This is a genomic window from Billgrantia pellis (assembly GCF_008297955.1).
In the GTDB taxonomy this organism is placed as follows: Bacteria; Pseudomonadota; Gammaproteobacteria; order Pseudomonadales; family Halomonadaceae; genus Halomonas; species Halomonas pellis.
Map to the genome: position 1 here is coordinate 339,208 of NZ_VTPY01000001.1, position 108,364 is coordinate 447,571.

The window sequence follows — 108,364 nt, forward strand, 5'->3', positions numbered from 1 at the left end:
GCGTATCGATGAAAGCGAGCGCGACGAGGGCACGCGCTGATGCAACACGGGTTTCTTCTGCCGGTCGCGGCCGGCAACAGCATGCGAGGTAAGGTGGAATGTGCGGTATCGTAGGCCTTCTGGCCAAGCAGACCGTGAATCAGGCGATCTACGACGCTCTGACGGTGCTACAGCACCGCGGGCAGGATGCCGCCGGCATGATGACGTGGAACGACGGGCGCTTCCTGCTACGCAAGAGCAATGGCCTGGTACGCGACGTGTTCCACACCCGCCACATGGCGCGTCTCAAGGGCAACTTGGGCATCGGTCACGTGCGCTATCCCACCGCCGGTTCGGCGAGCGAGGCGGAGTCCCAGCCGTTCTACGTCAATTCGCCCTATGGCATCGCGCTTGCCCACAACGGCAACCTGACCAATTCGGATCAGCTCAAGCAGGAGCTCTTCTCTTCCGATCTGCGCCATATCAATACCAGTTCCGATTCCGAGGTGCTGCTCAACGTCTTCGCTCATGAACTGGGCAAGCAGGGGTTGCATCTGGCACCTGGCGACATCTTCGACGCGGTGCGTCGTGTGCACCGCCGTTGCCGCGGTGGCTATGCCGCGGTAGCCATCATCAACGGTGTCGGCCTGGTGGCGTTCCGCGACCCCAACGGCATCCGTCCGGTCGTGTTCGGTACCCGCGACGAGGGCGCCGGACAGGAGGTCATGATCGCCTCCGAGTCAGTGGCGCTCGACGTGGGAGGCTTCGAGCTGCACCGCGACCTGGCTCCGGGCGAGGCGATCTTTGTCGATATGGACGGCAAGTTCCATACCCAACAGTGTGCCGATGCACCTTCGCTGGCGCCATGCATCTTCGAGCATGTCTACCTGGCACGCCCCGACTCCATCCTCGACGGTGCCTATGTCTACGGGACGCGCATGCAGATGGGGCGCAAGCTCGGCGATCGCATCCGCAACGAATGGCCCGATCACGACATCGACGTGGTGATTCCGATTCCCGATACCTCGCGGACCTCGGCGCTGGAGTTGGCCCAGCACCTGGGTGTCACCTACCGCGAAGGCTTCATGAAGAATCGCTATATCGGACGAACCTTCATCATGCCGGGACAGACCCAGCGCAAGAAGTCGGTGAGACAGAAGCTCAACGCCATCGGCATCGAATTCAAGGGCAAGAACGTGCTGCTGATGGATGACTCCATCGTGCGCGGCACGACGTGCAAGCAAATCATCCAGATGGCCCGCGATGCCGGTGCCAACAAGGTCTATTTTGCCTCCGCGGCGCCGCCGGTACGCTACCCTAACGTCTATGGCATCGACATGCCGGCGGCTTCGGAGCTGATCGCTCATGGGCGAAGCGAAGCGGAGGTGGGCGAGCTGATAGGCGCCGACCGCATCTTCTACCAAGACCTGGAAGATCTCAAGGCGGCCTGCCGCGAGGTCAACCCCAGCCTCGAGCAGTTCGACTGCTCGGTATTCGATGGCCGCTACGTCACTGGCGACATCGATGAAGGCTACCTGTCGGCGCTCGAGGCGTCGCGCAACGATGCGGCCAAGGAGCAGCAGAGCCTCGGTGCGCATGCGCTGGTGGGCATGCACAACCAGGAAGATGACATCGACGATTGAGGGCCACCATGCACGACGATACGAACCTGGATGCGGACTGGGCGCTGGAAACCCTGGCAATCCGCGCGGGTCATCATCGCACCCACGAGCAGGAGCACGGCGAGCCGATCTTTCCCACCTCGAGCTTCGTCTATGGCAGCGCAGCCGAGGCGGCGCGCAAATTCGGCGGCGAGGAGCCGGGTAACATCTATTCGCGCTTTACCAACCCGACGGTGCGCACCTTCGAGCAGCGCCTGGCGTCGCTGGAGGGTGGGGAGCGCTGTGTCGCGACGAGCTCCGGCATGGCCGCGATCCTGTCCACCGTGATCGCGCTGCTCTCGGCGGGTGACGAGATCGTTGCGTCGCGCTCCTTGTTCGGCTCTACCGTCAGTCTGTTCGACAAGTATTTCGGCAAGCTGGGCATCGTCACGCACTACGTCGAGCTATCGGACCTGACGGCCTGGGAGGCGGCGATCACGCCACGAACGCGCCTGCTGTTCGCGGAAACGCCGTCCAACCCGCTTGCCGAAGTGGTCGACATCGCCGCATTGGCCGAGATCGCCCATCGCCGCGGCGCATTGCTGGCCATCGACAATTGCTTCCTGACACCGGCGCTGCAGCGACCGCTGTCGCTGGGCGCCGACCTGGTGATTCACTCTGCCACCAAGTATCTCGATGGCCAGGGCCGTACGGTGGGCGGAGCCGTGGTGGGACGTCACCAGGAGTTGGAGGAGGTGTTCGGTGTCGTGCGCACCTGCGGCCCTTGCCTGAGCCCGTTCAATGCCTGGGTCTTCACCAAGGGGCTCGAAACCTTGAGCCTGCGCATGCGTGCCCATTGCGATAACGCTCAAATGTTGGCCGAATGGCTTCAGGAGCATCCGGCCGTGACGCAGGTGCACTATAGCGGACTGCCGGGCCATCCACAGCATGCCTTGGCCGGTCGGCAGCAGCTAGGGTTCGGTGCGGTGCTGGGCTTCGAGGTTAGCGGTGGGCGGGAAGCCGCCTGGTCGGTCATCGATGCGACCCGGATGCTTTCCATTACCGGCAACCTGGGCGACGTCAAGAGCACGATCACGCATCCGGCCACGACGACGCACGGCCGTCTTTCCGATGCACAGAAGGAGGCCGCCGGTATCGGGGAGGGACTGATTCGCGTATCGGTAGGGCTCGAGGCGTTCGGGGACATTCGCGCCGATCTGGCACGAGGTCTCGATGCGTTGACGTGAAACGCAGGCGCCGCTTCAGCGGCGCCTGTAGGGAATTTTTACGAACGTAGCGTTCGGCTTTTTTCAGCCCATGTACCGAAGTGCTGCGTTATGCTCCCCACCAACATTAGCGAAGCTCAATGGGGACAGCGATGTGGTCCAACACTCGTTCAGGCTGGGGCCTGATCAGCATAGCCCTGCATTGGCTCAGCGCCCTGGTCGTGGTCGGCCTGTTCGCCCTGGGCTGGTGGATGACGGACCTGAGCTATTTCGATGCCTGGTACAATCGCGCCCCCTGGTGGCACCGCTCCATCGGCATGTTGCTGCTGTTCGCCACGCTGCTGCGCATCGTCTGGCGCCTGTTTCAGCCGGTGCCGCAGGCGCACGGTAACCGCCTCGAACGGCTCGCGGCGCATCTCGGGCACATTGCCTTATACGTTCTGATGCTCGCCGTTCTATTCAGCGGCTACCTCATCTCGACGGCGAAGGGGCGGGGCATTAGCGTCTTCGACTGGTTCGAGGTGCCGGCGCTGATCAGCGGGCTGCCCGAACAGGCTAGCGTCGCCGGAGCGATCCATTGGTACAGTGCCCTGGCCCTGATAGTGCTGGCGGTCGGTCATACCCTGGCGGCCCTCAAGCACCATTTTCTCGATCGTCACGATACCCTCGCGCGCATGCTGAATCCGGCGCGCACGCGCCGTCGCTGAACATCCGCGTCTGAGGACGCTCAACCAAGGAGAAACCCATGTTCAAGAAAGCCGCAATCGCCACAGCCCTGAGCGCCGCTTCCCTGGTCGTGGCCGGCCAAGCACTGGCCGATGACTACGTGATCGACACCGAAGGTCAGCACGCTTTCGTTCAATTCAAGATCAACCATCTCGGTTTCTCCTATATTCTCGGTCAGTTCGAGGAATTCGAAGGCAGCTTCCACTACGATCCGGAAGATCTCGAGGCCTCTAGCGTCGAGATGGAAGTTCAGGTGGGCAGCCTGCATACCAACCACGCCGAACGCGATCGCCACTTTCTGAGCGACGATTTCCTCAGTGCCGACGAGTATCCGACGGCGACATTCGTCTCCACCGGCTTCGAATCGCAGGGAGAGAACGAGGGCGTGCTGACTGGCGAGCTGACGTTGAAGGGCGAGACCCGCGAGATCGAAATGCCCGTCACCCTGCTGGGCGAGGGCGAGGATCCATGGGGCAATTATCGCGCCGGGTTCGAGGGCTCGACTACCCTGACACTGGCCGATTACGGCATCGATATGAGCGACTTTCCCGAAGCCATGCAGGAGCTCGAACTCTACGTGACCTTCGAGGGCGTCCGTCAGTAATCTGACTCAACGTCGTGGCTCCGACACCCCCGGCCTGAACCGGGGGTGTCGCATTTTGTAGAGGAGAATGCGTGACACAGCGAGACGATGCTGCGCCCTCGATGGGGGTGTCCCTATGGCGCCAGACTTGGCCGATGGCGATCGGCGTCATGGCGCTGCTTGGCTTTCAACTGGTCGATAGCGTCTTCATCGCACATTTGGGCACGGCGCCGCTGGCAGCCCAATCCTTCACTTTCCCGCTGTCCTTTCTCATCATCGGTATCCAGGTAGGGCTCGGCATCGCCATCGCCGCGCTGATATCGCGCTCGTTGGGAGCAGGGGAAGAGGAACGGGCTCGACGGCTCGGCACCTTGGTGCTGCTGGCAGGCAGCGCCATTATCGGGTTGCTGGCGCTGCTGCTCTGGTGGATTCAGGATCCGATATTCACCCGCCTGGGCGCTGATGCCGCAACGCGAGCTTTGATTCGCGATTATTGGGCGCCGCAGTTGTTCGCCGCCTGGCTGGGAGCGGTGCTCTATTTCGCCTACAGCCTGTTTCGCGCCCATGGCGATACGCGTCTGCCGGGAAAGGTGATGGTAATCACGAGCCTGCTCAATCTGGTGCTCGATCCTTTGCTGATCTTCGGCCTCGGTAACTGGCCGGGATGGGGACTGCCCGGAGCGGCCTGGGCCACAGCCATTGCCTTTGGTGGAGGATTGCTGGTGGTGGGCGTCAGGCTGAAACGCACCGATTGGCTGGCGCGCCAGGGACTCGGCCATGAACTGTCGCACTCGGCGCGACCGTTCGTCGCCATTGCGGCACCCGCCATGGTTGGCCAACTGATGCCGCCGCTGGCGGCCATGCTGGCGGTATCGGTGGCCGCTGGCCTGGGGGAGTCGACCGTGGCGGCCTGGGGCTTGGCGAGCCGGCTCGAGACGCTCGCCTTGGTCGTGGTGCTGGCGATGACCATGTCATTGCCGCCCTGGTTGGGGCGTTGTTATGGTGCAGGGGACTGGGAACAGGTGAGGCGGCTGTTGCGGCTGGCACTCAAGGTCGTGGTCGTCTGGCAGCTCATCCTGGGCCTGACGCTGGCAATGGCATCGCCCTGGGTAGCCCAGATGCTATCCGGCAGTTCCGAGGTACGCGATGACCTGGCCATACTGATCCGCTTCCTGCTGCCGAGCTATGCCGCGCTGGGAACCTGCATGCTGGTGGTCTCGGCCGGCAATGCGCTGGGTTGGCCGCTGCGATCCATGTTGCTTTCTGCGGCTCGCCTGTTCCTCTTCTATCTGCCGTGCCTGTGGCTGGGAGCCCGTGTGGCCGGCCTCCCCGGACTGGCCACGGGAGCGGCCATGGGAAACCTACTGGCTGGCTTGGCGGCCTGGAAATTGCTGCGTCGGCGGCTCAACGACGCGGCGAGCGGGCCTGCTTGTGTCTTGCATCGTGGAGAGAAGGCATCTTTTACCCAGCGCAGACGAACCTGACGCAGATTTCGCTGTCAGGGTTAGGACGTGGTGGCCGACGCCATCGTGCCATAAATGCACTTGAAGGCAATGGAGTAAGCAATGAAGCTAGTCAACATCCTGGTGACGATCGCGCTGAGTCTGGGCATGGCCTCGGCAGCAACCGCACAGCAGCAGATGCAGGCCCCGCCACAGGGAGACCAGGTGGATCAGCTCGACCAGCTTCTCGACCTGGACGAGAATCAGCAGCAGGAGATTCGTCGCTTGCTGGACGAGGCTCAGAGCCAGATGGCGCCCAAGGAGCAGGAAGTGCAGGCGCTTCAGGCACGCCTTGGCGAGCATGTTGGCCCCGACTTCGACGAGGCGGCAATCCGCCAGGATGCTTCTCGTCTCGGCGAGCTGACCGGCGAGCTCACCGCCGAGAGCGTCCTGTTGCAATCCCGCGTGGAAGCCGTGTTCACCGAGGAACAGCGTGAACGGCTGGAGCAAGAGATTGCGCAGCAGCAGCAGCAGATGCGCGACCTGCAGGACCAGATGCAGCAGCAGGGCGGCCAGCCGCCCGCCCAGTAACCTGCTTCGCCAACCGGTGGTCGCCCCATGGCGGCCACCGGTACCTCCCTCTCCCTTCTGGTTCTCTCACCCCTGACTGGCCATGTGCTGCAGTAACGGACCGCTATTGGCAGTCGTAATGGACGGCCATGACCCAGCGACCGATCCGAACGGCCTGGCTGTCTCGCGCTACGCCGAATGGCCGCGCGGCGTGATCGAGGGAAGCCTGAACGCTGAAAAGGCCCTGCCGATTCGATCCGGCAGGGCCTTTTGCTGCGAGCGATGAGGGTCAGTCGGCCGAGGGTGGCTGCGTGGCCGGTGTCGGTCGCGAGGTCACGCGATGGGGCGCGGCCAGCCTTTCCTGCTGCCAGGCGAAATAGAGGAATAGCGCTCCCATCACCAAGTAGCCGAGCGTGAAGTCCCAGGAAGCATTGAAGGCCAGCTTGGGAGCGTGCATCAGGCCAACGAAGGAAAAGCCGGCGGCAGTGGCAGCGAATACCGCCGCGCGACGGAACTGATGATCGATGACCGATACCGTCATGGCGCCGATGAAGATGGCCATGAACATCGCCCCCTGGCCCATGGCGACGATGCCACCCGAGATGTCTGCCACCACCTCGCCGGCGCCGCGGTTGAATCGCGTCATCACGTAGTTGGCGAAGTAGGGCAGCATGGCCAACGCCACGGCCGGATAGTAACGGGTGTCGTTGCTCTGAAAGGCGGTCGCGATCATCGACATGCCGACGAATACCAGGATCGGAGCCACCACCGAGACCGGGATGATGGCCGCCAGCGCAGCGATCAGGCCGAACATGGTAGCCAGCGCATAGACCGCACCGTTGAGGATGCTGTAACCACGTCCCGCACCCATCCACTTGGCGCCTACGGTGGCGATATAAACGGTCGTGGGAAAGACACCGCCGAACAGGGCGCCGATCATGGTCCCCGCCCCATCCACGGCCTGACATTCACGCACGTCGTACTTGTCGCCTGCCGCTTCCATGGCCTCGACGTTGTTCATCGTCTCGATGGCGTTGTACAGCGTGATCGGCAGCACTACGGTCAACACGGCGAGCATGCCGGTGAACAACAGCCCCAGCCCTTCGAACCAAGCCATGTTGGGCAGCAGCGGATAGAAACCGAGGTGAGTGAAGGCGTCGCTGAATCGCTCACCGCCCGCGTCGCCGATCAGGTAGGCCATGGCGGTGCCGATGACGATGGCGAACAGGGAAGTGGGCAGGCGGAAGGGCATGCTCACCCTTGCCACCAGACCGACGATGATGATGGCCAGTACCAGCAGGCCGATGACCGGCATCTCCAGGGTCTTGAACAACATTTCACCTGCGATGAAGGTCAGAGCGACACCCGCCACTGCACCTAGCATGGCGGCGCGCGGCAGGTGATACTGAACCCAGCGACCCACCAAACTGACGAGCGCCTCGATGGCGCCGCTGATGAAGCAGGCGGCAACGGCGACCTTCCAAGCCAAAGTGGCATCGCCGGTGAGCTGCTTGGCCGGCAGCAGTACGCCGAACAGAAAAACGAACATCACCGGAGTGGAAATCCCGTAGGAGAGAGCCGTGACGTCGGCACGGTTCTCCTTGCGGGCCAGGCGGGAAGCCGACCAAGCGTAGTAAAAATTGCCTATCATCACCGCCACAGCGGCACCGGGCAGCACTTGGCCAAACACGATGGAAGCGGGGAAATCCATGCCCAGCATGGTGATGGCGATGATGACGAAGTTGGCGATATTGTTTTGGAACAGGGCGAAGAAGGCATCGGTATCCTCCTTCTTGTACCAAGGGTAGTGCACAGGGGAAGCCGCCATGGTGAGCCTCTTGTGGTTGGGGTTGTATACAAGGCAGTGGTCAGTTTGGCCACAACCTGACTGAGTGGTCAAGCCTGCCTTCGTCGTAGCCGGTAACTCGGATCCCTCTGTCCCCGACAGGCATTGCTCGACGCGTGACGCGTCATCTGTTTGGCTGGGTGTGCGGGGCCAGATGAACGAAGCATATTCTACCGAAAAGGGGGAGAGGTCCGATGGAGGGATATGAGAGCTGTATCGTTCGACATTTCAGCTATTACTACGAGCTGTCGGAAGACGACAAGGCGCTGCTTTGCACATTGGAACAAAGCCCGATGACCGTCGAGGCGGGCTCGACCCTGTGGAAAGAGGGGGATGATGCCAAGGAATTCTGCACGTTGAAGAAGGGATGGGCCTATTCTTATCGTTTCCTCGAGAACGGTTCGAGGCAACTGGTCGAACTGTATTTGCCAGGCGATATCATCGGTCTACGGGAGTTCGCGTTCACGCAGCGCCTGGCTGGGGTGGAAATGGTCGAGGATGGTGAGGTGTGCTTCTTTCCTCATCAACACTTGTTGGACTTGTTTCGGCGCTCCTTCGTCCTGACCTCGATCCTTTTCGCCATAGCGAGTCGTCAACAGGTCTTGATTACCGAGCGTCTGGTCAACCTGGCGAGGCGAAACGCTCGACAAAAACTGGCCCATTTTCTATTGGAGGTTTCGCAGCGTCTTCTCCAGACCCAGCGTGGCTCCCTGAGCGGCAGTTTCCATATGCCGCTTTCCCAGGAACTCTTCGCCGATCTGCTGGGGCTCAGTCCGGTGCACGTCAGTCGTACCTTCAGCGCACTGCACGAAGCTGGGCTGGTCCACCGCGAACGGCATCACGTGACGCTTCTCGACTTGCCGGCACTGAAGCGTGAAGCGGATTTCGACGAGCGCTACCTGATCGACAATATGCGACCGTTGTTCACGGCCTACCCCGTATCAGCGACAAGGCCAGCTGACTCGGCTGTCGAAACGCCCCCCACCCCGTTCTGGCCCGGGGGGAGGGGGTTAATAGCAAAGCGATAGGCTCAGTTGACGGCGGCGATCGCCTTGGCCAGATAAGGCAGGTTGTCGTGGGAGAAGCCGGCCACATTGGCACGACCCGAGCGCACCATGTAGATGCCGAATTCGTCACGCAGGCGATCGACCTGTTCCGGCTTGAGGCCGGTATAGGAGAACATGCCGCGCTGCTCGGCCACACACGCGTACTTCCGGTCGAGTCCGTACGGCTTCAGCGCTTCGACGAAATCGCGACGCAGCGTATTGATACGATCGCGCATCTCGGTAAGTTCTTCGCGCCAGACAGCGGCCAGTTCGGCGGAATGAAGAATTTCGCTGACGATGGCGCCGCCGTGAGCTGGCGGGTTCGAGTAGTTCTCTCGGGCTACGATGGCCACCTGGGAGCGAACGTTCTCCATCTGCTCGCTGTCGCCGGCGATCATGATCAGACAGCCGGTCCGCTCGCAATAGATACCGAAATTCTTGGAGCAGGAACTGGTGACGATCACCTCATCGAGGTTCTCCGCCAGCAGGCGAACGCCATAAGCGTCTTCGTCCAATCCTTCGCCGAAGCCCTGGTAAGCGAAGTCCACCAACGGTAGCAGATTGCGCTCCCGAATCACCTCGAGGACCGTTTGCCATTGTTCGCGGGAGAGATCGAAGCCGGTGGGGTTGTGGCAGCAGGCGTGCAGCACGACCACGTCCCCGTTGGGGATTTGCTTGAGCGCCGCCAGCATGCCGTCGAAGTCGAGGCGATTCTCGGCATCGACATAGGGGTACTTGTGCAGTTCGATGCCGGCGGCGGTGAAGATGCCGAGATGGTTCGGCCAGGTGGGGTCGCTGACCCAGATGCCCTTGCCGGGAAGCTGGTGAGCGATGAAATCCGCCGCCAGGCGCAGAGCGCCGGTGCCGCCGGGCGATTGGGTGGCACTGGCGCGTCGGGCCTCGAGTACCGATGATTCCTCGCCCAGCACCATGGGGAGAATCACTTCGCCGTAACGCGGGTCGCCATGGGAACCGATGTAGGTCTTGGTGGCTTCGTTCTTGAGCAGCAGGGCCTCGGCTTCCTTGACGGCGCGCATCACGGGAGTGTTGCCTTGGGCATCCTTGTAGACGCCGACGCCGAGATCGACCTTCTGCGGATTGGTATCCTTCTTGAAGGCCTCGATCAGACCGAGGATGGCGTCCCCGGGTACCCGCTCAATATGTTCGAACATGTAACTCGCTACCTCGATTCTAGCGGCTAGGAATGGAACGACTACCATGATGCCATCGCATTCGTCGATCCGCCACTCAGGCCCGGAACGAGCGTATATTGGCGACGATTCCGCTGCGGGCTCAGCTGACGACGCGATTGCGTCCCTGATGCTTGGCGGCGTAAAGGCTGCGGTCGGCGCGAGCGATCAGGGCGTCGCGCGGCTCTCCTAGGCGATACTCGGCCAGGCCGATGCTGACGGTGATCTGGCCGGTTGCGATGCCAAAATCATGCTCGGCGATGGCTTGGCGAAGCCGATCGGCAAGGGGGTGGCTGGCCACCAGCGGCGTCAGTGGCATGACGACGGCGAACTCCTCGCCACCGAGACGGCCGATGATATCCTCCTGGCGCATCCGCTCGCGGCAGAGTCGGGCTAGCTCGCTCAATACCTGGTCGCCTTGCAGATGCCCCCAGGTGTCGTTGATTCGCTTGAAATAGTCCAGATCGAGCAGCAAGAGCGACAATGGGGTGCCGTGGCGATGGCTCTTGGCGATCTCTTCGTTCAGCCGGATCAACAGTTTGCGCCGGTTCGCCAGTCCTGTCAGGTCATCGGTATCAGAGAGCCGGCGCAGACGCGCTTCCTCGATCATTTGCTCGGTGATATCGATCATCAGGCCATGCCACAACACACCGGTGGGGGCGTTCTCCGGTTGGGCACGCAGGGCCACCCAACAATGGCGGCGGCTCGACAGGCGCAGGCGAAATTTTGTGGCGATGGGAATGCCCCAGCGCGCCGAACGCTCGATGGCGGCCATCAAGCGTGGATAATCCTCCTCATCGAGCCGGTCGAGCATATGCCGGGCGTCCCGGCCCAAGGCCTCTCGATCGATTCCAGGCAAACCGGTACCGCTACCGGCCAGGTAGGGGAAGTGCATGTGGCCTTGACGGTCACGATGGAACTGAAAGATGACACCGGGCAGGCGCTGTGTGAAGTCGCGCACGTCAACCGGCTCATTCAGACCCCTACCCGTCATGGCGTTTTCATCAGACATGCGGGCGTCCTTTGTTCCCTGCTGCGTGCAGGCGCAATCCGCTTTTTTTGTCGGCTCAGTACGGTGTCGCAACGTGCCATGGCTTTCGCTGGGAGCGGCCAGAGGTGAGTGCCGAGCCGTTGGGTAGCGCTAATATACGATGTTACAGGACGTAAATCACCTAGCTGTCGATGTAGGAAATCAGCGACAACTCATGTAAGCGTCCATCATGTGAGCTATGGCTCAGCGGGGTGCGTCGTAGCGCGTCGGGCGTTTGCGCGAGAAAACCACTTGCCACAGCTGGATGTCCCGCGCGCGGAACGCGCCCGCACACACCGAGAGATAATAGCGGAACATGCGCCTGGTTCGCTCGCTGTAGCGATCGGCGATCTCCGGCCAGTGGACATCGAAATTGTCGCGCCAAGCCATCAGGGTCCGGTCGTAATCCGGGCCGAAGTTCTGCCAATCCTCCATCAGCAGCAAGCCCTCGCTGGCTTCGGCGATATGCCGGGCGGAGGGCAGCACTCCATTGGGGAAGATGTAGCGATCGATCCAGGGGTCGACGCTGATTTCCGAGTTGTTCGAGCCTATCGTGTGCAGAAGAAACAAGCCGTTCTCGGCAAGCACGTGCTCGATGGTTTCGAAGTAGGCGGAATAGTTGCGATGGCCGACGTGTTCGAACATGCCAATGGAAACGATGCGGTCAAAGCAGCCCTCCAGATCGCGGTAGTCCTTGAGCTCTATCTCGACCGGCAGGCCGGCGCAGCGCTGTCGGGCGAGTTCCGCTTGCTCGCGAGAGATCGTGATGCCGGTGACGGCGACGCCATGACGCCGCGCTGCGTACTCGGCGAAACTGCCCCAACCGCAGCCGATATCCAACACGCGCATGCCGGGGTGCAAATCCAGCTTGCGGCAGGCCAGCTCCAGCTTGGCCAGTTGGGCGTCGTGCAGGTTATCGGCCTGCTTCCAGTAGCCACACGAGTAACACATGGTGGGGTCCAGCATACGCTCGAAAAGGTCGTTGCCGAGGTCGTAGTGGGCCTCGCCGACAATGTAGGCGCGCGCCTTGCTCTGCAGGTTGATCAATCCGGCCTGAAGGCGATACATCAGGCGGTCGGATGCAGGACGGGCTCGTTCGCCCAGGCCATGCGCCAGGAGACGGCAAGCCAGTTCGTCGATGTGCTCGCACTCCCACCAGCCATCCATGTAGGACTCGCCGAGTCCCAGAGAACCCTGTCGAAGGATGCGCGAACAGAAGTCGGGGTGGAAAATCTGCGGGTCCCAGGGGGCGTCGCCGTTGAGTGTCACGCCCGAGCCGGCCAGCAACGATTCGAGAACGCGTCGTGCGCGGCTGTCGGGCAGGGCAATGGGGCCAATGCGTTGTTCGCTGGTCATGGAGTCCTCCCGGTCCATCGATTCAAGCCGTGGCAGTGCCATTGTGAGGTTGTGCTTGTGTCTTTCGCCTGAAGGTCGTGTGACGTGTTGCGCACGATGCGATGCGCAATGTAAGGAAGTACTGGGTAGAGGATAGACCAGGCTCGCGGGAACGGTTAGGCGCGAGGGGCTGGTATACTAACGGCCATCCCTTCACTGTCACGACGGAGCCCTGCAAACGTGTCCATCGACTCGCCGTTGATCATCGCCCTGGACTATCCCTCACTTGATGCTGCGCTGTGCCTGGCCGACCGGCTCGACCCGGCCCGCTGCCGGGTCAAGGTGGGCAAGGAACTCTTCACCCGCAGCGGTCCCGAGGTGATCGAGGCGCTCCATGGCCGGGGGTTCGAGGTGTTCCTGGATCTCAAGTTTCACGACATACCCAACACCGTGGCCGGTGCCGTCCAGGCGGCCGCCGAGCAGGGGGTGTGGATGGTCAATGTGCACGCCGGGGGCGGTCGGCGCATGATGGAGGCGGCGCGTGAGCGGCTGGAGCATCACGGCCTCAAGACTCACTTGATCGCCGTGACCGTACTGACCAGCATGGAGGCGGGAGACCTGGCCGAGGTCGGTATTGCCGAACCGCCCGCTTCTCAGGTAGAGCGACTGGCTCGGCTGGCGCAGGAAAGCGGCATGCATGGTGTGGTCTGCTCGGCCCAGGAGTCGTCGCGCCTGAGGGAGCTTTGCGGAGAGGCCTTTCTCAAGGTCACGCCGGGCATACGCCCGAGAAGCGCCGAACAGGGCGATCAGCGGCGTGTGATGAGCCCGGCTGATGCCATGGCTGCCGGCAGCACGCATCTGGTGATCGGACGCCCCGTGACACGGGCTGAAGACCCCATGGCCGCGCTGGAGACCCTCCAGCGGGAGCTGACCCTGGCCTGATCGTTCATTCGCCTTCGATGCCGGTGATGGGACGGGTGGTGCCCCAGCTACGGCAGCGGGGGCACTGCCAATGCAGCGGTTGGCCGGCAAAGCCGCAGCGATGACAGCGGTGCCGCGGACGAGCTGCAAGCAGGGTGTGGGTGTGCTGCTTGAGCAGCAGTATCCGGCTGTCGGGCTCGCCGCGCTCGAGCTGTTGATGGCGATAGAGGTCCAGGAGGTAGTCGAGCGCGCCCAGGCTCGGCGCCCGGTTGAGCTGCTCGCTGACCAGTTCGATGGCGGCCCTGAGCCCTTGGCGCTTGCGCTGGGTTTCGGCCAACATGATGATCAGGCTGGTCACGTGAGCGCGCGCCAGCAGGTCTTCCAGACAGGTCACCAGGCCACTTTCGTCGTCCAGCATGCGAAAGGCGTGTTGAAGCGGTTCCAGCACGATCGGCATGAAGTCCAGATCCTGCTCGGGGATACGCATCAGGGTGCGAATGGCGTCGCGGTAATGCCCGGTATCCTGAGCCAGCGCTGCCAGCAGCAGGTTGGCCCGGACGCAGCGTGGATCGATGGAGAGGGCGCGTCGGAGGTGCTTGCGTGCCAGGCCGGGGCTGGCCGAGTGGCGCTCTTGGTCGGCCAGTTCGCAAAGCCAATGGGCGGCTGCCCGGCGGATGTCTTCGTGCTCGCGAATCAGGCTGGGGTAGGCCACGTCGAAGGCGGCTTGCCATTCTTTCTCCCGATCGAGCAGGTCGGCCAACAGCCGCTTCGCGGCGTGGCGGATATCGTCGTGGGCGGAGTCGCGAATCAGCTGTTGCAGCAGCCGCTCAGCGCGATCGAACAGGCCAAGGTGCAGGAAGTCGCGGGAGAGCTCGAGCTGAACCCGATCGCTCTGTAGCGCCGTCAGGGTTGGCCGGGCCAGCAGGTTCTGGTGGATCTTGACGGCCCGATCGGCTTCGCCGCGGGTACGGAACAGGTTGCCCAGCGTGATATGGGTATCGATGGTTTCGCTGTTGACTTCCAGCGCGCCGACGAACGTCTCGATGGCGCGGTCGGGCTGCTCGTTGAGCAGATAGTTCAGGCCGACGAAATAATCCCGCGACAGCGTATTGGGTGGCGCGGGGCTTCTGTCACCCTGACGCTCGCGGCGGCCTAGCCACCAGCCGATGGCGATGGCCGCCACCAGCAGGATTAGCAGCAGGGCATCGGGCATCTAGGGCAATTCCTTGAGCTCCTGAACGCGCAGACGGTCGAGTTCCTTGCGCTGTTGCCGATTGAGGCGCTGCGCGCGCGCGAGTGCGGTGCGTAGCCGAAGCCAAACCCCGGTCATCGCCAGCATGCCGAGCAGGACGCCGCAGACCAGCGCTGCCAGGAGCCAGACGGAAAGCGATACTGCCGGCAGTTCCCACCAGATCAGGTTGAGCGGCACCGTCTGCTGGTTGTTGACTGCGAACAGGATACCGACCAGCAGCACTGCCAGCAGTATGATGGCCAGGATCAGGCCTTTGAGCCAACGCATGTGTTTCTATCCCTTGTGAATGAAATGACATTAATAGCCGAGGGCGCGGCTGGCATTGACCTGCTCGCGTAGCTCCTTGCCGGGCTTGAAGTGTGGCACGAACTTGCCATCGAGCGCGACCGGTTCGCCGGTCTTCGGGTTGCGGCCGACCCTAGGCTCCCGGTAGTGCAGGGAGAAGCTGCCGAACCCACGGATTTCGACCCTGCCCCCGTCGGCCAGGGTATCCGTGATGTCATCGAGGATCAGGCGAACCGCAGATTCGACTTCCTTGATCGATAGTTCCGGCTGTCGCATGGCGATCTGTTCGATCAGTTCGGATTTGGTCATCAGTCATCTCCAGGCGGTACCCGGTCCGGTGGGACCTGGGTGGGCAGCGTTCTTCTTGTCTCGTCAGCATACTGCTCAAACCGAGATAAAACAACGCACTACGACCATGGTCAAGAAAATCGGACAAAGCGCCCTCAGGCGCTGCTCGCCGTTGACGGCTCCGGTATACTGGGCACACATTCATTCGCACCATCGAGGCCGACGTTGAGCGAAGCGACCATCACCGACGCAGCAGCCCTGCGCAAGCGGCTTTATTGGCATTCCCGCCGGGGGATGTGGGAACTCGACCTGCTGCTGATCCCCTTTCTCGAACATTGTTATGATGGGCTTGGCGCCGAGGACCAGGCGGCCTACCGCGCCCTGATCGAGGGCGAGGATCAGGATCTGTTCGCCTGGCTGATGCAGCGCGAGCCCGCCGCACCCCCATTTCGTCGTATCGTGGCGCTGATTCAGGCACATGCAGAGAACGCCGACAACGATCCGCGTCGTCCCATCTAGACTATCGGCCTGGTGCCAATCGCTATTGGCCCTGGTCATCGTGGGCACGCTGGCGGGTTACGCGTCGACCTGGTTGCTGGGTTTGGGGGTGGTCTGGCTAGTGACGCTGAACGTTTGGCTGCGGCGCAGGCAGCTTTCCGGCGAGTTGCGCCTAGTGCCGCAGCCCGACACTGGCTGGCGCTGGCTCTGGCGGCCGGATGGAGAGAGCGAGCTGCAGCCAGTCACGCTGCGCTGCATCTATCTGGGGCCGTGGCTGATGGGGTTGGTGGTGGATGGGCGTTCGCTGTGGCTATGGCCCGATAGCGCGCCGAGCGAAGCGCTGCGACAGCTGCGCCGCGCGCTGATTCGGGTCTCCTGAGCCGTGGGGTGGCGTGAGCGCCTCCGACTATCCGGCGGCAGGCCCCAGATCGGCGAGATGCCATCGTGAAGGGTGGGGCGGCTGTCCGCTCTCGCGGTGGTGCGGGCACTCGGGGTTGTAATGCAGCCCCCGCGACTCGCGTCGTGTGCGAGCGGCCCTGACCGTCAGTCGGGCGAGTCTCAGTGCGTGCCACAGGCTGGCCAGTATCGCGCTGGGTGCTGCCTCCGGCATGATGGCCGCCACTTCACGGCTCAGTGCTTCCAGCTCGCGAGCCGCGGCGTCGAGCCCGGCATCGCGGCGCACGATCGCCACATGGCGGCTCATCGTATCCCGCAGGCACAAGCGCCACTCGCGGAGGCGCTGGGCGTCGACGTGGCGCTCACCGGTCCAAGGCGATGCCAGGGGGGGGGAATCCAAGGGCTCCGCTTGGGCCAGGCGCGCCGCACAGCTGCGGGCAAACACCAGGCACTCCAGCAACGAATTGCTGGCCATGCGGTTGGCGCCGTGCAGCCCCGTGCAGGCGACCTCGCCGATGGCGTAGAGGCGCGGGACGCTTGAGCTGCCGTCGAGATTCGTTGCCACGCCGCCGCAGCTATAGTGCGCGGCGGGTACAACCGGAATGGGCTGGCGCGTGATGTCGAGGCCACGTGTCAGGCAGTGGGCATGAATGGTGGGGAAGTGATGACGGATGGCCGCTTCCCCCAGATGCTGGATATCCAGCCACACGTGGGGGGAACCGGTGCGCTGCATTTCGGCGTCGATGGCGCGTGCCACGATATCGCGCGGAGCGAGTTCGGCGCGTTCGTCCCGCTCGAGCATGAAGCGATGGCCATCGGTGCTCAGCAACCTGCCGCCTTCGCCGCGTACCGCCTCGCTGATCAGAAAGGGCGGTCCCTCCGGATCGTAGAGGCACGTGGGGTGAAACTGCTGGAACTCCAGATTCATCAGTTCGGCGCCCAGCTCGGCGGCCATTGTCATGCCTTCGCCACTGGCAGGGTGCGGGCTGGTGGTATGACGATACAGCCCACTGGCACCACCGGTGGCCAGAACGGTATCGTGGGCCACGAGTTCCTGGGGACGTTCCTGTTCGTCCAGGCAGCGGACGCCCCGACAGTTTCCCTCGGCATCGCCCAACAGACCGATGACGGTGAGATCGTCGCGGATGGCAATGGACGGGTGCGCCATGGCATGGCGCTTCAGCGTGTCGAGCACGGCGCGCCCGGTGGCGTCTTCGGCATGAATGATGCGGCGCGCCCCGTGTCCCCCTTCACGTGTCAGATGATAGGGGTAGCTGGCGGTGGGGCTGGGGTCGCGTGTGAACGGCACCCCCAGGGACAATAGCCATTCGATGGCCGAGGGGCCCTGCTCGACGGTGAAGCGGACTGCACGCTCATCGCATAGCCCATCACCGGCCACCAGTGTGTCCGCTACATGAGCCTCGACGTCGTCTTGGGGAGAGAGTACCGCAGCGATGCCGCCCTGTGCCCAACGGCTGGCGCCCTGATCGTCGCTGGCGGGACGTACCAATGTCACATGCCGGCTGGCGGCCACGTGAAGCGCCAGGGTCAGGCCGGCTACGCCACCGCCGACAACCAGTACGTCATGTTCGCTACGGGGCATGGTGGACCTTCTCGCTGAAGCGGGTGGCATCGGCTGGCTTGGCTCGAAAGTTCCGCGGAGAAAAGGTCAGGCTGGCAAGGCGCCTGGTGCCCGGAGCCGGGCTCGAACCGGCACGGTGTTACCACCGAGAGATTTTAAGTCTCTTGCGTCTACCAATTTCGCCATCCGGGCGGCACGGTTTCGAGCAGGCAGCTGAAGGGACATGAAATGGAGGCTGGAGTCGGAATCGAACCGGCGTACACGGAGTTGCAGTCCGCTGCATAACCACTCTGCCATCCAGCCTCAGGGAGTCGTTCTGGCGAGCACCAGATTCGATCGGCATACCGACCGTTATCCTGGTCTCTCGCATCGCGACTCGAGTCTGGAGCGGGAAACGAGATTCGAACTCGCGACCCTCGCCTTGGCAAGGCGATGCTCTACCACTGAGCTATTCCCGCTCGACTCGAGTGCGAATTATACGGATAAGCTGGTGTGTGTCAATCACTTGTTGGCGTTCGAGACTACATGGAACGGCTCAGATGGGGCCAGGCGGCCCGCAGGTAGAGTGCCATGGACCACAGCGTGAGGAGCGCGGCGACATGCAGGGTCGCGACGCCGACCAGGGCCAGCGGCGTGCCGGGGGCGAAGGCCAGCAACAGCAGCAGCGCGACCATCTGCAGGGTAGTCTTCACCTTGCCCAGCCACGAGACGGCAACGTTGCCTCGCTTGCCCATTTCGGCCATCCATTCGCGCAGTGCCGAGATCACGATCTCGCGCCCGATGATCACCAGTGCCGGTAGCGTCAACCATATGCTATCGAAGCGCTCGATCAGCAGGGCCAGGGCGACGGCAACCATGACCTTGTCCGCCACCGGGTCGAGAAAGGCACCGAAGGGGGTGGACTGGTTCCACAGCCGCGCCAGGTAACCGTCGAGCCAGTCGGTCACTGCGGCCAGGGCGAAAAGCCCTGCCGCCACGGGTAGGCTCCAGGCATAGGGAAGATAGAAGAACACCACCAGCAGCGGGATGAAGGCGATTCTTGCCAGCGTCAGGAGGTTGGGGATGTTCATTGAGGGGAGATCCTTGCCTGGGGGGTCTGGTTGCCGAAGGGCTTCCATTCTATCGAGAGCTGTCGCCTTCATCCATGCAAGGAACGATGAATCGTCTCGGCCAATGTGGCGCTGATGCCAGGGACCCGAGCCAGCTCTTCGCGGCTCGCCTGCCTGACGCCCTGCAGGCCACCGAAGAAGCGCAGCAACTCACGGCGCCGCTTGGGCCCGATGCCCTCGATGTCCTCCAGCGCCGAACTGCGCCGGGCCTTGTCGCGCCGGCTGCGATGGCCGGTGATGGCGAAGCGGTGGGCTTCGTCGCGTACGTGCTGGATGAGATGCAGGGCCGGCGATGCGGGCTCCAGGTCAAGCGTGCGGTCCACGGTCTCGACGAACAAGGTCTCCAGTCCTGCCTTGCGGGTGGTGCCCTTGGCGACGCCGAGCAGGCGAATGTCATTCAGCCCCAGCTCGGCGAGAATCTCGCGCGCCAGGTTGAGCTGCCCTTTGCCACCGTCAATCAGCAAAATGTCCGGCGCCACTCCCTCACCCTCCGTCAGGCGTCGGAAGCGGCGGCCCAGCGCCTGGCGCATGGCCGCGTAATCGTCGCCGGCGGCCACGCCTTCGATATTGAAACGTCGATAATCGGACTTGCGCGGACCGTTGCGATCGAAGACCACGCAGGAAGCCACGGTCGCCTCGCCATGGCTATGGCTGATGTCGAAGCATTCCAGGCGCTCGGGGGCGGTTTCCAGACGGAGAGCATCGCGAAGCGCATCGAAACGTCGATCGAGTTCGGTCTGGCTGGCCAAGCGGCTGGCGAGTTGCTGCTCGGCGTTGGTGCGGGCGAGCTCCAGCCACTGGCTGCGGTGGCCGCGGACCCGGTTCGTGAGGCGAACGCGACGCTCGGCGCGGGTGGTCAGGGCGCTTTCGAGCACGTCGGCATCGGGAAGCGGCAGGCTGGCGATCACTTCTCTGGGGATGTCTCGCCCATGGCCGAGGTAGTACTGGCTGACGAACTCGCCGAGTAGCTCGGCGGGTTTCAGGCCCAGGTCATTGCCGGGAGTGTGGTGGCGAGCGCCCAGCAGACGCCCCTGGCGCACCGTCAATACCGAGATGCACAAGGCGCCTTGCCCCTCGGCCAGGGCGAAGACATCGGCATCGCCCCCTTCGGTGTCGACGAACTGGCGCTGCTGCAACTGGCGGAGATGCTGGATCTGGTCGCGCAGCCGGGCGGCTTCCTCAAAAGCGAGATTGCGGCTGGCAGCCTCCATGGCCTCGGTGAGTTCTTGCGTGACTTGCTCGCTGCGTCCCTCCAGGCACATCACGGCATGCTCCAAATCGCGACGATAGCCGGCTTCGTCGATGTAGCCCACGCAGGGGGCGCTGCAACGGTGGATCTGGTACTGCAGACAGGGGCGGGTGCGATGAGCGAAGACGCTATCCTCGCAGTTGCGGATGCGAAAGATCTTCTGCATCAGCGAGAGGCTTTCGCGTACCGCGCCGCTGCTGGGATAAGGCCCCAGATAGCGACCGTCGTCGTGGCGCCTTCGGGCCCGCTTGTACTCGAGGGCGGGGTAGGGGTGACGATCGCTGACGAAGACGAAGGGGTACGACTTGTCGTCACGCAGCAGAATGTTATAGGGCGGGCGCAGCTCCTTGATCAGCGTCTGTTCGAGCAGCAGCGCCTCGATTTCGCTGCGGGTAACGGTGACCTGAACATCGGCGATGCGCGACACCATGGCCTGGGTCTTGGTATTGAGTGCGCCTCGGAAATAACTCGCCAGGCGGGCCTTCAGTCGCTTGGCCTTACCGACGTACAAGGTGTCACCCCTTTCGTCGAGCATGCGATAGATGCCCGGCGACTGGGTCAGGTTGGAGAGGAACTGCCGTGAATCGAAGATCATCGTGGTGCGGCGGTGAAGCATGAACGTTCAGCTTATCAGATCGCCGTCCTCATTGGGTGGTGTCGAAGCCTTCAACCAAGCCATGCTTCAGCCCCAGGTGCGTCAATTCAACGTCGGTCTGTACGCCGAGTTTTTCGAAAATCCGATAACGGTAGGTATTGACGGTCTTTGGGCTGAGAAACAGACGATCGGAAATTTCCGAGACCCGCTGGCAGTTGACGATCATCATGGCGACCTGCAGCTCGCGTTGCGAGAGCTGGTCGAAGGGGTTCTCTTCCGAATCGAAGCGAGACAGCACCAGGCGTTGGGCGATATCGGGGCTGATATAGCGATGTCCGGCGAAAACGCTGCGGATGGCATCGACCATATCGGATACCTGAGTGTCCTTGCTGATGAAGCCGCCGGCCCCGGCCTCGAGCAGCCGCTGGGCAAAATTGTCCTCCATGAAGCCGGTCAGGGCCAGTACACGGACATCGGTATTGTTGCGCATGATCTTGCGGGTCGCTTCCAAACCGCCGATACCGGGCATGCGCAGATCCATGAGCACGACGTCGGGGTCGAGCTTGCGACTCAGTGTGATGGCTTCCTCGCCGCTGGCAGCCTCGCCAACCACCTCGATGTCCTCTTCGTTTTCCAGCAAGCGAGCAAGGCTGGTGCGAACCAAGTGGTGATCATCGACTATGAGAACCTTGATCAAGGCTGACATCCTCGTCATAACGAAAAGCGCCCGCGGGCTGAGCGCCTGCGGAGCCGAATACGGCTTCCGCTGATGTCGAAAGCCGGTTGCGTCTAGAGCAGAGCTTGCCACACTCGCGAGGCGAGGGAAATTGAACCAACTGCCGTTTTCGCGCAGGGTTGACGCCCTGCCGGGTCCCGGATAAGATACGCCTCGTTCTCGCAAGGCGAGACCTGTGGGGCCTTAGCTCAGCTGGGAGAGCGCAACACTGGCAGTGTTGAGGTCAGCGGTTCGATCCCGCTAGGCTCCACCAACTTATTCCAAAGATTCAGCCGCTTAGCGCACCACGCTAGGCGGCTTTTTCTTGTGCCCGTAAAACTCCCGTAAAATTCCCGAAAAACTCTCACCCTAAAACAGCCGCTTACGGCGCGCCCAACAGCGCTTTCATTCCTTTCCCCGGGCCTTTGGCTTCCTGCCAGCGAATGCCGTGACCGTCGAGGTAGTGCTGGGTCATTGCCTCATCTGCGTGCCCCATCAGCACCTGGATGTCGCCGAGGTCGGCGCCGCTGTCTTCGAGCAGCTTGGAACCGAGCGATCGGATCTCATGAAAGGTAGGGCGCTGGCGCGATTCCAGCTTGGCGATCTCGGGCACCTTGTCGCGCAGTCTGGCGAATTCCTTGCTGATCATGTCGTCGGTTACCCGGCTCCAGTGGTCGCGCGCCTTGGTCTCGGCGGTGATGCGCTTGTGTACCCGATGGACGATGTAGGGCGAAACCGGTGGCAGCAGGCGTGACCGCTGTACCAGGTCTTCGATAGCCGGCGTTACCTCGATGGCAACATAAGCGGTATGGCTGCGTGTACGTGTCTTCTTTCTTATATAGCGCAGGCGTCCATCGACGATATGGTCGTAGCGCGCCGCGGCGACCTCGGCCCGGCCGAACAGGCAGACCAAAGAGAGCTCCATCGCGATCTGAAACCAGGGCTCGGCCTTGTCGTAGATGGCCTTGAACTGCCCGGGCGTCAGCCGGCGGCGCTGCTTGCTGTATCCGGCATCGCTCTTGGCCGTAGGCTCGATGGGGTTCTCGTCCATCCAGCCTTTGGTCCTGGCGTAGTTGAAAACCTGGGAGAGCAGGGCGCGGTGGTAGCGGTAGGGCTCGCCCTTATAGTGCTCGTCCAGGTACTGAGCGCACCAGCGGGTGGTGATCTGTTCGAGGGGCATGTCGCCGCGGTCTTTGGCTATGCGTTGCAGGGCATAGCGCTTGTTCGCTCGGGTGCCAGCGGCGAGCTTGCTGCCGCTGTCGACGCGCTCACGCTGAAATTGCTCGATGGCGTGGCCCAGGGTGATGCCGTCGGTTCCTTCGACCCGCGCCACCAAGTCGGCGCCTTTCACCAAGCGGGCGTTGAGGATCCGCGCGGCTGCTTGAGCCTTGGCCTTATCACTGCCCATGCCGTGGCGCTTGCCGGTGATCGGGTTACGGTAGACGTAGGAGCCACCTGATTCGTACAGGTTGGGCTCCAAGCCCTTGTGCTTCCGCTTCCGTGGCCTGGGCGCCATCAGTGTTCTCCCATCCCCTGGAGCACCTCGTCAGCGAGCTCATTGCCGGTCATATTGCGCTCAGCATCCAGATCGATGAACCAGGCGCCGCCAATCTTCTTGGCCGGAAGTACGCCTTCACGACACCACTTTCGGATAGTCGACATTGCCGGTGGCGTGCCTGCGAAACGCGCCTTGCGCCACTGGTCCGGATCCATGAGTTTGCCTGTCGCCATCGATCAGTCTCCCGTATACCGGCGTCCGCCCGGCCCATGGCCGCGGCCGTCTCGCCATTTCTGCTCTTGCTCGCCGATCGCTTGCTGCAGGTGGGCCTCCAGAGCCTCATTCACGCCAGGCACTGCGTGGACCGCCTTGAGCTGGCGCGTCGCCTGGCTCAGCTCTGACCTGAGGCCAGTGATGATCCCCAGCGCGACGTCTGCCAGCTCCCAGAGATCTACCGGCGTTTCGCCATCGCCGCGCACCTTGCCCATTCCGTAGCAACCACCACACGGATTCTCGGCATTGCCTTTGAACTGGTCGGTGCCAGCGCCCAGGCAGATCGGGCAATCATCTGTGGCGATCGGGCGCCAGTTGGTTTCCCAGTCCTTCGCCGTGGTAGCCGTGTCGACCTTTCGATCCAGGTCGCGATAGACGACGATCATCTGTGCTTCGAGCGAGACATCGCCGTTGTAGTGGGCGAGCATAGCGAAGCGCCCCCCGTGGGTGGCGTGGGTGTGGGTGGGCTTGGTCATGCCGCGGCTCTCTCCGCTGTCGCCATGAACCGGCGTTCGTGGGTGAAGTTGGCCTCGACGATGGCGCGGGCCAGCGGCGGGCAGACGCTGTTGCCGATCAGGCGCACCTGGTGGCGCTTGGCCAGCGGCTTGCCGTCGATCTCGGCAAACTGGTAGCGATCAGGGAAGCCCTGGGCCTTGGCCAGTTCGTGCGGCTGAAACATACGAGTACCGATGTCGGTGATGGCGTAGCTCTCGCCGTCGATCGTGACGGTGACCAGCTGGAAGCGATCGGTGGTGGTAACCGTGGGCAGTGGCTTGTGTAGGTCTCGCCCTGTCTCGCCCGAACCGGTGCTGTAGTAGGGCGCGAGGAAAGCGGCGACCAGGGCCGGCTTTTTGCCGCTGACTTGGGCAGCCGGCGTCAGCGATACGGTGACGAGACCGTTGTGATCCGTGGCGGTGATGGTGGGCAGCGGTTTGCGCAGATCATCCCCGATCACGCCGGTGTAGTGCTTGGCCACGAACGCGGCTACTTTGCTCGACTGGTCTTGGGTGCTCGGTTGTACCGGCGCAATGAAGGGATCGTCTGCCTGGACCACGAAGCGCATCACGCCGCTGGCGATCCGGTCCAGGGTGGCAGCGGCAAGCGGCTTCTTGCGATCGAAGATCGAGGGACAAGGGACGCTCCAGTCAATGCACTCGGCGGCCTGACGCCAGGGCTTGAGCAGACCGCGCTTGACTGCCAGCGATTCCGGGTCGCCGTGGGTAGGCTTGGGCCAGACGATCGGCAGACCATCGCGGCGAGCGATCAGGAAGAGGCGCTTGCGGATGGTCGGGGCGCCGTAATCGCAGGCGCGCAGGATTCGCCAGTCTACCTGGTAGCCGTGCCGGTTGAGCGCTCGGACGAAGCCCCGGAAGGTCTGGCCCTTGCGCGCCGGGTCCGGCCGGCATTTGCCGTCGGCGCCCTTGACCAGCGGCCCCCAATCCAGAAACTCTTCAACGTTTTCCAGTACCCCGGCGCGGAACTTTGCTTTTGCGGCCCAGCGGGACATTACCCAAGCCAGCACGCGCACACTCTTGCTAACTGGCCGCCCGCCCTTGGCCTTGCTGTGATGGCGACAATCAGGCGAGAACCACGCCAGCCCGACCGGCATGCCGTGTACAGCCTGCTCGGGATCGATGTCCCACACGTCAGCCACGGCGTGCTCGCTGCCCGGATGGTTTGCGGTGTGGACGGCTATGGCAGTCACATCGTGGTTGATGGCGAGATCTACCGGGCGGCCCAGGGCCTGCTCGATGCCCTCGCTGGCGCCGCCGCCGCCGGCGAAGTTATCGACCACCATCTCGTGGCCAAAGAGGTTGAGGCTGCTCACGCCGCTGCCTCCATGCCAACCTTGCCCAGATCCGCCAGGCGCGCCGCAGTGAGGTGCCGCATGCCCGGGCGGCCCAGCGCTTCGGCAATGATGTCGCTGCGGCTGTACGTCGGTGCAGACCTGCCTTCGCGCAGGTGTTCGGGCTGGCGCCGTTCGTCGACCGGCTTGATCAGATCCAGGCCACGCTTGCCGGCGCGGTACCGGCAAGTCACGGTGTTGGATCTCAGGTCGTAGCGGTCTGCCAGGACGGCCAGCGGGACTTCGTCGCCGCGGTGCGGGTCTTTGACTATCCGTACATTCTTGGTGCGTGCCATTTTTCTTCTCGCCTTCAGTTGCCGTTGACACCTAACGCTGCCTCGCCACCCATCCAGACGATCAGCTGGTCGATGCTGGCGCCCAGGGCACGGGTCATGAGCAGGAAGTCGGCCTCGAAGCGCACGATGGCGTCGCCGTCGTCTTCGGTTTCGCTGGCCTCGTCGAGTAGGGCGTCATCGAATCGGATGCCCTTGATGGCTAGATCGTCGTGGAGCACAAAACCCATCTGACCTTCGATCTGCAGGGCGAGCTGGCTGGCCTGGCGACCGGTGGCGAGCAGCTGCTGCATGTCGTCGCTGTCGAGGTCGACCTGGCGGCCACGCACCACGCCGTCGTCGCCCTTGGCCTTGAGCTCCACCTTGTCGCCCAACAGCAGCGAGGCGGGGCGGCTGGCCTCGTCGACTAGCCACTGTGTCATGGCGCGCATGGGCAGGGTCTGGGTGGCCAGCGGCGTGACCTTGAGGCTGCCTAGGGTTTCGCGCAGCAGGTCGAGGGCCTCCTCGGCACGCTTGCGGCTGGACGTATTCACGGCGATCAGGCTTCGGGTGGTGTCCCACCACAGGTCGATGCGCTGGCGCTTGATGTGCGACTTGGGCAGCAGCTCCTCGTAGGCCTGTTCCTTGAGCTCCTGCTTGACGCGCCGATGCACCGGTAAGCCTGTCTGGCGTTCAATCTCGGCGGCGCGCTCGGCGACTTCTTCACGCACCACCGCGGCGGGCAGGATGCGTTCCTGGCGCTCAGCGGCGATGAGGCGTTGCCCCTGCAGCTCATGCAGGAGCGCGGTACCGGCACGGCCGGCAGGCTGGGTCCAGCCGATGCGCCGCGCTTCCTGCCTGCCGATCAGGCAGGCGGCTTGCCCAGCCAAGGACTCTTCCAGGGTGCCGGCGTCGAGCTGGGGTTGGTCATGCAAGCGATACAGGTGAAGGTTCTTGAACCACATGGTGTTGTCCTCAGATGATTCGGCCCAGGGCCGCGTAGATGAGCCGATCGATCAGTTCGAGCGCTCTGTCGTCGTCACCGCGGCGCCTGGCTTCGAAGCAGGCTTCAGCTAGCTCGACGGTGCCTTTGCCCTCTATGGGGTCAAAGCCCTCGGGCAGGGTGTCTGCGCTAGCGCCTCGCCGTCTGAGCTCTTCCCGCAAATCATCCGTATCGAATTCGTCAAGTTCGACGTCGACATCAACGGTGATGTAAGGCATGGCTATCTCCTACTGCTGCGCCAGCTGCCGCTGGGCTTGGGTGGCAGGGAAGGCGCTCGGGCTAGCGATACGGAACTCTGCGCCCGCAGGCCGCATGCCGGGGCACTGCTCGGCGGCGATGCCGCGGTAGTCGGGCTGGCCGGTGCGTTGGCTAGCCGGTACGCCACGGGCTTCTTCCGCCGCCCAAATAGCAGCGTCTTGGCAGTACTGTTCCAGGCTGGCGCTGGCGACCTTGGTGTCGTGGCGTGTAACCCAGCTCAGGGCGGCGATAAGGGCGGCCACGGCGAGGATGGCCAGGGCGCGATTGATGGCGGTGCGTGGTGTCATGCGACCTCCAGTCCGATGGTGGTTGTGGTAGTGCTTAGGCAGATAGCGCCACTCAGGTGGGCTTGCCACAGCAGGTCGCGCAGGCGATTACGCGCGCCCTGGGCGCTTGGGGCAGGCGCTGACATGGTGATCACCACCTGAACTCCTTCTGCCGTGACGAAAGCGGGCCACCAGCCGGGCTGCGTTTCCGCCGGCACGGCATCGATCTGAGTGTCGGGGTGAGTGATTCCCTGATGCTGGGCGTAGTAGCGCCAGCAGCTGATCAGGGCGCCCACCGGGTAACGGCGTGGGGCGAAGTAGGCGCTCATGACTGGCCACCGTTGTTCTGCTGGCCTTCGATCTCGCGCGCCAGGGCCTCGGCGCTACTGCCCATGCGGTCGAGTACATCAGCGGTATCGGCTTGGTTGCGGAGCCTGGCGAGCTCGCGCTCTAGGTTCTGGCACCTCGCTTCCAGCTCCCGGCACTTCACCTGGGCGAGGCGGCGCTCTTCACCCGCCTTCACAAGGCGAGCTTCGAGATACCTGGTTCTTGCCTGCAACTGTTCAATATCGGTTGTCATGCTGGCGCCTCACTTCAGCCGGATGTAGGTCGGGAACTTGGTGATGACGCAATCGCGGGCTTCCTGTGAAACCACCGCACCCTGTTTAGCGGGGCGAATCACCGTGATGATTTCGAGAGAGGCGCCCTTGGCCAGAGTGGCGCGCGCCAACTGAGAGGTTTGGGCATCGGAAAGCTGCTTTCCGGCGCTTTCCAGCGCTTCCTCGATGGTTGTGATGGTGTTAGCCACGGCTCAAACCTCCCTGCGGAGTTGTTGGGTGTTGCGCTGAATGCGGATGCGTGCGGTATTGCGGAGCTGTTCGTCACCGCCGCCGGCAGCCAGCGCCAGCACGAGACCGGCGACCAGCACGGGCAGCGGGGGGATCCAGCCATTGGAGAGCGACTTGGCAACCAAGTGAGCGACGTTACGGGCGTCGACTCGCTCGCAGGCCAGGGCGACGTGGCGCTTTACCGTTCCCACGGAGCGATGCATTGCGTTGGCGCATTGCTCGGCGGTGTTTCCCTGGGCGAGCAAGGCGACTACTTGTTGTTGGCGTTTTGTCAGGCTCATGGCTCGGGCTCCGTTACGTGTCCTGTATGAAATTACGTATATTCACGTATATTGTCAAGGGCTGAACGTAAAAGGCGCGCATAAAAAAACCGGCACGAGGCCGGTTTTTTGAATTTGTTCGTTTAGCGGGAGGAGAGGGCGCCTAAGTAGGATGCGGCGTCTGCGCAGCTGGCTAAGGCTCTCCGTACCGACTCTGAGGCATGTGAAGCTGGGCGAGTTTGATGCGGTGGATAGCCTGCCTTCTTAAGGTCGCGTGAGGATGCTTTGCCTTTAACCAGGCGCTGTTGGTTGACTGACATTTTTCTTTGCCCCATGGCCGTTCCCTGTATATTAATACAGTACGATGAAGGAATAGGTTTGGCCACCCCTCAGGGGCAGGAATATAGTACCAGCCTGCTTGTGTTTGCTTTTGGTCAAATAAACGTCAACCGTTCGTGTTTTTCGTTTCATGGTGTATCTCCGCGTTGGTGTCGTGTCGCTACCCATTCTCCACGGATCGCAAAAGATGCAAGGGGCGCTCGGTGCCCTTTAAGGGCGTTTTGCAAAAAAAGCCGCAGCGGCACTGGCGCTTGCATGATTGGCAACCTGTGGTAGGGCGCATAAGGAGATAGGGGAGCGAGTGACGTTAAGTTGGCAGGCAAGAAAAACCCGCCTCGATGGGCGGGTTTATAAGGGGTGCCAGGCAGGTTAAGCGATTGCGGGGTCGTTTTCGCCCTGCTCACGGATGTGGCTGGTATCAAGATTGATGAACTGGCCTAGTATGCGCTGGTGCCAGGGAATGACGAGGAGTTGATCACGCCCCTCGTTTCCTAGCATGGCCAGTGTGGCATCATTGCGTGCTTGCATTTCGACAATAGAGAGTTCGGCGGGCTCGTCCAGCTCGATGGTGCGGCGCTCCAGATACACCTCTGGGCTCAGACCTTCGGACTCCAGGCGCCGCTGCAAAGCCACCCAGCGTCGACGTAGCTCCATATGCTGTGCTTCCTTAGCGGCTGTGCCCACCACTAGATCAACAGCGGAGAAGAAGGCTACGACGGCAGCCATGCCGCTCGCCAAGGTGGAGCTATCGGCTAACAGAAACGAAAGCGCCGCTGACGACCCAAGGAACACACCGACAAACGCGGTGGCTTTATGCCACTGAGAGAACAGCGATGCGCGCCGAGTGTGGTAGCGAACATTGCGCAGAAGGTAGTGCCGAAAGGCGAAGACCTCATCGGCAAGTGCCTCGGCCTCAGCGTTTTCCAGGTCGGGGCCTTGTGGGAGCGGGCCGGCTTTCAGCGATTTCGGGGCTGCGCTGCCCGTTTCGGTAGTCGAGCCTGTCATTATTACTTTTCCTCACGTTATCGCGAGTATCCGTGGGCTTGCCTGAGCCCGGCTTCTTCCTGTCTGTCATGAGTATAACTCACCTTGAGGGTTGTTGATTTAGCGCGTTTCGTTCTTGCCGCTACGGTATGACGCTGGCGCGCATGCTTTGCTAGGTGGTTAGAGATAGCAGGCCAGCGCCTGCTGTGTTGCAGTATTGCAATAATGCAGCTCAGCCCTCGTGCGAATCCGCGCTGGCGCTCGGCTCGCGGGGCTCTTCCTGGCCGCTGCGGCCTTCGGCCTACTCGTGCTCGCGCTGCTTCATGCGCTTGTACAGCGCACCGATCACCATTTCATCTGGCTGCTTGTCTTGCAGCATGCTCAGGGCGAGGTCGCATAGCTCTACGACTAGGGAGGGAGGGGCGTTGGGGTTGAGATCGGTGACAACGCTCTCCACAAGCTCGACCATCTTGGCCCTCAGCGTCGCTTCGTCGGCGGGCGTTCGCGGCGTGGGGTCGTCAGTGTAGCCAGCCAAATACCCTGCGCTTACGCCGTATAAGCTTGCCAGCTTGGCCAAGGTGGCCATAGGGATTGGAGAGCGGCCTGCCTTCCAGTCGGAGACATACTGGGGGGACTGATCGGCGTCAATTCCGATCAGCTTGGAAGTGCCTCGCTCCTTGTGATGGTTGTGGTGGTCCTGAGCTGCTTTTTTCACCCTATCCCAGACCAGCTCCCTGCTTGGTTCTGCTGGCTGCTGACTGCTCATTGATCCTGCGCTCCTAACAAGACGAGCTAATAATATGCCTCTTGCAGAAGTTTAACGGCAATTGCCGTAATTGTAATTGCTCCTATCTATGCAATTCCTTGCGCTAGTTAATAGATCTACGTACTATTGTTGCGTATGACTGAACCACTAGCGTGAGGTACCAGATGCCTAATACCAAGCAGGCTCAAGCTTCCTTGGGGCACGATGAAATCCCCCTACGACCCGTCACGCTGCGCGATGTGCTGATTGATTGCGGCGGGCCAGCAGCTGTAGCCGAAAAGCTCTCTTTGGCGCTCACCACTGTATACGACTGGTCACGCAAAGGCAGAGTGCCTGATTCCGATCTTCGTGAAGCAGGCGGGACCGACTACAGCGAAACGATCGCCAGCATGCAGAAAACCATGCAGCTGACGCCCAGCGCTATCAGAAGGCTAGGGCGCCGTATCTGAGTGCCTGTCGCCCAAGGGGGTTGCATGAACACCATGCCCACAACATCGACGCCATCGGAAAGAAAGGAGAGGGCAGTGACCGAACTTAGCTACGAGAACCAGCAGCGGGCCGGCGAAGTGCTGGCGTATTACCTGAAGGAGCTCGGCGCCCTAGGCAGCGAGGGAGTCCGAGAGGAGGGAGAAAAGGCCGCCCGCAACATTCGGGCAGCCTTTGAGGCGCTGGAGAAGGTTACTTCACTTCCAGCGAGCGGTAGTACGCCGCTAGCTCCTTGTGAAGCTCGATGAGGTTGGAGGCAATTTTGCTGCCCATTCCAGCATTTTGCAGGGTCGTTGAGTGGTATGGGTTCGCCTTGATGAGCTCCAAGACGGCCTCGTGTGCCGCTTCGTTGGCACGATGGTTCAGTGGGATTACTGACATTGCTTTACCTCTAGCTACGTGTGGAAACGAAAGCCTAGCGGAAAGCCCGACGCAAGCGAAGCGGCACACGAGGCTGTTTTGGCGGTCCCGTATTGAGGAAGGTGGGGTATGAGCGAACAACGCGCATTCCGCGGCGTATGGATTCCGGCTGACATTTGGTTAAGCCAGGAGCTGACGCTGCAGGAAAAGGTCATGCTGGTGGAGATCGACAGCCTGCAGCACCCGGAGCGGGGCTGCTACAAGTCGAACGCGAAGCTTGCCGAGTTCTTCCAGCTCTCCCGCAATCGCGTATCTGAAGTGATCAGTTCTCTGGCCAAGAAGGGCTGGGTACGTGTCGAGCAGATCCGTGAAGGCAAGCAGATTGTCGAGCGTCGGATCTTCATGGCGCGGCCGCTTTCTCAGCCTGGCGCTGCTACCGAACAGGGTGTTCGGAAAACCGAACAGGGGTATTCGGGAAATCGTGAGAACCCTGTTCGAGATTCCGAAGAGGGGTGTTCGGAAAACCGTGAGAACCCTGTTCGAAATCCCGAAGAGGGGTGTTCGGAATCCTGGGAAGAGAGGGGTTCAGGTTTAGGGGTTCATAGGAGTAATACAGGTGAGGGTAACCCCTCTTCGCCGGGGGCAAGCCCCACGGCGGCCGAGGGCGACTACCTGGCTGCCGAACAATCCGGTCCCGATGACCAGCCCCAGCCTGAGCAACCTGCTGGCGAGTCTGCCGAGGATCTGCTGGCGCGAGTGCCTGCCGACATGCCCGGCACCCGCGACCCGAACGCAAAGACCTTCAAGGCGTGGGCGAACTACGCCTGTGCCTACCGTGCCCGCTACGGCACCTGGCCGATCTGGAACCAGAAGACTGCCGCCCAGCTGAGCCAACTTGTCGACCGCGTGGGCCAGGAGCTGGCGCCCAAGGTGGCGGCGTTCTACCTGCACATCAATCAGTCGTTCTACGTGGCCAAGTGTCACCCGGTTTCGATTCTGCTGGCCGACTGCGAATCCATCGCTACGCAGTGCGCTACCGGGCGCCAGGTAACCAGCGCCCAGGCGCGCCAGCTCGATAGCACCCAATCCAACCTGAGCAACCTGGAGCAGGCCAAGGCCATGCTGCGGGAGCGCCGCGCCCAACAGGAGGGTTCGTCATGCCACTGACCGCCGAACAGCACGAGCAGGTGCTCGAGCTGGTATACGCCACTGCCGAGGTGCTGGGCCACGAGATGCGCCCTTCCGCCGGGATGCTGATTGCCGAGGATCTGGCCGTTTACCCGTTCGCCGAGATTCGTCAGGCACTGGCCCGCTGTCGTGCTGAGCTGCATGGCCGCCTGACGCTGGCTGCCATCCTGGAGCGCGTGCCGAGCGCGAATGCTCACCTGCTGCCCAACGAGGCCTGGGCGCTGGCGCTGACCAGTACCGACGAGCAGGAAACCGTGGTGTGGACACCGGAGATTGCCAAGGCCTTCGGTACCGCCCGCCCGGTGCTGGAGGGTGGCGACAAGGTAGGGGCCCGCATGGCATTCCTCGCTGCCTACGAGCGTGAGCTGGCGCAGGCCAAGGCAGAGGGCCGCCGCCCGGAGTGGCAGGTATCCCTGGGCCATGACCCGCAGCGCCGCCAGATGGTGCTCGAGGAGGCAGTGACTGCAGGCCGTCTGCCTGCGCCGAAAGTGCAGCACCTGTTGCCGCCTCCGGATGAGCCGCCGACCAAGCAGGCACAGGCGCAGCGCAAGCACGTGGTTGCCCAGCTGCGCGACTTGATCAACCGCCCTGGGCAAGAGGCCGCCCGCAAGCGCGTCGAGGCCAGGGAGCAGGAAGAGCGCCGCCGTGAAGAGCTGCTAGCTCAGGCAGAGGCGCCGATCGCAGTGGCGGGGAGGGCATGAGCATGCAAGTAATCGGAATACCCAGCGGTTCGGAAGTGAAGCATTCCGCCTATATCGATCACATCCGCAGTGGCGCTTGTCGACGCCAGCAAGAAGCCGCCCTGGCGGTGCTGGCGCTGTCCGCCCAGCCGCTGACTCGCCATGAGATTGCCGAGCTTGCCGGTATGGCCCTTTCCGGCGCCTGTGGCCGCGTGGCCGAGCTGCTCGACCTCGATTATGTCGAGGTGGCCGGTACCGTGAAGCCCGCCGGCGTGCGCTCGCCGCGCTCGACCCTGCAACTGACTGACAAGGGCCGCACTGAGGCCGCTAGGATCCTGGAGGAGCTCGCCGCATGAGCAATAAGCCCATCGACATCGAGAATGCCACTCTGATGGCGCTGGCCAAGGAGCATGCCGAAGCCCGCCGCCCCGTAACCACGCTGATCGTGATGGCAGCCTGCAACGCCAAGACCTCTGCCCAGCAGGACAAGACGCTGGTTGCGCTTGCTTCGCTGAAGCGCCAAGGCCTGGTGGTGCAGCACTGCGACCGCTGGGAGGTTACAGCAGATGGCCATATTGCGGCCCGCCAGCTGATGGCGCAGGAAACATTGCCGCAGCCTGGCGCCGAGCCGATCCCGATGGAGCGCGGGTTCAAGTCTCGCAAAGTGCGCGACACCATCCGGCCCATGATCGGCGGTGCGCCCAAGCCGGTGACGCGCTCTGTGCCGGCGCCAACTATCAAGGAATCCTTGTCAGTTGCCCCGGGCCCAGGCCCTAGTTCGACGGCCTGTGATGATCAATGGCAGGAAGAGCGCATCGATGTCATCGGCCAGAACGGGCCCACCGGTGAGCACTATCCAGCCAACGATCTAAACGAATACCCGAGCGATGCTGAGGTGGAGCAGTTTTTTGGCTGGCTGGAAAGCTGCCCTCTCGGAGGCGGCAAGAGTCAGCCCTCTGATCCTTTTGCAGAGTTCACGCGCCCCTTTGATGAGGCGGATAGCCTTTTCAAGGCCGCCCAGCGCGATGCGGTTATTCATGCGCTCGGCGAGGCTGGTCTTGCGGTACTGCAGCGAGACTTGCTCGACCGCTGTGCCGCTATGCACCTGACCCTGCTGGCGCAGGCGAAGGCGGCCCGCGATGCGGGTGACCCAGGCGCTGGCCGTGAGCTGGCTTGGCTGCTGGAAACCGGAGAGCAGCTGGTGGCAGCAGGAAGGCTGGCATGACAGAGGCGAGATCTCCGCGAGAGCGGCAAGCATTGGCACTGCTCGACAATACCCGCTTTGCCGAGTGGCTGGATGCGACGGCGGCTCATGGCTCGGGCTGGCCACACAACGCCACGACGGGCCGCGCTTGGCTGTGCGAGCAGTGCGGTATCGAGAGCCTTGGTCGGCTGGCTGTGTGCCCGGCTGGCGCCAAGGCCTTTGACGAGATCGAGAGGCGCTTCGCGCTGTGGGCAAGCAATCAGGAGCTGGGGCTGTGACTGGCCTTATTAAGCCCGGCTACCAGCCCAAAGAGTCGGCACAGCGGCTGCGAAACCCTCCTAAGCGCCGCGCGGTGGCGCATGACTATGAGGGTAGCGAGCAGAAAGCGCTGATCAGCTGGCTCCATGGTGAGTGGCGCCGCGGTACCGAGGTGGGGCAGGCCTACCCGGTGACCTACCACGTGCCCAACGGTGGGCAGCGAAGCAAGAAGACTGGCGCCGACCTCAAGGCCCAGGGGGTCAAGGCTGGCGTCTCTGACCTGGTGGTCATGGAGGCGCGCGGCGGCTTGCACGGCTTGTATCTCGAATTCAAGGCGACCCCGCCTCGGCATGCAGCAACGGCGCGCAGCCAGCGTGACTGGCTGGCGCTTGCCGATGAGCGGGGTTATGGCGCAGTGCTGGCGCGTGGGCTGGAGGAGGCCCGGCAGGTGCTGCGTGAGTATATGGGGCTGCCGCCGACCGAGGTGGCTGGCGACCGGCATCGCCTGGAGGCGGGCACTGACTGGAAGGGGTGAGTGATGCGTTTGCCAAAGAGCGTTCAGCAAATAGCCGACGTGGTGGGCCGAGACAAGGCCCTGCACCTGGTGCGCCAGCTGCGTCAACAGCAGGCGGGAAAAACGCTCTCGATCTACGTGCCTCAGCCAGAGCGCCTGCATATCAATCATGCCCTGGTCGAGATGCTGGGCTATCCGGAGGCGCTGGCGCTCTGCGAGGAATTCGGCGGTACCCATCTATTTCCCTCGGCCTGCCGCTACCTGCAGCGGGCCATCAAGAATCGGCAGATCCTTGCCCTGCGAGATACCGGGCTGAGCATCGAAGAGGTGGCCGAGCAGCTCGGCATGTCGCGCAAGTGGGTGGCCAACGTGGTGGATGCCCGCGACATGGTGCGGCGTGGCGACAGCATCGAGGTGGTGGCGCGCTCGGTGAAGATCTCGCCGCTTACGCTGGGCTACATCCTCGACATCGATGTCGATGACGTGGGGCCGGTGACTAGCCGCGGTGAGCGTCGCGCCGCCAGCCCTCAAATGCCGCTGCTCTGAACTACCGCCAGCGGAGGCTCTTTCCGCGCGTGCGCACACTGTGAGGCATATGACTAGCGCCGCGCCAAGGCGCGGATCGAGATAAGCATGCACTCCAGCTACGCAGGGCCGGTGATCATGGCAGAAGTGAACGAGCGATTGGCCCGGGTGGAAACGAAGGTCGACACCCAGGCCGATGTTATGGCCCGACTCGAGCGCCATCTGGAGACGATGAGCGCCTCCCATGCCGAGATGGCAAAGACCGTTTCGCAGATCCCCGGCCTCTTCAACCAGATGTTGGATATTCAGCGCACCACCGCTGATCAGGGCGACCGCCTAACAGCCCTGGAGCGAGAAATGGAGCACTCCCGCCAGGCGCGCGACCATCTCCGCACCGTGGTCGAGCCCAAGGTCAACCGTTCCCACTTGATTTCCGGTGCCACGGCATGGCTGGCGGCGCTGGTGCTGACTGCTGTCATCACGGCCAGCACCAAGGGTTGGCTGGAATAAGGAGGCCGTATGTCTGACCAGATTTCCCCCCACTTCCGTCGCCGTGAGTTCGCTTGCAAGTGCGGCTGCGGCTTCGACACCGTCGATCTCGACACGCTGCAGGTGCTTGAGGCAGTGCGTGCCCATTACGGCCGGCCTGTGACGATTACCAGCGGCTGCCGCTGTGCGAACCATAATCGCCGCGTGGGCGGAGCGGCTGGCAGCCAGCATGTGCTGGGCCGTGCGGCCGACTTTCGTGTGCAGGGTGTTCACCCGCACGAAGTGCACGCCTGGCTGGCCGAGAACTTCCCCGGGGCGAGCCTTGGGCGCTACGCCACGTTTACGCATGTGGACACCCGTTCGGGCGGCCCGGCACGGTGGGGTGGCTGATGGCCCACCTGATACCGCTTGCGATGCTGCTGTTGGGGCATGGCGCTCACCTGCTCAAGAAGCTGATCGAGGTGCGCCAGCAGGGAAATGAGATCTCGCTGGCTCAGTTCCTGCGGCTGCGGCCGTACAAGTCGGCACTGGCCCTGCTGGGCAGTGTGGCCGGGTATCTACTGCTTGCCGAGCATGGCGCGCCCAGCCTGGTGGCTGCGTTCGGCGTGGGCTATGCCGCTGATTCCATGCTGGAGGTCGTTGGCGCCAGAGCGAGGGCCGAGGCATGAAGCTGCTCTCATGGCGCATATGGGCGGCTCTTGCGGCAGCCGGGCTATTGGCGCTTGGGCTGTATCAGTTGCGTGCACAGGCCGAGGAGATCGGTGCGCTGCAGGCCGAGAACGCCACCCAGCGTCAGGCCATTGATCAGCTGGGCCATGCCCTGACAGCCCAGCATGAACACCATGCCCGCCAACTGGCCGCACGTGATGCCGCCTTGGACGCCGAGCGTGCCCACGCTGCTGAGGCGCGCCAGCGTGCCGACAGCCTTTCCCACGAGATACGCCATGCGAGGGCGACCGATGCCGACATTGATGCGTGCATGGGCTTGCAGCTGCCTGCCGGCATTGCTGACAGCCTGCGCCAGTGAGCCGGTAGTGATCACCGAGCGTGAGGCTGTGCTGCCCCCTGCCGCCTACCTGGAGCCCTGCGCTATCAGCCTGGGCGATGGCTCTGTGCAGGGCGCCCTGCAGGGCCTGCGCTCTACCATCGAGTGCGACCGCGCCGACAAGGCAGCGCTGCGTGCGTGGGCGGCTGAGGCGCAGCAGGAAGGCGGCGAGCCGCGCACAGAAAAAAAGGTACTCCCGTAGGGGGTGGGGCCTGCGGGTGACAGGAGTCGCGGAAATTCATGTGAGCGAGCCGCTCAGTATCCGGTTGATTGTTGTTGTTTGAGGTAGCCGATGGCGTTCAAGGGGAAAGGCAGGGCGGTCAACCGCGAAGAGCTCGCCGAGGTGTTCGGCGTTTCCCTCAACACCGTGTCCACCTGGGTGCGTAATGGATGCCCGTTCGATCAGCGCGGCCGGCAGGGCAAGCCGTGGCAATTCAACACCCGGGACGTTTCCGAATGGCTGCGTGATCAGGCGCGCATCGAAGCGGAGAGCGATGCGCCGCTAGACGAGTTCGCGCTCAAGTTGCGCAAGCTGGCAGCCGAGACGGCGCAGGCCGAGCTGGACCTGGCCGTGGCTCGCAAGCAGGTAGCGCCCATCGATGAGTTCGAGCGAGCTCGCGCTCTAGAAAACGCCACCGTCAGGGCGAACGTCATGAACGTCCCGAGCCGGGTGGTATCGCAGCTGATCGGCGAAACCGACGAGGGCCGCTTCAAGGAGGTCCTGTCCGCCGAGCTGGTGCAGGCGCTTGAGTCGGCGGCAGATGCCGAGATCGAGCTTGAGGAAGAGGACGAGGATGACGCCGACGGCAACTGAAGGGCTTGAGCAGTTCAGCAACACTGCCGGCGTCGCCCGGGCTCTCAAGCGAGCCGCACGCCACCTGGTGCCGCCCGCGCCTCTCAAGCCCAGCGTCTGGGCAGAGGCCAACGTGCGCATCCCCGCTGGGAATGCCATCCCCGGTCCGATCCGCTTCGACAATGCCCCGTACCAGCGCGAACCCATGGACATGGCCACCCATCCCGGTTGCTATCGCATATCGCTGATGTGGGGCGCCCAGGTGGGCAAGACGCAGCTAGCGCTGTGCCTGCAGGGCTACGGCATTGCCCATGAGCCGCGCAGCCAGATGATGATGCAACCCAGCCAGGGCGACCTGACCACCTGGCTGGAAACCAAATTCAACCCCATGGTCTCGGCCAACCCGGTGCTGGAGAACCTGCTGGCCAAGCCGCGCAGCCATGAGGGTGTGAACAATCAGCGCATGAAGAGTTACCCGGGCGGCTTCCTGATGTTCGCCTGGGCTGGCTCCACCAAGACCATGCGCGGCCGCTCGGCGCCGTGGATCGTTGCCGATGAGGTGGACGGCTACAGCGGTACCGACGAAGGCGACGAAGTCGAGCTGCTCTGGCAGCGTGCCGCGACCTTCGGCGACCAGCGGCTGCTGGTGGAGATCTCTACGCCAACTATCAAGGGAGAGAGCCGCATAGAGGCGGCCTACGAGATGGGCGACCAGCGCCGCTTCTATGTGGCCTGCCCGCACTGCGACCATCATCAGGCGCTCGATTGGCACCAGGTCACCTGGGACAAGGACGAAGACGGCAACCACTACCCCGACACCGCCGCCTATGTCTGCAAGCACTGCGGTGCCATGTGGAACGACGGCGAGCGTATTGCCGCGATCCGCACTGCCGAGCAGGTCGGGGCCGGCTGGAAATCCGCCAAGCCCTTCCGTGGCCATGCCAGCTACCACCTCAACGAGCTGTACAGCTGCTTCCGCCGGCTGCGCGACATCGTGCAGAGCTTCCTGGACAAAAAGGCGAAGGGCGACCTGCAGAGCTTCATCAACGTCAGCCTGGCCGAGACCTGGGAGGAGCAGGGCGAGCAGGCCGAGGCTCATGTGCTGATGGAGCGCGCCGAGACTTTTAGGGCGCCGGTACCGGCCGGTGGCGTGGTACTGACGGCCGGCATCGACATGCAGCAGGACCGCCTCGAGGTGGAGACCGTGGCCTGGGGCTACGGCAACGAGTCGTGGTCGGTGGATTACACAGTGCTGTGGGGCGATACGCTGCAGGACGAGGTGTGGCGAGATCTCGACGACTATCTGGCCACCACCTGGACCCACGAGACCGGCGCCCAGCTCGGCATTGTGGCTGCCTGCCTGGATACCGGCGGCAATGCTGGCTACACCCAGCGAGCCTACGAATACGCACGCGGCAAGACCGGGCGCCGCCTGTTCGCTATCAAGGGTGTGCCCGGTTGGGATAGGCCAGTGGTAACGGCACCCTCGCGCAAGAAAACCGGGCGCGGCCAGCGAAAGGTAGATCTGTTCAGCGTAGGTGTTGACGAAGCCAAGCTCACCATCATGCGCCGCCTCGCCGTGGCAGAGCCGGGCCCCGGCTACTGCCATATCCCCGCCGATCGCGAAGCCGAGTGGTTCCACCAGCTCACCGCCGAGAAGCTGGTGACCAAGTACCTCAAAGGCGTGCCCAAGCGCGAATGGCACCAGACCCGCCCGCGTAACGAGGCGCTCGACTGCCGCGTCTACGCCTATGCCGCGCTCAAGATCGCCAGCCCCAACCTGAAACGCCATGCCGCCCGCCTGGCCGAGTACGAGAAACCCGACGATGTGGAGGAGCGTGACGCGCACGAGCCCGTTATAGATGCCTTGCGGGAACCACCGCCAGCGGAGCCGGAACCACGCAAACGCAAGACTAGGCGCAAAGCAACACGCCCACGAAAGAACTTCGTCAACCATTGGTGACGCATGCCCTACATCCCGGACAGCTTCACGGCAGGCACCACGCTGGCGCTCACGGTCGCGCTGACCGCCTACCCGCCGCCCGAGTGGTCGCTGACGCTGCTGCTGCGCGGCCCGGAACAGCGTGACCTGACCTCAACGCCTGACGGCACGGTTCACGCCTTTGCTGTCACGGCGGCCGACAGCGCCTCCTGGAAGGCCGGCGCCTACTGGTACAGCCTTCGCGCCACTGACGGTACCGAAGTGCACGAGCTGGAAGACGGCACTCTTACCGTTGAGCTCGATCTGGCCAGCGTTACCGCCGAGCATGATGGGCGCACCCATGCAGAGCGCACTCTGGCAGCAGTCGAAGAAGAGATCGAGTTTCGGGCGAGGAAGGATCAAGACAGCTATCGCATCAACAACCGCGAGTGGCGTCGCACCCCGCTTGAGCAGCTGCTTAAGCTAAGAGATCGGTATCGGGAGGAAGTGCGCCGGCAGCGAGCTGCGCAGCGTGGCCGCAACACCCTGGGCCGGCAAGTGCTAGCGAGGTTCGGCCGTGCTTAAACTCTTCCAGCGCCGGCAGGCGGACCCCATCGCCGAGAAGCCGCGTATGTCCCGTATGCGCCAGATTCCCCGCGCCATTGCCCGCTCGCTGCTGGGACAGGCGCGTGCCGATCGTCTGTCTGGTGATATGCCCACCGTGCCGGTACCGGCCGACGATTTCATCGATAAGAACCAGCGCGCACTGGTGGCACGCTCACGCCACCTGGTGTTGACCAACGACTACGCTCGCGGCTTCGTGCGCCAGGTGCGCCAGAACCTGGTGGGCCGCAAGGGTATCCAGCTACAGGCGCAGGCGCGTGATGCAGACGGCACGCTCGACGAGCGAGCCAACGACGCCATCGAGGCAGACTTCGAGAAGTGGTGCGACAGGAGAATCTGCGATGTGAGCGGCCGGCGTTCGTTCCGCCAGCTGCTGGCGCGTGCCGCCGAGGATGCCGCGACCAATGGCGAGTTCATGTTTCGACTGGTCTACGGGCGCGATCTCAACCCCTGGGGCGTGGCCCTGCAGGTGCTCGATCCCCAGCGCTGCCCCGTCGAGGTCAACGAAGATCGCCTGCCTGACGGCCAGTTTATCCGCCAAGGCATCAAGTACAACCGCTGGGGCCGGCCCGTGGCCTATCTGTTCGGCACCGTCGACCCGGCCGAGAGCGATTACCGCTTCGGTGGCCGCAACTACGTCGAGATCCCGGCTGACGAGCTGATCCACGGCTTCCTGGAGGACCTCGTTGGCCAGCGCCGCGGCCTGCCGTGGATGGTGACCGCCGTGATGCGCCTACATCACTTGGATGGTTTCGAGAAGGCGGCCCTGGTCAATGCCCGCGTCTCCGCTTCCAAGGGGGGCTTCTTCGAGTGGGACGAGGGCATGGGGCCCAGCGACGAGGAAGACACCGACGAGCCGCTCTATATGGACGCCGAGCCCGGGAGCTACCAAGAGCTGCCCGCCGGCCTGCGCTTCAAGGGTTGGGATCCACAGTTCCCCAGCGGGGAGCTGGCGCCGTTCTCCAAGCAGAGCCTGCGCGGCATCGCTACCGGCCTGGGTGTCTCCTACAACTCGTTCGCCAACGACCTCGAAGGCGTGAACTTCTCCAGCATTCGCCAGGGCGTGCTGACCGAGCGCGACCAGTGGATGGATCTGCAGGAGTGGCTCATCGAGCAGCTGCTCGAGCCTGTCTTTCAGGCCTGGCTGCCCCGCGCCCTGCTCAAGGGTATTTCGGTGCCGGGCACCAACGGCGCCACCCTGCGCCCCGAGCGTATCGAGAAGTACCGCGAACACGATTGGCAGGCGCGGCGCTGGGATTGGGTCGACCCCGACAAGGACAGCAAGACCGCCGCCCGCGACATCGCCAACAAGATCAAGAGCCCCTCGCAAGTGATCCGTGAGCGAGGCGGCGACCCTCGCACCGTATGGCGCCAGTGGGCGACCGATCGACAGGCCATGATCGACGCCGGCATCCCGGAGGCCTTGGTCGACGCCACCCTGGGCGACCCCACCATGAACAGCGGCAGCAGCACGCCTCAGGGCGAAACCGCAGGAGAGACGAGCAATGAAGGATAAGCGCGAGACCCGCGACCGGCTGCACCGGCCCGCAACGCCTCAGCCGTCAGACAAGGCCCGCCAGCTGGAAGGGAGCTTTCAGCGCCGTGGTGTCACCGATGAGCAGCTGCGCAAGCTGAAGGCCGAAGGCCTGCGCCGCGACCTTCAGGTCGCCGAGGTTCGCGCGCTGGACGAAGAAAAACGCACGGTCGAGCTGGCATTCTCCAGCGAGGCCGAGGTGGAGCGGTGGTTCGGCATCGAGGTGCTGGATCACAGCGAAGGCGCCATGCGCACCGAACGCCTCGAGGGAGGCGCGGCCGTTCTGGTCAATCACGACTGGGACGACCAGGTGGGCGTGGTGGAGTCTGTCACCGTGGGAGCCGACCGGCGGGGCCGGGCGGTGGTGCGCTTCGGGCGAGGCGCACGAGCTTCCGAGGTGTGGCAGGACGTGGTCGACGGCATCCGTCGGCTTGTCTCGGTGGGCTACTCGATCCACAAGGTGGAGGTCGAGGAGCGCGCGGGGCAGGCCGACATGGTGCGCGTCACCGATTGGGAGCCGCACGAGATCAGCATCGTCTCCGTGCCGGCGGATGTTTCGGTGGGCGTGGGGCGCTCAGCGGAACCACCGCCAGCGGAGGCGGGTAAAGGTGGCCCCGATACTGCCAGCAATGACCCTAGCGGCGCTGCTGGCGCATCCCGAACACACCGGAAGGAAAGCGACATGAACGAGAAGATCCTGCGCGACAAGAAGGGCAACCTGGTTCGCGCCAAGGTCGACGCCGACGGCAACATCGTCGAAGTGCTCGAAATGATCGAGCGCGCAGGCGACGCCCAGGCTCAGGCCCGTGACGCCGGCAAGCAGGCAGAGCAAGCCCGCGTGAAGGGCATCATGGACATGGGCCGCCAGTACGAGAACATCGAGCTGGCTACCCGCTTCGTCAGTGAGGGCAAGACGCCCGAGGACTTCCAGCGCGCCCTGCTCGAGGAGATGCACGGCCAGCGCTCCAAGCCGGTCACCGATAACGGTGGCGGTGAGACCCGCTCATCCAGCATCGGCATGACCGACAAGGACCTGAAGCGCTACTCCATGATGAATGTGGTGCGCGCGCTGGCCAATCCGAATGACAAGCGCGCCCAGGAAGCCGCGGCGTTCGAGCTGGAGCTTTCCCAGGAGGCCGAGCGGCAATACGGCAAGCAGGCGCGCGGTATTCTGATTCCCGATGACGTGCTCTCCCGTGCGTTCAACGCCGGTGGCGCTGCTGACACGCCCACTGGCGCCCAGACCGGCCAGAACCTGGTCGATACCCAGTACATGGCCGGCAGCTTCATCGAGATGCTGCGCAACCGCACCGCGCTGATGCGCCTGGCCACCACCATGAGTGGCCTGGTCGGCAACGTGGAGATCCCGAAGCAGACCGGCGGCGCCACTGCCTACTGGGTCGGCGAGGGCGTCGACGCCACCGAGGGCACACCGACCATTGGGCAGCTGACCATGTCACCGAAGACCGTCGCGGCCTTCACCGACATCACTCGCCGCCTGATGCTCCAGTCCACGCCGGACGCCGAGCGCATCGTGCGAAACGACTTGGCGGCGGCAGTTGCCCTGGCCATCGACCTGGCGGGCTTCTACGGCTCAGGCGGCGACGAGCCTACCGGCATCGCCAACGTCTCCGGCATCAATGCGGTGAACTTTGCCACCACGGGCAAGCCCACCTACGCCGAAACGGTGCAGATGGAGAGCGAGATCGCTGCCGATAACGCTGACGTGAACTCGATGGGCTATGTCATGGCCAGCGGCATGCGTGGCCACTACAAGACCACCGAGAAGTTCGACGGCACCAACGGCAGCCCGATCTGGGAACCGGGCAACACGGTCAACGGTTACCGCACAGAGGTGACCAACCAGATCCAGAGCGGGGACGTTTTCTTCGGGAACTTCGCCGACCTGATCATCGGCATGTGGGGCGGCCTCGACTTGACCGTCGATCCCTACAGCCTGTCGAAGTCCGGCGGCACTCGTCTGGTGGTGTTCCAGGACGTCGACATGGTGACTCGCCGGGTCGAATCGTTCTGCCTGGGCCGCTACGTCGCGCCCTGATCGGTAGCCACTGGCTGACGGCCCCGCACACCGCGGAGCCGTCAATGCATGAGGATAGCCCCATGAGCAAGAAGACCAAGACGCTTGATCTTGAGTGCACCAGCGCCTTCATGGTGAAGGGCAAAATGATCACGCCAAAGAAGACTGTACGTGGCGTGCCTGAGGCTGACGCTCTGAGCCTGGTGCGTCGTGGCAAGGCCAAGATCGTGGCCGCTGGCCCTGACGCGGCTGGCGCATCAGCTGAAGAGGCCGAAGCGCCCGCCCTCGAGGAGCTGACTGTTGAGGAACTCAAGGCCACCGCCAAGGAGTACGAGATCGAAGGCGCGGACAAGATGAAGAAGGCCGAGCTGATTGCCGCCATCGAAGCCGCCGAGGCTGAGGGCGACGAGTAATGCCGGCGCCGGACTGGGAGAACCTCGACTATTTCCTCGATGAAGAGGAGTTCGCGACAGCCGTGACCGTGACCCGGGCGGACGGCACGGTGCTTTCCCTGTCCGGCATCTACGAAGACCAATATCTCGACGCCCAGCTTGGCGAGTACCGCATGGACACCGAGAGTCCCCGGCTGTGGTGCAAGCAGTCCGACGTGCCTGGCGTGAATCGCGGCGACACCTGCGCTGTCGATGGCATCACCTATGACGTGATGACTGCCCCCCAAGGCGACGGTACCGGCATGGCCATGCTCGACCTGGCACCGAGGCCCCATGCTTGATTTCGAGATCGAGGCGGGCGACCTGCAGCGCATCGCCGACGAACTGGGCGCCATGCCCAAAGAAGTGCGTGCCGCCTACAATCGCGCCCTGACCCGAACCGCCGCCACGCTGCGTAAGCTCTCCAGCAAAGGCCTGCAGTCGCATCTCGGACTGGCGCGTGTAGCCGCCGTGAGGCGTCGCCTCAAGAGCCTGCGCATTCGCGGCCAGGGCGGTATGGGAAGCGTTCGGCTGTGGTACGGCCTCAACGACTTGCCGGTCAGTGAGTTCCGGGGGCGCGCCACGCCACGCAGCGGTGGCGCCGCCTATTCCGGCCCGGCTGGGAGCCATAGCTTTGACCGCGCCTGGATCGGTGCCAGCCGGTACGCCCGCAAGCGCACCATCCTGCAGCGGGTACGGGGGTCGCGCTACCCGATTCGCGAGGCGCAGCTACCCATCAAAGACAAGGCGGATGTCTTCGTCGAGGACGAGGTGTTTGTGAAGCTCAACGACATCTTTTGGCAGCACTTCAGCCGCGACCTGGAGCGCCGAGTCGACTACATGAGGTCGCGATGAACGCAGACACCCAGATTAGCCTTGACGAGCTTCACCAGGCCATCCTCGATCAGATAGCGGCCGCGTTTCCCGAACTGGCCACCGTGGCTGACTATCCCGATGACCGGCAGCGGATCCTGGCCCCGGCGGCGCTTATCGAGCTCACCTCGATGCCAGCCGCGCCCGATGATGACCCCGGTACCGGCCAGCTGGCGCTCGAGCTGCAGTTCGAGCTGCGCTACGTGGTCGGCTTTCGCGGTGACAATCAAGGGCGGGTCATTCGTCGCAACACCGCCGCGCTGGCGCATTTTATTCAGCACAACCAGTGGGAGCTGCCGGTCGAGCCTGCCCGCGTGCTGGTGTGCGAGCCCGACGTTTTCTCGCCGGAACTGGACCAGTACCACGTGTGGCGCATCGAATGGGCCCAGATCGTGCACATTGGCGCCAATGAGTGGATCGACGATGGCGAGACGCCCACCGAGGTATGGGTCGGTGTGTCACCGTTGATCGGCCCCGAGAATGAGGAGTTCTACACCCGCCAGGATGGCAGCCAGTATGAGGAGGGTAGCGCGTGAACCAGGCCTATCGGCTGGGCGAGCTGGAGCGGCGCCTCAACGGCATGGTCATGGTCGGCACCATCCTCGCCGTCGATCACACCTCCCGCAAGCTCCGTGTTCAGGTGGGGGAGATCCGCACCGCCTGGCTGGCGTGGCCGGTCGAGATGGGTCGCAACTTCCGGCGCTGGCGCCCGCTGCGCGAAGGTCAGCAGGTAGTGCTTGTCAGCCCCTCCGGCGACCCTGCCCAGGCTGTGATTGCCGGCATGCTCTACAGCTCGGCGCTGTCGGCACCTTCGGACAATCCCGACCTCGACCTGGTCGAGTTCGAAGACGGCGCCCGCTTCCAGTACGACAGCGCCGCGCACGAGTACCTCAGCGAGACCGGCGGCAGCCGCATCACCATGGACCGCGACCGAATCCTGCTCTCCAGCAACGGCAGCACCCTCGAGCTGGATGCGAGCGGAGTCAAGATCAACGGCTCCAGCCTGACCCACAACGGCACCGACGTAGGCGATAGCCATCGCCACGGCGGGGTAGCTTCCGGCTCCTCCAATACCGACACGCCAGTCTAGCCGCAATAGAACTACCGCCAGCGGAGGGGCTGACCCTGCTGGCGCATCCTCACAGCCATGAACGGCATGAATGCGCAGACCGGGCGCCCCCTCTCCGGCATCGACCACCTGCGGCAGTCGCTGCACGACATCCTGACCACGCCGATCGGCACCAGGGTGATGCGTCGCGACTATGGCTCGCGATTGTATGAGCTGGTAGATGCGCCGGTGAACAACGCCACCATGGTCGAGCTCTACGCCGCCACTGCCGAGGCGGTCGCGCGCTGGGAGCCGCGCTTCAAGCTGACCCGGGTTCGTGTCGCCAGTGCCGCTCCTGGCTCGGTCACCCTGAATCTCGAAGGGGAATACGTGCCCACCGGACAGACCATCAATCTTGACGGCATTGAGGTGAACGGATGACAGGTACCATCAACCTGGCACAACTCCCCGCTCCTAATGTCGTCGAGTCCCTGGACTACGAAACCATCCTCGCCGAGCGAAAGACCAAGCTACTCGACCTGGTGCCGGCCAGCCGCCGCGATGAGGTCGAGGCGACCCTACAGCTGGAGAGCGAGCCGCTGACCAAGCTGCTCGAGGAGTCGGCCTATCGTGAGCTCGTCTGGCGGCAGCGTGTCAACGAAGCCGCCAAGGCCGTCATGCTCGCCTACAGCCGCGATGAGGATCTCGACAACCTGGTGGCCAACTTCGAAGTTGAGCGTCTCATGATCGACCCGGGCGATCCCGACGCAACGCCTCCGGTACCGCCCACCTACGAGAGCAACGACGACTTGCGCCTACGTGCGCAGCAAGCCTGGGAAGGCCTCAGCGTCGCCGGCCCGCGCGGTGCCTATGTGTTTCATGCCCGCAGCGCTGACGGCCGTGTGGCCGATGCCACTGCCATCAGCCCCGCGCCCACCGAAGCGCTGGTGACGCTGCTCAGCACCGAAGGCGACGGCACGGCCAGCCAGGAGCTGATCGACATCGTCGACGCCGCGCTCAGCGCCGAGGACATCCGCCCGCTCGGCGACCGGCTCACCGTGCAGTCGGCCACCATTTCCAACTACAGCGTCGACGCCACGCTCTACGTCTACCCCGGCCCCGAGCAGGAGCCCATTCTCGAAGCCGCCGAGGCCTCGCTACAGCGCTACATCAGCGCCCAACGCCGCATCGGGCGAGACATTCGCCGTTCGGCGCTGTTCGCCGCCCTGCATGTCGAAGGCGTCCAGCGCGTCGAGCTCACCGCCCCCGCCGCCGACGTCGTACTCGACGAGACCCAGGCCGCCCATTGCACCGGTACCGCGGTCTTGATCGGGGGCAGCGATGAGTAGCCACAGCCTGCTGCCGCCTAATGCCACACCGCTCGAGCGAGCCGCCGCCGAGGCCCTCGCCGAGATCCAGCGTGTGCCGGTCATGCTGCGTCAGCTATGGAACCCATACACCTGCCCCTCGAAGTTGCTGCCCTATCTCGCCTGGGCGTTTAGCGTCGACCGCTGGGACCCGGCATGGAGCACCGCCGCCAAGCGCGACGTGATCGCCACCAGCTTCTACGTGCATAGGAAGAAAGGCACGATCAGCGCGCTGCGCCGCGTCGTCGAGCCCCTCGGCTATCTGCTCGAAGTAACCGAATGGTGGGAAACCAACCCGATGGGCACACCCGGCACCTTCGCGCTCAAGATCGGCGTCCTCGACACCGGTATCACCGACGAGATGTACACCGAGCTCGAGCGTCTCATCGACGACGCCAAGCCCCTCACGCGCCACATCACCGGGCTGGATCTCGCCGGCGAGAGCAAGGGCATCGTTTACCTGGCCGCCACCGTCTACGACGGCGACGTCACCGCCGTGCTGCCCTTCGTCGCTGCCGAGACAGAAGTGACTGGCCTGTTCTACCTGGGCGCTGGGACTGACAGCACAGACACCACCACTGTCTACCCGCAGCCCTGAAGCTGAACCGATAGGAGCACCAGATGGCCACGTTCTACACCCTGCTCACCGACATCGGCCAGAACAAGCTGGCCAATGCCGTCGCCCTGGGGCAGACCATCCAGATAACCGAGCTGGCCGTCGGCGACGGCGGCGGCAGCTTGCCCACGCCCGACAGCAGCGCCACGGCGTTGGTCAACGAAGTGCGCCGTGCTGCGATCAATACCAGCCACACCGACCCCGACAACCCCTCCTGGATCGTGGTCGAGCAGGTGCTCCCGCCCGACGTCGGCGGCTGGACCATCCGAGAGATCGGGATCTATGACGTCGACGGCGATCTGATCGGCATCGGCAATTACCCCGAGACCTACAAGCCTGTGCTCAGCGAGGGCAGCTCTCGCACTCAGACCGTGCGCTTCGTACTCGAGGTCAGCGACACCGCTGCAGTGACGCTCAAAGTCGACCCCAGCGTCGTGCTCGCGACGCGGGATTATGCTGACTCGGCAGCCAAGCAAGCTGTCATTGAGCATGAGCAATCCGAAACTGCCCACACTGATGACCAGATAGCGTTAAGTACAGAGCTATCTCATGCGCCTTCAGCGGTTACCGTAGCCCAAGCGCTGCAGAGGATGGGAAGAAACTCGTCATATTCTCTCCCGCAACGTGCAATTGACGAGAGCAGCGGGACAGGGCTCGATTATAAGTCCGAGCCACAGCTAGTCTATTGTGACAACGGTGATATTCTTTGCCTCTACCGTCGAGGCGCAGGGCATGTCGAAAACCAGGGGCGCATTGTTGGGAAACGCTCCAGCGATCTGGGGCGCACCTGGAGTGCTGAGTTCACCGTACATGATCATGTGAACGGATTCGATACCCGTAACCCCGCCGTTGGCAAAGACCCCAGCAGCGGTCGGCTTATCGCATTCTCTCGTACACTCGATAACAATACGACCCATGATGATGTGTTTTTCCAGACAAGTGATGATCATGGCATTACCTGGAACGCTGCTCAATCTCTTCAGGGCTTATTTCAGTCCGGCGAGACTCCAGTCCCTTGGGGAAAAGTGCTGGATACCAAGAATGGCTTGGGGATGGTGTTTTACCAAGAAAACAAGGCTTGGATGCTGTTCAGCACCGATGGGGGAATAACTTGGGGGAATCGGAAAACGATTTATGACCTGACCCAAACAGCGAAATATAACGAGCCCTATCTAGTCACCCTAGATGATAGCCGTTTGATCGCATGGGGGCGTATTGACAACCCAGGTGGAACAGCCAACGGTCATCACTTTATTTATAGGAGCAGTGACGGTGGACTGACATGGCAGGTCGTTGAAGCCAACTATGAGCTATCTGCGGGTATTACCGAGCCATCACCTGTGGCCATGTGCATGGGCACCGACAACGAGATTCAATGGGCATTTTTCGGCAGAGCTGGTGATCATGTGCTCTACGCAAATCGGATGAACGCAGAAGCCTTTTGGTTGCGCCCTAGGTGGGTATTTCAGGATGAGCCGCGCCGTCGACTATCACGAGGAAAGATAAATAGTTCGGAAGCAACTACGGTAAGCGCATCTGACTATGGATACCCCTGTTTGCTGAAGCTACCTGGTATAGATCACACGACGCTTTGTGCTTGGTATGACTCTCAAGATGGAACGAACCAGCATATTGGCATCTACATCGCTAGCACGCCGAGGTATTAGAAATGAGCATTCCTGCTTTATTCCATGACCCTGATAAAAGTTTGGCTAAAATTATGGTTGATCGAGCTAGGCGCAATGCGTACAGCGAGAGGGTAGACCCATTACTTGCAGAGGCGACTATTAAGCAGAACTTGGGGGAAATAGAAGAATCTGATAGGTTGATGAGCCTCGCACTCACCGAGCGCGAAGAAATTCAAACAGAACATCCCTGGCCAGATTAAGCAGTCTCTCCAATTGCGTTTCCAGCTTTTCGATACGATGTAATCTTCTTGCCCGCTCTGATTGCGGGCTTTTCAATGTATCGATAGAGCAAGTAAGATATACAAATAGACATCGGCGATACAAAAATAAAAAGTACAGCCGCTTTCTCAAATGGGCTAAATTCACCCATAATAGGCAATAAAAGCTGTAGCACATATGTGGCAGCGACGCTATGCAGCAGGTACAGAGAATATGAAATATCACCAAAAAACTTCAGCACTGGTGAAAAGAAAGTGTTATTTAAATTCAAGTGCAACACGGAAAAGCACAGAGCGCCACAAAAAAAGGTAAACAAAATGCGCTTATCGCTTGTCACGATGCCGATCTGGTTGCCTTCGGCTGGATAAAAACAAAAAAGCAATGTTGACAATATAAGACAGGAGAACGCAGTAACCTTTGATGGACTGCCCATCGTGTCACGCAGCCACCCCAAAGCCACACCCAGAGCGAATAGAAAAGCCTGGTTCATTGGGTTTATATACAGGCTCCATTGCTCAGCTAATGTTTCGCGAGGCGACAACATAAAGAAGGCGAACCAAATATAAATCAGGAAAGTGAGTGCCAATGCAGTTAGAAACAACCAAGCATTTCTTGTCGCAACAATAAGCAGAGGAAAAAATGCATAGAACACCATTTCATTCCCAATTGACCACCCTCCGCCTGGAATGTAGTCCCTTGGGTTATAAAAGCCAAAGGTAAGAGAAAAGTTTGATGCGTACTTAGGCCAGTCAGGAACAAAACTTGAGTTCTTAAACACGTAAAACGTTATCATCAGCAGCGTGGCAACCCAGAAAGCCGGTGCGATTCTAAAGTATCGCTTTAATACATAGGAGCCAATCTCCCTAAAACTCCATCTTGTATTCTGATAAACGAGATAAAGCGAGATGCCACTAATGATATAAAAAGTTGATACGGCATAAACACCCAAGCGACCTACAAGAGTACCGCTATCAGGCACCCCTAGACTCCAGCTTAAGAAATGGTAAACCATCACGGCCAAGGCCATGATTCCTCGCAGGTAGTCAATAGAGCAGATACGCGGCATCACTTGCTTTCCGGGTCGGTTGGTAGGAGACGTGCGGATCATAACAGAGGTTTGTGTTTGTAGCTGTCAAGTGATCAAAATTGCGCATGTTTCATAAGAACCACCGCCAGCGGAGCCCCTCCCGCGCGAGCGCCATGCTGTGCCTACCGTCCGGAACACTACCTGATCAGGCGAGAGGCAAACCGCAATGGCGAAATTCCTGCACGGGGTCGAGGTTCTCGAAATCGATACCGGCCCCCGGCCCATCCAGACCGTGCGCTCGGGCGTGATCGGCATCGTCGGCACCGCCCCCGATGCCGAAGGCGCCACGGCGGCCACGCTCACGCTGGGCAATGCCCCGGCGAATACCGGCATCCTCTACACCGCCATCGAAGCTGGCACGGCCGGCAACAACGTGCGGGTGCGCTACGTCGACCCGGGCTCGGCATCCGCCACCTTGGCTGTCACCGTCGAAGGCAACGACATCTCCGTCGCGCTGGCCACTGATGTCGAAGGAGCGGTTTCCAGCACGGCCGCCGACATCGTAACTGCGGTCAATGCCTCCGCCGAGGCTGGCGCGCTGGTCACCGCTGCAGCGGTGGAGGGCAGCGACGGTACAGGGCTCGCGCGAGCGCGAGGTTTCCAGTCGCTCAGTGGTGGTGCAGCCGAGCCGTTCCCCCTCAATCGTCCGATCCTGGTGGCTGGCTCCCGTACCGAGGCGGCCCGCCTGGGCACCTCAGGCACTCTGCCTACAGCGATTGATGGCATCTTCGACCAGGTCGGGGCGGTGATCATTGTCGTGCGAGTCGAGGAGGGCAGCGACGATGCCAGCACTATGGCTAACGTTATCGGCGGCGTGAACAGCACTACCGGCGACCTCGAGGGTGTGCATGCCCTGGCTGGCGCCGAGAGTGTGGTCGGCTTCTCGCCGCGTATCCTCTGCGCCCCTGGCTTCACGCATCATCGAGACAGCGGCCTGCGCAATGCCGTGGTGGCCGAGCTGCTCGGCATCGCCGAGCGCCTGCGCGCGGTGATCGTCGCTGACGGCCCGAACACCACTGATGACGAAGCCCAGCAGTACGCCAACGACTGGGGCAGCGCCCGCGTCTACCTGGTGGATCCCTGGGTGCAAGTGATGCAGAGCGACGGCAGCTATGCCAGCGAGCCGCCCAGCGCCCGCGTGGCCGGCATCATCGCCAAGATCGATAACGACCTCGGCTTCTGGTGGTCGCCCTCCAACAAGCCGGTCAACGGCATCGTTGGCACCTCACGGCCGGTGGACTTCAAGCTGGGCGACGCGAACAGTCGCGCCAATCTGCTCAACGAGGGCGGCATCGCCACCATCATCCGACAGGACGGCTACCGCCTGTGGGGCAACCGCTCGCTGACCGACGACAGCAAGTGGCACTTCCTCTCGGTGCGCCGCACGGCCGACATGATCAACGACAGCATCCAGCGCGCGCACCTGTGGGCGGTGGATCGCAACATCACCAAGACCTACGTCGAGGACGTGACCGAGGGCGTCAACGCCTACATCGCCGGCTTGGTGGCCGAGGGCGCCTTGCTGGGCGGGCGCTGCTGGCCAGATCCCGATCTGAACACGCCCGCCAACATCCAGCTGGGCAAGGTGTACTTCAACTTCGAGTTCACCCCGCCCTATCCGGCTGAACACATCACCTTCCGGAGCATGCTGGTCAATGACTACATCGAGGAGGTGTTCGCGTAATGGCCGCTCGCAACATCATCAAGAACATGACCGTCTCGGTCGATGGCCGCGGCTATGCCGGGCAGGTCATGGAGTACACGCCCCCGGTGCTGACGCTGCTCACCGAGGAACACCGCGCCGGCGGTATGGATGCCCCGATCACCCTGGACATGGGCATGGAAGCGCTGGAGACCAGCTTCGTGCTGCGCTCCTACGACCGGGAAGTGCTGCGCCAGTTCGGGGTTTCCGAAGGTAATAGCGTGCCGTTCGTCGGCCGGGGTGCGATGCAGTCATACGACGGTACCGTTCGACCCACCACCCACACCATGCGCGGCAAGATCACCAGCATCGACCGCGGCACCTGGCAGCCCGGCACGCCGGCGACCATGACCGTGACCATGCGTCTCGATTACTACCGCGAAGATCATGACGGGGCGCGGGTGCACGAGATCGACGTCGAGAAGATGGTGCGCGTGGTGGATGGCATCGACCTGATGGCCGACATTCGCCAAGCGCTGGGTATCTGATCACAGCGGCAGTCCTTGGCCGGCACCGTGCCGGCCCTTTTTCCATCTGACCGGAATTCCCCATGAGCAACAAGACTCCCGATTACCTCCGCCACGACGACCAGGGCTATTGCGACATCACGCTGGCGCGCCCCATCACGCTCGAGAACGGCGTTGAGCAGGGCACGCTGCGCATGCGCGAGCCCACTGTCGAGGACCAGATCGTTCACGACGAGATGAAAGGCTCGGATGCGGTGCGCGAAGTCACCATGTTCGCCAACCTCTGCGAAGTGGCGCCGTCCGACATCCGCAAGCTGAACCTCAAGAGCTACAAGCGCCTCCAGGAGGCCTACGCCGGTTTTTTGGACTGACCGGCACTGACGCGCGCCGGCTGGTGCTGGCGCTGTCATCCCATACCGGCTGGTCGCTGGCTGAGATCAGCACCATGCGGGTAAGCCGGTTCCTATGGTGGGTCGAGGGCCTGCCCAAGCGAGAAGGGTAGAGAGGGCGCATGTCGAACCGTAGGCTCAATGCCCAGATCACCATCGGCGGCACAGTCGCCCGCTCGCTCACCAAGGGTCTCACCGACACCAAAGGGCAGCTGGCTGAGGTCGGCGGCGCCATCCGCAACGCCGAGAGCCAGCAGCGCCGGCTGTCGCGCGAGATGGAGAGCATGGGCCGCGCGGGCATGAACATCGACCCGCTGCGCCGTCGCTATGCCCAGCTATCCGACGAGATCGACCGCTTACGTCGCCGCCAGGAAGCGCTGAATCGTCTGGCGGCTGCCGACGTTGGCGGCAAGTTCCGCACCATGACCACCGAGGTGGGGCGCCTGGCGCGTCGCACCGCCATGCTCGGCACCGCCGCGGCAGGCAGCATCTTCGCGGTAGCCAACAGCACCTCTCAGCTCGGCGACAACGTCGCCAAGCAGGCAGACAAGATCGGCATCGGCGTGCGTGAGCTCCAGGAGCTGCGCTACGCCGGTGAGCGGGGCGGCATGGCGGTAGGTTCCCTCGACAGTGCCGTGAACCGCTTCACCCGTCGCTTGGGGCGTGCTGCCCAAGGTACCGGTGCCGCGAAGAGGGCCTATGACGAGCTGGGGCTGTCAGCGGAACAGCTCGCCTCAATGAGCCCCGACGAGGCCCTGGCCTTGGTGGCGGATCGCTTGGAGGACGTGGAGAACCACACCGACAAGCTGGCCTATGCCTCCGCCCTGTTCGGCAACGAGGGAGAGGGCATGCTCAATGTGCTGCGCGGTGGCTCTGCAGCCCTGCGGCAGTACGCGGACGACGCTGCCCGCACCGGCTACATCCTCAGCGAGAAGGCAGCCCGCGACGCCGAAGTTTTTCAGGACACCTTGCTGGATACACGCCTGAGCCTGGCGGGACTCAAGAATATCGTCGGCTCCGAGCTGATGCCGGTAGTCGCCGACATGATGGGCCAGTTCACCGGCTGGCTTGCGGAAAACCGGGACCAGGTGCGCCAGTGGTCTACGTTGTTTGCCGATCGGCTGCGTCAGGCGGTGCCCATTATCGGCGAGCTGGCCAGTGGCATCGGCACGGTCGTTTCCACCGTCGGCACTGCAGTCAACCGCACCGCCCAGCTGGTCGGCGGCTTCGACAACCTGGCGATGATCGTCGGCGGGATCTTCGCCAGCAAGGCCATCGTCTCGGTCGTGTCCTTCGGCCTCGCCATCGGAAAGGCGGGCATGGCGCTCTGGTCCCTCGCCGGCACCTTCCCGGTAGTGGTCGGTGGCATCAAGGCCATCGGCGCGGCGCTCATGGCCAACCCGATCGGAATTGCCGTCGGCGTCATCGCTGGCGCTGCGTACGTGATCTATCGCAACTGGGACTGGATCGGCCCATGGTTCGGAAAGCTGTGGGATGGCATCAAGTGGGTCGCCAGTGTTGCATGGGAAGGGCTTAAGACCATCGTGAGTTGGTCGCCGCTGGGCTTGATCGTTCGCGCCTGGGCGCCGATGGCGACCAAGGTCGGCGAGATCGTCGGCTTGGCCAGGGACATGGCGGGCGCCGCGTGGGATTGGATGGCGGCGAAGCTCTCCTGGTCGCCGCTCGAAACCATCTCCAACGCCTGGGGCGGTCTGGCCGAGTGGTTTGGCGGCCTCTGGGATGGCATCACCGAGCGCGCCGCGCGCGCCATCGACTGGATGGTCGGCAAGCTGGAATGGGTGGGCGATGCCTTCAACAAGGTCAAGGGCTGGATCACCTGGGGCGAGGATGACGATGCCGACGAGATCCGCGCCCAGCTTGGCGGGGGGAATGCCGGCGCCCTGGGGCTCACTACGAACCGTGAACGCAGGGAAGCAGAAAGCGAAGCCACCGTCGAGCGTACGGCGCCCAACCTTGGCCCAGAACGCCCTCGCCTGGCCGAGCAGCGCACAGCCACCGAGCGAGCACGCGAGGTGGTTAACAACATCACCAACAACCTGACGCTCCACGTGACCCGGCGCGAGGGCGAGGCCGATGCCTCCTATGCCCGACGCATCACCGACATGGTCATAGAGGAGCTGAACGCCCGCCAGCAGGGAGCCCTTTACGATGGCTGAGGTCATGATGCGGCTGGGCGAATTCTCGTTCAGCATCGATACCGCTGCCTATCAGCAGCTCATGCGGGTCACGCGCTACCGCTGGAGCCGGCAGTCTCGCGTCGGCACGCATGACGCTCTGCAGTTTACCGGCTACGGCGGGGACCAGATCACCCTGACCGGGAAGATCTATCCGGGCTGGCGCGGTGGTGCGGGACAAATCCGTGAAATGCGGGCCCAGGCCGCCCAGGGAAAGCCGATGATGCTGGTCGATGGCAACGGCTACATACATGGCCGGTGGGCCGTTGAAAGCGTCGAGGAGCAGGCCGACATCTTCGCCCCAGCGGGCGTACCTCGCCGTCAGCAATTCACCCTGCAGATGGAGTTCTTCGACGATGGCCCGCAAGTATCGGACACGTGACGGCGATACCGTCGACTGGATTTGCTGGCGCGCCTATGGACGGATCTCGCCCGGGCTAGTCGAGCGGGTGCTCGATGCCAATTGCGGCCTAGCGGACGAAGGCCTCATGCTGCCGGCGGGCCTCCTGATCTCCCTGCCAGATGATCCGCAACCGGCCATTAGCAGGAGGGTTCGGCTGTGGGGATAACCATTGCGCCGACCTTCCGGCTTACGGCTAACCAGGACGACATCACGGCCGCGATCCGCGAGCGGTTCGTCTCCTTGCGTATCGTCGACCGGGCCGGGCAGGATAGCGACGAACTTTCTTTGGTGCTGGCCGACCATGACCCCACAGCGCCGATCGCGTTGCCGGCGGCTGGCGCCGAGCTGGAATGCTGGCTGGGGTATGACGATGCCGCCGAGAGCCTCGGAACCTATGTCGTCGATAGCGTCGAGCTCACTTGGCCGCCCAACCAGGTGCGCATCGTGGCCAAGGCCGCGCCACTGGCCAAGAGCGAATCAGGACAAGGCAGCAACCGCCTGATGCTCCAGACCAAGAAGACCCGCAGCTGGAATGCCGGCACGCTGCTCGGCGACATGACGCGCACCATCGCCCAGGAACATAGCCTCGAGGCTGTGGTTCAGCAGGCCATGGCCAGCATCGCACTGCCGCATGTCGACCAGATCAACGAATCAGACATGAACCTGCTGACGCGCCTGGCGCAGCAGTATGACGGGATCGCCAAGCCGGCCGCCGGACGTCTTGTGCTTGCGCGCCGCGGCGCGTCGAGGGCGGCATCGCCTGACGAGCCCCAACTACCTACCGTCCCGATCACCCCAGACATGGTTTCGACCGGCCGCATGCAACTCGCGAAGCGCCGCGCCGCCGGCAGCGTCACCGCGCAGTGGCGGGACACGGAAGAGGGCGAAACGGTGGACGTGACGGTGGGGCAGGACGAACCGATCAACCGGCTGGGCACGGTATTCCCTGACGCCGAGAGCGCCATGGCGGCCGCTCAGGCCGAATGGCGCCGCAGCCAGCGTGGAGAGCAGCGCCTCGACATCTCACTCCCCGGCGACCCGCGCTTGATGGCAGAGGGCCGCCTCAAGCTCCAGGGCTTCCGGGAAGGGGCCGACGGTGAATGGCTGATCACCCAGGTGGAGCACCGCCTCGACGCCGACGGTTACTCCTGCCGGGTGCAGGCGGAGCTGCCCGGCTCCTGACGTTGTAGGAAATTCGCCATCCATCTGTGAGACTTTGTCGTAATACGTTGCGCTCAGTAGCGATCACGTTACCGAGTGAATATGCTTAGGTTGCAACCTAAGAAAACGCAGGCAAGGAGCAGGGATTATGGCGCTAGTAGCATGCCCCGAGTGCAACCATCAGGTAAGTGACTCGGCTTTCAAATGCAGTCAGTGCGGTCATCGGCTGCGCAAAGCGAAACGTGGCCTGTTCGGCACGCTTTTCAAGTGGAGCTTCATTTTATTCAACGTGCTTATGGCCGTCTGGCTGTTCTCCTCGTTCGGCATAATGGGCGAGGCAATGCAGTCCTCACAGAACGAGTATGAGCAAGCGGGCGCAGCGATTGGTAGTGCCCTGGGTATGGGCATGATCGTGACAACTTGGGCGCTCGGCGACATCATCCTCGGCCTGCTGGTGCTGTTCACGCGGCCGAAGGAGGCCTGACCATGTTTCGAGCTCTGATGGTCTTGGCATTGCTGGCGCTGCCGTTCGCTGCCAGTGCCCAGGAGATGCCCCGATACGATGTCGAGGCACACTGCGAAGAGATCGCCAGCTTCGGGGGCGAATTCAGCAACATGACCTACAACGGCTGCATTCAGATGGAGCAGTCAGCCTACGACGGGCTGAAAGGTCAATGGGCAAGTCTGCCTGGCAACATCCAGCGGCACTGCGATGAAATCGCGTCGTTTGCCAGCCCAGGCAGCTACAGCACCCTGCAGGGCTGCGTGCAGATGGAAGTATCGGCGGGGCAGAACCGAGGGCAATTCAGCTTCGATTGAAGTCTGCCGGCAGGTCTCGATCGGGCGCCTCGGTGGCGCCCTTTTCATTGGCGAGCAGCTCTTCAAGGCGGCGGGCGGCCTCACGGCATAGGCTGCTGTAGGGCTTGGCCTTCAGCTTCGCGAGTAGCTCAGTGTCGGTCATTTTCTGTCGCATGCTGGCTCCTTAGGCGCCAAGCCGATATGGGCTCAAGCTTACAAGACTTTGCGAGATGGCGCATGGGGCCGGATCGGAGGTTGCGTCAAGATATGGAGGTGTCGCCTGGATGCGCAGTCAGCGAAGCTGCCAGGGACGAATGCAGGCGGCACTGGTGCAGACCACCCCTCGCCAGGGAAGGCGAATGGGGCTCGCTCCCCTCAAGTCTCAGCTACACTTCCACCATGTGTGGACGATACGCGATCTACAGCAACCCTCCCGCGCTTTCGAAAGCTCTGCGCCTCTCGCTAGAGCTGCACGACCGCATGCCTCGCTATAATGTCGCCCCCGGCACATGGATCACTGGGATACGCCAGACAGTTCCCGATCATCCGCCCGAGCAGCTCGAACTCTGGTGGGGGTATAGGCCGAAGTGGGCGAAGGGCAAGGCGGCGCAGCCAATCAACGCCCGCGTCGAGACCGTGGCCACGTCCGGCTACTTCAAGAACGCTTTCTCCCGTCACCGATGCCTGATACCCGCCGATGGCTGGTTCGAATGGATCTCTACCGAGACCGGTAAACAGCCTCACTTCCTGACACGCACCGACCGCGAGCCCTTCGCTTTCGCAGGCATCTATGCCGAGCGGGAGGACGGCAGTTTGGGCTGCGCGATTCTCACTGAACCGGCCCGGGGAGCTGCGGCAGAAGTTCACGATCGGATGCCTTTGATTCTTGATACGGCAAGCGTCGAGCCGTGGCTAGATCCTGATCTGACCGACAGAGAGACGATCCGCAACGTTGTGCGTCACATCAATGCTGACCTGATCGAACACTGGCCTGTCAGTCGTTCAGTCAATAAGCCCGCAGAGGGCCAAGGCTCCGAGCTCGTCAACCCCGCCTAGCGTGCTTTCACCGTCAGCAACTCATCCCATCGGGTCGTATACCGCGGCGTCCGTCGCTCGCAGCGCAGCGTCCAGGCATTGCCTTCTCGCGGCACACCCAGGCGCACGGTATCTCGCCCCATCTCTCCAGGGGGCTGATGCGGAAGGGGAAACGGCGTTGGTGCAGCTCTACCATTGAGTAGAGCTTTTTCATCTCACCTCAACCTTGGAGCGGAGGTTTTTTGCCGCGGCTATGAAGTTCTGAAGGTCCTCTGGACTATGCTGGCGCACTGCCCATTCATCATGCTTCATCATAGGCTCGAGAGCGCTGCGATAGTGGTCTACTGCAGGGGTTATCCGCCTTCTGTCACGATTTGCCAGGTTCGCCAGCATTTTGGTGAGCTCTGGATCCCTTGGGCACTTGTGAAGGCCTAAGTCCGTTGGGGCAGCGAGAAACGCCTCGAGGCCTTCACGTACTGCCTGAGTGGCAACGTTGTATTCCTGCCTTTTTGAGTTGGCCAGGGCTCCTTTCCAGCCTATCCCCCCGCCTATTATCCCACCCACTACAGCTGTGAGGAGAGGCCAAGCCATATCCATCGCCGACATGAGGAAAGGATCTGTGGCGCCAGTGGGTTCCATGTTGTGCCTCGCCTGATTAGATTGCGTTCATACTGCCGTAAAACCCAGCCGGAACGCCAGCAACCACGCGGAGCGTATATGCTGTATATGCCTCCAGTTTGATAGGTGGTTTCCCCTTGGATGGCAATGCCTTAGGAGAACGGCTATGCAACACTGGCAGTGTTGAGGTCAGCGGTTCGATCCCGCTAGGCTCCACCAACACGTTTTGAAGAATCAGCCGCTTGGCGCATCGCGCCAGGCGGGTTTTTCGTTGTGTCGTAAAAAAGTCGCAAAATTCCTCCGCTTTCAGGCACTGCCCAGCAGCGCTTCCCTTACTCCTGGATGGCCGCCCGAGCTGCGCCATCACCACCGACCCCGCCCGCGGCGGCGCCCAAGCCATCCGCGCCCCTTGACGGACCGCGAGACCATCCTGACTGTGGTTCGTCATCTCGACGCTGGGCTGATTACGCATTGGCCGGTGAGTCCACGAGTCAACCAGCCCGCTGGCGCCGGTGAAGCCTGGTTGCACAATCCCGCATAAACAGCCATTTAAATCGTTAGTTAGCTGATGTATGTTTAATAACGAGTCGCCTAACCATGCGTTCCTTTGCTGTGTTCGCCTTAAGTACGCGTCTCATCGCACCGCCCGGCCAGCAATGGCCGGGCTTTTTATTTCGACACGCTCTAGCAGTAGCCAATATCTTACGTTACGAGTGGTCAATCTCTTACACAGCACGTAACACAGGTTATGTCGGTGGGCAACGGGAAGTGACATTGTAGGTCTAGAGCAAAGGAAAGCTCTTGAGGAAAACGAGCAGGACGCTCGAGGAACCAGGGATGCGCCGACAGGATGTCAGTGGAATGGCTAGCAAGGAAGCGCTGTTCGAAGGCCCGGCTGTATGCCGGGCCTTCTTTTATGCAACGGTCTGCTCATCGCGTCGCACGACAAGAACTCGTCATTTCTTCTTTCGCATGAAAGGAAATACCCGCCCCATGGCATCCGCGAGCACCTGGTCGAGCGGTTTATGGTGCAAGCTGACCGCGGCCCTCGCGGCGGTGTATGTCCCCTTGTACTCCTTAGCTATTTCCTCGTCAGTCATAGAATCAGGTAACTGCTCGTTTTTTCGGATCACATCGATGACGGCCTTGTCCATGTCGCCCTCCATTGTTGCCACTTACTGTCGAGCGTAGTGCAGAACCGCACTGTGGGGGAATCGTCTTCCCACGGGTAAGCTGGGTAGCTCATCCCATCGTGTGGGGTATCGCTGGGTAAGGTTGACGCAGCGCAGCCGCTCGGCCCGCTCTCCCCAGGCTGACGTTCGAGTACAATCTGCTTGTGACGTGCGTACGCCGTAGCGCACGGCGATGCCTTGCCATGGTGGGTTGCTCTGTGTCGAGATGCTGATGTATCCAGTGTCGAAACGACAGGTCGCCCGCGCTGTAAGCGATCTCGCACAAAGCGGAGAGACAACGGCCTACAGTATTCATCTGTTCCGCCTGATCTCAATCATGACATGCTGAGGGCGTGCCATGGAGAGGTATGCCAAGGATCGGTGCACGAGGGATGCGCAAGAGAGGCTTCGACCAAGCCGTCGGGGCCTCTCTCGCATGAGCTGACATCGGCGAATTACCGCACACCGAGCGCTATGGAGCGCTCAACGGCTAGGGCTCCGCTCCGTTAGCCAATCACTCGATTCATCAGGCATGCCGGCTCCTAGTGCGCTGATAGGAAAGGGAAACTGGCGCTGGTGCCGCTCTACCATTGCGCGTCACTCGCTAAGGGGTGGCGCGGGCGGGCGGTAACTTGTCATCGCCCGGGCACACTTGAAAAGGAGAGATACCTCTGGCTTATTAGCCTAACGATGTCGGCGCAACGGTGGCCGGAAGTGATTCGCTGGGCAGCGTTGCTTGACGCATGCTTGCTAGCTTTCATACTCATTCCATTCCATTTTCTCGGACCGACCCGAATCTAAAGATGATACTGAACGAGTAAGAAAAAGCAGTTGTCTATCCTCGCTTACATCTCGTTGAGACGAATGGGGAATTTCTTCTTTATCATCCGTGCGGAACCTGGCAACTAGTTCAGTAAGTTGTTTTGCCTGAATCTCGAGAGAAGCAGCGGCAGCGCTGGTCTGCTCGACTAGGGAGGCATTCTGCTGGGTTATGGAATCCATGGCAGTGATAGCGGTATTGATTTGATCAATGCCACTGTTTTGCTCGCGAGTTGCGATAGCGATTTCCTTCATCAAGTTCGAAACCTGGCGAATCGACTCGACCGTCTGGGTAATGGTTTTTCCGCTGCGCGTAGCTTGCTCGGATCCATTGGCAATTTGGACAGTCGTCGATTCTACTACAGCGCGGATCTCTTTTGCAGAAGCCGCACTTCGGCTAGCCAAGGAGCGAACCTCATTGGCAACGACTGCAAATCCTCGACCCTGTTCGCCAGCTCGGGCTGCTTCAACGGAAGCGTTCAGAGCAAGGATATTAGTTTGAAAGGAAATGGCGTCGATGACCTCAACAAACTCATTGATCTTGCTTGAGCTTACTGCTATATCCCGCATAAGTTCAATGGTGCGCAGGACATCTTGACTACCGGCTTCTGCTGTATCGGCGGCATTGGAAGAAAGCCGATCCGCTTCGCTCGCAGTATCCGTATTTTGACGGACGGTAGAAGCCAATTGCTCCATGCTGGAAGCGGTTTCCTGCAAAGAGGAGGCCTGTTCCTCGGTACGCGAAGAAAGGTCTTGGCTACCGACCGCGATTTCATTCGATCCAATATAAACGTTCTTACTACTGCTACGCAGAGAGCTAACTAAGTCGCTAAGGTTATTTTGCATAATGTTCAGGGTCGACAAAAGCAAGGATATCTCATCCGATCCTTTTATAACGACCTTCGATGTCAAATCGCCATCGGCGACTCGCTGAGCTACTCCTACTGCGCGTTGCAGGGGGTTCACGATGCTGCGGGTAATAGCATAAGCCAAGAAAACAGCCAGCAAGAGAGAAATTGCAGAAAAGGTCACTAATGACTTGCTCGCAAACTGATATTGATTGCTGATGTCCTGATTGGCTGCTTCCACCCTGGATAACACGGCTTGTTCTATCTGTTCAGCCATCTCTTCCAGGTGGTAAATTTCCTGTTTGTATTCGCTGAAAGCATTATTCGCGCTTGTCGTGTCGCTAAGTCTGCCGATTTGTATATTGTCATAGACACTGTTGAATCCGTCGGCATAGCTGTTTAAGGCGTTGCCAGCTTCAGTGTAAAGCGCACGTATGTTTTCCGACTCCGTCAAAGAGGAGCCGTTTAGTAAAACTTCCCCAAGTCTACCGTGTGTGGAATGCCATTTGTCGTAATAAGCTTCTCGCTTTTCTTGGTCGCTGATGTTTATAAAAGCGTCTTTTTCATAGCGGCGGAGTTGTAAGGAAAGTTTTTGCACTAGCGCAGAGTTTGAGGCAAGTGCCACATCTCTTTCCAAAGTGTTAGTTGTCGTTGTGTTGATGGATTTAAGCCCAAGCATTCCTGCGCCGAAGATGCTTAAAAGTAGCAGAGACACGCTGCCGAAGGCGATGGCGAGCCTAGTACCAATTTTGACGCGTGAGAGCATGTTCCAGTACCGCTGAAAGGGATTGAGATCCCTTTATCGGCCTTGGTATCTAGAACTTAAGTCTACATAAGGCTTAGACATCGCCGGGCACTTCTTTCGAAGGCTGGGGGCTCGCCTCGGGGTGCAGGCAGCGCCTTCCCGCCCGCCAGGTGTCGAGCAGGAACTGCAGGCCCAGCAGGCCGAAGCCGATGGGTAGCGTGGCGTAGGGGATGACGGTCGGGGTGCCCAGTGCACTGGAAACACGCTCGCCGTACTCGAAGGCCTGCCACGCCATGATGCCGCCGCGCCATACCATGACGAAGCTGAAGATGGCGCCAAGCAGGCCCGTGATCACGCCGACCAGGGCCTGGGCGCGCAACGGCAGCTTGTGGGCGAAGAACTCGATACGGATATGGGCGTCGTGCCGCTGGGCCTCGGCCGCGCCCATGACGGCGAGATAGACCAGCAGGAAGGAGTTGACCTCCAGGCTCCAGCTGGTCGGGGCCGAGAACACGTGGCGCATCACGGCGTCATAGCAGATAGTCAGCGCCATGAAGACAAGTACCACGATCGAGGCGCCGCGAAGGACGGCCATCAGGCCGTCCCACCCGCGCATGACGTTGCGGGACATGACACTCTCCTCAGGCTTCGCCGAGCGCCAGAGCAATGGCGCGTTCGCCAACCTCCCCGCCGACTTCGCCCTTCCAGTGCTCCCATACCGCTTCGGTGGCATCGTTGAAAGCGGCCAAGTCCTCCTCGGAAGGTTCGATGACTTCGATGCCGGCCTCTTCCATCATCGGCCAGTACTCGTTGGGGTAGATGTCCTCGTTGCAGTGCTCGATGAAGTTCTCGTCGTACCACTGAGCGGCCTCTTCCAGCGCGGTGCGCACCTCGCTGTCGAGGCTGTCCCAGCGGTCACGGAGCATGAACGGTGCCACCGTGAAGCCCGTGACGGGCAGCTTGTAGCAGACCGCCAGTTGCTCGTGCAGGCTGCGTCCGACGATGGTGGAAATATTGAAGATGCCGGCGTCCACGGTACCGCGCTGCAGGGCCTGGTAAGTTTCCGATGAGGGAATACGGGTGGCACCAATATCGTAGCTTTCCAGCGCGGTGGTGGCCTCGTAGCCCACCACGCGGACCTTCTTGCCGCGCAGGTCCTCAAGCGTTCGAATCGGATTCTCCTCGGTGCTCCAGATGTACTCCGGCTCGAGGACGCCGCCGCCGGAGCAGAGCATGTAGAGGTTCTCTTCGGCGAGTTGTTCGTTGATCAATGTCATCAGCGGACTGCCGAGCTTGAGGCGCTCGGGATGACGGTAGAGTTCGTTGACCACGCCGGGTAGGCCGGTGATACCGAGGATCGGCAGCGAGCGGGTGATGTAGGAAAGCGTGTGGAACATGAAGTCCACGCTGCCGGCGCGCAGGGCCGGCAACTGCTCGTCGGCGGTGAGCAGTTGGCCGGAGTGATGGTAGTCGAAGTCGATGGCGTCGGCGTGGTTGTCGGCCAGGAACGTGACGAAACCATCGGAGCCGTAGCTCAGCGCCTTGTAGGAGGGCGTGATGTAGTTCACCCCGGTCAGCGACGTGGCGGCCATGGCGCGGGGAGAGAACAAACGGTGCCCGCCGAACATGGCGGCGCCGGCGGTGGCGAAGGTGCCGTACTTGAGCAGCTGGCGGCGTGTGAGAGTCATGTCGTTGTCTCCTGCTTGTTATTGTCATGCGAGCGATGTCGCTGGGTGCGGCCGAAGCCGCGTTCTTGCGGGACTACATGAGCCCCGGCAACCACAGGCTGAGGCTGGGGAAGAACACGAACAGCATCAGTACCAGGAACTGCACGGCGACGAACGGTAGTGCACTGCGAATGATCTCTTCGATGGAGAGGTCCGGACACACGCCACGCAAGGCATAAAGGTTCAGGCCCACCGGCGGGGTGACCACGGCGATCTCAAGGTTGAGTACCAGAACGATGCCGAACCACAGCGGATCGTAGCCCAGCGCTTCGACCAACGGCAGCAGGACCGGCGTGGTCACCACGATGAGCGATACCGCGTCGACCAGCATGCCGAGGAGGACCAGCAGCATCATGACCGCCAGCAGGATGGCCCAGGCGGGAAGGCCGCTGGTGGTGAGAGCCTCGGTGAGCAGCTGGGGTACGCGCACCATGTTGAGGTAATCGCCGAAGATCTTGGCGCAACCCATGATCAGCAGGATGGCGCCGCTGATTCGTGCCGTGGTGCCGAGAATCCGAATCAGCTTGGCCCAGGTCAGGCTGCGAAAGACCGCCGCGGCGATGAAGAAAGCGCCGAGCGCCCCGACGCCAGCCGCTTCGCTGGGAGTGGCGAAGCCGGTATAGATCGATCCCAGCACCACCAGCACGAGCAGGGCGGCATGCCAGATCTGCCCCAGGCTATGGAAGCGTTCTCGCCAGGTGAAGCGCTGCTCGGCGATCGGAGCTTCCCCGGGGTTGAAAGTGACACGCAGGAAGATATAGAGCGACAGTGCCAGGGTCAGCACGATTCCTGGGATGATGCCGCCGATGAACAGATCGGCCACCGATACGCTGGAAACCGCGCCGTAGATGATGAACGGCACGCTGGGCGGAATCAGCATCGCCAGCGCACCGGCAGTCACTACCGAGCCGGCAGCCAGGGTGCGACTGTAGCCTCTCTCGAGCATCTGTGGCACGGCGATCGAGCCCACTGCGGCCACGCCCGCCAGGCTGACGCCCGACACGGCGCCGAACATCGCCGAGGCACCCACTGAGGAGATCGCCAGGCTGCCGCGCAGCCAGTTGAGCCAGCGGACCGCTGCCTGGAACAGATTGGCGCCGACCGGCGTGGCGCCGAGCAGGCTCCCCATCAGGATGAACAGTGGAAGCGCGACCATCTCGAACACGTTGAGCTGGCCGAACAGCGACGTGGGGGCGAAGAAGAACGCCAGTGAGCCGCGGGCCATGTACAGTCCTATGAGACCGGCGACTCCCAGCGACAGGAAGATCGGCACGCCGAGCCCGATCATCGCGATCAGGGCGAGGACTACCAGTACGGGATCCATGGACATCTCCTAGATGACCTGGTCGCGTCGAAGCGCATCGAGGATGGCCCTGTCGCAGCCGAGCCAGTCGGCCAGGATCGTGTCGGTATGTTCGCCGAGCGCCGGCCCCACGTGGCGGATCGTCCCCGGTGTGCGTGAGAGGCGTGGGAAGACGTTCTGCATCGGCAGTGGCATGCCGTGGCGGTCGGGTACCTCGACGATCGCCTCGCGGGCGAGGAAGTGCGGGTCGGCCAACATGTCCGGGGCGCGGTAGACCAGGCCCGCCGGCACGCCGGCCTTGGCCAGGATGTCGACGACCTGCTGGGCGTCGTGTTGGCGCGTCCAGGCCGCCACGAGGTCATCGATGGCCTGCTGGTTTTCGCCGCGTGCACGATGGGTGGCATAGTCGGGGTGGTCGGCCAGGGCCGGCTGTCCCATGGCCTTGCAGAGCCGACGGAACACCGTATCTTGGTTGGCGCCGATGATGACGTCGCGGCCATCACGGGCCGGGTAGGCGTTCGACGGGGCGATCTTGGGCAGAAAGCTGCCACTGCGCTCACGCACCTTACCGGCCCGGGCGTACTCGGGGACCAGGCTTTCCATCATCGCCAGCACCGATTCGAAGATGCTGCTGTCGACCACTTGGCCGCGACCGGTGCGCTCGCGCTGATGCAGTGCTATCAGGGTGCCCAGTGCGGCATGCAGACCCGCCAAGGTATCGCCCAGTGAGATCCCGACGCGAACCGGGGGGCGGTCGGGGTAACCGCTGACGTAACGCAGGCCGCCCATTGCTTCGCAGACCGAGGCAAACCCGGCACGCGCAGCATAAGGCCCATCCTGGCCAAAGCCGGTGACACGCACCATCACCAGCCCGCTGTTGTCGCGCGACAGTGCGTCATAGCCGAGCCCCCAGCGCTCCATGGTACCGGGACGGAAATTCTCGATGACGACATCGGCGACGCGAGCCAGCTCGCGTAGCAGCGACTGGCCGCGCGGCTGGCGCAGGTCCAGCGTCAGCGACTGCTTGTTGCGGGCAATGACGTTCCACCATAGCGGCTCGCCCGTATCGCGGTCCGCCTCGCCCCACTGGCGCATGGCGTCGCCCTTGCCCGGCGGCTCCACCTTGATGACCTGGGCGCCAAAGTCGGCCAGCACCTGGCCGCAGTAGGGGCCGGCAATCAGTTGGCCCAGTTCGAGGACCTTGATGTCGGTGAGAGGCGCCGCTGTGTGATCGACGAGTGGGGTCATTGTTGTTGGTTGCCTCCTGACGTCAGTGGTGAGACGCCTCCGGCCGGGCCGGGGCATCGGTGAAGCGTACGTGAAGTGCCTGGGCGGCCAGCAAGTGGGCACGCATCACGCTCTCGGCCCACTCCGGGCTGCCGGCGGCAACGGCTTGCAGGATCTCGCGATGATGACGCATGCTGCGGCGCAGATGGGTGGCGTCGTAGTTGCCGAAGTTGCGTCGTATCACCGAGGTGCGAACCACGCTGTCGAGCACGCTGGCCAGGCGCTGATTATCGCTGGCGAGGATGAGCTCGCGATGGAAGACATGATTGAGATGGGCGATCTCGTTGCGCACACCGGGTCTCCCCTCGATCTGATCGGTGAGTGCTTCCATGCGGGTGGCGAGTTCGTCGAGACGATCGAGCCGCTGTGCGTCCATGCGCTTGCTGGCCAAGCGCACCGCCATGGGCTCCAGGACCAGCCGCAGCTCGAAAACCTCGCGAGCATCCTTCTCCGTCCAGGCCGCCACCCGTGCCCCGTGGTGCGGGATCGCCTCGAGCCAGCCCTCCGACACCAGTTCCCGTAGTGCTTCACGTACTGGCGTGCGGCTTACCTCGAGTTCTCGCGCGATGCGGTTTTCACGAATGTAATCGTGCGCCTGGTATCGACCGTCCAGGATCCGTTGCTTGATTTCGTCGTGCACTTCGGCTGTCGCCGTTCGCACGATAGGGGCCGGTTTGGCATTGATCGCTTTCGCCATGGGCGATCTCACATTGCATACAATCATTAAGTTAGTTCGCTCATGCCCGCCGCGTCGTTAGACTTTAGTGGGACATTGCATGCAATTTCGAGCGCTTGTTCAGGCCAGCGGAAAGTAGGGGGCACGACCCCGAACCGGCTATCGCTTGGCGCGATACGCGGCGTCATGATCGACTGCCTCTTGTGGGGGTTAAACCCACTGCGATGCTGCCTTGTCGTTCGGGCATCCTGGGAAACCTTTCGATACAAAACTGGCTTCCGCGCTGCCGGGCTTTTCCTGCCGGGCGTCGCTAAGGTAGGGAGGGAGAGTCGCAAAGGCTGGGATAATCGTCGGCAAAGGAGGGCAGGATGCGATCACATGATGTGGACGGGGCCGTTGTCGTATTGACGGGGGCCTCCAGCGGTATCGGCCGGGCCTGTGCCTACGAGTTCGCACGACGCGGTGCGGTGCTGTTTCTTGCCGCTCGAGATCGCCATGCTCTGCATGATGTGGCCGAAACGTGCCATCGGCTAGGTGGGCAGGCCAGGATCGAAGTGGCGGATGTCGCCCAGCCGGACGACATGGAACGACTGGCACGGAGCGCGATCGATGCCGCCGGTCGCATCGATGTCTGGGTCAACAACGCCGGAATCGGCGTTCTGGGCGCTTTCGACGAAGTGCCGCTCGAGGCGCATGTACAGGTCATTCAAACCGATCTGCTGGGCTGCGTGCGTGGCGCTCATGCCGTGCTGCCCCACTTCAAGCGTCAACGGAGCGGTATCTTGATCCATAACATCTCCCTGGGCGGCTGGGCACCGCAGCCCTATGCGGCGGCCTACAGTGCGGCCAAGTTCGGCTTGCGGGCGTTTACCGAGAGCCTGCGCGGCGAACTGCATGCCTGGCCGAATATCCATGTCTGCGGGGTCTATCCCACGGTGATGGATACGCCCGGCTTTCGTGACGGGGGCAACTATACCGGCCGCGAGGTTGAACCCGTACCGCCGGTCTACGATCCGCAGCGAACGGCGGAGGCAATCGTCGGCCTGGCCGAGCGCCCGCGCCATAGCGTCTACGTCGGCCTGCCAGCCGTGCTGTCGCGCCTGGCTCAGGCGGTACCGGGCTATGCGGCGATCAACGCTCGGCTGGTAAGTGCCGCTTTGCGTCGTGCAAGGCCGACGCCGATTTCCTCGGGTAATCTTTTTACGCCGCCCAGCGGAGAGCGGCGAATCGAAGGGGGATATCGCGATCGCAACGCGCATCGCGTCGGCTGGTGGCTTGCCGCCTCGGTGGCGACGGCCACGATAGCCGGGGCCTGGTGGGTGAAGCAGCGAAGGGGGAGCAGGTAATTATCGGCTTCCGTGCAGCCGCTCGGTGGCTTGGGCCAGGGCGTCGATGGCACGCTGTCTCAGCCAGGGATGGCCGTCGCGCATGACGTCGACGAGCAGGCGCTGTTCCTTAAGATAGAGGCGGCCGAAACCCGGAACATGATGATACTGCCGATGTTGTGGATCAGGTCGGCGTCCTTGATTCGGGCCGATTCCTGCGGCACGGCTCGATTGGGTCTTTGGGCTGCCATTTCCCACCATCAAGAGGGCACTCACTCGAAAGGGAGGTTCCTGTGAGCGACACCGATCTTGGCACCATGGATGCGGGCCAGCTGTACGATCGCTTTGCCTCGGGAGAGGCTTCGCCATTGGAAGCGACACGCGCCGCGCTCGAGCGTATCGATCGTCTCAACCCTGCCGTGAATGCGTATGTGCGGGTCGACCACGAGGGAGCCCGAGCCGCTGCGGAAGCCTCAACGCGTCGTTGGCGGCAAGGGCGACCGCTGAGCCCGATCGATGGCGTGCCCGTTTCGTTGAAGGATCTTACCGAATCGGTCGGCCTGCCGGCACGAAAGGGATCGCTTACCGTGCCCGATACCCCCTGCGAGCGGGACTCCCCGCCGGCGCAGCAGCTGCGCGAGGCTGGAGCGATCATCCTGGGCAAGACCAATACGCCGGAGTTCGGCTGGAAGGCGATCACCGATAACCGTGTCTTCGGTGCGACCGCCAATCCCTGGGATACTCGGCTGACACCGGGCGGTTCCTCAGGAGGGGCGGCGGTTGCGGCTGCGCTCAACATGGGCGTATTGCATCAGGGCGGGGATTCGGGCGGTTCGATTCGCATCCCGGCAGCGTTTACCGGTGTCTTTGGATTCAAGCCGACCTTCGGCTGGACACCCGAATGGCCCCGCTCGAAGGAGGCGTCATTGTCCCACTTGGGGCCCCTGACCCGCACGGTGCCCGATGCGGCGCGCATGCTCAATGTGATGGGGCGTTACGATTATCGCGACCCTTATGCGCTGCGCGGCCAACCGGACGATTGGGGAATGGAACTGGACAAGGGGGTTCGTGGCTTGCGCATCGCCTTTTCTCCGACGCTGGGTTACGCTCGGGTCGAGCCCGCCGTTGCCGAGTGCGTGCGTGAGGCGGCATGTCGGCTGGCAGCGCTGGGCGCCGAGGTGGAGGAGATAGATTCCGGCTTCGAGTCGCCCATACGCACCTTCCGCATGTTCTGGTTCACCGCATCGCTGGCCGTCTATCGCGAGCACTCCGAACGCCAACGTCGCCTGCTCGATCCGGGCATGGTAGAGGATGCCAAGCGTGCGGAGCGGTGGAGTGCGCTGGACATGTTTTATGCATTGAAGGCGCGAGCCCGGCTCACCGAAAAGCTCGAGCATTTCAACCAACGCTATCATTTGCTGATGACGCCTTCGGTGGCGGTGCGGCCGTTTGCGCTCCAGCATGACGTGCCGCCGGGAAGCGGAATGCGCGATTGGGAGGAGTGGGCGCCGTTCTCCTACCCGTTCAACCTCAGCCATCAGCCGGCGGCGTCGGTACCGTGCGGTTTCACCGCGGATGGCTTGCCTGTCGGCTTTCAACTGGCCGGTGGCAAGCACGACGACACGCGCGTGCTACGCGCCTCTCATGCCTACATGACGGCCTACCCACCGAGATTTCCCGAGGCGCCCGATTCAATGAGCCGCTGCTAAGAGCGCTTCCTCGGTGCTCAATCGCAGGGAGCGTTATGTTCGCTCAGCCAACCCCCGAGTTCATCGGCGGGCAGCGCGGGGCAATACAGGTCGCCCTGTATCAGCCGAGCGGATACCCCTTCGACCCGGGCGGCCAGGGCCGCGTCGTCCACGCCTGCGATCACGGCCTCGATGTCCAGTGCTTCCAGCAAGCGGCAAGAGGCTTCGATCAAGCGCTCACCGCCTGGCCGCTGGACGATCGATCCGACGGCGATGGTGGCTTTGGTGAACGGTAATCGCGAGAGCCAACCCAGATCGATGGGACTGGCACCGATGTCGTCGACAGCGAGACGTATGCCGAGTTGCTCGATTCGCTTGAGCATATGGGTCGCCGTGTCGAGGTGACTGCCCAGGCCATGGCCGGGCAGCTTGAGCGTCAGCCAGTCGAACGAGACAGTGCTCTGTTGGCGCAGGAAGTGATCGAGCGGGCGGCGATCGAAGGTATCGTGTGCCAGGTGGGATTCGCAGAGCGGTACCGCAACGGGTAGCTCGCCGAGCGGTGAGCCGTCTTCCCGCCATTGGTGGTGATCGTTGATGACGCCCTGAATCATCCACCGGTTGAGCCTGACACCAAGGCCAAGCTGCGCGATGACCTCCAGATAGGCACCGGGAGGTTCGTGCCAGCGCTTGGGTTGCTTCCAGCGCAATACCGACTCGAGTCCGGTACAGCGGCCTGAGGCGCGATCGAATTCGGGTTGGTAGTGCAGCAGGAAATGCTGGTCCGGCAAGTGAATGGCCTCGCTGAGAAGGCTCTCGATGCGATGCTTTTCCTTGAGACGTGCCGTCAGCCGGTGGTCGACGAAGGCGAGCCGTCCCGGCCCCTTCTTGCGCGCGGTGTACATGGCGCTGCGCGCCGCCGTGATCAGTGTCTCCTCGTCCTGCGCATCGTCGGGATAGAGCGCAATACCGATCGAGGCCGACATCAGCAGATAACGACCGCTGGAGACGAACGGCGGTTCCAACGTTTCCTGAAGGCGCTCGGCGACGATCTGGGCCGCTTCGGCGATGCCGTCCTTCTCCAGCAGCACCACGAACTGATCGCTGCCGAGTCGGGCCAGCGTGTCCTTGCTGCGCACTGCGCGCTGAAGGCGCTGGGCCAGTTCTCCCAGCATGCGATCGCCTTCGATGTGGCCGACCGCATCGTTGATCGCCTTGAAGCGGTCGATGTCGATGAACAGCAGAGCCAGCGTGCTGTCGGCCCGCTCGGCCTGGGCGATGGCATGATTGAGTCGGTCGCGCAGCAGCAGCCAGTTAGGCAGACCCGTCATCGGATCGACGTGGATCCAGTGACGACTGCCGGTGCGTCCACCTTCGGGAGATGTCAGCAGGATGAAGGTATGCAGGTAGTATTGGGGGCGACGCTCTTCGTCGAGCAGCGCGTCGACCATCATCAGGACCGGCATCGACTCGCCGTCATCGCGACGACACAGAACCTCCTGCTGCCAGGAGGGCGTTTCTCGCTCCTGGCGGCTCTGGTCATCCTCGATCGGTTCGGGCCGGGTGCGCAGTGACGTATAGAAATGAGCGATCGGCCAACCAACGGTTTCAGCCCGATCGCAGCCGGCAATAGCGCAGAATGCGTTGTTCGCCAGTACGATGACGCCATCGGCATCGGTGATGACCACGCCCGCATGGCTCTGCTCGAAGGCGCGCTGAGCGAGCCGGGCCGGGTGCTGGGCAATGGCTTGGATGCTGTCACCCGCAGGGTGTTTGCCTTGGTTCATCGATTCGCTGTCGCAAAAAATAGGATAGGACCCGCATAGCCAATATCGTCCTGCATGGCACAGACTTTAGCCGTTTCTTGCTTCTCCGTTGACGTGGCGCAGTGTGATGTTCGGTAACATGGTTGGATGCACGCCAGGGATTCAAGTTCATCACCTTGGCTGCCGATATTGCGGTTAACTCCCATGTTTCCTCATGGGTCGCCAGGGGAAGGCGATCATATCCCTATGCCTATCGGCAACCGGGATCGCTATCCACCTCGACCGAAGGGGAACTCATTGCAAGCACCGGCTCGTATTGCGTCGTTGGCCCGCTCCCTCTGCTCCCTTCAGGGGCGATTGCTGGCCGGCCTGGCCGGAACCTGGCTGGTGATCGTCGGCGTCGTGCTGATGCTGGCCTGGTGGTTCGGCAAGACGCTGGTCGATGATGTCAATCTCGCCCACCTGCGCTACGAATCGCGACTGATCGCGGACGACCTGACCGAGCAGATCAATCGCCGGCTGCGTTCCTTGGAACGTCTCGAGCAGAGCCTGCGCGGCATGGCGTCGGGTGAGCTGCAAGAGCGTCTGGCGAGCCATCAGGTCCTGATGGAGTGGTTCGAAGGCTTGATGGTAACGGGGCCGGAGGGGAGCGTGCTGGCCGATTGGCCCGTCGTGCCAGGGCGGACCGGTCTCGATACGTCGCAGACAGAGTATTTCCGCATGGTTCGCAGCGCCCCCTGGCCCTACGTCAGCCAGCCGTTTGTCGGCAGAGCGAGCAGCGATGCGCTGGTTCTCATGCTGGTGCCGCGCTTCGACGAGACGGGTGGTTTTGCCGGTGTCGTGGGCGGCATGATCAATCTAACCCGTGGCGGTCTGTTTCGGCGGCTGGAGAGCACGCGTCTCGGTGAGCTGGGCTACGTATCGGTCTTCACCGCGACGGGAGACCGCTTGTTTCATCCGCGAAGCAAGTTCTCGCGAGGCCCCAGCGATGCTGATGCCGATGACGATGAGACACTCGATCTCGCCCTGGTGGGCTGGCAGGGCGAAACCGTCGCCACCAGTATCGATGGCGCCCCCACCCTGATGTCCTACCGCCAGATCTGGCCGGCCGGCTGGATCGTCAAGGTGGCCCTGCCCCAGCGGCAGGTTCGGGCACCGCTGGCCGATTTCCTCGGCAGACTATGGTGGGCCTGGCTCACCCTGGCCGTCATGCTGATGATCAGCATGCGCTGGCTGGTCAGTCGCCTGCTGAAGCCGTTGCATCGGCTCGAACGCCAGATCGCCCAAGTCGGCGAAGGCAAGCGGCGCTACCTCGAGTTGTCGACCAACATGCATGAGTTACGTCAGGTCGCAGGCAGCTTCAACCGACTCGAGCACGAACGCTTGGCGGCATTGAACCATCTACGCGATCGACAAGCCTTTCTCGACGCGGTACTGGGGTCGACGCCCATCGGTATGTTCGTGGCCGATCTCGACGGACGACTCAATTACATGAATCCGTCCCTGCTTGATCTGCTGGGCTTGGATGCCGCTTTTCGCGGACGCGACTGGTGGGGACGCGTCCATCCCGACGACCGCCCAGGTACCGAGGACATGTGGCGTCATACCCTGTTGACCGGTAATGACTTCATGCGGCAAGTGCGCTTTCGGCACCCTGGCGATGTGACGCTGTGGCTGGAGGTGCATGCCAGCCAGGTGCGTGGCAACGAGCAGCCGCTTGGGTTCGTCGGTATGGTCAAGGACATCACCGAACGCCGCCAGCAGGAGGCTCTGCGGCGCTGGGAGGCGGAGCACGATCCTCTGACCGGCCTGCTCAACCGGCGCGGTTTCGAGCGTCGGCTGGAGGAGGCCTTGGCGGAATATGCCAAGACAGGGACGCCTTCCGTGCTGATCCTGTTCGATCTCGATCATTTCAAGCCGATCAACGACGCGGGAGGGCATGCCTTGGGCGACGAAATGCTGAGGCGGATCGCTCAGGTGGTCGCGTGGGAAGTGCGTCGCAGCGACCATGTCGCGCGACAGGGTGGCGACGAGTTCGCCGTGTTATTACCCAGCTGCACGCTCAAGCAGGCAGGTGAAATCGCCGAATCCCTGCGTCGCGTGGTCTCGGTGGTCACGGTGGCCCATGAGGGCAAGGTCTACAGCATTACCTTGAGCATGGGAGTCACCTCTCTGCAGGACGGCGACGATGCCATCGAGACAATACTGGCCCGTGCCGACGCGGCGAGCTACCAGGCCAAGGCAGACGGGCGAAATACGGTGGTCCTGGCCGCCCCGGATGACGATCTGATCGACTCGCTCTGGTAACCGGCTCGATGCGTTGCCGAAACGGTCGAATCTAGACTGAGGCGTTGAACCGGCCTGACTGGGCTGCCACGCGGCCGCTGGCGCGATAGACGGTCTTTTCGGCCGCTTGATGAATGAAGTCGAGCAGGCGGCTGTTCTGCGCCATGCGCAGGCCGACCAGTTCGCCGTTCAGCGTGTTGAGGCGACGGGCTTCGCGGGTCAGCTCGAGCGTCGAGTCCCAGGCTTCCAGGCAGCCGGCTTCCATGGCGGCCTGGCGCGCCCCGACGGTACCTTCGGCATAGCCGAGGCGACGCTGGACACGTTGGCGCATCGCTTCCGTCGCTTCCAGCTTGGCCAGCAATTCCTGCTTATGCGTGGCCAGGTCGGTCAATGCCTGGCCGCCCATGTCGGCGCTGGCCAGCAGGTTGCGTTCCTGCTGCAGCAGCTGGGTAAGGTCGTGCAGGCGCTGTTGCTGCTCCCGAAGCAACTTGAGCAGGCTCATGTGTCACGCGTCTCCGCTGCCAGCGACTCGATGAGGGCATCGGCGATCCGCTCGGCGCGGATTTCCAGGCGCCCTTCGCGAATCGCTTCGCGAATTTCCGCCACCCTGGCCGTGTCGATGTCGCGCGAAGCGTCGGCAGCACCATGACGCAAGTGCGTCGTGGCGCCTGGACCGGCATCCTTCTGGTGAGCCGGGGCGGGACCCTTGACCGGCTGGGCCTCTTCCCGTGATGTCGTCGGGGAGGGGCGGGGCAGGGGGTTCTGGCTGTTGATCTTCACAATATTGGCCTCATGACCGGTGCTTTCCCACCTTATCGGCAGCCTTGCAGGGAACTTTAGGCAAAAAATAGGGCGCGCGTCCATTCGCATGGAAGCACCGACGCCTTCCTCGATGCGGATCGGGCGGGCTCAGAAATCGACGGCCAGCCTGCCGTCGCCCACCACCCTCGCCGTTACCATCTCGCGTGAATCGAAACGTGCACGGATCCTGTCGCCCAGTGCACCTGGTTCCAGCGCTTGGCCTTCGCGCTCGATGCGAAAACCTTGTCCCCGGGCTTCGATCACGACGCGTTGGTTACGCTCCACCAGCGGCAGGCTGCGGAAAAAGTGCTCCTGAAGAGGCTGGCCGGGTTCGATCGCCCGCGTGGCGGCCTGGCCGACGATATTCTCGATATCGATCACGCTACGGTTCGGCAGCTCCGCCAGGTTGCCTTGCTGCATCATGAGATCGTCGCGGCGAACGGTCTCACCGGGCTGTAACGAGCGAGCGAGTACCGGGTAATCGCCGATGACGCCGACGTCGGCCTGCAGATAGCGTACCTGGCGACCCTCGCTGCCGCAGCGAACGCCGACCGATATCCGCCCCAAAGGAACGTCGCCCGGGCGGGTCAGGAAGGGGGCGGGCGATTCGCACGCCGGCAGCCGGGCCGACGGGGGACGTAATTCGATGATCAGTTCGTCACCCAGCACCTGTGCCTCGCGATGCAGGAAGGCATGCACGGCTTCGAGCATGGCATCATCGTCGGCCGCGTGCCCTGCCGGTACCGCCAGTAAGCTCGCAAGGGCGAGCCAGAGCATGGGCAATAGGTGAGGGGCGGAGCGGACGGCAAGCATGAGACGGAGTCCCGCATTGAGGTGATGGCGGGATTCTAGCGCTCGAGCCGTCAGCGAAAGAGTGGAAATGAACCTGGAAAACCTGTCTGTTCGTGCCATTGAGGTGACGGCCCTCTCGCTATTCTGCACCCTCAAGAAGTTCCGCATGTTTTCATCTGGTTTCGCACGGGAGTGCCGGCATGATCGACCAGCTCGAGGCCGCCTTTAATTTTCACCAGCAAGCGCTGGGACTGCGTCAGGAGCGCCACAAGGTGCTGGCCAGCAATATCGCCAACGCCGATACGCCCAACTACAAGGCGCGCGACATCGATTTCGCCAGTGAACTCAAGAAGGCGGTCGAGCACGGGGGCGCGGGGGGGGAAGGGCTCGCGCTGGCACGTACCTCCGATCGCCACCTGGCCGGCCAGGGCCTTGCCTCCCCGCGCCAGGAGTTGCTCTATCGCGTGCCGGATCAGCCCAGCCTGGACGGCAATACCGTGGATATGGACCGTGAGCGCACCCAGTTCGCCGACAACTCGGTTCGCTATCAGGCGGCATTGACCATTCTCAATCGCCGCATCCAGGGGCTCAAGAATGCCATGCAGCCGGAATAACCCGAACGGCTGAAGCTGAAGAGAGAGGGATCGTACCATGTCGATGTTTTCCGTGTTCGATATTGCCGGCTCGGCCATGAGCGCGCAGTCACAGCGCATGAACGTCACCGCCAGCAACCTGGCCAATGCCGACAGCGTGGCCGGACCTGACGGCGAGGCCTATCGCGCCAAGCAGGTGCTGTTCGAATCTCGCCTGCAGGGCGGGCGCGGCATTGGCGGCGTCGGTGTGCGCGAAGTGGTCGAGGACCCGGCGCCGCTGAGGCTGGAATACCGCCCGGAGCATCCGCTGGCCAACGAGGAGGGCTATGTCTCCATGCCCAACGTCGAGCCGGTACACGAAATGGTCAACATGATCTCGGCCTCCCGCTCCTATCAGGCCAACGTGGAAGTCATGAACACCAGCAAGCAGATGATGCTCAAGACGCTGACCTTGGGTGAGGGCTGATCATGTCGACCACTATCGATTCGAATGTCGCCTCGCGGGTGAATCAGGGCGGCCCGGGGGCTCGTGATGCCAGCCAGTCCGCCGAGCTGCGCAATAATTTCATGACCCTGCTGATTACGCAGTTGCAGAACCAAGACCCGCTCAAGCCGATGGACAACCATGAGATGACCAGCCAACTGGCGCAGATCAATACCGTCAGCGGCATCGAGCAGCTCAACGAGACACTCGCCGGCATCACCGACCAGATGAACGCCGGCCAGACCCTGCAGGCGACCGGCCTGATCGGAAAAGGCGTGCTGGTGCCAGGCAACCGCGTCCTGCTGGAGCAGGGTGAAGAGGGTGAGGTGCACACCACGCCGTTCGGCATCGAGCTCGAGCAGTCCGCCGAGAACGTTCGGGTGACCATCTCCAACGCCAGCGGTCAGGTGATAAACCGCTACGACATCGGGCCGGTCCAGGCCGGGGTGGAATCCTTCACCTGGGATGGCATGAACAGTGAAGGCGAGGCGGCCGTTTCGGGCGCTTACGAGGTTCGCGTGGAAGCCACCAGCGGCGACAAGACGGTGAAAGCCACCACGCTCAACTATGCCGTGGTCGGCGGGGTGACCCCGCCCGACGAGAACGGTGGGGTCAGGCTCGATCTGGGCGCCGTGTACGGTCAGGTCGGCCTCGGCGAGGTCAAGCAGATTCTGTAACGCATGACACCGATTTTCCTAAGAGAACCGCGAAAGCAGCATTTCAGCCGGTAGGCAGAGGAACGAAGCATGAGCTTTTCACAAGCATTGAGTGGTTTGAACGCCCAGTCGCAGCGACTGGGGACGATCGGCAACAACATCGCCAACTCCCAGACGGTGGGTTTCAAGGGCTCCAACGTCCAGTTCTCCGACGTGTTCGCCAACTCCAAGGTCGGCCTGGGCACTCAAGTGTCGACCGTGCTGCAGAACTTCAAAGAAGGCAACATCGAATCCACCGGCCGCAACCTGGACCTGGCGGTGGCCGGCGAGGGGTTCTTCCGCTATCAGCAGCCTAACGGTGAAATCGCATACTCGCGCAACGGCCAACTCACCATGACGGCAAGCGGCGAGCTGATCAACGCCCAAGGCGCGCAGATCATGGGCTACGGTCTCAATGCCCAGGGAGCGGTGCAGGTGGGCGGGCAGCCGGTAGCGCTGACCGTCGACGCCGAAGACATGCCGGCCCGCGCCACTACCAACGTCAACGTGACCTTCAACCTGGATTCCCGCGAGGTGTCCGGCAGCGATCTCAACAGCACCGAGCTCGCCAGTGGTGAGATCATCAACTACCACTACGCCAATAACTTCACCGTATACGATTCCCTGGGCAACCCAGTGAACGCCACGGTTTATTACGAAAAGGTCGGCGGCCCCGAGAGCCAGAACGTCTGGCAGGCCAAGGTCGTGGCCGATGGCGCCTATGACCCGGCCAACGACTTCCTGATGGAGTTCAATGCCAACGGCGGCCTGGTCGGCGTGCGCGAGATTGACGGCGACTATCTCACCGCCCAGGACACCTATCAGGCGGCCCAGGCCGACGTGCTGAGCGCCGAGCAGGTACGCGACGCGGCCCAGTCCCAGCGCGATCAGCGTCAGGCCGAACTAGAGGAAGCTCAGGCTACGCTTGATGCCATGGATCCGAGTGACCCTGAATATACTGCAGCGGAGGAGGCGAGGGATGATGCCGAGGCGGCCCGTGATCTTGCCCAAACGGAGCTGACGACTGCCGAAGGGGAGCTGACCACAGCTGAGGATGCCAGAGATAGCGCCGAAACCGCCTGGGTCGCCGCCTTCAACGCGCTGGAGAGCGGCCAGCGGAAGGAAATTGCCTTCGATATCGACAATGGCGGCGAGCCGCTGGTCTTCAATTACGACCCCGCGGGTTCCACCCAGTTCGGTAATGCCTCCACCACCAGCAGCCTGACACAGAACGGCTACACCTCGGGGGCTCTGGTGGGCATTACCATTGAGGAAGATGGCACCGTGATGCGCAACTACTCCAATGAACAGTCGCGCCCGCAGGGCCAAATCGCCCTGGTCAATTTCCGCAACCCAGAGGGCTTGAACCCCGCGGGCGATAACCTTTGGACGGCCACCCAAGCCTCCGGCCAGGAACTGATCGGGGCGCCGGGTACCGGCATGCTGGGCGGCATCATCTCGAATGCGATTGAAACGTCCAACGTCGACATGGCGGGCGAGCTGGTCAACATGATCGTGGCGCAGCGGGCCTACCAGGCCAACTCGCAGACGATCAAGACCCAGGACGAACTCCTGCAGACCGTCATCAACCTGCGCTAAGCGAATAGGGTAGCCGAGTCATGGATCGCATCCTCTATACCGCCATGAGCGGGGCCAAGCAGAGCATGGATCAGCAGGCCGTGGTCAGCCACAACCTGTCGAACGTCTCGACCAGCGGCTTCCGTGCCCAGCTGCATGCCATGCGCGCCGTGCCGGTGCAGGGCGACGGTTTGCCCACTCGCGTTTCCGTGGCGGCTTCCACGCCGGGCAGCGACTTCAGCGCGGGGCCCATCACGCGCACCGGACGCGGGCTGGACGTGGCCATGGAGGGCGGTGCCTGGCTCGCCGTCCAGGCACCCGACGGCACCGAGGCCTATACCCGTCGCGGCGATCTGGAAGTCGATGGCGACGGCCTGGTGACCGTGCTGGGGCGCCCGGTGATCGGTGAGGGCGGCCCGATCATCGTGCCGCTGGGTTCCAGCGTCTCGGTGGGCGCCGATGGGACCTTGAGCGCCATCGGGGAAGGAGAGGGGCCCGAAGCCCTGGTGGACGTGGGCCGTCTCAAGCTCGTCACGCCCGAGCAGACCCTGCAGCGGGGTGACGACGGCCTGTTTCGCCTGCCTCCCAATGCCGAAGGCGAGGTGGCGGCACTGCAAGCCGACGAGAACGCCCGGGTCGCCAGTGGTGCACTCGAAGGCAGCAACGTGAGCGCGGTCGAGGCCATGGTCGCGATGATCGACGTGGGCCGCCGCTACGAAATGCAGATGAAGGTGATCAGTACCGCGGACGAGAACGCCCAGCGGGCCAATAACCTCTTGTCTCTCCAGGGTTGATGCTTCGAGCGTAAGGAAAACTACCGATGATCAAGTCATTGTGGACGGCCAAGACCGGCCTCGAATCCCAGCAGGTCAAGCTGGACGTCATCTCCAACAACCTGGCCAACGTCAGCACCAACGGCTTCAAGCGTTCGCGTGCGGTGTTCGAGGACCTGCTGTATCAGAACCTGCGCCAGCCGGGTGCGCAGAACGATGTGCAGAATCGGTTGCCGTCGGGCATGCAGGTGGGTACCGGCGTACGCCCGGTGGCCACCGAGCGTCTCCACTCTCAGGGCGGGCTGGAGCATACCGAGAACTCGCGTGACCTGGCGATCAACGGCAACGGCTTCTTCCAGGTGCTGATGCCGGATGGCAATACCGCTTACACGCGTGATGGCAGCTTCCAGCTCAACGAAAACGGCCAGATGGTGACGGCCAACGGTTATCCGCTGGAACCCGCCATCATCATTCCCGACAACGCCCTGTCCATTTCGATCGGCGAGGACGGGATCGTCTCGGTGACCCAGCCCGGCGTGAACCAGGCGCTGGAAGTGGGCCAGATCACCATCTCCACCTTCGTCAACCCGACCGGGCTCGAGAGCATCGGTGGCAACCTCTATGTGGAAACGACCTCCTCGGGACCGCGCAACGAGACCATGCCGGGCATGATGGGCGCCGGTCGACTCTTCCAGGGGTACGTCGAAACCTCCAACGTCAACGTGGTGGAGGAGATGGTCAACATGATTCAGACCCAGCGTGCCTACGAAATCAACAGCCGGGCCGTGCAGACCAGCGACGAGATGCTGGCTCGCCTGAGCCAGCTCTGATCGCCCCCAGATAAACCAGCCTGAGCCACAACGGTATGGCCGGAAGCGAGTGAGAATGAAAGGTATGGGTTGTTCGGCCTTGCGCCTGGCCGTGGCGCTTCTCGCCATCATGATGCTGGCCCTGGGGGGATGCGCCCAGGTGCCGCGCGCCTCGGTGGTTGGCGAACAGGAGCAGATCAATGTCGTCGAGCCGCCGCCGCGGCTGGCCAACGGCGCCATTTATCAAGCCCACCGCGGCTCCCAGCCGCTGTTCGAGGACCGTCGCCCGCGCATGGTGGGCGACATTCTCACGATTGTGCTCGACGAGCAGGTCAGCGCCAGCAAGAACTCTCGCTCCAATGCGGATCGTAGCGCCTCCGCCGGCCTGAGTTTCGACCAGCAGTCCGATGCGCTGGCTGCACTGGCCAACCTGGGTTTCGATATCTCTGCCGCTGGCGATACCGGCTTTTCCGGTGGCGGCGGCTCCCAGGCCAACAACAGCTTCACTGGCACCATTACCGTTTCCGTGCTGGAAGTGATGCACAACGGCAACCTGCGGGTACGTGGCGAAAAGCAGATCGGCATCAATCAAGGCGTGGAGTTCATTCGCTTCTCCGGTGTGGTGGCACCGCGCGCCATCACCGGACAGAACACCGTGCCCTCCACGGCCGTGGCCGATGCGCGCATCGAGTACGTGGGCAACGGCTACATCAGCGAGGCGCAGCACATGGGTTGGCTGCAGCGGTTCTTCCTCAACGTATCGCCTTTCTGACGATGACCGCATACCGAGGCGCACGAATGACGTTCTTCAAGACGCTTACCCAGACATTGACCCGGCCAATAGCCCGCAAGCGCTGGGTGACACGGCCGGTGCTTTTGGTACTGGCGCTGGTGCTGGCACTGCCGGCGCAAGCCGAACGCATCCGCGAAATAGCCAACTTTGCCGGGGTGCGAGACAACCAGTTGGTCGGCTATGGCCTGGTGGTCGGCCTCGACGGCACGGGCGACCAGACCATGCAGGCGCCCTTCACGGGACAGAGCTTGACCAACATGCTGTCGCAGCTCGGCATTACCGTGCCGCCGGGTACCAACATGCAGTTGCGCAACGTGGCCGCGGTGATGGTAACGGCCGACCTGCCGCCTTTCTCGCGTCCTGGGCAGCGGTTGGACGTCAACGTCTCTTCGATCGGCAACGCTCGCAGTCTGCGTGGCGGTACGCTGCTGATGACGCCACTCAAGGGGGCCGATGGCGACACCTATGCCATCGCCCAGGGCAACTTGCTGGTCGGTGGGGCCGGGGCGGAGGCGGGAGGCGCTTCGGTACAGGTCAATCAGTTGGCCGGCGGGCGCATCGCCGGCGGTGCCATGGTGGAGCGTGAAGTACCGCTCGATCTGGGGAGCAATGGCGGGCTGCTCGAGCTGGAGTTGAAGGAGTCCGATTTCGGCACGGTACAGCGCGTGGTCAACGCCATCAACAACGAATTCGGCCGCCCGGTGGCGGCGGCGATGAACGGTCGCGTCATTGCCCTCGACGGGCCGATGAATGCCAATTCCCGGGTCAACTTCATGGCCCAGGTGGAGAACATCCAGGTCACGCCCACGGAAGCGTCGGCCAGGGTGGTGTTCAACGCCCGTACGGGGTCGGTCGTCATGAACAGCGCGGTCAAGCTGCATCGCGCGGCGGTCGCTCATGGCAACCTTTCCATCGTGATCGATCCACGGTTCATGGTCAGTCAGCCGGCGCCCTTCGGCGAAGGGGAAACGGTGGTGGTACCCGATACCGAGATCGAGATTCAAGAGCAGGATGCCTACCTGCGCGTGGTCGAGGGGGCCGATCTCGTGGATGTGGTCAATGCGCTCAATGCGCTTGGTGCCACGCCCAGTGACCTGATGGCCATCCTCGAGGCGCTCAAAGCTTCCGGCTCGCTGCGGGCCGACCTGGAGGTGATTTGATGAGCATGCAGGAGGTCAGCGGCCAGTTCGCCCTCGACGTGCAGGGGCTCGAGCGTCTCAAACATACCGCTCGCCAGGATCCTGCCAGCGGGCTGAAGCAGGCCGCTCAGCAGTTCGAGGCGCTATTGTTGCAGACGATGCTCAAGAGCATGCGCGATGCCAGTCCCGGCGATGGATTGCTCGACAGCCAGCAGACCGAGTTCTACCAGTCGATGCTCGATCAGCAGTGGGCCCAGACCATGGCGGGCCGGGGCATCGGCCTGGCCGATCACTTGATGGCCCAGTTGGAGCAGCAGACCGGTGTCAGTCGTGCGCAGGGCAATGTCGCGGATCGCGAGCTGGGTGAACTCATTGCCGGCATACCGCGTGGCACGCCACGTGTACTGAGGGATGCGTTGCAACCCGAATCGACCGATGAAGCGTCAAGTCGCCAAGCCGAGAAAGGGGATGCACCCCCTGGGGCGGCGGCGCCGGCCAATTTCCTCGACGAACTCGAGACCGTGCGGGGCGGCTTCATGGCAGCCGTCGATGCCACACCACCGGCATCGGCCTCGGTCAATGGCACGGCAGCCCTCTCCAGCCCATCCACGTCCATTCCGACTGACAGCGCCCGGGCGACCGGCGAGCGAGGCGAGCAGGTGGAGCGCTTCATGAAACGCCTCGAAGCGCCCGCCCAGGCGGCGAGCCGTCGCACCGGGGTTCCGGCCGAACTGATCCTGGCGCAGGCGGCACTGGAAACCGGCTGGGGACGTCGTGAGATTCCCACGGCCGACGGTGGCAACAGCTACAACCTGTTCGGCATCAAGGCAGGTAAGAACTGGAACGGCAGGACCACGGACGTCACGACCCACGAATACATTGGCGGACAGCGTACGCGCGTCGTCGATACGTTCCGGGTCTACGGCTCCTATGAGGAAGCTTTCACCGACTATGCCCGCCTGATCGGCGACAACCCCCGTTATGCGGAAGTGACGACTGCCGGTAACGCTGAGCAGGCCGCCCGCGCCTTGCAGGCGGGCGGCTATGCCACCGACCCGGCTTATGCCGACAAGCTGATTGCGATGATGAACAGCATGGGACCGATGGGGCAGCCGCGCGGCGATTCGCTGGTCTTTTTCCACTACTGATTTCTGACACAGTGATTCGACCGCGCCGTCTTTTTGGCAGTGCTTGCCTAAAGGTTTTCGAGGTCAGGCCGATATAACGGACATTGGCGAAAGGAAACGATACCATGAGCATCCTATTTTCCGTCGGCCTGAGCGGTTTGAATGCCGCCCAGAACGCGCTGAACACTACCGGCAACAACATCAGCAACGTCTACACGCCCGGTTATAACCGGGAGCTGACCATTCTTGGCCAGAGCCGTGCCGATGCCGGGGTGCAGGTCAACGATATTCAGCGTCAGTACAACCAGTACGTGGCCTCGCAGCTCAACGCCGCGACCAGTGCCTCCCGTGCGCTGGAAGCCTACGGTAACCAGATCAGCCAGATCGACAACCTGCTCGCCGATCGCGAAGCGGGGCTGGCGCCGTTGATGCAGAATTTCTTCTCCTCGCTGGAAGACCTGGCCGGTGCGCCGTCCGACCCGGCCGCACGTCAGGGTGTGCTGGGGGCGGCCAACACGCTGACCGCTCAGTTCCGTGCCTTCGACGGCTACCTGCAAGATATGCAAGAGGGCATCAACGGGCAGATAAAGGACGAAGTCACCCAGATCAACAACATGACCGAGCAGATGGCGACGCTGAATCGCGAGATCGCACTGGCGCGAGCCCGTAGCGGCGAGGCGCCCAACAGCCTGCTCAATCAGCGCGACCAACTGGTGCATGAGCTCAGCGAGCGCATGGACATTCGCTTGAACATCCAGGATGGCAAGAGCTACAACATCAGCCTGCCCAACGGCCAGCCGTTGGTATCGGGCACCAACCACTACAAGCTCGAAACGATGCGTGCGCCTAACGATCCGCAGCGTACCGTATTGGGCTATCGCGATTCCGGCAGCAACCTGGTAGCGCTGTCGGAAGACACCATCCAGGGCGGCACCCTGGGCGGGTTGATGACCTTCCGGGCCGAAACCCTCGACAGGACGCAGAACCAGATCGGCCAACTGGCGGTGTCGCTGGCGGTGAGCTTCAACGAGCAGCACCATAAGGGCGTGGATCTCGATGGCAATCAGGGCGAAGACTTTTTCAGCATCGGCCAGCCCCAGGCCTTCTCCCACTCGCATAACAGCAGCGGGGTGGAGGTAACGGCGGCCAGCTTCGATGAAACGAACATTGATCGACTGCGTGCTACCGATTACACGGTACGCTTCACCGGTGGTGAGCCGCAGGTGATTCGCAAGGATAACGGCCAGGCCGTGCCGGCCAACGAGGTGGACTGGGACGTCGACTCCTCGACGCTTAGCTTTGGTGGCATGACGCTCGAATTCAACGGCACGCCGGCGGCCGGTGATCGTTTCGAGGTGCAGCCGGTGCGTCGAGCCGCAGCCGGTTTCGAGTTGCAGATCAGCGATCTGGACAAGATCGCGGCGGGTGATGGGGGATATGGGAGCGAAGAAGGCGACGCGCTTCATTCCTTCAAAAGTTCGGGCGATTTGCCTGTTAGCGATCTAAGTGTATCGTCAGGGGCTTTTTCCAATAGTAAGAAATATCAGCTAGAAGTGGACTCGGAAGGTACGTTGGCACTGACACCTGCGGCAACGATTCGGGTGAATGGTGAACTCTTCGATGCGTCTACGGATAAACTGCCTGTCGGGGCAACCGTTGTTATTGATGGTATTACTTTCACGCTTGATGAGCTTCCTGGCGAAGATGAAACGGCGTCGTTGACGGTCACCCAGAATGTCATTGCTGCCACGGGCGACAACCGCAATGCCCTGGCATTGCAGAATTTGCAGAGCGAGGCACTGGTGGGGGGGCGTGCATCCTTCAGCCAAGCCTACGCCGGCATGATCAGCGATGTGGGCAACCAAACCAATATCGTCAAGGTGAATCTCGATGCGCGCCAAGGGCTCACCGATCAACTCAAGGCGGTACAGCAGTCCGAATCCGGCGTCAATCTTGATGAGGAAGCGGCCAACCTGATCCGCTACCAGCAATTTTACATGGCCAACGCCAAGGTGATCGATACAGCGTCATCGCTGTTCGACACCATTCTCGGCCTGCGTAACTGATTCGAAGGGAGTCCAGTACGATGCGTATCAGCACCGTGACCATGTTCGATCAGAGCGTGGCATCCATGAACCGGCAGCAGAGCGACTTCCTCAAGGTCAGCCAGCAGATCGCCAGCGGCCGTCGGGTGGTCAATCCCTCCGACGATCCCCAGGCCTCCTCGAGGGCGGTGGGGGTCGGCCAGGCGAAGGCGATCACACAGCAATATGCCGATGCTCGGGTCACGGCTCGCAACACACTGGGCCAGGCCGAGAGCGTGGTCAACGGCGTGGCCGACGGTATCACCAGCGCCAAGACGCTGCTGATCCAGGCGGCAAGCGATACGCTGAGCGATGTCGACCGCCAATCGATCGCCTCCGAACTGCGCAGCGTCTACGAAACCTTGATAGGACAGGCCAACGCCACCGACGGCAACGGTCGTTACCTGTTCGGCGGCTATAGCGATGACGCGGCGCCCTTCGCCCGTACCAGCGGTGAGGGGGTGTCGGGTACGACGTACATGGGTGACGGCAACACACGCGAGCAGCGTATCGACGCCTCACGGTTGATGCCGGTATCCGACAACGGCATTACTATCTTCCAGAGCGTGCCTTCCGGCGCCGGCTATGTGGCGCGGGCGGAGCGCGAAAGTGCGCCGGCGGAGCCGAACGGTCTAGGCGTTCAAGACGGGTATTACGCCAACGCGGGCTCGGTAACGTTTACCAGCGGGCCGAACCGCGTGGATCCGAATGCCGAGCATTTCGGCAAGCCATTTACCATCAACTTCAACGAAGAGGGTGGTGAGATTCGAGTTCAGGTCGCGAACCCCGATGATCCCGACGAATTGATCTATGACCAGCCTTACGAATCCGGCAAGACCGTCAGCTTCGGTGGGATCAGCATCACGCTCGAGGGTGAACCCGAGGGCGGTGACCAGATTCACGTGCGTCCCGCCGATGACGAGGGCGCCAACCAGGATCTGTTCAAGACCCTCAAAGACGCCATCGATCTGTTGGAGATGGACCAGGAGGACACCGCCGAGAACCGCGCTCATTTCCGCAACACCCTCAATACGGCAATGCGCGAGCTCGACAACAGCCTGGACAACGTACTCACCGTGCGTGCCTCCATGGGCGCGCGCCTCAACGAGTTGGACGTGGTCGATGCCGTAGCCGGCAATCGCATGATGAACTACGAGCAAACGCTCTCCGACCTGGTGGATCTCGACTACGCCCAGGCAATTTCCGAATACAGTCTGCGTCAGGTGGGATTGCAGGCCGCCCAGAAGGCCTTTGTCGACGTGAAGGGGATGTCGTTGTTCAACTTTCTGTAAAAAATTCCTGGCAGGGATGCCGTCGAAGCGTTTTCTCTACTCCGGTTCCCTGCAGACCTAGCCGGCCTTCGGCCTGGTCTCTTTTCGCCGCTCCGGCTTGCCGGGGCGGTTTTTTTATCGCTCGTGTCGGAAAAGACCCGCGGTTCAAGTGAGAGGCGCCATGGCCTCGATGAGCTGATAAAGAAAATGAATGCCGCTGCTGAACAGGCGATGCAGGAAGCCGGAAAGATCGGTCATCAACACCATCAGCAGAACGAGACCGATGGTGAGCGTCATGGGAAACCCGATATTGAAGACCGTCAGCTGAGGAGCGGAGCGGTTGAGAATGCCCATGGCCAGGTTGAGGATCAGCAGCGAGCCGACCAGCGGCAGGGCCAGCGACATGCCGGCAACGAAGATGGTGCCACCGTAGCGTGCCAGCATCTCGAAAGCCGCCGGATTGAAGGCGCCGATACCCACGGGCAAGCTGTGAAAGCTCATTACCAGGGCCTCCAGTATCATCAGGTGGCCTCCGAGAGCGAGGAACAGCAGCAGCGCGATCATATAGAGGACCCGTGAGAGGATCATGCTGTTGGTACCGCTGCTGGCATCGAAGAAGGTGGCGAAGGCCAGCCCCATCTGCAGGCCGATGAATTCGCCGGCGGCCTGTACGACGGCAAATATCACCTGCATGACCAGCCCCATGGCGATGCCTATCAGCATCTGTTCCACCATGATGCCCAGGCCCGCCCACGACATGACGGGGACATCGGGCATGGGCGGCAACACCGGCGCAACGACGATCGCCACCAGCAGGGCGAGTCCGAGCTTTGCCTGTCTGGGAACGCTGGAGTGACTCCACAGCGGGGCGGCGGCGAAGAAGGCGAGAATGCGTACGAAAGGCCAGAGCAGGGCCACCAGCCAGCCCTGCAGTTGGGCGAAGGTCACCTCGACCATGAGCGGTTCACATCAGCATGCCGGGGATGCCGGTGATGAGGTTGCGTGTGAAATCGGTGATCAGTTTCAGCAGCCAAGGTCCGGCCAATACCAGTACGGTAAAGACCCCGAGAATCTTGGGGATAAAGGAGAGTGTCATCTCGTTGATCTGTGTGGCCGCCTGGAACAGGCTGACGAGGAGGCCCGTCAGCAGGGCGGTAATCAGCAGCGGTCCGGCCAGGAAGAGGGTGACCCGCATGCCCTGGTAGGCGATTGCCATGACCGTTTCCGGTGTCATCGTTGACTCCTCGCCGCGCATGGAGCGGCCGTATCGGTTGCGGCGTGCGGCCGCTAGCGCATCGACTAGATGAAGAAACTTTCCGAAAGCGACCCAACGATCAGCTGCCAGCCATCCACCAACACGAACAGCATCAGCTTGAAGGGCAGCGAGATCGTGGCCGGGGGGACCATCATCATGCCCAGCGACATCAGCGTGCTGGCCACGACCAGATCGATGATCAGGAACGGGATGAAGATGGTGAAGCCGATCTGGAAGGCGGTCTTGAGTTCGCTGGTGACGAAGGAGGGTACCAGGATGCGCAGCGGCACATCTTCGGGGCCCTGCATCGGGCCCACGTCGCCCAGGCGAGCGAACAGCGCCAGGTCATTCTCGCGGGTCTGTGCCAGCATGAACTCGCGGAACGGCTCCTGGGCCAACGCCAGGAACTCTTCGAAATTGATCTCTTCGGCGGTCAGCGGTACCCAGGCGGTTTCGTAGACCAGGCCGATCACCGGCGACATGATGAAGAACGTAAGAAACAGCGCCAGGCCGAGCAGCACTTGGTTGGGCGGTGTGGACTGAGTGCCGATGGCGGTGCGCAGCAGGCTGAGCACGATGATGATCCGAGTGAAGCTGGTCATCATCAGCAAGGCGGCCGGCAGGAAGGCCAGTGAACTGAGCAGCAGCAGCGTCTGGAGCGAGAGCGACCATTGCTGGCCGCCGTCGTCGAGCGGTCGGCTGACGATGCCGGGCAACTGCTGGGCGATGGCATCCAGCGGCATCAGGGCCAGCGCCACCGCCATCAGCAGGCCGAGGGCGAAGGAAGAAGACGCACGTGGGTTCATGAACTACCCCGCCCGGGGCCTCCCAGGCCGGCATTCTGCTTCAAGGCACGGGCGAAACGTGCAGCGAAGCGCTCTCCCTGCGGCAGCTCGCTGCTCGCGGCGTTACCCTGATCGGGTGGGGCAGGAAGCTCGTGCAACTTGCCGATCTGACCGTTCCCTACACCGAGCACCAGCCAGGTGCCCTCGACCTCGACGATCACCAGCCGCTCGCGATTACCCAGCGGTGTGCTGGCGACGATCTGCAAGTGTCCGCCGGCGACACGGCGCTGCGGCCCCCAGCGGCGGAGGAGTGCCGTGCAGACCAGGATGATCACGATGACCAGCGCCAGGGCGGCGGCCGTCTTGCCCAGAGTGGCCATGCCCACCAGGCTGTCGCCGCCGGCCAGCGCCTCGAGCCCTGCGACGGACGTCTCGGTAGAGGAGGTATCGCTCATCGGTTCAGTTTCTGCACCCGCTCGGAGGGGGTGATGATCTCGGTGATGCGGATGCCGTACTTGTCGTCGACCACGACCACTTCGCCCTGGGCGATCAGATAACCGTTGATCAGGATGTCCATCGGTTCGCCGGCCAGACCATCGAGTTCAACGACCGAGCCTTGGGCGAGCTCCAGCAACTGCTTGATGGTCAGCTTGGTACGGCCCAATTCCACGGTCAGCTTGACCGGGATGTCCATGATCATTTCGAGGTCGCGTGCAACGCCGCTCTCCTTGCCCTTGTCGAGGGGACGGAAGATGCGATCACCCGCGGATTTCGGCGCGGGGGACGGCGCGCTTGAGGGCGTTTCGTCAGCCGCGGCTTCGACGGCTTCTTGTTCGGCCAAGGCTTCCGCCCAGGGATCGTCATCGCTGGAACCGTCCGCGGCGGCCTCGGCCGCTTCTTGTTCGGCCATGGCCTCCGCCCAAGGGTCGTCGTCTGCAGCGGGCTCGTGGCGGCTCTGCTCCGACATGGCGGCGGCCCAATCGTCGTCGGAAACGTTCTGATCGGGTTTCTTGGGATCAGTCATGCTTGGATTCCTTGGCTTGAGGCGCTGCGCCCTTGATAAAGGCGTCCTTGGACACCGGGTTTTGCGCACCATGATCGATGATGCGGATGACACGCAGCGCGCGCTGCTCGTGCTGGCTGCCGTAGTCGCACTCCATCACGGGAACGCCATCGACACTGGCAGTAACGGTTTCGGGTAGCTCCAGGGGCAATACGTCGCCCACCTTGAGCGCCATGACATGCGCGATGCAGGTCGGAATGTCGGTGAAATTGGCCACCAGCTCCACTTCGGAACGGCGAATCTCGCCGGCCATTCGCTTGGTCCAGGAGCCGTCATTATCGTGATGACCATCGCTATGCGGGTTGGCCAGCAGATCGCGCAGCGGCTCGATCATCGAGTAGGGAATGCAGATCTGAAAACTGCTGGTCAGATTGCCGACCTCGATGTTGAAGTTCGTGTTGACCACGATCTCGTTGGGCGAATTGGTGATATTGGCGAATTTCGACTGCATTTCCGAACGCAGGTAGTGAATCTGGAGCGGATACACCGACTTCCATGACTCCTCGTAGGCGTCGATGGCCAGATTCAGCAAACGCTGAATGATGCGCTGTTCGGTATTGGTGAACTCGCGGCCTTCCGACTTGGTAAGAAAGCGTCCATCGCCACCGAACAAGTTGTCCACCACCATGAAGACCAGATTGGGCGGGAACACGATCAACGCCGAACCGCGCAGCGGCTTCATGCCGATGATGTTGATATTGGTCGGCACCGGCACGTTGCGAGAAAATTCGCTATAGCTCAGGTAGCGCACCGAATCGACGGTAATGTCGGCGCTGCGGCGGAGCAAATTGAACAGCCCCATGCGGAAGTGCCGGGCAAAGCGCTCGTTGATGATGTCCAGCGCCTGAAGGCGCTCGCGGATCACACGGTGCTGGGTCGCCGGATCGTAAGGACGAACGCGAGACTCGTCGCCGCTTCGCGCAACGGGCTCGTCGTCGCCGCTGACTCCCTTGAGGAGGGCGTCGATCTCATCCTGCGATAGCAGATCGTCTTGAGACATGATGGCCTGGGACCCGTTATTGCACGATGAACTCGGTAAACAGCACGTCCTGGACCTCCAGGGGCGGCTGAGGCTCGGTCAGCGGCTCGGCCAGCGTGGCGATGACCTCCTCGCTCAGACGACGCTTGCCTTCCGGCGAGGTCAGCTCGCTGGCCTGCTTGCCGGAGAACAGCATCAGCAGGCGGCTGCGGACCTGCGGCATGTGCTCGGTGAGAATGGTGCGGGTCTCGTCGCTGCCGACCTTGAGCGAGATGCCGGTATAGAGCAGGCGCGAGCCGTAGCTGTCATCGGCCAGGTTGACCGTGAACGGATCGATCTTGACGAAGATCGGCGTTTGACGCTCCAACTGCTGCGTCTGGGCGCTGCCTTCGGCATCCCCGTTGCGGTCGCTCATGACCATGTAGATCGCTGCTGTGGCCGCGCCCGTGGAGAGCAGTACCAGCAGTATCATCAGCCACAGGAGCTTGGAGGAGCCACGCGTCGATTTCGCCATTACCGTGCCTTTCGTGTCGTTACAACCGTTGAGGGAATTATGTCGGAGACGCGCGGCCCGTGAAGGGGGGAACAGGCCACGCGAAAGGGGCTATCTTGCCTTTTTGTCAGGCATAGAGATTGACGCGTCCCTCCAGAGAGACCTGGGTCGCTAGCGCATCGTGCTCCTCACCGTCCACGAGCATCGCCTCGCCACCTTGTCCGGGAGCCGAGCGGCCCTGCTGGCCGCCGTTGCCGGCGAATGCCTGGGCGTCATGCTGCCGCTGCTCGCCGACGGAGGTGTCCCCCAGGCTGATGCCCTGCTCGGCAAGCGATTCACGCAACTGGGGAATCGCTTGCTCGATGGCCTGACGGACCTGGGCGTGCGCCGACAGGAATTGCGCTTGCGCGCCTTGCTCGGTGACCTTCAACGTGACCGAAAGCGGCCCCAGCTCGGCCGGATGGAGATGCATCTCGATGCGCTGCTCCCCGCCATGGCGGGCGAACTGCACCAACTGCTGTCCCAACTGCCCGGGCCAGGCGGGGCTCTGCAAGGGAGCGCTCAGATGGGTCTGGGCAGGTATCGGCACGGTCGTTTGAGCGCCCGAGGTGGAAACCGTTGAAGCGGCTTGGGGAGCAAGGGGAACGGATTCCGGCACGAAGCCACCTCTCGCGGTATCGCTGGCTGCGCGAAGGTCGGCGCCGTTGGCCTGCACGCCGTGGGTCGGAAGCGCTGCCGCACGGCTCGAGGCGAACTCGGCACTGCGCGTGGCCGCTTCGGCACCATCGCGGGCCGGAGGTGGGGTGGCCCCCGCGAGCAGCGGATTTGTCGCCTCCGCGCGCGTCATGGCGCGCTGGGTGTCCGCGTTCGCGGGCACCTCTGCCAACTGAGCGACACCGGGCAGGGGAGCCGGGGTGCGTTCGGCGGCGCCCTGTGACCTGAGCGCGGCATCCATCGGGGCCGACATCAGCGCCACGGCATCGGCCGCCGTATTGGGCAGCGGCGTTTCACCGGCCTGGGACAGCTCGGCCGGCAGCCATGCCGGGTTCGGCAGGGCGGCATCGGTCGCTCCGGTTTGCCATTGCTGGGTCTCTTCGATCAGTGTCAGGCGGGCCATGATCTCATCGAGGAGGGCATCGGTATCGCCGGCATCCGTTTCACCATCAGCCCGGGCCAGCCGGGCATCAAGCGCTTGCAGCAGCGTCTGATGTGCGGCCATGGTCGATGGCGCGGTCCCATGGGCCGCGTTTCCCAGCGCTTTCAGCATCGGCCCACCGGCTGCGGTGTGAGCGGCGCCGCCGGCGTTGGCCAGGCTCAGGGCGAAACGACCGTTTTGGCCGACGGCGCCGGGCTCGACGTTGCCGGTTGCCTGGGACGGCAGCGAGGCCAGGATCATGGAAATGTTCATCGTTGTCTCCTAAACCGAATCACGACGCGTACTCGGTGCGCTGGCGCAAGAGCCGTCCAGCCGCCATTTCGTCGCTGATGCGCTGTTCGCGGCGGGCTTCCTGCCGCTGCTGCTCGACCTCACGCCGCGATGCCAGGGTGTCGAAGGCCGACAGGCGTTTCTGTTCCTGCTGCCATTGTTGCTGACGCTGCTGGACGCGCTGCTGCTGGGCATCCAGCGCCTCTCTGGCGCGTTGCAGGGCGGCGTCCAGCGAGGCGAGGAATTGTTGATAGTTGTGCATGCTGGCGGGATCGATCCCTTCACGCATGGCCTGCTGCAGGCGCTCGGCATACTCGAGACGGTAACGGTTGAGCGACTCCAGTTGGGCGGCCACCTGGCGCTCGCTATGGCGCTCGCCCGCCAGCATCTGACCTGCCTGATCGCGGGCGTCGCGGGCCAGCTCGCTCAACATGGCGAGTTGTGACGATGCACTCATTGCCTGACTCCTAGGGTCTCAGCAAGACGCTGTCGAGAGGCCTCTATCGAGGCGTTTTCATTCATCCCCTGCTGCAGAAAATGCTCCAGCAGCGGGTAGCGCTGGACAGCTTCATCCAGCTGCGGATCGTGGCCGGGACTGTAGGCGCCGACGCTGATCAAATCGCGGTTGCGCTGGTAGCGCGAGAAGAGACGCTTGAAGGTCTGCGTCATCGACAGCTGCCCGTCATCGATGATGTGCGTCATGACACGGCTGATCGAGGCTTCGATATCGATCGCCGGGTAGTGACCGGCTTCGGCCAGCGTGCGCGACAGCACGATATGACCGTCGAGAATGGCGCGAGCCGAGTCGGCGATGGGATCCTGTTGATCGTCGCCTTCGGTCAGCACGGTATAGAAGGCCGTGATCGAGCCGCGACCGCGCTCGGCGTTGCCGGCGCGCTCCACCAGGCTGGGGATCTTGGCGAAAACCGACGGCGGATAGCCTTTGGTGGCGGGCGGCTCGCCGATGGCCAGGGCAATCTCGCGCTGGGCCATGGCGTAACGCGTGAGCGAGTCCATGATCAGCAGCACGTTCTTGCCCTGGTCGCGGAACCCTTCCGCCAGGCGGGTGGCGTAGGCTGCCCCCTGCAGGCGCTGCAATGGCGACGTATCCGCCGGTGCCGCCACGACCACGGCGCGACGGCGTCCTTCCGCCCCCAGAATGTTATCGATGAAGTCCTGCACTTCGCGCCCCCGTTCACCGATCAGCCCCACCACGATGACATCGGCCCCGGTATAGCGAGCCATCATGCCGAGCAACACCGACTTGCCCACGCCGGAGCCGGCGAACAGCCCCATGCGCTGCCCGCGTCCCACGCTGAGCAGGGCGTTGATGGCACGGATGCCGACATCGATCTGCTCGTTGATCGGCGCACGCTTGAGCGGATTGAGTGGCGGGGTGGAGAGTGGGGCGCGGGGGGCGCTGTCCAGCGGGCCGAACCCATCGAGAGGCTCGCCATTGCCGTCGACCACTCGACCGAGCAGCGATTCGCCGAGCGGGAAACGGCGCGCGGCGTGATCGGGGCCATCGCCGAGCGGGAAGACACGGGCGCCGGGCATCAGCCCGGTGATCTCGGTGAGCGGCATGAGAAACAGCCGATCGCCATTGAAGCCGACGACTTCGGCTTCGGCAAAGCGCGGCGGTTCGCTACCGCCCGGTGAGAGCAGCTCGATACGACAGGCGTTGCCCAGGGCCACGCGCAGGCCGACCGCCTCGATCACCATGCCGGTGGCGCGCAGCACCCGGCCGCTGGTGCGATACCCCGGCACGGTTTCCACGCGCTCACGGACATGCCGCAGCGTCTGCTGCCAGCGTGTCTGATGCGTGTTGAAGCGCGGAGCCACTGCGTCGGCCATGTGCGTACGGTGCCTCTGGTTATGCGTCGTTATCGTGACGATCGTTGCCGCGATCGTTATCGGAGCCGCCATGGTGGGCGGCCGCCGTACGTCGCCGCCGAACCTGGGATTTGACGGCCTCCCAGCGCGCTTCCCAAGTGGCGTCGAGTTCGCCATTGGCGCTGGTGACACGGCAGCCGCCTCGGGTCAGTTGGTCGTCGGGCTGCAGTTTCCAGCCGGCGGCGGCCAGCTCGCTGCCCAGGTGCTCCTCGACCAGTCGATGATCCTGTGGATGGAGCCAGAGTCGCTGCTGACCGATGAGCGGCGGCTCGGTGTGCAGCAGCGCCTTGACCAGCTCCAGCACCTGGCGGGGGCGGGCCTTGAGTGCATCGCCGGCCAGTTGATAGCCGGCCGATAAAGCCAGCTCCACCAGGTCGCCGGCGATGTCGTCGTCGATCCCGGCCAGCGCCTCGGCGAACTGTTCCGCCAAGGGCTTGAGGGGGGCAACGACCTCCCGTGTGCGCTGCTGCAACTCGCGCTGCGCCTCCTGACGCCCCTCTTCAAGCCCTTGCACATGCCCTTCGCTGCGGCCCGCCTCGAAACCGGCCCGGTAGCCTTCTTCGCGGGCTTCGCGCATGACGTTCTCACGCAGCGCCTTGAGTTCGGCCTGGCGCTGGAATTGCTCGCGTCGCCGTGCCTCCTGAACGGGATCGCGCTCGCGCGGTGCCGCCTCGTTCCTGGCCTCGCGCTGAAGCTCTCCCATCTGCCAGCGCTGCCATGGCGCGTGGCGTTCGGAAGAAGCGGGGGCGCGCTCAGACATAGGTATCGTCTCCACCGCTCAGCACGATCTCGCCGGAATCTGCCAGGCGACGCACCACCTGCAGAATCGCTTTCTGCTCGGCCTCCACCTGGGAAACGCGTATCGGCCCGCGCGCCTCCATGTCCTCGCGCATCAGATCGGCGGCGCGGCGAGACATGTTGCGCAGGAACTTTTCCATGAGCCCTTCCGGCGCTCCCTTGAGGGCCACCACGAGCGAATTGGTGTCGATTTCCTTGAGCAGCAGTTGAATGCTGCGGTCGTCGAGGTCCATGAGATTCTCGAACAGGAACATCTCGTCGATGATCTTCTGGGCCAGGTCCTCGCTGTGGGCGCGCACCGTCTCGATCGCGGTCTCCTCCAGTGAGGAATTCATCAGATTGAGAATTTCCGCGGCCGTCCTCACGCCGCCCATCTTGCTGCGCTTGAGGTTCTGGCCGTCGAGCATGCCCGAGAGCACCTCGGTGAGCTCCTGCAGGGCGGCGGGCTGTACGCCGCTGAAGGTGGCGATACGCAGAACCACGTCGTTGCGTAGCTTGTCGTCGAACAGTTCGAGAATATCGGCGGCCTGGTGACGCTCGAGATGAACCAGGATGGTGGCGATGATCTGCGGATGCTCCTCGCGGATCAGTTCGGCCACCATCGAGGCTTCCATCAGATTGAGCGAGTCGATGCCGCTGCTGGTGCCCGTCGATTCCAGGATGTCCTCGATCAGGCTGGTGGCGCGCTCGCTGCCCAGCGCCTTGGTCAGCACCGAGCGGATGTGATCACTGGAGTTGAGGTTCAGCGCGATGAACTCCTCGGTCTCGCGATGGAACTCCAGCATCACCTGCTGCATGTCCTCATGCGAGACCTGGTCCAACTCCGCCATCTCCATGCTGAGCTGCTGAATCTCCTTGGGCGCGAGGTACTTGAAGACCTCCGCCGCGCTGTCCTCGTCGAGGGCCAGCATCAGGATGGCGCTGCGGCGTACGCCGCTCATGGGCTTGGCACTACTCATGCTTGTTCATCCAGCTGCGAACGATCATGGCGATCATGCGTGGATCCTCCTGGGCAAGCTCACGCAGCTCGGCCAGGTGGTCTTCATAGGCCGACGAGCGGCGCTTGCGCTTCGGCTTCTGGTAGGGGCGCAATTCCTCATCGGCCTCGGTGGATTCGAGATCCCCCTCGGCGGCCTCCGGTTCATCGCCGACCCGTACCTGCAGGCCGGTGCCGGGAGCGGTGGCCAATACGGGCTGTTCGGTATAGCGCTTGATCAGCGGGCGCAGGATCAGCAAGTAGCCGAGCAGGGCGCCCAACGCGACGAGCAGATAGCGACCTAGGGTGAGGGCCAGTTCGTGTACCGCAGGCGACTGCCACCACTCGAGGGCTTCCTCGTCCTCGAGCGCGCGGCTGAACGGACTGTTGACCACCTCGATCTCGTCGCCGCGCGCCTGCGAGAAGCCGATGGCCTGACGCACCAGGCGCTCGATCTGGGCGACCTCGACATCACTGAGCGGGACCCGCTGCCATTCGCCTTCCTCGTCGCGCTCCTCGCGATAATCGACGACCACCGCGGCGGTAAGGCGAGTCACCTGTCCCTGACGATGCTGGACATGCGACACGCTGCGATCGACCTCGTAATTCACCACGTCGTCCTGCCGCAGGTTGTTCAGTGCCTGCAGGTTCTGTTGCGCTTCTTCTGTTTCTTCGTCGGTGAGCTCGCCGTTCTCGTCCTCCGGCAGCTCGATGGGCGAGGGGGCCGTGCCGGGAGGCGTGTTGCTCAGCGCACCGGGAATGCCCAGGGCAAGATCGTCACCACCGTTATAGGAGAGACTGGACTGACGGCTGCGCACCGCGGCTTCATTGGGGGGCTGGTTGGGGCCGTAGCGCTCGGAGGTTTCCTCGCGACGGGAGAAGTCCACCTGGGCCGTCACCTGGGCGCGCACGTTCTGCTGACCCAGGATGGGGGCCAGGATGTTCTCGATGCGCTGGCGGAAGGAGCGTTCGACCTCGGCGACGTAATCGAGTTGGGTGGCGTCCAGCCCACGGCCTTGCGTGTTCGGCTGCGACAGCAGGCGGCCATTTTGATCGACCACCGTGACGTTTTCCGAGGCCAGGTCCGGCACGCTGCTGGATACCATGTGAATGATGGCGCTGACCTGGCTGTCGCCGATGGTGCGGCCCGACTCCAGCGTCACGATGACGGACGCCTTGGCCGGTTCGCGGTCGCGCACGAAAACCGAAGCGCGTGCCATGGCCAGATGGACGCGGGCGCGAGCGACCGGCCCGAGGGATTCGATCGAGCGCGATAGCTCGCCTTCAAGCCCGCGTTGGTAATTGACGTGCTCGGCGAATTCGCTGACGCCGAATGCCTGGTTGTCCATCAGCTCGAAGCCGACGTTGCCGCCATGCGGCAGCCCTTGTTCGGCGAGCTGGAGCCGTAAGCTATGCACGGACTCGCCCGGCACCAGCAGTGCCGAACCGCCTTCGCTGAAACGATACGGGATGCCGCGGCTGTCGAGCTCATTGATGATGCGACCGCCGTCGGCTTCGGAGAGGTTGCTGTAGAGCACGCGATACTCCGGCGCGCGTGCCCACATCAGCAGAGCGACCACGATCGCGATCACGGCGGCGCCACCGATCAGTATGGCGATCAGTGGGTTGCCGCTCAGCTGCTGTTGCAGGCGCGCCAGCATCGCCGCCGGAGGGGCGTGGCTGGCCGTCGTGTCCTGACGACCCTGGGTGGTGGCGCCGTTGCTCATGCGCACCCCCACGGGAAAGCGCCGAGGGTCGCTTGGAACTTGTTGCGAGAAGATGGCATTGATTGAATCCGTCCATCGTATTCTGGCACGCCGCACGGGGCGCAACTGTGATGGACGCTATTATGCGAGTCGCCCTCTAGTCCAAAGGCGGGAAAAGCCTCGTTTTTCACTGCCAATTGGCCGCTTGGCTGGCGAAGAGGACCTGTTAGCCTAGCACTACATTCGCCAGGGGCCGGTTTTCCCGCTCCGGCCATCACCTTCGCAACGGACACAAGGGGCGCGGATCATGAGTTCACCCGCCATCCAGTCGGCACTGGCCCAGATGCAGTCGCTGGCGACCCAGGCCAGTGGGCAGGTCGGCAAGGGCCAGCAGGTCTCCACCCAGATAGGGGCGGGAGGGTTTGCCGGCGAGCTGCAGGCCTCGATCCAGCGAATCAATCGCCTGCAGCAGGCATCGAACGCCAAGGCCATGGCCTTCCAGGCCGGCGACCCCAACGTCGAGCTCAACGACGTCATGGCCGACATGCAGAAGGCCAGCGTGGCGTTTCAGATGGGCCTGCAGGTGCGCAATCGCCTTGTCACCGCCTATAAAGACGTCATGAACATGCAGGTGTAACCTTCAAACCTCCAAGCTGATCAACCGGCCGTTCAGCTCGTCCAGCCGTTCGGCGATAACCAGCACCTCCTCACTGGGGATCTGGCGCAGCACATCGCCGGTCTCCCGATCGACGATGCGCGTGACGATCTGCGAGGCTTCGTCTCTGAGCTCGAACTCGACGCCGTACTGCCGTAGCACCTCGTTGATGCGCTGAATCGGCTCCACCAGGTCGGCCTGGGTCGGTGCAATGCCGTGGCTTTCGGCCTGTGCCAGCATGGTGCCGGCCGTGGGCAGCGAAGCCAGAACGGTCTCCTTGCGCTGCCGCGGCGAGAGATCATGCAGCGCGGAGCTGCTCAGGGCGTGTGTAGCATCGGTCAATGGCGAAGACATGTGGTGTTCCCTTGTTGGTATCCTGGCAAGCACGAGGGAAACACTGCACAAATGCCTACGGCGTTCCCTGTTAGCTCAGCCACCCCAGGCCGGTCATGACCGGCCTTTCCCATTACCCCTATCGGCCGCGCGCTTCCTTTCTTTAGGAAAAACTTCGATAGTGATGTGTGAGGATGTCCGGGCCGGCGACAGTGGGTCAGGCGGCCAGGCGCCGGCAGCATTGGACGTAATAACGATGCGTTGACGTGCGGCAAGGCGTAGCGGATACAATGGCGTAACGAATTGCTACATTAAGCGTATTCGTACCGTCATACGCAGGTTGCGCTTGAGTAAGAAGGCCGAATCAGGCCGGAAGGCCGGCGGGTCTCGAAAAGCTTCCACCGGAGCCCTCAAGTCGCAGATTCTCCTCAGTGAGGCGCCATGAGCCAAGAGCTACCCATCGAACGCATCATGCAGACCGGACTGCTGACCTGCGAGCCGGATACCCCCCTGTGGGTGGCCGCCGAGCGCATGGCGCATCGTCAGTGCAGTTCCATCGTGGTCATCGAGGCGGGCCAGCCGGTGGGCATCTGGACCGAGCATGATGCCTTGGCCATCGATTTCGCGGACCCCGAAGCCGTGCGCATGCCCATCGTCAAGGCCATGAGCCAGCCCGTGGCGAGCTTGTCTGTCTCCACAACGATCACCGAGGCGGCGTTGCGCTTCAATGCCGAAAGGCGTCGCCATTTCCTGGTCGTCAATGACGGCGGAGACCTCCTCGGCATTCTGTCGCAGACCGACGTCATCCTGAATCAGGGGCTCGAGCCGTACCTGCGTCTGCGTGAAGTCCAGGCTGCCATGCGTCAGCGTACGCTGGTGCTTGAAGGCAGCCAGCGGTTATCCCAGGCGGCGCGCTCCATGCGCCTCTCCGAGTGCGATGCCGTAGTGGTGAAGTGCGAAGACGGTGAGCTTGGCATCCTCACCGAGCGCGACCTGGTTCGCTTCGTGGCGGGTCACCCCGGTGATGCGCCCATCTCGGGGCTCGCCAGTCGCCCGCTGCTGACGGTCTGCCAGAACGATACCCTCATCAAGGCGCGCGACCTGCTGATGAACCATCGCGTACGCCACCTGGCCGTGCTGGACGAGGCCGGAGAGGTCGTGGGGCTGCTGGGATTTCGCGACATGCTGGCCGGCGCGGAACATCTCTACCTGCAGGATCTGCGCAACGCCCTGGAGCAGCGCGACCGTGCGCTCGCCCAGTCGCGCGAGAACCGGCAACTGGCGGAGCGTGTCATCGACTCTTCGCTCGAAGGCATCATCATTACGGATGCCAACAATCGCATCGAATTCGTCAACCGCGCCTTTACCCATATGACGGGCTATACCGCCGACGAAGTCATCGGCAAGACGCCCCAGATCCTGTCCTCGGGGCGTCATGAATCGGCGTTCTACCGTCAGATGTGGGAAACGCTGAAACGCTGCGGCTACTGGCGAGGCGAGATATGGAACCGGCGCAAGAGCGGCGAACTCTTCCTGGAATTGTTGACCATCACGGCAATCCGCGATGACGGCGGTACGGTGACGCACTATGCCGCGCTCTTCAATGACATCACCCACATGCGCGAGCAGGAAGAGCGCGTCCGCAAGCTGGCCTACTACGATCCCTTGACGGGGTTGCCGAACCGCCGGTTGCTCGAGGACAGGCTGGAGCTCGCCATTCGTCACGCGCATCGCAACCAGAGCCGGTTGGCGGTGATCTTCGTCGACCTGGATCATTTCAAGCAGGTCAACGACGCCTTGGGCCATGCCTTCGGCGATGAGCTGCTGGTGATGATCGCCGAGCGGCTACAGTTGCGCCTGCGCGAGGATGACACCCTGGCCCGCCTGGGAGGCGATGAGTTCCTGGTCATGCTGCCGGATCTGGAAGAGATCGATGAGGTCACGCGCATCGCTCGGCGCCTGGTCGAAGCAGTCGGTGAGCCTTGCGTGATCGAAGGACAAGAGTTCCGCGTCGGCTGCAGCCTGGGGATCAGCCTGTATCCGGACGATGCCACGAGCGCCGATTCGCTCGTTCACAACGCGGATGTGGCGATGTATCGGGCCAAGCAGGAAGGGCGCAACGGCTATCGCCTCTATCGCGACGAAATGAACCTGCAGGACGATCGTCAGCGGGCGCTGGAAACCGCCCTGCGCGAGGCCTTCGCCACGGGCGAAGGCCTTCAGCTTCACTACCAGCCCATTTTCGAGCGTGCGAGCGCGACCTTGCATAGCGCCGAGGCGCTACTGCGCTGGCACCATCCGCTGCTCGGCAGTGTGTCGCCGAACAGTGTGGTGACGTTGGCCGAGCGGGCCGGCCTGCTGCCGTCGCTAGACGACTACATTCTCGAGCAAGTCTGCGCCCAGTTGAGCGCCTGGAGTGCCGTTGGCGCCGGGCCGGTGCCGATCAGCATCAACCTTTCGGCTCGTCAGTTCTGGCAGCACGATCTGCCGGTGCGCATCGCCACCAAGCTGAAGGAGCATCGTCTTCCACCGGGTTTGCTGGGGTTCGAGATCGCCGAGCGCACCCTGCTCGACAAGCCGCATCAGGCGGTTGTCGTGCTGAAACGCCTGCGTCGGCTGGGCGGTGACGTGGCGATCAATGATTTCGGTACCGGCTATGCCTCGCTCGGCTACCTGCAGGAGCTGCCGGTCAGTCTGCTCAAGATCGATCGACGTTTCGTGCAGCGGCTGGACAGCGGGCAGCGGGGGAGCGCGGCAATCGTGGCCGCCGTCGCGGGGCTGGCACGGGAAATGGCGCTGCGCGTGGCGGCCGTCGGGGTCGAGAGCGAGGCTCAGCGGGAGGCGCTGGGGCGCCATGGCGTCGATCTGATCCAAGGCTATCTGACCGGTCGGGCCGTTCCTGCCGATCTCTTTGCCAGCCGTTACCTGGCATCGCGAAAAGGGGTGGAGGTTCCACAAGTCGATACGACCCGTTAGGCTACACGGCCTGGCCAGGCACCTCCGTTTCCCCTACGTTTCGGGTGATTCACCTCCTCTATGTCCTTTCCGACCAGTGACGCAAGCGATCATCGAGGCCCCATGCGCCACGAGTCGCTGTTGCCGACGCATCATGACCACGATCAGGACAGTGTCTGGATGATCGGCTATCTGGACATCATGACCTTGCTGGTCGCCTTGATGGTACTGATCTTCACGCTGACTCACCTGGGCCGCGCCGATGACGAGCCGGGCTACGTGGCTCCCCTGCCGAGCGAGGTGATCCGGACCCTGCCCTGGGCGCCGGTACCGCGCCTAGAGCCAAGGGGGCTGTCACCGACGGCGATCGCGGCGGCACTTGGCGTGGCGGGGCCGCCGGCTCGATCGACACCACCCGAAACGCCCGCGCCGGAAGGCCGCCTGCCGTTTCCGGCCCCTCCCACGCCGCTGGCGCTGCTCGAGCGTGACGACGCCACGCCGAGGGCATTGCCACAGCCGCTCGCGCCCGATGCCGCCGAGCTGTCGCTACCGCCCGCCGACTTCATGCTGGTGCTGACCGGCCGTCCACCCGCAGGGGTGCGCGACATCGATCCCGTTGCCATCGCCGGCTCCGAGACGCTGCAGCAGCGATGGGAGGAGCGGATACAGGAGGCCCCGTATCTGGCCGACCTGGAAGGAGTCGAGGTGTCGCGGGTCGCGGAAGGGTTGCGGTTGAGGGTGGAGGACCGTTGGTTGTTTCCCACCGCTGCCGCCGAGTTGACCGACGACGGTGAGGCGCTCATCCAGCGGTTGGTCGAGGTCATCCAGCGACACGAGGGGGAAGTCGCCGTGGAGGGCCACACCGACAGTCGACCGATCGAAACCGAGGCGTTTCCCTCCAACTGGGTGCTTTCCAGCGCCCGCGCCATTGCCATTGTGCACGCGCTGGAGCGGGCCGGGGTGGAGGCTCGTCGCCTGCGCGCCGTGGGCCTGGCCGATACCCGGCCACTGGCCGACAACGATACGGCAGAGGGCAGGGCGCAGAATCGCCGGGTGGAAGTGATTATCCACGCGCGCTGATGGCTAGGCGTTGTCCGAAGCGGGCCTGCGCTCGGTCATATGGCGTTGCACCGGCTCAACGGTCCTCTTTGAAGAAAACGCTAAAGTTATTTGGCTCGCGGCCGACATAACGAGGACCAGGAGGTAAATCCACCAACACAGGGCAGTTCTCATGGCCAGTATCTCTTCCCTCGGCATCGGCTCCGGGCTCGACCTCAACGGCCTGCTCGACCAGCTCGACGAGGCCGAGCGCGGCAAGCTCAAGCCCATCGAACGGCAGATCGAGACCCAGCAGGTCAAGATTTCCGCTTACGGCAAGCTGGAGGGGGCGCTGTCCGCTTTCCAGACCGCGGCCAAAGCGCTCAACGACGCCTCGCTCTACCAGAGCCTTTCCACTTCCGTCAGCGGCGATGCGGTACAGGCGGCGGCAGGTAGCGACGCCACGATAGGCCAGTACGACGTCACGGTAAATCACCTGGCGACGGCGGGCACCTTGGCTTCCGGGCGCCTGGAGGGAATCGAGAGCCTGGATCAGCCGCTGACCGATAGTGAGCAGACCCTGACACTGAGCTTCGCCAATGCGGAGGGTGGCGCGGGCGTTGACGTGCCGATTACCATCGCCGCGGGCAGCTCCCTGGAAGATATCCGCGATGCCATCAATGCGCATGAAGACGCCGGCGTAACGGCCTCCATCGTCAATGACGGCGCCGGCTACCGGTTGGCGCTGATGTCCAGCGAGACCGGTCAGGAAGCCTCCATCACCGGCCTCACTTTCGGTGACGCAGACGGAAACGCATATACTGACCCCAACAGCTTTTTCACCGCGGATGTAACGTTCAGCACCGCTGAAGGGGCCGGTGAGATCGCTCAGACGGGCCAGGATGCCAGCCTTGAGGTCAACGGCATTCCCATCGTCAGCGCCTCCAATAAAGTGGAGGGGGCTATCCAGGGCGTCACGCTCAACCTGGCGGAAGAGGGCAGCAGCATCGTCAAGGTGGAGCAGAACACCCGTGCGGTACGCGAAGCGATCACCGGCTTCGTCGAAGCCTTCAACTCACTCAAGGACACCATCGGCGAGCTGACCGCCTTCAATAGCGAAAGCGGCGCTGCCGGCGACCTGCTTGGCGACAGCGCCGTGCGCAGCATCGAATCGCGCCTGCGCAGCGTGCTGGGCGGCGGTGTGGCGGCGGAAGAGGGCGGCTTCGCCATGCTCAGCGAGATCGGCATTTCGCTGAAGCTCGACGGCAAGCTCGAAATCGATGAGGAGCGCCTGGACGAGGTCATCGTCAACGACCAGGACGCCCTGAGCGCCTTCTTCGCCGGTGACAGCACCACGGGTGGCCTGGCCGGCCAGCTCAGTGAAACGGTTACCCAACTGAGCGGCAGCAACGGTGCCCTGGGGGGCGCCAAGAGCGGTGCCGAGAACCGTATCGAGAGCCTTAAAGAGCGCTACATTCGCATGGAGCAGAGCATCGAAGGCACCATCGCCCGCTACCGCACCCAATTCGGCCAGCTCGACGGCCTGATCGCCCAGATGAACCAGACCAGCGACTATCTGTTCCAGCAGTTCGATATGATGAACGCCCAGCTCGGGAAGAAGTGATCGTCAACCCGTCAGCACCTCAGCCGCCCCACAGTGGGCGGTTGTCATTTTGAATGGCATGAAGCCGCCGCTGTCTCATTCCTTTCCTCGTTTCCTGGGCCTGTTCAGACTTGACGCCGTACTCCGCGAGTCCATTGACGACGTCACCGTCACGGAGACGGCCTTACGGCTTGGTATGACACGCGCTGCCCTTTATCGCATCCTGAAGGGAAGCGCGGGTATCTCCGCGGATATGGCGCTGCGCCTTGAGCGAGCGCTGGCGAGCTAAAGGTTTTCCCTCTGATGCCGATATTCCCTCCACCGGTGTATGTACATCACGTCCGATGGAGGGCATGGCGTGTTTACCCTCAACACCAACATCCTGTCGATGATCGTGCAGAACAACCTGCGCGGCAGCCAGAAGGCCATGCAAACCGCCATGCAGCGGCTCTCGTCGGGCCAGCGCATCAATAGCGCCAAGGACGACCCGGCGGGGCAGGCCATCGCCAACCGTATGACGGCGCAGATCCGCGGGCTCGACCAGGCGGCGAGAAACGCCAACGACGGTATCTCGCTGGTACAAACCGCCGAGGCGGCGCTCGGCCAGGTCAACGACAACCTTCAGCGTATTCGCGAGCTCACCGTGCAAGCCGGTAACGGCACGCTGAGCCCCACCGATCTTGCCGCGATTCAGGACGAGATCGACCAGCGCTTGGACGAGATCGACCGTATCGGGCTGCAAACGGGCTTCAACGGCGTTTCCGTGCTGGGAGAGAACCGCCGTGTGCACATTCAGGTAGGGGCCAACGACGGCGAGACCATTGCCATCGAACTCCAAACCATCGATCGGAATTCGCTGGGGCTGGAGGGTTTTCGCGTCGTGGCGGGCGAAGAGGGCGATGCCACCGAATCGCCGCTGGATACCCTCGATGAGGCGCTAAAACGCGTCGACCGCCAGCGCAGCCAGCTCGGCGCATTACACAACCGCTTCGAGGCGGTGATCGACAATATCCAGAGTACTGTCGTGAACCTCGGCGCCGCCCGCTCGCGCATCATGGATGCCGACTACGCCCGGGAAGCCTCCAACCTGGTGCGTGCTCAGATCCTGCAGCAGGTCGGTTTCGCCATTCTGGCCCAGGCAAACCGCCAACCCGAACTCGTGCTGGAGCTGCTGCGCCAGCGCTGAAGCCGCCTCGCCCGAGCCTCGTCAACACGCAAGCGAAAAAAATTTTCCTTTCCCCCTAAAGTCCGGCCGATAGGTGCCGTTAAACAGGGTAACGGCCAACGGCGCCGTTGAGGCAGGCCCGAGATGCTGGGCCAAGAAATTAAAGGTTCAGTGGGCCCGCCAATGGAGCCCTCAACGAAAGAAGGAATGACCCATGTCAGTCATCAATACCAACATCACCTCGATGATCGGCCAGTCCAACCTGTCCAAGAGCCAGAACGCCCTGCAAACCAGCATGGAACGTCTCTCCTCCGGCCTGCGCATCAACAGCGCCAAGGACGATGCCGCCGGTCAGGCCATCGCCAACCGCATGACCGCTCAGATCACTGGTCTGGCCCAGGCTCAGCGTAACGCTAACGACGGCATTTCTCTGGCGCAGACCGCTGAGGGCGCTCTGGGTCAGATCAACGACAACGTCCAGCGTATTCGTGAACTGACCGTTCAGGCTCAGAATGGCACTAACTCTGTCGCTGACAAGCAGTCCATTCAGGACGAAATCAACCAACGCCTGGATGAGATCAATCGTATCTCTGACGAAACCGCCTTCAACGGCGTCCGCGTATTGGCCGATACTGATACTCTGAACATTCAGGTCGGTGCCAACGATGGCGAAGTCATTGGGGTCGAGCTGGAGCAGATCAATGCTCAAGCACTGGGTCTGGATACTTTTAACGTTCAGACACTTGTCAGTGAAGGTGACCTGACTCAAGCTGCTCTGGAAGATGGCCAAGGCACTCCGGTGGCCGTAGCTCACTCCGACATCACCTTTA

At 62.7% G+C, this 108,364-nt stretch carries 125 protein-coding genes and 4 tRNA genes (2 of these 129 running past the window's edge); 72 read left to right on the forward strand and 57 right to left on the reverse strand.

What is annotated here, in order from left to right:
* The 7 genes from F0A17_RS01595 to F0A17_RS01625 form a co-directional block, all read left to right on the forward strand.
* Positions 1–40 carry the final stretch of a CvpA family protein gene (locus F0A17_RS01595; protein WP_149326586.1) on the forward strand. Its footprint begins 521 nt before the window's first position, so 40 of the gene's 561 nt are visible here — the last part of the coding sequence; its start codon lies off the left edge, out of view; the stop codon is at positions 38–40.
* Positions 41–98: 58 nt separating this feature from the next.
* Positions 99–1,622, forward strand: a complete 1,524-nt coding sequence (purF, locus tag F0A17_RS01600) for an amidophosphoribosyltransferase (protein WP_149326587.1) — start codon at positions 99–101, stop codon at positions 1,620–1,622.
* An 8-nt stretch (positions 1,623–1,630) separates the two neighbouring features.
* A complete protein-coding gene (locus F0A17_RS01605; protein WP_149326588.1) occupies positions 1,631–2,827 on the forward strand; it encodes an O-succinylhomoserine sulfhydrylase in 1,197 nt (398 codons plus the stop codon).
* Positions 2,828–2,958: 131 nt separating this feature from the next.
* Positions 2,959–3,513, forward strand: a complete 555-nt coding sequence (locus tag F0A17_RS01610; RefSeq protein WP_149326589.1) for a cytochrome b — start codon at positions 2,959–2,961, stop codon at positions 3,511–3,513.
* A gap of 38 nt (positions 3,514–3,551) precedes the next feature.
* On the forward strand, positions 3,552–4,136 hold the full coding sequence (locus F0A17_RS01615) for a YceI family protein (RefSeq protein ID WP_149326590.1): 585 nt from the start codon (positions 3,552–3,554) through the stop codon (positions 4,134–4,136).
* A 101-nt stretch (positions 4,137–4,237) separates the two neighbouring features.
* Positions 4,238–5,599, forward strand: a complete 1,362-nt coding sequence (locus F0A17_RS01620) for an MATE family efflux transporter (protein WP_149326961.1) — start codon at positions 4,238–4,240, stop codon at positions 5,597–5,599.
* 81 nt (positions 5,600–5,680) lie between these two features.
* Positions 5,681–6,148 carry a Spy/CpxP family protein refolding chaperone gene (locus F0A17_RS01625; protein WP_104201922.1) on the forward strand — a complete coding sequence of 156 codons (468 nt, stop codon included), beginning with the start codon at positions 5,681–5,683 and terminating at the stop codon, positions 6,146–6,148.
* Positions 6,149–6,416: 268 nt separating this feature from the next.
* Here the strand turns inward: F0A17_RS01625 and F0A17_RS01630 are convergent, their stop codons facing one another.
* The gene (locus F0A17_RS01630; protein WP_149326591.1) at positions 6,417–7,955 is read right to left on the reverse strand and encodes an NCS2 family permease; all 1,539 of its coding nucleotides are present in this window, start codon (positions 7,953–7,955) and stop codon (positions 6,417–6,419) included.
* Between the two features lie 212 nt (positions 7,956–8,167).
* On the opposite strand from F0A17_RS01630, the gene F0A17_RS01635 reads away from it, so the two are divergent.
* Entirely contained in the window at positions 8,168–9,001 is an 834-nt protein-coding gene (locus F0A17_RS01635) for a Crp/Fnr family transcriptional regulator (RefSeq protein ID WP_149326592.1), read from the forward strand.
* Positions 9,002–9,003: 2 nt separating this feature from the next.
* Here the strand turns inward: F0A17_RS01635 and F0A17_RS01640 are convergent, their stop codons facing one another.
* From F0A17_RS01640 to cfa, 3 genes are all read right to left on the reverse strand, one after another.
* A complete protein-coding gene (locus F0A17_RS01640) occupies positions 9,004–10,191 on the reverse strand; it encodes an amino acid aminotransferase (protein ID WP_149326593.1) in 1,188 nt (395 codons plus the stop codon).
* A 121-nt stretch (positions 10,192–10,312) separates the two neighbouring features.
* Positions 10,313–11,221 (reverse strand): GGDEF domain-containing protein, encoded by a 909-nt coding sequence (locus tag F0A17_RS01645; protein WP_149326594.1) that lies wholly within the window; start codon positions 11,219–11,221, stop codon positions 10,313–10,315.
* Positions 11,222–11,443: 222 nt separating this feature from the next.
* The gene (cfa, locus tag F0A17_RS01650; RefSeq protein WP_149326595.1) at positions 11,444–12,595 is read right to left on the reverse strand and encodes a cyclopropane fatty acyl phospholipid synthase; all 1,152 of its coding nucleotides are present in this window, start codon (positions 12,593–12,595) and stop codon (positions 11,444–11,446) included.
* A 219-nt stretch (positions 12,596–12,814) separates the two neighbouring features.
* On the opposite strand from cfa, the gene pyrF reads away from it, so the two are divergent.
* On the forward strand, positions 12,815–13,516 hold the full coding sequence (gene pyrF / locus F0A17_RS01655) for an orotidine-5'-phosphate decarboxylase (RefSeq protein ID WP_149326596.1): 702 nt from the start codon (positions 12,815–12,817) through the stop codon (positions 13,514–13,516).
* A gap of 4 nt (positions 13,517–13,520) precedes the next feature.
* Here pyrF and lapB read toward each other — a convergent pair whose 3' ends face one another.
* Genes lapB through F0A17_RS01670 form a run of 3 tightly spaced genes read right to left on the reverse strand, consistent with a single transcriptional unit; the run spans position 13,521 to position 15,341 of the window.
* Complete coding sequence (lapB, locus tag F0A17_RS01660; protein ID WP_149326597.1) at positions 13,521–14,708, reverse strand: lipopolysaccharide assembly protein LapB; 1,188 nt, start codon at positions 14,706–14,708, stop codon at positions 13,521–13,523.
* Positions 14,709–15,014, reverse strand: coding sequence for a LapA family protein (locus F0A17_RS01665; protein ID WP_149326598.1), 306 nt, complete (start codon positions 15,012–15,014; stop codon positions 14,709–14,711).
* Positions 15,015–15,044: 30 nt separating this feature from the next.
* Positions 15,045–15,341 carry an integration host factor subunit beta gene (locus F0A17_RS01670; protein ID WP_149326599.1) on the reverse strand — a complete coding sequence of 99 codons (297 nt, stop codon included), beginning with the start codon at positions 15,339–15,341 and terminating at the stop codon, positions 15,045–15,047.
* Positions 15,342–15,545: 204 nt separating this feature from the next.
* On the opposite strand from F0A17_RS01670, the gene F0A17_RS01675 reads away from it, so the two are divergent.
* Positions 15,546–15,839 carry an FAD assembly factor SdhE gene (locus F0A17_RS01675; RefSeq protein WP_149326600.1) on the forward strand — a complete coding sequence of 98 codons (294 nt, stop codon included), beginning with the start codon at positions 15,546–15,548 and terminating at the stop codon, positions 15,837–15,839.
* A 25-nt stretch (positions 15,840–15,864) separates the two neighbouring features.
* On the forward strand, positions 15,865–16,197 hold the full coding sequence (locus F0A17_RS01680; RefSeq protein ID WP_149326601.1) for a hypothetical protein: 333 nt from the start codon (positions 15,865–15,867) through the stop codon (positions 16,195–16,197).
* Between the two features lie 27 nt (positions 16,198–16,224).
* Here F0A17_RS01680 and nadB read toward each other — a convergent pair whose 3' ends face one another.
* The 7 genes from nadB to uvrY form a co-directional block, all read right to left on the reverse strand.
* Positions 16,225–17,817, reverse strand: coding sequence for an L-aspartate oxidase (gene nadB / locus F0A17_RS01685; protein WP_149326602.1), 1,593 nt, complete (start codon positions 17,815–17,817; stop codon positions 16,225–16,227).
* A gap of 84 nt (positions 17,818–17,901) precedes the next feature.
* A tRNA-Leu gene (locus F0A17_RS01690) sits at positions 17,902–17,988 on the reverse strand.
* Positions 17,989–18,025: 37 nt separating this feature from the next.
* Positions 18,026–18,099: transfer RNA gene (locus F0A17_RS01695), tRNA-Cys, on the reverse strand.
* Between the two features lie 80 nt (positions 18,100–18,179).
* Positions 18,180–18,254 (reverse strand) — tRNA-Gly (locus F0A17_RS01700).
* A 63-nt stretch (positions 18,255–18,317) separates the two neighbouring features.
* On the reverse strand, positions 18,318–18,866 hold the full coding sequence (gene pgsA / locus F0A17_RS01705; RefSeq protein WP_149326603.1) for a CDP-diacylglycerol--glycerol-3-phosphate 3-phosphatidyltransferase: 549 nt from the start codon (positions 18,864–18,866) through the stop codon (positions 18,318–18,320).
* Positions 18,867–18,934: 68 nt separating this feature from the next.
* Positions 18,935–20,749: an excinuclease ABC subunit UvrC gene (uvrC, locus tag F0A17_RS01710; RefSeq protein ID WP_149326962.1), complete on the reverse strand. Its 1,815-nt coding sequence runs from the start codon at positions 20,747–20,749 to the stop codon at positions 18,935–18,937.
* A 49-nt stretch (positions 20,750–20,798) separates the two neighbouring features.
* Positions 20,799–21,446: a UvrY/SirA/GacA family response regulator transcription factor gene (uvrY, locus tag F0A17_RS01715; protein ID WP_104201940.1), complete on the reverse strand. Its 648-nt coding sequence runs from the start codon at positions 21,444–21,446 to the stop codon at positions 20,799–20,801.
* Positions 21,447–21,662: 216 nt separating this feature from the next.
* Here uvrY and F0A17_RS01720 point away from each other — a divergent pair.
* A tRNA-Ala gene (locus F0A17_RS01720) sits at positions 21,663–21,738 on the forward strand.
* A gap of 108 nt (positions 21,739–21,846) precedes the next feature.
* Here the strand turns inward: F0A17_RS01720 and F0A17_RS01725 are convergent.
* The 14 genes from F0A17_RS01725 to F0A17_RS01790 all read right to left on the reverse strand — a co-directional run bounded on the left by F0A17_RS01725 (position 21,847) and on the right by F0A17_RS01790 (position 30,077).
* Positions 21,847–22,980 carry a tyrosine-type recombinase/integrase gene (locus F0A17_RS01725; RefSeq protein ID WP_149326604.1) on the reverse strand — a complete coding sequence of 378 codons (1,134 nt, stop codon included), beginning with the start codon at positions 22,978–22,980 and terminating at the stop codon, positions 21,847–21,849.
* Positions 22,980–23,195, reverse strand: coding sequence for a helix-turn-helix domain-containing protein (locus F0A17_RS01730; protein WP_149326605.1), 216 nt, complete (start codon positions 23,193–23,195; stop codon positions 22,980–22,982). Before F0A17_RS01730 ends, F0A17_RS01725 begins: the two co-directional genes overlap by 1 nt.
* A gap of 3 nt (positions 23,196–23,198) precedes the next feature.
* The gene (locus tag F0A17_RS01735; protein WP_149326606.1) at positions 23,199–23,711 is read right to left on the reverse strand and encodes a hypothetical protein; all 513 of its coding nucleotides are present in this window, start codon (positions 23,709–23,711) and stop codon (positions 23,199–23,201) included.
* Positions 23,708–25,063, reverse strand: coding sequence for a DNA cytosine methyltransferase (locus F0A17_RS01740; protein WP_223111486.1), 1,356 nt, complete (start codon positions 25,061–25,063; stop codon positions 23,708–23,710). The genes F0A17_RS01735 and F0A17_RS01740 overlap by 4 nt, the downstream gene beginning before the upstream one ends.
* Positions 25,060–25,377 (reverse strand): hypothetical protein, encoded by a 318-nt coding sequence (locus tag F0A17_RS01745; RefSeq protein ID WP_149326607.1) that lies wholly within the window; start codon positions 25,375–25,377, stop codon positions 25,060–25,062. Before F0A17_RS01745 ends, F0A17_RS01740 begins: the two co-directional genes overlap by 4 nt.
* Before the next feature lie 14 nt (positions 25,378–25,391).
* The gene (locus F0A17_RS01750; RefSeq protein WP_149326608.1) at positions 25,392–26,318 is read right to left on the reverse strand and encodes a recombination-associated protein RdgC; all 927 of its coding nucleotides are present in this window, start codon (positions 26,316–26,318) and stop codon (positions 25,392–25,394) included.
* A 10-nt stretch (positions 26,319–26,328) separates the two neighbouring features.
* Positions 26,329–26,574: a hypothetical protein gene (locus F0A17_RS01755; protein ID WP_149326609.1), complete on the reverse strand. Its 246-nt coding sequence runs from the start codon at positions 26,572–26,574 to the stop codon at positions 26,329–26,331.
* Between the two features lie 9 nt (positions 26,575–26,583).
* Complete coding sequence (locus tag F0A17_RS01760; RefSeq protein ID WP_149326610.1) at positions 26,584–26,901, reverse strand: hypothetical protein; 318 nt, start codon at positions 26,899–26,901, stop codon at positions 26,584–26,586.
* The gene (locus F0A17_RS01765; RefSeq protein ID WP_149326611.1) at positions 26,898–27,209 is read right to left on the reverse strand and encodes a hypothetical protein; all 312 of its coding nucleotides are present in this window, start codon (positions 27,207–27,209) and stop codon (positions 26,898–26,900) included. The genes F0A17_RS01760 and F0A17_RS01765 overlap by 4 nt, the downstream gene beginning before the upstream one ends.
* Positions 27,206–27,460: a hypothetical protein gene (locus F0A17_RS01770; RefSeq protein ID WP_149326612.1), complete on the reverse strand. Its 255-nt coding sequence runs from the start codon at positions 27,458–27,460 to the stop codon at positions 27,206–27,208. Before F0A17_RS01770 ends, F0A17_RS01765 begins: the two co-directional genes overlap by 4 nt.
* Before the next feature lie 9 nt (positions 27,461–27,469).
* Positions 27,470–27,688 carry a hypothetical protein gene (locus F0A17_RS01775; protein WP_149326613.1) on the reverse strand — a complete coding sequence of 73 codons (219 nt, stop codon included), beginning with the start codon at positions 27,686–27,688 and terminating at the stop codon, positions 27,470–27,472.
* Between the two features lie 3 nt (positions 27,689–27,691).
* Positions 27,692–28,009 carry a response regulator transcription factor gene (locus F0A17_RS01780; RefSeq protein WP_149326614.1) on the reverse strand — a complete coding sequence of 106 codons (318 nt, stop codon included), beginning with the start codon at positions 28,007–28,009 and terminating at the stop codon, positions 27,692–27,694.
* A gap of 687 nt (positions 28,010–28,696) precedes the next feature.
* Complete coding sequence (locus F0A17_RS01785; protein ID WP_149326615.1) at positions 28,697–29,332, reverse strand: hypothetical protein; 636 nt, start codon at positions 29,330–29,332, stop codon at positions 28,697–28,699.
* A gap of 280 nt (positions 29,333–29,612) precedes the next feature.
* Entirely contained in the window at positions 29,613–30,077 is a 465-nt protein-coding gene (locus tag F0A17_RS01790; protein WP_149326616.1) for a helix-turn-helix domain-containing protein, read from the reverse strand.
* A 164-nt stretch (positions 30,078–30,241) separates the two neighbouring features.
* On the opposite strand from F0A17_RS01790, the gene F0A17_RS01795 reads away from it, so the two are divergent.
* From F0A17_RS01795 to F0A17_RS01935, 29 genes are all read left to right on the forward strand, one after another.
* The gene (locus F0A17_RS01795) at positions 30,242–30,526 is read left to right on the forward strand and encodes a helix-turn-helix domain-containing protein (RefSeq protein WP_149326617.1); all 285 of its coding nucleotides are present in this window, start codon (positions 30,242–30,244) and stop codon (positions 30,524–30,526) included.
* Between the two features lie 24 nt (positions 30,527–30,550).
* On the forward strand, positions 30,551–30,811 hold the full coding sequence (locus F0A17_RS01800) for a hypothetical protein (RefSeq protein WP_149326618.1): 261 nt from the start codon (positions 30,551–30,553) through the stop codon (positions 30,809–30,811).
* A gap of 241 nt (positions 30,812–31,052) precedes the next feature.
* Positions 31,053–32,090: a helix-turn-helix domain-containing protein gene (locus F0A17_RS01805; RefSeq protein ID WP_149326619.1), complete on the forward strand. Its 1,038-nt coding sequence runs from the start codon at positions 31,053–31,055 to the stop codon at positions 32,088–32,090.
* Positions 32,081–32,812: a hypothetical protein gene (locus tag F0A17_RS01810; RefSeq protein ID WP_149326620.1), complete on the forward strand. Its 732-nt coding sequence runs from the start codon at positions 32,081–32,083 to the stop codon at positions 32,810–32,812. Before F0A17_RS01805 ends, F0A17_RS01810 begins: the two co-directional genes overlap by 10 nt.
* Positions 32,813–32,814: 2 nt before the next feature.
* On the forward strand, positions 32,815–33,147 hold the full coding sequence (locus tag F0A17_RS01815) for a hypothetical protein (RefSeq protein WP_149326621.1): 333 nt from the start codon (positions 32,815–32,817) through the stop codon (positions 33,145–33,147).
* The gene (locus F0A17_RS01820) at positions 33,144–34,016 is read left to right on the forward strand and encodes a hypothetical protein (RefSeq protein WP_149326622.1); all 873 of its coding nucleotides are present in this window, start codon (positions 33,144–33,146) and stop codon (positions 34,014–34,016) included. The genes F0A17_RS01815 and F0A17_RS01820 overlap by 4 nt, the downstream gene beginning before the upstream one ends.
* On the forward strand, positions 34,013–34,273 hold the full coding sequence (locus F0A17_RS01825) for a hypothetical protein (RefSeq protein WP_149326623.1): 261 nt from the start codon (positions 34,013–34,015) through the stop codon (positions 34,271–34,273). Before F0A17_RS01820 ends, F0A17_RS01825 begins: the two co-directional genes overlap by 4 nt.
* Complete coding sequence (locus tag F0A17_RS01830; protein WP_228716770.1) at positions 34,270–34,788, forward strand: VRR-NUC domain-containing protein; 519 nt, start codon at positions 34,270–34,272, stop codon at positions 34,786–34,788. The genes F0A17_RS01825 and F0A17_RS01830 overlap by 4 nt, the downstream gene beginning before the upstream one ends.
* Before the next feature lie 3 nt (positions 34,789–34,791).
* Positions 34,792–35,313 carry a helix-turn-helix domain-containing protein gene (locus F0A17_RS01835; RefSeq protein ID WP_149326624.1) on the forward strand — a complete coding sequence of 174 codons (522 nt, stop codon included), beginning with the start codon at positions 34,792–34,794 and terminating at the stop codon, positions 35,311–35,313.
* An 87-nt stretch (positions 35,314–35,400) separates the two neighbouring features.
* Complete coding sequence (locus F0A17_RS01840) at positions 35,401–35,802, forward strand: hypothetical protein (RefSeq protein WP_149326625.1); 402 nt, start codon at positions 35,401–35,403, stop codon at positions 35,800–35,802.
* A 9-nt stretch (positions 35,803–35,811) separates the two neighbouring features.
* Positions 35,812–36,171 carry a D-Ala-D-Ala carboxypeptidase family metallohydrolase gene (locus tag F0A17_RS01845; protein ID WP_149326626.1) on the forward strand — a complete coding sequence of 120 codons (360 nt, stop codon included), beginning with the start codon at positions 35,812–35,814 and terminating at the stop codon, positions 36,169–36,171.
* Positions 36,171–36,449, forward strand: a complete 279-nt coding sequence (locus F0A17_RS01850) for a hypothetical protein (RefSeq protein WP_149326627.1) — start codon at positions 36,171–36,173, stop codon at positions 36,447–36,449. Before F0A17_RS01845 ends, F0A17_RS01850 begins: the two co-directional genes overlap by 1 nt.
* Positions 36,446–36,808 carry a DUF2570 family protein gene (locus tag F0A17_RS01855; protein WP_149326628.1) on the forward strand — a complete coding sequence of 121 codons (363 nt, stop codon included), beginning with the start codon at positions 36,446–36,448 and terminating at the stop codon, positions 36,806–36,808. Before F0A17_RS01850 ends, F0A17_RS01855 begins: the two co-directional genes overlap by 4 nt.
* Positions 36,809–36,815: 7 nt before the next feature.
* The gene (locus tag F0A17_RS01860) at positions 36,816–37,028 is read left to right on the forward strand and encodes a hypothetical protein (protein WP_149326629.1); all 213 of its coding nucleotides are present in this window, start codon (positions 36,816–36,818) and stop codon (positions 37,026–37,028) included.
* A 90-nt stretch (positions 37,029–37,118) separates the two neighbouring features.
* Positions 37,119–37,640, forward strand: a complete 522-nt coding sequence (locus F0A17_RS01865; RefSeq protein WP_149326630.1) for a helix-turn-helix domain-containing protein — start codon at positions 37,119–37,121, stop codon at positions 37,638–37,640.
* A complete protein-coding gene (locus tag F0A17_RS01870) occupies positions 37,621–39,582 on the forward strand; it encodes a phage terminase large subunit family protein (RefSeq protein WP_149326631.1) in 1,962 nt (653 codons plus the stop codon). Before F0A17_RS01865 ends, F0A17_RS01870 begins: the two co-directional genes overlap by 20 nt.
* Before the next feature lie 3 nt (positions 39,583–39,585).
* On the forward strand, positions 39,586–40,125 hold the full coding sequence (locus F0A17_RS01875; protein WP_149326632.1) for a hypothetical protein: 540 nt from the start codon (positions 39,586–39,588) through the stop codon (positions 40,123–40,125).
* A complete protein-coding gene (locus F0A17_RS01880) occupies positions 40,118–41,680 on the forward strand; it encodes a phage portal protein (protein ID WP_149326633.1) in 1,563 nt (520 codons plus the stop codon). The genes F0A17_RS01875 and F0A17_RS01880 overlap by 8 nt, the downstream gene beginning before the upstream one ends.
* Entirely contained in the window at positions 41,670–43,757 is a 2,088-nt protein-coding gene (locus tag F0A17_RS01885) for a phage major capsid protein (protein WP_149326634.1), read from the forward strand. Before F0A17_RS01880 ends, F0A17_RS01885 begins: the two co-directional genes overlap by 11 nt.
* A gap of 62 nt (positions 43,758–43,819) precedes the next feature.
* Complete coding sequence (locus tag F0A17_RS01890) at positions 43,820–44,149, forward strand: Rho termination factor N-terminal domain-containing protein (protein ID WP_223111487.1); 330 nt, start codon at positions 43,820–43,822, stop codon at positions 44,147–44,149.
* The gene (locus F0A17_RS01895; protein WP_149326636.1) at positions 44,149–44,469 is read left to right on the forward strand and encodes a head-tail joining protein; all 321 of its coding nucleotides are present in this window, start codon (positions 44,149–44,151) and stop codon (positions 44,467–44,469) included. The genes F0A17_RS01890 and F0A17_RS01895 overlap by 1 nt, the downstream gene beginning before the upstream one ends.
* Positions 44,462–45,022, forward strand: coding sequence for a phage tail protein (locus F0A17_RS01900; RefSeq protein WP_149326637.1), 561 nt, complete (start codon positions 44,462–44,464; stop codon positions 45,020–45,022). The genes F0A17_RS01895 and F0A17_RS01900 overlap by 8 nt, the downstream gene beginning before the upstream one ends.
* Positions 45,019–45,576 (forward strand): hypothetical protein, encoded by a 558-nt coding sequence (locus tag F0A17_RS01905; protein WP_149326638.1) that lies wholly within the window; start codon positions 45,019–45,021, stop codon positions 45,574–45,576. The genes F0A17_RS01900 and F0A17_RS01905 overlap by 4 nt, the downstream gene beginning before the upstream one ends.
* The gene (locus F0A17_RS01910) at positions 45,573–46,130 is read left to right on the forward strand and encodes a phage baseplate assembly protein V (RefSeq protein ID WP_149326639.1); all 558 of its coding nucleotides are present in this window, start codon (positions 45,573–45,575) and stop codon (positions 46,128–46,130) included. The genes F0A17_RS01905 and F0A17_RS01910 overlap by 4 nt, the downstream gene beginning before the upstream one ends.
* A 66-nt stretch (positions 46,131–46,196) precedes the next feature.
* Positions 46,197–46,529, forward strand: coding sequence for a GPW/gp25 family protein (locus F0A17_RS01915; RefSeq protein ID WP_228716771.1), 333 nt, complete (start codon positions 46,197–46,199; stop codon positions 46,527–46,529).
* Positions 46,526–47,437, forward strand: coding sequence for a baseplate assembly protein (locus F0A17_RS01920; RefSeq protein ID WP_149326641.1), 912 nt, complete (start codon positions 46,526–46,528; stop codon positions 47,435–47,437). The genes F0A17_RS01915 and F0A17_RS01920 overlap by 4 nt, the downstream gene beginning before the upstream one ends.
* Positions 47,430–48,053: a phage tail protein I gene (locus F0A17_RS01925; RefSeq protein WP_149326642.1), complete on the forward strand. Its 624-nt coding sequence runs from the start codon at positions 47,430–47,432 to the stop codon at positions 48,051–48,053. Before F0A17_RS01920 ends, F0A17_RS01925 begins: the two co-directional genes overlap by 8 nt.
* Positions 48,054–48,076: 23 nt before the next feature.
* Entirely contained in the window at positions 48,077–49,738 is a 1,662-nt protein-coding gene (locus F0A17_RS01930; RefSeq protein ID WP_149326643.1) for a phage tail-collar fiber domain-containing protein, read from the forward strand.
* 2 nt (positions 49,739–49,740) lie between these two features.
* Positions 49,741–49,959 carry a hypothetical protein gene (locus F0A17_RS01935; RefSeq protein WP_149326644.1) on the forward strand — a complete coding sequence of 73 codons (219 nt, stop codon included), beginning with the start codon at positions 49,741–49,743 and terminating at the stop codon, positions 49,957–49,959.
* Here F0A17_RS01935 and F0A17_RS01940 read toward each other — a convergent pair.
* Positions 49,956–51,044, reverse strand: coding sequence for an acyltransferase family protein (locus tag F0A17_RS01940; RefSeq protein ID WP_187774589.1), 1,089 nt, complete (start codon positions 51,042–51,044; stop codon positions 49,956–49,958). The two genes, F0A17_RS01935 and F0A17_RS01940, sit on opposite strands and share 4 nt — an antisense overlap.
* Positions 51,045–51,231: 187 nt before the next feature.
* Here F0A17_RS01940 and F0A17_RS01945 point away from each other — a divergent pair, with 187 nt between their 5' ends.
* The 9 genes from F0A17_RS01945 to F0A17_RS01985 all read left to right on the forward strand — a co-directional run bounded on the left by F0A17_RS01945 (position 51,232) and on the right by F0A17_RS01985 (position 58,201).
* Positions 51,232–52,749, forward strand: coding sequence for a phage tail sheath subtilisin-like domain-containing protein (locus F0A17_RS01945; RefSeq protein ID WP_149326646.1), 1,518 nt, complete (start codon positions 51,232–51,234; stop codon positions 52,747–52,749).
* Positions 52,749–53,255 carry a phage major tail tube protein gene (locus F0A17_RS01950; RefSeq protein ID WP_149326647.1) on the forward strand — a complete coding sequence of 169 codons (507 nt, stop codon included), beginning with the start codon at positions 52,749–52,751 and terminating at the stop codon, positions 53,253–53,255. The genes F0A17_RS01945 and F0A17_RS01950 overlap by 1 nt, the downstream gene beginning before the upstream one ends.
* A gap of 62 nt (positions 53,256–53,317) precedes the next feature.
* Positions 53,318–53,605 carry a phage tail assembly protein gene (locus F0A17_RS01955; protein WP_149326648.1) on the forward strand — a complete coding sequence of 96 codons (288 nt, stop codon included), beginning with the start codon at positions 53,318–53,320 and terminating at the stop codon, positions 53,603–53,605.
* A gap of 140 nt (positions 53,606–53,745) precedes the next feature.
* Entirely contained in the window at positions 53,746–55,800 is a 2,055-nt protein-coding gene (locus tag F0A17_RS01960) for a phage tail tape measure protein (RefSeq protein ID WP_149326649.1), read from the forward strand.
* Positions 55,793–56,200: a phage tail protein gene (locus F0A17_RS01965; RefSeq protein ID WP_149326650.1), complete on the forward strand. Its 408-nt coding sequence runs from the start codon at positions 55,793–55,795 to the stop codon at positions 56,198–56,200. Before F0A17_RS01960 ends, F0A17_RS01965 begins: the two co-directional genes overlap by 8 nt.
* Entirely contained in the window at positions 56,175–56,387 is a 213-nt protein-coding gene (locus tag F0A17_RS01970) for a tail protein X (protein ID WP_149326651.1), read from the forward strand. Before F0A17_RS01965 ends, F0A17_RS01970 begins: the two co-directional genes overlap by 26 nt.
* Complete coding sequence (locus tag F0A17_RS01975; protein WP_149326652.1) at positions 56,378–57,403, forward strand: phage late control D family protein; 1,026 nt, start codon at positions 56,378–56,380, stop codon at positions 57,401–57,403. Before F0A17_RS01970 ends, F0A17_RS01975 begins: the two co-directional genes overlap by 10 nt.
* Before the next feature lie 127 nt (positions 57,404–57,530).
* On the forward strand, positions 57,531–57,866 hold the full coding sequence (locus tag F0A17_RS01980; RefSeq protein ID WP_149326653.1) for a zinc ribbon domain-containing protein: 336 nt from the start codon (positions 57,531–57,533) through the stop codon (positions 57,864–57,866).
* Positions 57,867–57,868: 2 nt separating this feature from the next.
* On the forward strand, positions 57,869–58,201 hold the full coding sequence (locus F0A17_RS01985) for a hypothetical protein (protein WP_149326654.1): 333 nt from the start codon (positions 57,869–57,871) through the stop codon (positions 58,199–58,201).
* On the opposite strand, the gene F0A17_RS20535 is transcribed toward F0A17_RS01985, so the two are convergent.
* Positions 58,188–58,355: a hypothetical protein gene (locus tag F0A17_RS20535; protein ID WP_187774590.1), complete on the reverse strand. Its 168-nt coding sequence runs from the start codon at positions 58,353–58,355 to the stop codon at positions 58,188–58,190. The genes F0A17_RS01985 and F0A17_RS20535 overlap by 14 nt on opposite strands.
* A gap of 224 nt (positions 58,356–58,579) precedes the next feature.
* Here F0A17_RS20535 and F0A17_RS01990 point away from each other — a divergent pair, with 224 nt between their 5' ends.
* The gene (locus F0A17_RS01990) at positions 58,580–59,236 is read left to right on the forward strand and encodes an SOS response-associated peptidase (protein ID WP_149326655.1); all 657 of its coding nucleotides are present in this window, start codon (positions 58,580–58,582) and stop codon (positions 59,234–59,236) included.
* On the opposite strand, the gene F0A17_RS01995 is transcribed toward F0A17_RS01990, so the two are convergent.
* The 9 genes from F0A17_RS01995 to F0A17_RS02035 form a co-directional block, all read right to left on the reverse strand.
* On the reverse strand, positions 59,233–59,358 hold the full coding sequence (locus F0A17_RS01995; protein ID WP_149326656.1) for a DUF4113 domain-containing protein: 126 nt from the start codon (positions 59,356–59,358) through the stop codon (positions 59,233–59,235). The genes F0A17_RS01990 and F0A17_RS01995 overlap by 4 nt on opposite strands.
* Positions 59,359–59,425: 67 nt before the next feature.
* Positions 59,426–59,854 carry a hypothetical protein gene (locus tag F0A17_RS02000; protein WP_149326657.1) on the reverse strand — a complete coding sequence of 143 codons (429 nt, stop codon included), beginning with the start codon at positions 59,852–59,854 and terminating at the stop codon, positions 59,426–59,428.
* Positions 59,855–60,789: 935 nt separating this feature from the next.
* A complete protein-coding gene (locus F0A17_RS02005) occupies positions 60,790–60,987 on the reverse strand; it encodes a hypothetical protein (RefSeq protein ID WP_149326658.1) in 198 nt (65 codons plus the stop codon).
* Between the two features lie 768 nt (positions 60,988–61,755).
* The gene (locus F0A17_RS02010; RefSeq protein ID WP_228716772.1) at positions 61,756–63,438 is read right to left on the reverse strand and encodes a methyl-accepting chemotaxis protein; all 1,683 of its coding nucleotides are present in this window, start codon (positions 63,436–63,438) and stop codon (positions 61,756–61,758) included.
* Between the two features lie 73 nt (positions 63,439–63,511).
* Positions 63,512–64,048 (reverse strand): TRAP transporter small permease, encoded by a 537-nt coding sequence (locus F0A17_RS02015; protein ID WP_149326659.1) that lies wholly within the window; start codon positions 64,046–64,048, stop codon positions 63,512–63,514.
* A 10-nt stretch (positions 64,049–64,058) separates the two neighbouring features.
* Positions 64,059–65,105 carry a TRAP transporter substrate-binding protein gene (locus tag F0A17_RS02020; protein ID WP_149326660.1) on the reverse strand — a complete coding sequence of 349 codons (1,047 nt, stop codon included), beginning with the start codon at positions 65,103–65,105 and terminating at the stop codon, positions 64,059–64,061.
* Between the two features lie 73 nt (positions 65,106–65,178).
* Positions 65,179–66,468: a TRAP transporter large permease gene (locus F0A17_RS02025; RefSeq protein ID WP_149326661.1), complete on the reverse strand. Its 1,290-nt coding sequence runs from the start codon at positions 66,466–66,468 to the stop codon at positions 65,179–65,181.
* Between the two features lie 9 nt (positions 66,469–66,477).
* Positions 66,478–67,695: a CaiB/BaiF CoA transferase family protein gene (locus F0A17_RS02030; protein ID WP_149326662.1), complete on the reverse strand. Its 1,218-nt coding sequence runs from the start codon at positions 67,693–67,695 to the stop codon at positions 66,478–66,480.
* Positions 67,696–67,717: 22 nt separating this feature from the next.
* The gene (locus F0A17_RS02035; RefSeq protein WP_187774591.1) at positions 67,718–68,431 is read right to left on the reverse strand and encodes a GntR family transcriptional regulator; all 714 of its coding nucleotides are present in this window, start codon (positions 68,429–68,431) and stop codon (positions 67,718–67,720) included.
* 347 nt (positions 68,432–68,778) lie between these two features.
* On the opposite strand from F0A17_RS02035, the gene F0A17_RS02040 reads away from it, so the two are divergent.
* Positions 68,779–69,756, forward strand: coding sequence for an SDR family oxidoreductase (locus F0A17_RS02040; protein ID WP_149326663.1), 978 nt, complete (start codon positions 68,779–68,781; stop codon positions 69,754–69,756).
* Between the two features lie 272 nt (positions 69,757–70,028).
* Positions 70,029–71,444: an amidase gene (locus tag F0A17_RS02045; protein ID WP_149326664.1), complete on the forward strand. Its 1,416-nt coding sequence runs from the start codon at positions 70,029–70,031 to the stop codon at positions 71,442–71,444.
* Between the two features lie 17 nt (positions 71,445–71,461).
* Here the strand turns inward: F0A17_RS02045 and F0A17_RS02050 are convergent, their stop codons facing one another.
* The gene (locus F0A17_RS02050) at positions 71,462–73,207 is read right to left on the reverse strand and encodes a putative bifunctional diguanylate cyclase/phosphodiesterase (RefSeq protein WP_149326665.1); all 1,746 of its coding nucleotides are present in this window, start codon (positions 73,205–73,207) and stop codon (positions 71,462–71,464) included.
* A 276-nt stretch (positions 73,208–73,483) separates the two neighbouring features.
* On the opposite strand from F0A17_RS02050, the gene F0A17_RS02055 reads away from it, so the two are divergent.
* On the forward strand, positions 73,484–75,493 hold the full coding sequence (locus tag F0A17_RS02055) for a sensor domain-containing diguanylate cyclase (protein WP_149326666.1): 2,010 nt from the start codon (positions 73,484–73,486) through the stop codon (positions 75,491–75,493).
* Positions 75,494–75,524: 31 nt separating this feature from the next.
* Here the strand turns inward: F0A17_RS02055 and F0A17_RS02060 are convergent, their stop codons facing one another.
* The 3 genes from F0A17_RS02060 to flgA form a co-directional block, all read right to left on the reverse strand.
* Complete coding sequence (locus F0A17_RS02060) at positions 75,525–75,974, reverse strand: flagella synthesis protein FlgN (RefSeq protein ID WP_149326667.1); 450 nt, start codon at positions 75,972–75,974, stop codon at positions 75,525–75,527.
* Complete coding sequence (flgM, locus tag F0A17_RS02065) at positions 75,971–76,252, reverse strand: flagellar biosynthesis anti-sigma factor FlgM (RefSeq protein WP_228716773.1); 282 nt, start codon at positions 76,250–76,252, stop codon at positions 75,971–75,973. The genes F0A17_RS02060 and flgM overlap by 4 nt, the downstream gene beginning before the upstream one ends.
* A 129-nt stretch (positions 76,253–76,381) precedes the next feature.
* Positions 76,382–77,086, reverse strand: a complete 705-nt coding sequence (flgA, locus tag F0A17_RS02070) for a flagellar basal body P-ring formation chaperone FlgA (RefSeq protein ID WP_149326668.1) — start codon at positions 77,084–77,086, stop codon at positions 76,382–76,384.
* Between the two features lie 179 nt (positions 77,087–77,265).
* Here flgA and flgB point away from each other — a divergent pair, with 179 nt between their 5' ends.
* The 11 genes from flgB to flgL all read left to right on the forward strand — a co-directional run bounded on the left by flgB (position 77,266) and on the right by flgL (position 88,432).
* Positions 77,266–77,679 carry a flagellar basal body rod protein FlgB gene (gene flgB, locus F0A17_RS02075; protein ID WP_149326669.1) on the forward strand — a complete coding sequence of 138 codons (414 nt, stop codon included), beginning with the start codon at positions 77,266–77,268 and terminating at the stop codon, positions 77,677–77,679.
* 37 nt (positions 77,680–77,716) lie between these two features.
* The gene (gene flgC, locus F0A17_RS02080; RefSeq protein ID WP_149326670.1) at positions 77,717–78,124 is read left to right on the forward strand and encodes a flagellar basal body rod protein FlgC; all 408 of its coding nucleotides are present in this window, start codon (positions 77,717–77,719) and stop codon (positions 78,122–78,124) included.
* A 2-nt stretch (positions 78,125–78,126) separates the two neighbouring features.
* Positions 78,127–78,819: a flagellar hook assembly protein FlgD gene (flgD, locus tag F0A17_RS02085; RefSeq protein WP_149326671.1), complete on the forward strand. Its 693-nt coding sequence runs from the start codon at positions 78,127–78,129 to the stop codon at positions 78,817–78,819.
* Between the two features lie 69 nt (positions 78,820–78,888).
* Positions 78,889–80,436 carry a flagellar hook protein FlgE gene (locus F0A17_RS02090; protein ID WP_149326672.1) on the forward strand — a complete coding sequence of 516 codons (1,548 nt, stop codon included), beginning with the start codon at positions 78,889–78,891 and terminating at the stop codon, positions 80,434–80,436.
* Between the two features lie 20 nt (positions 80,437–80,456).
* Positions 80,457–81,209, forward strand: a complete 753-nt coding sequence (locus F0A17_RS02095) for a flagellar basal body rod protein FlgF (protein WP_149326673.1) — start codon at positions 80,457–80,459, stop codon at positions 81,207–81,209.
* 26 nt (positions 81,210–81,235) lie between these two features.
* The gene (gene flgG / locus F0A17_RS02100; RefSeq protein ID WP_149326674.1) at positions 81,236–82,018 is read left to right on the forward strand and encodes a flagellar basal-body rod protein FlgG; all 783 of its coding nucleotides are present in this window, start codon (positions 81,236–81,238) and stop codon (positions 82,016–82,018) included.
* Positions 82,019–82,082: 64 nt separating this feature from the next.
* The gene (locus F0A17_RS02105) at positions 82,083–82,769 is read left to right on the forward strand and encodes a flagellar basal body L-ring protein FlgH (RefSeq protein ID WP_228716795.1); all 687 of its coding nucleotides are present in this window, start codon (positions 82,083–82,085) and stop codon (positions 82,767–82,769) included.
* Between the two features lie 26 nt (positions 82,770–82,795).
* A complete protein-coding gene (locus F0A17_RS02110; protein ID WP_228716774.1) occupies positions 82,796–83,950 on the forward strand; it encodes a flagellar basal body P-ring protein FlgI in 1,155 nt (384 codons plus the stop codon).
* A complete protein-coding gene (gene flgJ / locus F0A17_RS02115) occupies positions 83,950–85,077 on the forward strand; it encodes a flagellar assembly peptidoglycan hydrolase FlgJ (RefSeq protein ID WP_149326676.1) in 1,128 nt (375 codons plus the stop codon). Before F0A17_RS02110 ends, flgJ begins: the two co-directional genes overlap by 1 nt.
* A 104-nt stretch (positions 85,078–85,181) precedes the next feature.
* Positions 85,182–87,122 (forward strand): flagellar hook-associated protein FlgK, encoded by a 1,941-nt coding sequence (flgK, locus tag F0A17_RS02120; RefSeq protein ID WP_149326969.1) that lies wholly within the window; start codon positions 85,182–85,184, stop codon positions 87,120–87,122.
* Between the two features lie 20 nt (positions 87,123–87,142).
* A complete protein-coding gene (gene flgL / locus F0A17_RS02125; RefSeq protein WP_149326677.1) occupies positions 87,143–88,432 on the forward strand; it encodes a flagellar hook-associated protein FlgL in 1,290 nt (429 codons plus the stop codon).
* A 144-nt stretch (positions 88,433–88,576) separates the two neighbouring features.
* Here the strand turns inward: flgL and fliR are convergent, their stop codons facing one another.
* The 13 genes from fliR to fliF all read right to left on the reverse strand — a co-directional run bounded on the left by fliR (position 88,577) and on the right by fliF (position 99,806).
* Positions 88,577–89,368, reverse strand: a complete 792-nt coding sequence (fliR, locus tag F0A17_RS02130) for a flagellar biosynthetic protein FliR (RefSeq protein ID WP_149326678.1) — start codon at positions 89,366–89,368, stop codon at positions 88,577–88,579.
* Between the two features lie 7 nt (positions 89,369–89,375).
* Positions 89,376–89,645 carry a flagellar biosynthesis protein FliQ gene (fliQ, locus tag F0A17_RS02135; RefSeq protein ID WP_149326679.1) on the reverse strand — a complete coding sequence of 90 codons (270 nt, stop codon included), beginning with the start codon at positions 89,643–89,645 and terminating at the stop codon, positions 89,376–89,378.
* A gap of 65 nt (positions 89,646–89,710) precedes the next feature.
* Positions 89,711–90,430, reverse strand: a complete 720-nt coding sequence (gene fliP, locus F0A17_RS02140; RefSeq protein ID WP_323849402.1) for a flagellar type III secretion system pore protein FliP — start codon at positions 90,428–90,430, stop codon at positions 89,711–89,713.
* A 38-nt stretch (positions 90,431–90,468) separates the two neighbouring features.
* On the reverse strand, positions 90,469–90,906 hold the full coding sequence (gene fliO / locus F0A17_RS02145) for a flagellar biosynthetic protein FliO (protein WP_149326681.1): 438 nt from the start codon (positions 90,904–90,906) through the stop codon (positions 90,469–90,471).
* The gene (gene fliN, locus F0A17_RS02150; protein WP_149326682.1) at positions 90,903–91,475 is read right to left on the reverse strand and encodes a flagellar motor switch protein FliN; all 573 of its coding nucleotides are present in this window, start codon (positions 91,473–91,475) and stop codon (positions 90,903–90,905) included. The genes fliO and fliN overlap by 4 nt, the downstream gene beginning before the upstream one ends.
* Positions 91,468–92,514 (reverse strand): flagellar motor switch protein FliM, encoded by a 1,047-nt coding sequence (gene fliM / locus F0A17_RS02155; protein ID WP_149326683.1) that lies wholly within the window; start codon positions 92,512–92,514, stop codon positions 91,468–91,470. The genes fliN and fliM overlap by 8 nt, the downstream gene beginning before the upstream one ends.
* A gap of 16 nt (positions 92,515–92,530) precedes the next feature.
* On the reverse strand, positions 92,531–93,007 hold the full coding sequence (fliL, locus tag F0A17_RS02160) for a flagellar basal body-associated protein FliL (RefSeq protein WP_149326684.1): 477 nt from the start codon (positions 93,005–93,007) through the stop codon (positions 92,531–92,533).
* 106 nt (positions 93,008–93,113) lie between these two features.
* Positions 93,114–94,394 carry a flagellar hook-length control protein FliK gene (locus F0A17_RS02165; protein ID WP_149326685.1) on the reverse strand — a complete coding sequence of 427 codons (1,281 nt, stop codon included), beginning with the start codon at positions 94,392–94,394 and terminating at the stop codon, positions 93,114–93,116.
* 19 nt (positions 94,395–94,413) lie between these two features.
* A complete protein-coding gene (gene fliJ / locus F0A17_RS02170; protein ID WP_149326686.1) occupies positions 94,414–94,869 on the reverse strand; it encodes a flagellar export protein FliJ in 456 nt (151 codons plus the stop codon).
* Positions 94,866–96,266 carry a flagellar protein export ATPase FliI gene (fliI, locus tag F0A17_RS02175; RefSeq protein WP_228716775.1) on the reverse strand — a complete coding sequence of 467 codons (1,401 nt, stop codon included), beginning with the start codon at positions 96,264–96,266 and terminating at the stop codon, positions 94,866–94,868. The genes fliJ and fliI overlap by 4 nt, the downstream gene beginning before the upstream one ends.
* Positions 96,267–96,285: 19 nt before the next feature.
* Positions 96,286–97,065 carry a flagellar assembly protein FliH gene (locus F0A17_RS02180; protein ID WP_149326687.1) on the reverse strand — a complete coding sequence of 260 codons (780 nt, stop codon included), beginning with the start codon at positions 97,063–97,065 and terminating at the stop codon, positions 96,286–96,288.
* Positions 97,058–98,062, reverse strand: coding sequence for a flagellar motor switch protein FliG (gene fliG / locus F0A17_RS02185; protein WP_149326688.1), 1,005 nt, complete (start codon positions 98,060–98,062; stop codon positions 97,058–97,060). Before fliG ends, F0A17_RS02180 begins: the two co-directional genes overlap by 8 nt.
* Positions 98,055–99,806: a flagellar basal-body MS-ring/collar protein FliF gene (gene fliF, locus F0A17_RS02190; protein ID WP_149326689.1), complete on the reverse strand. Its 1,752-nt coding sequence runs from the start codon at positions 99,804–99,806 to the stop codon at positions 98,055–98,057. Before fliF ends, fliG begins: the two co-directional genes overlap by 8 nt.
* Positions 99,807–100,092: 286 nt before the next feature.
* On the opposite strand from fliF, the gene fliE reads away from it, so the two are divergent.
* The gene (gene fliE, locus F0A17_RS02195; protein WP_149326690.1) at positions 100,093–100,422 is read left to right on the forward strand and encodes a flagellar hook-basal body complex protein FliE; all 330 of its coding nucleotides are present in this window, start codon (positions 100,093–100,095) and stop codon (positions 100,420–100,422) included.
* A gap of 3 nt (positions 100,423–100,425) precedes the next feature.
* Here the strand turns inward: fliE and F0A17_RS02200 are convergent, their stop codons facing one another.
* The gene (locus F0A17_RS02200) at positions 100,426–100,794 is read right to left on the reverse strand and encodes a flagellar protein FlaG (RefSeq protein ID WP_149326691.1); all 369 of its coding nucleotides are present in this window, start codon (positions 100,792–100,794) and stop codon (positions 100,426–100,428) included.
* Between the two features lie 420 nt (positions 100,795–101,214).
* Between F0A17_RS02200 and F0A17_RS02205 the strand changes: the two genes are divergently transcribed.
* The 6 genes from F0A17_RS02205 to F0A17_RS02230 all read left to right on the forward strand — a co-directional run.
* Positions 101,215–103,749: an EAL domain-containing protein gene (locus F0A17_RS02205; protein WP_149326692.1), complete on the forward strand. Its 2,535-nt coding sequence runs from the start codon at positions 101,215–101,217 to the stop codon at positions 103,747–103,749.
* Between the two features lie 102 nt (positions 103,750–103,851).
* Complete coding sequence (locus tag F0A17_RS02210) at positions 103,852–104,808, forward strand: OmpA family protein (RefSeq protein ID WP_228716776.1); 957 nt, start codon at positions 103,852–103,854, stop codon at positions 104,806–104,808.
* A 151-nt stretch (positions 104,809–104,959) separates the two neighbouring features.
* Positions 104,960–106,390 (forward strand): flagellar filament capping protein FliD, encoded by a 1,431-nt coding sequence (gene fliD / locus F0A17_RS02215; RefSeq protein WP_149326694.1) that lies wholly within the window; start codon positions 104,960–104,962, stop codon positions 106,388–106,390.
* 58 nt (positions 106,391–106,448) lie between these two features.
* Complete coding sequence (locus F0A17_RS02220) at positions 106,449–106,658, forward strand: helix-turn-helix transcriptional regulator (RefSeq protein WP_149326695.1); 210 nt, start codon at positions 106,449–106,451, stop codon at positions 106,656–106,658.
* Positions 106,659–106,727: 69 nt separating this feature from the next.
* The gene (locus F0A17_RS02225; RefSeq protein WP_149326696.1) at positions 106,728–107,555 is read left to right on the forward strand and encodes a flagellin N-terminal helical domain-containing protein; all 828 of its coding nucleotides are present in this window, start codon (positions 106,728–106,730) and stop codon (positions 107,553–107,555) included.
* Between the two features lie 193 nt (positions 107,556–107,748).
* Positions 107,749–108,364 carry the 5' portion of a FliC/FljB family flagellin gene (locus F0A17_RS02230; protein ID WP_149326697.1) on the forward strand. It continues 488 nt past the right edge of the window, so 616 of the gene's 1,104 nt are visible here — the first part of the coding sequence; the start codon lies at positions 107,749–107,751; its stop codon lies off the right edge, out of view.

Excerpts from the sequence above, each read along its gene's own strand:
- purF (WP_149326587.1), top strand. The coding sequence starts at position 99 with ATGTGCGGTATCGTAGGCCTTCTGGCCAAGCAGACCGTGAATCAGGCG.
- F0A17_RS01605 (WP_149326588.1), top strand. The coding sequence starts at position 1,631 with ATGCACGACGATACGAACCTGGATGCGGACTGGGCGCTGGAAACCCTG.
- F0A17_RS01610 (WP_149326589.1), top strand. The coding sequence starts at position 2,959 with ATGTGGTCCAACACTCGTTCAGGCTGGGGCCTGATCAGCATAGCCCTG.
- F0A17_RS01615 (WP_149326590.1), top strand. The coding sequence starts at position 3,552 with ATGTTCAAGAAAGCCGCAATCGCCACAGCCCTGAGCGCCGCTTCCCTG.
- F0A17_RS01620 (WP_149326961.1), top strand. The coding sequence starts at position 4,238 with ATGGGGGTGTCCCTATGGCGCCAGACTTGGCCGATGGCGATCGGCGTC.
- F0A17_RS01625 (WP_104201922.1), top strand. The coding sequence starts at position 5,681 with ATGAAGCTAGTCAACATCCTGGTGACGATCGCGCTGAGTCTGGGCATG.
- F0A17_RS01630 (WP_149326591.1), bottom strand. The coding sequence starts at position 7,955 with ATGGCGGCTTCCCCTGTGCACTACCCTTGGTACAAGAAGGAGGATACC.
- F0A17_RS01635 (WP_149326592.1), top strand. The coding sequence starts at position 8,168 with ATGGAGGGATATGAGAGCTGTATCGTTCGACATTTCAGCTATTACTAC.
- F0A17_RS01640 (WP_149326593.1), bottom strand. The coding sequence starts at position 10,191 with ATGTTCGAACATATTGAGCGGGTACCCGGGGACGCCATCCTCGGTCTG.
- F0A17_RS01645 (WP_149326594.1), bottom strand. The coding sequence starts at position 11,221 with ATGTCTGATGAAAACGCCATGACGGGTAGGGGTCTGAATGAGCCGGTT.
- cfa (WP_149326595.1), bottom strand. The coding sequence starts at position 12,595 with ATGACCAGCGAACAACGCATTGGCCCCATTGCCCTGCCCGACAGCCGC.
- lapB (WP_149326597.1), bottom strand. The coding sequence starts at position 14,708 with ATGCCCGATGCCCTGCTGCTAATCCTGCTGGTGGCGGCCATCGCCATC.
- F0A17_RS01665 (WP_149326598.1), bottom strand. The coding sequence starts at position 15,014 with ATGCGTTGGCTCAAAGGCCTGATCCTGGCCATCATACTGCTGGCAGTG.
- F0A17_RS01670 (WP_149326599.1), bottom strand. The coding sequence starts at position 15,341 with ATGACCAAATCCGAACTGATCGAACAGATCGCCATGCGACAGCCGGAA.
- nadB (WP_149326602.1), bottom strand. The coding sequence starts at position 17,817 with ATGCCCCGTAGCGAACATGACGTACTGGTTGTCGGCGGTGGCGTAGCC.
- pgsA (WP_149326603.1), bottom strand. The coding sequence starts at position 18,866 with ATGAACATCCCCAACCTCCTGACGCTGGCAAGAATCGCCTTCATCCCG.
- uvrC (WP_149326962.1), bottom strand. The coding sequence starts at position 20,749 with ATGATCTTCGATTCACGGCAGTTCCTCTCCAACCTGACCCAGTCGCCG.
- F0A17_RS01725 (WP_149326604.1), bottom strand. The coding sequence starts at position 22,980 with ATGGCGCCCAGGCCACGGAAGCGGAAGCACAAGGGCTTGGAGCCCAAC.
- F0A17_RS01730 (WP_149326605.1), bottom strand. The coding sequence starts at position 23,195 with ATGGCGACAGGCAAACTCATGGATCCGGACCAGTGGCGCAAGGCGCGT.
- F0A17_RS01735 (WP_149326606.1), bottom strand. The coding sequence starts at position 23,711 with ATGACCAAGCCCACCCACACCCACGCCACCCACGGGGGGCGCTTCGCT.
- F0A17_RS01745 (WP_149326607.1), bottom strand. The coding sequence starts at position 25,377 with ATGGCACGCACCAAGAATGTACGGATAGTCAAAGACCCGCACCGCGGC.
- F0A17_RS01750 (WP_149326608.1), bottom strand. The coding sequence starts at position 26,318 with ATGTGGTTCAAGAACCTTCACCTGTATCGCTTGCATGACCAACCCCAG.
- F0A17_RS01755 (WP_149326609.1), bottom strand. The coding sequence starts at position 26,574 with ATGCCTTACATCACCGTTGATGTCGACGTCGAACTTGACGAATTCGAT.
- F0A17_RS01760 (WP_149326610.1), bottom strand. The coding sequence starts at position 26,901 with ATGACACCACGCACCGCCATCAATCGCGCCCTGGCCATCCTCGCCGTG.
- F0A17_RS01765 (WP_149326611.1), bottom strand. The coding sequence starts at position 27,209 with ATGAGCGCCTACTTCGCCCCACGCCGTTACCCGGTGGGCGCCCTGATC.
- F0A17_RS01770 (WP_149326612.1), bottom strand. The coding sequence starts at position 27,460 with ATGACAACCGATATTGAACAGTTGCAGGCAAGAACCAGGTATCTCGAA.
- F0A17_RS01780 (WP_149326614.1), bottom strand. The coding sequence starts at position 28,009 with ATGAGCCTGACAAAACGCCAACAACAAGTAGTCGCCTTGCTCGCCCAG.
- F0A17_RS01785 (WP_149326615.1), bottom strand. The coding sequence starts at position 29,332 with ATGACAGGCTCGACTACCGAAACGGGCAGCGCAGCCCCGAAATCGCTG.
- F0A17_RS01790 (WP_149326616.1), bottom strand. The coding sequence starts at position 30,077 with ATGAGCAGTCAGCAGCCAGCAGAACCAAGCAGGGAGCTGGTCTGGGAT.
- F0A17_RS01795 (WP_149326617.1), top strand. The coding sequence starts at position 30,242 with ATGCCTAATACCAAGCAGGCTCAAGCTTCCTTGGGGCACGATGAAATC.
- F0A17_RS01800 (WP_149326618.1), top strand. The coding sequence starts at position 30,551 with ATGAACACCATGCCCACAACATCGACGCCATCGGAAAGAAAGGAGAGG.
- F0A17_RS01805 (WP_149326619.1), top strand. The coding sequence starts at position 31,053 with ATGAGCGAACAACGCGCATTCCGCGGCGTATGGATTCCGGCTGACATT.
- F0A17_RS01810 (WP_149326620.1), top strand. The coding sequence starts at position 32,081 with ATGCCACTGACCGCCGAACAGCACGAGCAGGTGCTCGAGCTGGTATAC.
- F0A17_RS01815 (WP_149326621.1), top strand. The coding sequence starts at position 32,815 with ATGCAAGTAATCGGAATACCCAGCGGTTCGGAAGTGAAGCATTCCGCC.
- F0A17_RS01820 (WP_149326622.1), top strand. The coding sequence starts at position 33,144 with ATGAGCAATAAGCCCATCGACATCGAGAATGCCACTCTGATGGCGCTG.
- F0A17_RS01825 (WP_149326623.1), top strand. The coding sequence starts at position 34,013 with ATGACAGAGGCGAGATCTCCGCGAGAGCGGCAAGCATTGGCACTGCTC.
- F0A17_RS01835 (WP_149326624.1), top strand. The coding sequence starts at position 34,792 with ATGCGTTTGCCAAAGAGCGTTCAGCAAATAGCCGACGTGGTGGGCCGA.
- F0A17_RS01840 (WP_149326625.1), top strand. The coding sequence starts at position 35,401 with ATGCACTCCAGCTACGCAGGGCCGGTGATCATGGCAGAAGTGAACGAG.
- F0A17_RS01845 (WP_149326626.1), top strand. The coding sequence starts at position 35,812 with ATGTCTGACCAGATTTCCCCCCACTTCCGTCGCCGTGAGTTCGCTTGC.
- F0A17_RS01850 (WP_149326627.1), top strand. The coding sequence starts at position 36,171 with ATGGCCCACCTGATACCGCTTGCGATGCTGCTGTTGGGGCATGGCGCT.
- F0A17_RS01855 (WP_149326628.1), top strand. The coding sequence starts at position 36,446 with ATGAAGCTGCTCTCATGGCGCATATGGGCGGCTCTTGCGGCAGCCGGG.
- F0A17_RS01865 (WP_149326630.1), top strand. The coding sequence starts at position 37,119 with ATGGCGTTCAAGGGGAAAGGCAGGGCGGTCAACCGCGAAGAGCTCGCC.
- F0A17_RS01870 (WP_149326631.1), top strand. The coding sequence starts at position 37,621 with ATGACGCCGACGGCAACTGAAGGGCTTGAGCAGTTCAGCAACACTGCC.
- F0A17_RS01875 (WP_149326632.1), top strand. The coding sequence starts at position 39,586 with ATGCCCTACATCCCGGACAGCTTCACGGCAGGCACCACGCTGGCGCTC.
- F0A17_RS01885 (WP_149326634.1), top strand. The coding sequence starts at position 41,670 with ATGAAGGATAAGCGCGAGACCCGCGACCGGCTGCACCGGCCCGCAACG.
- F0A17_RS01890 (WP_223111487.1), top strand. The coding sequence starts at position 43,820 with ATGAGCAAGAAGACCAAGACGCTTGATCTTGAGTGCACCAGCGCCTTC.
- F0A17_RS01895 (WP_149326636.1), top strand. The coding sequence starts at position 44,149 with ATGCCGGCGCCGGACTGGGAGAACCTCGACTATTTCCTCGATGAAGAG.
- F0A17_RS01900 (WP_149326637.1), top strand. The coding sequence starts at position 44,462 with ATGCTTGATTTCGAGATCGAGGCGGGCGACCTGCAGCGCATCGCCGAC.
- F0A17_RS01905 (WP_149326638.1), top strand. The coding sequence starts at position 45,019 with ATGAACGCAGACACCCAGATTAGCCTTGACGAGCTTCACCAGGCCATC.
- F0A17_RS01915 (WP_228716771.1), top strand. The coding sequence starts at position 46,197 with ATGAATGCGCAGACCGGGCGCCCCCTCTCCGGCATCGACCACCTGCGG.
- F0A17_RS01920 (WP_149326641.1), top strand. The coding sequence starts at position 46,526 with ATGACAGGTACCATCAACCTGGCACAACTCCCCGCTCCTAATGTCGTC.
- F0A17_RS01925 (WP_149326642.1), top strand. The coding sequence starts at position 47,430 with ATGAGTAGCCACAGCCTGCTGCCGCCTAATGCCACACCGCTCGAGCGA.
- F0A17_RS01930 (WP_149326643.1), top strand. The coding sequence starts at position 48,077 with ATGGCCACGTTCTACACCCTGCTCACCGACATCGGCCAGAACAAGCTG.
- F0A17_RS01935 (WP_149326644.1), top strand. The coding sequence starts at position 49,741 with ATGAGCATTCCTGCTTTATTCCATGACCCTGATAAAAGTTTGGCTAAA.
- F0A17_RS01940 (WP_187774589.1), bottom strand. The coding sequence starts at position 51,044 with ATGCCGCGTATCTGCTCTATTGACTACCTGCGAGGAATCATGGCCTTG.
- F0A17_RS01945 (WP_149326646.1), top strand. The coding sequence starts at position 51,232 with ATGGCGAAATTCCTGCACGGGGTCGAGGTTCTCGAAATCGATACCGGC.
- F0A17_RS01950 (WP_149326647.1), top strand. The coding sequence starts at position 52,749 with ATGGCCGCTCGCAACATCATCAAGAACATGACCGTCTCGGTCGATGGC.
- F0A17_RS01955 (WP_149326648.1), top strand. The coding sequence starts at position 53,318 with ATGAGCAACAAGACTCCCGATTACCTCCGCCACGACGACCAGGGCTAT.
- F0A17_RS01960 (WP_149326649.1), top strand. The coding sequence starts at position 53,746 with ATGTCGAACCGTAGGCTCAATGCCCAGATCACCATCGGCGGCACAGTC.
- F0A17_RS01965 (WP_149326650.1), top strand. The coding sequence starts at position 55,793 with ATGGCTGAGGTCATGATGCGGCTGGGCGAATTCTCGTTCAGCATCGAT.
- F0A17_RS01970 (WP_149326651.1), top strand. The coding sequence starts at position 56,175 with ATGGCCCGCAAGTATCGGACACGTGACGGCGATACCGTCGACTGGATT.
- F0A17_RS01980 (WP_149326653.1), top strand. The coding sequence starts at position 57,531 with ATGGCGCTAGTAGCATGCCCCGAGTGCAACCATCAGGTAAGTGACTCG.
- F0A17_RS01985 (WP_149326654.1), top strand. The coding sequence starts at position 57,869 with ATGTTTCGAGCTCTGATGGTCTTGGCATTGCTGGCGCTGCCGTTCGCT.
- F0A17_RS20535 (WP_187774590.1), bottom strand. The coding sequence starts at position 58,355 with ATGCGACAGAAAATGACCGACACTGAGCTACTCGCGAAGCTGAAGGCC.
- F0A17_RS01990 (WP_149326655.1), top strand. The coding sequence starts at position 58,580 with ATGTGTGGACGATACGCGATCTACAGCAACCCTCCCGCGCTTTCGAAA.
- F0A17_RS01995 (WP_149326656.1), bottom strand. The coding sequence starts at position 59,358 with ATGGGGCGAGATACCGTGCGCCTGGGTGTGCCGCGAGAAGGCAATGCC.
- F0A17_RS02000 (WP_149326657.1), bottom strand. The coding sequence starts at position 59,854 with ATGGAACCCACTGGCGCCACAGATCCTTTCCTCATGTCGGCGATGGAT.
- F0A17_RS02005 (WP_149326658.1), bottom strand. The coding sequence starts at position 60,987 with ATGGACAAGGCCGTCATCGATGTGATCCGAAAAAACGAGCAGTTACCT.
- F0A17_RS02010 (WP_228716772.1), bottom strand. The coding sequence starts at position 63,438 with ATGCTCTCACGCGTCAAAATTGGTACTAGGCTCGCCATCGCCTTCGGC.
- F0A17_RS02015 (WP_149326659.1), bottom strand. The coding sequence starts at position 64,048 with ATGTCCCGCAACGTCATGCGCGGGTGGGACGGCCTGATGGCCGTCCTT.
- F0A17_RS02020 (WP_149326660.1), bottom strand. The coding sequence starts at position 65,105 with ATGACTCTCACACGCCGCCAGCTGCTCAAGTACGGCACCTTCGCCACC.
- F0A17_RS02025 (WP_149326661.1), bottom strand. The coding sequence starts at position 66,468 with ATGGATCCCGTACTGGTAGTCCTCGCCCTGATCGCGATGATCGGGCTC.
- F0A17_RS02030 (WP_149326662.1), bottom strand. The coding sequence starts at position 67,695 with ATGACCCCACTCGTCGATCACACAGCGGCGCCTCTCACCGACATCAAG.
- F0A17_RS02035 (WP_187774591.1), bottom strand. The coding sequence starts at position 68,431 with ATGGCGAAAGCGATCAATGCCAAACCGGCCCCTATCGTGCGAACGGCG.
- F0A17_RS02040 (WP_149326663.1), top strand. The coding sequence starts at position 68,779 with ATGCGATCACATGATGTGGACGGGGCCGTTGTCGTATTGACGGGGGCC.
- F0A17_RS02050 (WP_149326665.1), bottom strand. The coding sequence starts at position 73,207 with ATGAACCAAGGCAAACACCCTGCGGGTGACAGCATCCAAGCCATTGCC.
- F0A17_RS02060 (WP_149326667.1), bottom strand. The coding sequence starts at position 75,974 with ATGAGCCTGCTCAAGTTGCTTCGGGAGCAGCAACAGCGCCTGCACGAC.
- flgA (WP_149326668.1), bottom strand. The coding sequence starts at position 77,086 with ATGCTTGCCGTCCGCTCCGCCCCTCACCTATTGCCCATGCTCTGGCTC.
- flgB (WP_149326669.1), top strand. The coding sequence starts at position 77,266 with ATGATCGACCAGCTCGAGGCCGCCTTTAATTTTCACCAGCAAGCGCTG.
- flgC (WP_149326670.1), top strand. The coding sequence starts at position 77,717 with ATGTCGATGTTTTCCGTGTTCGATATTGCCGGCTCGGCCATGAGCGCG.
- flgD (WP_149326671.1), top strand. The coding sequence starts at position 78,127 with ATGTCGACCACTATCGATTCGAATGTCGCCTCGCGGGTGAATCAGGGC.
- F0A17_RS02090 (WP_149326672.1), top strand. The coding sequence starts at position 78,889 with ATGAGCTTTTCACAAGCATTGAGTGGTTTGAACGCCCAGTCGCAGCGA.
- F0A17_RS02095 (WP_149326673.1), top strand. The coding sequence starts at position 80,457 with ATGGATCGCATCCTCTATACCGCCATGAGCGGGGCCAAGCAGAGCATG.
- flgG (WP_149326674.1), top strand. The coding sequence starts at position 81,236 with ATGATCAAGTCATTGTGGACGGCCAAGACCGGCCTCGAATCCCAGCAG.
- F0A17_RS02105 (WP_228716795.1), top strand. The coding sequence starts at position 82,083 with ATGGGTTGTTCGGCCTTGCGCCTGGCCGTGGCGCTTCTCGCCATCATG.
- F0A17_RS02110 (WP_228716774.1), top strand. The coding sequence starts at position 82,796 with ATGACGTTCTTCAAGACGCTTACCCAGACATTGACCCGGCCAATAGCC.
- flgJ (WP_149326676.1), top strand. The coding sequence starts at position 83,950 with ATGAGCATGCAGGAGGTCAGCGGCCAGTTCGCCCTCGACGTGCAGGGG.
- flgK (WP_149326969.1), top strand. The coding sequence starts at position 85,182 with ATGAGCATCCTATTTTCCGTCGGCCTGAGCGGTTTGAATGCCGCCCAG.
- flgL (WP_149326677.1), top strand. The coding sequence starts at position 87,143 with ATGCGTATCAGCACCGTGACCATGTTCGATCAGAGCGTGGCATCCATG.
- fliR (WP_149326678.1), bottom strand. The coding sequence starts at position 89,368 with ATGGTCGAGGTGACCTTCGCCCAACTGCAGGGCTGGCTGGTGGCCCTG.
- fliQ (WP_149326679.1), bottom strand. The coding sequence starts at position 89,645 with ATGACACCGGAAACGGTCATGGCAATCGCCTACCAGGGCATGCGGGTC.
- fliP (WP_323849402.1), bottom strand. The coding sequence starts at position 90,430 with ATGGCGGTGGCGCTGGCCCTGATGCCGCTGGATGCCATCGCCCAGCAG.
- fliO (WP_149326681.1), bottom strand. The coding sequence starts at position 90,906 with ATGAGCGATACCTCCTCTACCGAGACGTCCGTCGCAGGGCTCGAGGCG.
- fliN (WP_149326682.1), bottom strand. The coding sequence starts at position 91,475 with ATGACTGATCCCAAGAAACCCGATCAGAACGTTTCCGACGACGATTGG.
- fliM (WP_149326683.1), bottom strand. The coding sequence starts at position 92,514 with ATGTCTCAAGACGATCTGCTATCGCAGGATGAGATCGACGCCCTCCTC.
- fliL (WP_149326684.1), bottom strand. The coding sequence starts at position 93,007 with ATGGCGAAATCGACGCGTGGCTCCTCCAAGCTCCTGTGGCTGATGATA.
- F0A17_RS02165 (WP_149326685.1), bottom strand. The coding sequence starts at position 94,394 with ATGAACATTTCCATGATCCTGGCCTCGCTGCCGTCCCAGGCAACCGGC.
- fliJ (WP_149326686.1), bottom strand. The coding sequence starts at position 94,869 with ATGAGTGCATCGTCACAACTCGCCATGTTGAGCGAGCTGGCCCGCGAC.
- fliI (WP_228716775.1), bottom strand. The coding sequence starts at position 96,266 with ATGGCCGACGCAGTGGCTCCGCGCTTCAACACGCATCAGACACGCTGG.
- F0A17_RS02180 (WP_149326687.1), bottom strand. The coding sequence starts at position 97,065 with ATGTCTGAGCGCGCCCCCGCTTCTTCCGAACGCCACGCGCCATGGCAG.
- fliG (WP_149326688.1), bottom strand. The coding sequence starts at position 98,062 with ATGAGTAGTGCCAAGCCCATGAGCGGCGTACGCCGCAGCGCCATCCTG.
- fliF (WP_149326689.1), bottom strand. The coding sequence starts at position 99,806 with ATGAGCAACGGCGCCACCACCCAGGGTCGTCAGGACACGACGGCCAGC.
- fliE (WP_149326690.1), top strand. The coding sequence starts at position 100,093 with ATGAGTTCACCCGCCATCCAGTCGGCACTGGCCCAGATGCAGTCGCTG.
- F0A17_RS02200 (WP_149326691.1), bottom strand. The coding sequence starts at position 100,794 with ATGTCTTCGCCATTGACCGATGCTACACACGCCCTGAGCAGCTCCGCG.
- F0A17_RS02205 (WP_149326692.1), top strand. The coding sequence starts at position 101,215 with ATGAGCCAAGAGCTACCCATCGAACGCATCATGCAGACCGGACTGCTG.
- F0A17_RS02210 (WP_228716776.1), top strand. The coding sequence starts at position 103,852 with ATGCGCCACGAGTCGCTGTTGCCGACGCATCATGACCACGATCAGGAC.
- fliD (WP_149326694.1), top strand. The coding sequence starts at position 104,960 with ATGGCCAGTATCTCTTCCCTCGGCATCGGCTCCGGGCTCGACCTCAAC.
- F0A17_RS02220 (WP_149326695.1), top strand. The coding sequence starts at position 106,449 with ATGAAGCCGCCGCTGTCTCATTCCTTTCCTCGTTTCCTGGGCCTGTTC.